The 115343-nt window shown below is 62.0% G+C and carries 107 protein-coding genes (2 of these 107 running past the window's edge); 50 read left to right on the forward strand and 57 right to left on the reverse strand.

Annotation, left to right across the window (positions count from 1 at the left end; translation table 11 throughout):
- Positions 1–369: the start of a CdaR family transcriptional regulator gene (locus tag GN300_RS08185; protein WP_063316017.1), read on the reverse strand. The gene continues 915 nt to the left of window position 1, outside the view; 369 of the gene's 1284 nt are visible here — the first part of the coding sequence; the start codon lies at positions 367–369; its stop codon lies off the left edge, out of view.
- 136 nt (positions 370–505) lie between these two features.
- Between GN300_RS08185 and GN300_RS08190 the strand changes: the two genes are divergently transcribed.
- Together GN300_RS08190 and GN300_RS08195 are read left to right on the forward strand one after the other, a co-directional pair.
- A complete protein-coding gene (locus GN300_RS08190) occupies positions 506–1381 on the forward strand; it encodes an SGNH/GDSL hydrolase family protein (RefSeq protein ID WP_063315553.1) in 876 nt (291 codons plus the stop codon).
- Positions 1382–1433: 52 nt separating this feature from the next.
- Positions 1434–2810 carry an MFS transporter gene (locus tag GN300_RS08195; protein ID WP_003942962.1) on the forward strand — a complete coding sequence of 459 codons (1377 nt, stop codon included), beginning with the start codon at positions 1434–1436 and terminating at the stop codon, positions 2808–2810.
- Positions 2811–2862: 52 nt separating this feature from the next.
- Here GN300_RS08195 and GN300_RS08200 read toward each other — a convergent pair whose 3' ends face one another.
- Positions 2863–4119 carry a hypothetical protein gene (locus tag GN300_RS08200; RefSeq protein WP_063315552.1) on the reverse strand — a complete coding sequence of 419 codons (1257 nt, stop codon included), beginning with the start codon at positions 4117–4119 and terminating at the stop codon, positions 2863–2865.
- Entirely contained in the window at positions 4116–5444 is a 1329-nt protein-coding gene (locus tag GN300_RS08205) for a lipase family protein (protein ID WP_063315551.1), read from the reverse strand. The genes GN300_RS08200 and GN300_RS08205 overlap by 4 nt, the downstream gene beginning before the upstream one ends.
- Positions 5445–5600: 156 nt before the next feature.
- On the opposite strand from GN300_RS08205, the gene GN300_RS08210 reads away from it, so the two are divergent.
- From GN300_RS08210 to GN300_RS08220, 3 genes are read left to right on the forward strand one after another with little or no spacing between them, the layout of a single operon-like run.
- Positions 5601–6350 carry a succinate dehydrogenase cytochrome b subunit gene (locus tag GN300_RS08210; protein WP_047269404.1) on the forward strand — a complete coding sequence of 250 codons (750 nt, stop codon included), beginning with the start codon at positions 5601–5603 and terminating at the stop codon, positions 6348–6350.
- Positions 6351–8303, forward strand: coding sequence for a fumarate reductase/succinate dehydrogenase flavoprotein subunit (locus GN300_RS08215; protein WP_007730764.1), 1953 nt, complete (start codon positions 6351–6353; stop codon positions 8301–8303).
- A complete protein-coding gene (locus GN300_RS08220) occupies positions 8300–9049 on the forward strand; it encodes a succinate dehydrogenase/fumarate reductase iron-sulfur subunit (RefSeq protein WP_042921559.1) in 750 nt (249 codons plus the stop codon). Before GN300_RS08215 ends, GN300_RS08220 begins: the two co-directional genes overlap by 4 nt.
- Positions 9050–9052: 3 nt before the next feature.
- Here the strand turns inward: GN300_RS08220 and GN300_RS08225 are convergent, their stop codons facing one another.
- A complete protein-coding gene (locus GN300_RS08225; protein WP_042446385.1) occupies positions 9053–10534 on the reverse strand; it encodes an anion permease in 1482 nt (493 codons plus the stop codon).
- Between the two features lie 427 nt (positions 10535–10961).
- Here GN300_RS08225 and lepB point away from each other — a divergent pair, with 427 nt between their 5' ends.
- The 10 genes from lepB to GN300_RS08275 all read left to right on the forward strand — a co-directional run bounded on the left by lepB (position 10962) and on the right by GN300_RS08275 (position 19236).
- The gene (lepB, locus tag GN300_RS08230) at positions 10962–11705 is read left to right on the forward strand and encodes a signal peptidase I (RefSeq protein WP_042446389.1); all 744 of its coding nucleotides are present in this window, start codon (positions 10962–10964) and stop codon (positions 11703–11705) included.
- Positions 11706–11811: 106 nt separating this feature from the next.
- On the forward strand, positions 11812–12165 hold the full coding sequence (locus tag GN300_RS08235) for a glyoxalase superfamily protein (protein ID WP_003942961.1): 354 nt from the start codon (positions 11812–11814) through the stop codon (positions 12163–12165).
- 55 nt (positions 12166–12220) lie between these two features.
- Positions 12221–13270: a saccharopine dehydrogenase family protein gene (locus tag GN300_RS08240; protein ID WP_054781013.1), complete on the forward strand. Its 1050-nt coding sequence runs from the start codon at positions 12221–12223 to the stop codon at positions 13268–13270.
- The gene (locus GN300_RS08245; protein ID WP_003943180.1) at positions 13267–13851 is read left to right on the forward strand and encodes a TetR/AcrR family transcriptional regulator; all 585 of its coding nucleotides are present in this window, start codon (positions 13267–13269) and stop codon (positions 13849–13851) included. The genes GN300_RS08240 and GN300_RS08245 overlap by 4 nt, the downstream gene beginning before the upstream one ends.
- 21 nt (positions 13852–13872) lie before the next feature.
- Positions 13873–14499: an SMI1/KNR4 family protein gene (locus GN300_RS08250; protein WP_054187516.1), complete on the forward strand. Its 627-nt coding sequence runs from the start codon at positions 13873–13875 to the stop codon at positions 14497–14499.
- Positions 14496–15596 carry a galactose-1-phosphate uridylyltransferase gene (gene galT, locus GN300_RS08255; RefSeq protein ID WP_054187517.1) on the forward strand — a complete coding sequence of 367 codons (1101 nt, stop codon included), beginning with the start codon at positions 14496–14498 and terminating at the stop codon, positions 15594–15596. The genes GN300_RS08250 and galT overlap by 4 nt, the downstream gene beginning before the upstream one ends.
- The gene (gene galK, locus GN300_RS08260) at positions 15596–16726 is read left to right on the forward strand and encodes a galactokinase (RefSeq protein WP_063315550.1); all 1131 of its coding nucleotides are present in this window, start codon (positions 15596–15598) and stop codon (positions 16724–16726) included. The genes galT and galK overlap by 1 nt, the downstream gene beginning before the upstream one ends.
- Positions 16727–16845: 119 nt before the next feature.
- The gene (locus GN300_RS08265; protein ID WP_054781011.1) at positions 16846–17295 is read left to right on the forward strand and encodes an Rrf2 family transcriptional regulator; all 450 of its coding nucleotides are present in this window, start codon (positions 16846–16848) and stop codon (positions 17293–17295) included.
- A 31-nt stretch (positions 17296–17326) separates the two neighbouring features.
- Entirely contained in the window at positions 17327–18520 is a 1194-nt protein-coding gene (locus GN300_RS08270) for a globin domain-containing protein (protein WP_063315549.1), read from the forward strand.
- 92 nt (positions 18521–18612) lie between these two features.
- Complete coding sequence (locus GN300_RS08275) at positions 18613–19236, forward strand: LysE family translocator (RefSeq protein ID WP_007730629.1); 624 nt, start codon at positions 18613–18615, stop codon at positions 19234–19236.
- A gap of 2 nt (positions 19237–19238) precedes the next feature.
- On the opposite strand, the gene paaK is transcribed toward GN300_RS08275, so the two are convergent.
- The 9 genes from paaK to GN300_RS08320 all read right to left on the reverse strand — a co-directional run bounded on the left by paaK (position 19239) and on the right by GN300_RS08320 (position 26906).
- The gene (gene paaK / locus GN300_RS08280; RefSeq protein ID WP_063315548.1) at positions 19239–20540 is read right to left on the reverse strand and encodes a phenylacetate--CoA ligase PaaK; all 1302 of its coding nucleotides are present in this window, start codon (positions 20538–20540) and stop codon (positions 19239–19241) included.
- Between the two features lie 41 nt (positions 20541–20581).
- The gene (gene paaE / locus GN300_RS08285; protein ID WP_003942835.1) at positions 20582–21661 is read right to left on the reverse strand and encodes a 1,2-phenylacetyl-CoA epoxidase subunit PaaE; all 1080 of its coding nucleotides are present in this window, start codon (positions 21659–21661) and stop codon (positions 20582–20584) included.
- 4 nt (positions 21662–21665) lie between these two features.
- Positions 21666–22124 carry a 1,2-phenylacetyl-CoA epoxidase subunit PaaD gene (gene paaD, locus GN300_RS08290; RefSeq protein WP_051636608.1) on the reverse strand — a complete coding sequence of 153 codons (459 nt, stop codon included), beginning with the start codon at positions 22122–22124 and terminating at the stop codon, positions 21666–21668.
- A gap of 65 nt (positions 22125–22189) precedes the next feature.
- A complete protein-coding gene (gene paaC / locus GN300_RS08295) occupies positions 22190–23107 on the reverse strand; it encodes a 1,2-phenylacetyl-CoA epoxidase subunit PaaC (RefSeq protein WP_029256501.1) in 918 nt (305 codons plus the stop codon).
- 28 nt (positions 23108–23135) lie between these two features.
- Positions 23136–23453, reverse strand: coding sequence for a 1,2-phenylacetyl-CoA epoxidase subunit PaaB (paaB, locus tag GN300_RS08300; RefSeq protein WP_007730622.1), 318 nt, complete (start codon positions 23451–23453; stop codon positions 23136–23138).
- Positions 23450–24418: a 1,2-phenylacetyl-CoA epoxidase subunit PaaA gene (gene paaA, locus GN300_RS08305; protein WP_029256502.1), complete on the reverse strand. Its 969-nt coding sequence runs from the start codon at positions 24416–24418 to the stop codon at positions 23450–23452. The genes paaB and paaA overlap by 4 nt, the downstream gene beginning before the upstream one ends.
- 92 nt (positions 24419–24510) lie before the next feature.
- Positions 24511–25296: an enoyl-CoA hydratase-related protein gene (locus tag GN300_RS08310; protein WP_029256503.1), complete on the reverse strand. Its 786-nt coding sequence runs from the start codon at positions 25294–25296 to the stop codon at positions 24511–24513.
- 27 nt (positions 25297–25323) lie between these two features.
- Positions 25324–26181, reverse strand: coding sequence for a 3-hydroxyacyl-CoA dehydrogenase family protein (locus GN300_RS08315; protein ID WP_063315547.1), 858 nt, complete (start codon positions 26179–26181; stop codon positions 25324–25326).
- The gene (locus tag GN300_RS08320) at positions 26178–26906 is read right to left on the reverse strand and encodes an enoyl-CoA hydratase/isomerase family protein (RefSeq protein ID WP_063315546.1); all 729 of its coding nucleotides are present in this window, start codon (positions 26904–26906) and stop codon (positions 26178–26180) included. Before GN300_RS08320 ends, GN300_RS08315 begins: the two co-directional genes overlap by 4 nt.
- A gap of 107 nt (positions 26907–27013) precedes the next feature.
- Between GN300_RS08320 and GN300_RS08325 the strand changes: the two genes are divergently transcribed.
- The 4 genes from GN300_RS08325 to paaI all read left to right on the forward strand — a co-directional run bounded on the left by GN300_RS08325 (position 27014) and on the right by paaI (position 30509).
- Positions 27014–27625 (forward strand): TetR/AcrR family transcriptional regulator, encoded by a 612-nt coding sequence (locus GN300_RS08325; protein WP_007730612.1) that lies wholly within the window; start codon positions 27014–27016, stop codon positions 27623–27625.
- Between the two features lie 88 nt (positions 27626–27713).
- Positions 27714–29756: a phenylacetic acid degradation bifunctional protein PaaZ gene (gene paaZ / locus GN300_RS08330; protein ID WP_058226873.1), complete on the forward strand. Its 2043-nt coding sequence runs from the start codon at positions 27714–27716 to the stop codon at positions 29754–29756.
- Positions 29757–29762: 6 nt separating this feature from the next.
- Positions 29763–30074, forward strand: coding sequence for an EthD family reductase (locus tag GN300_RS08335; RefSeq protein WP_007730606.1), 312 nt, complete (start codon positions 29763–29765; stop codon positions 30072–30074).
- A gap of 66 nt (positions 30075–30140) precedes the next feature.
- The gene (gene paaI, locus GN300_RS08340) at positions 30141–30509 is read left to right on the forward strand and encodes a hydroxyphenylacetyl-CoA thioesterase PaaI (RefSeq protein ID WP_047269444.1); all 369 of its coding nucleotides are present in this window, start codon (positions 30141–30143) and stop codon (positions 30507–30509) included.
- An 18-nt stretch (positions 30510–30527) separates the two neighbouring features.
- Here paaI and GN300_RS08345 read toward each other — a convergent pair whose 3' ends face one another.
- Both GN300_RS08345 and GN300_RS08350 read right to left on the reverse strand, forming a co-directional pair.
- Complete coding sequence (locus GN300_RS08345) at positions 30528–32318, reverse strand: CocE/NonD family hydrolase (RefSeq protein WP_063315545.1); 1791 nt, start codon at positions 32316–32318, stop codon at positions 30528–30530.
- Between the two features lie 81 nt (positions 32319–32399).
- Positions 32400–32846 (reverse strand): cupredoxin domain-containing protein, encoded by a 447-nt coding sequence (locus GN300_RS08350; protein WP_063315544.1) that lies wholly within the window; start codon positions 32844–32846, stop codon positions 32400–32402.
- 272 nt (positions 32847–33118) lie between these two features.
- Between GN300_RS08350 and GN300_RS08355 the strand changes: the two genes are divergently transcribed.
- Together GN300_RS08355 and GN300_RS08360 are read left to right on the forward strand one after the other, a co-directional pair.
- Entirely contained in the window at positions 33119–33481 is a 363-nt protein-coding gene (locus tag GN300_RS08355) for a hypothetical protein (RefSeq protein ID WP_042446474.1), read from the forward strand.
- Between the two features lie 7 nt (positions 33482–33488).
- On the forward strand, positions 33489–34628 hold the full coding sequence (locus GN300_RS08360) for a cation:proton antiporter (RefSeq protein ID WP_030536077.1): 1140 nt from the start codon (positions 33489–33491) through the stop codon (positions 34626–34628).
- Here the strand turns inward: GN300_RS08360 and GN300_RS08365 are convergent.
- Positions 34612–35373, reverse strand: coding sequence for a DUF2127 domain-containing protein (locus GN300_RS08365; protein ID WP_003943067.1), 762 nt, complete (start codon positions 35371–35373; stop codon positions 34612–34614). The genes GN300_RS08360 and GN300_RS08365 overlap by 17 nt on opposite strands.
- A gap of 75 nt (positions 35374–35448) precedes the next feature.
- Between GN300_RS08365 and GN300_RS08370 the strand changes: the two genes are divergently transcribed.
- The 3 genes from GN300_RS08370 (at position 35449) to GN300_RS08380 (ending at position 39180) form a co-directional block, all read left to right on the forward strand.
- The gene (locus GN300_RS08370) at positions 35449–36255 is read left to right on the forward strand and encodes an alpha/beta fold hydrolase (RefSeq protein ID WP_063316016.1); all 807 of its coding nucleotides are present in this window, start codon (positions 35449–35451) and stop codon (positions 36253–36255) included.
- A gap of 118 nt (positions 36256–36373) precedes the next feature.
- Positions 36374–37747, forward strand: a complete 1374-nt coding sequence (gene gabT / locus GN300_RS08375) for a 4-aminobutyrate--2-oxoglutarate transaminase (RefSeq protein WP_063315543.1) — start codon at positions 36374–36376, stop codon at positions 37745–37747.
- The gene (locus GN300_RS08380) at positions 37744–39180 is read left to right on the forward strand and encodes an aldehyde dehydrogenase family protein (protein ID WP_007730582.1); all 1437 of its coding nucleotides are present in this window, start codon (positions 37744–37746) and stop codon (positions 39178–39180) included. The genes gabT and GN300_RS08380 overlap by 4 nt, the downstream gene beginning before the upstream one ends.
- Here the strand turns inward: GN300_RS08380 and GN300_RS08385 are convergent.
- A complete protein-coding gene (locus GN300_RS08385; RefSeq protein WP_233405593.1) occupies positions 39156–40688 on the reverse strand; it encodes a PucR family transcriptional regulator in 1533 nt (510 codons plus the stop codon). The genes GN300_RS08380 and GN300_RS08385 overlap by 25 nt on opposite strands.
- Before the next feature lie 163 nt (positions 40689–40851).
- Between GN300_RS08385 and GN300_RS08390 the strand changes: the two genes are divergently transcribed.
- Positions 40852–42291 carry an amino acid permease gene (locus tag GN300_RS08390; RefSeq protein WP_063315541.1) on the forward strand — a complete coding sequence of 480 codons (1440 nt, stop codon included), beginning with the start codon at positions 40852–40854 and terminating at the stop codon, positions 42289–42291.
- A gap of 121 nt (positions 42292–42412) precedes the next feature.
- Positions 42413–43537, forward strand: coding sequence for a GGDEF domain-containing protein (locus tag GN300_RS08395; RefSeq protein WP_063836244.1), 1125 nt, complete (start codon positions 42413–42415; stop codon positions 43535–43537).
- Between the two features lies 1 nt (position 43538).
- Here GN300_RS08395 and GN300_RS08400 read toward each other — a convergent pair whose 3' ends face one another.
- The 7 genes from GN300_RS08400 to GN300_RS08430 form a co-directional block, all read right to left on the reverse strand.
- Positions 43539–45866, reverse strand: a complete 2328-nt coding sequence (locus tag GN300_RS08400; RefSeq protein WP_063315540.1) for a bifunctional diguanylate cyclase/phosphodiesterase — start codon at positions 45864–45866, stop codon at positions 43539–43541.
- A gap of 237 nt (positions 45867–46103) precedes the next feature.
- Positions 46104–47726, reverse strand: a complete 1623-nt coding sequence (locus GN300_RS08405; protein ID WP_063315539.1) for an MFS transporter — start codon at positions 47724–47726, stop codon at positions 46104–46106.
- A gap of 42 nt (positions 47727–47768) precedes the next feature.
- A complete protein-coding gene (locus GN300_RS08410; RefSeq protein ID WP_047269390.1) occupies positions 47769–48932 on the reverse strand; it encodes a VWA domain-containing protein in 1164 nt (387 codons plus the stop codon).
- Positions 48929–51115, reverse strand: a complete 2187-nt coding sequence (locus tag GN300_RS08415) for a DUF5682 family protein (protein ID WP_063315538.1) — start codon at positions 51113–51115, stop codon at positions 48929–48931. The genes GN300_RS08410 and GN300_RS08415 overlap by 4 nt, the downstream gene beginning before the upstream one ends.
- Entirely contained in the window at positions 51112–52182 is a 1071-nt protein-coding gene (locus tag GN300_RS08420; protein ID WP_050656937.1) for an AAA family ATPase, read from the reverse strand. The genes GN300_RS08415 and GN300_RS08420 overlap by 4 nt, the downstream gene beginning before the upstream one ends.
- A 59-nt stretch (positions 52183–52241) precedes the next feature.
- On the reverse strand, positions 52242–53726 hold the full coding sequence (locus GN300_RS08425) for a DUF5691 domain-containing protein (protein ID WP_063315537.1): 1485 nt from the start codon (positions 53724–53726) through the stop codon (positions 52242–52244).
- On the reverse strand, positions 53723–55030 hold the full coding sequence (locus GN300_RS08430; RefSeq protein ID WP_063315536.1) for an SWIM zinc finger family protein: 1308 nt from the start codon (positions 55028–55030) through the stop codon (positions 53723–53725). The genes GN300_RS08425 and GN300_RS08430 overlap by 4 nt, the downstream gene beginning before the upstream one ends.
- 116 nt (positions 55031–55146) lie before the next feature.
- Here GN300_RS08430 and GN300_RS08435 point away from each other — a divergent pair, with 116 nt between their 5' ends.
- The gene (locus GN300_RS08435; RefSeq protein WP_063315535.1) at positions 55147–56457 is read left to right on the forward strand and encodes an HNH endonuclease signature motif containing protein; all 1311 of its coding nucleotides are present in this window, start codon (positions 55147–55149) and stop codon (positions 56455–56457) included.
- Positions 56458–56554: 97 nt separating this feature from the next.
- Here GN300_RS08435 and GN300_RS08440 read toward each other — a convergent pair whose 3' ends face one another.
- The 5 genes from GN300_RS08440 to GN300_RS08460 all read right to left on the reverse strand — a co-directional run bounded on the left by GN300_RS08440 (position 56555) and on the right by GN300_RS08460 (position 63741).
- On the reverse strand, positions 56555–57844 hold the full coding sequence (locus GN300_RS08440; protein WP_063315534.1) for a CdaR family transcriptional regulator: 1290 nt from the start codon (positions 57842–57844) through the stop codon (positions 56555–56557).
- A 35-nt stretch (positions 57845–57879) separates the two neighbouring features.
- On the reverse strand, positions 57880–59313 hold the full coding sequence (locus tag GN300_RS08445) for an NAD(P)/FAD-dependent oxidoreductase (RefSeq protein WP_063315533.1): 1434 nt from the start codon (positions 59311–59313) through the stop codon (positions 57880–57882).
- Positions 59310–61157: a DUF3556 domain-containing protein gene (locus GN300_RS08450; RefSeq protein WP_042451545.1), complete on the reverse strand. Its 1848-nt coding sequence runs from the start codon at positions 61155–61157 to the stop codon at positions 59310–59312. The genes GN300_RS08445 and GN300_RS08450 overlap by 4 nt, the downstream gene beginning before the upstream one ends.
- A gap of 85 nt (positions 61158–61242) precedes the next feature.
- Entirely contained in the window at positions 61243–62715 is a 1473-nt protein-coding gene (locus GN300_RS08455; RefSeq protein WP_042451673.1) for a class I adenylate-forming enzyme family protein, read from the reverse strand.
- A 132-nt stretch (positions 62716–62847) separates the two neighbouring features.
- Entirely contained in the window at positions 62848–63741 is an 894-nt protein-coding gene (locus tag GN300_RS08460; protein WP_063315532.1) for a LysR family transcriptional regulator ArgP, read from the reverse strand.
- 75 nt (positions 63742–63816) lie between these two features.
- Between GN300_RS08460 and GN300_RS08465 the strand changes: the two genes are divergently transcribed.
- Positions 63817–64437: a LysE/ArgO family amino acid transporter gene (locus GN300_RS08465; protein WP_063315531.1), complete on the forward strand. Its 621-nt coding sequence runs from the start codon at positions 63817–63819 to the stop codon at positions 64435–64437.
- 114 nt (positions 64438–64551) lie between these two features.
- Positions 64552–65874: a ClC family H(+)/Cl(-) exchange transporter gene (locus tag GN300_RS08470; RefSeq protein ID WP_063316015.1), complete on the forward strand. Its 1323-nt coding sequence runs from the start codon at positions 64552–64554 to the stop codon at positions 65872–65874.
- A gap of 43 nt (positions 65875–65917) precedes the next feature.
- On the opposite strand, the gene GN300_RS08475 is transcribed toward GN300_RS08470, so the two are convergent.
- The 4 genes from GN300_RS08475 to GN300_RS08490 all read right to left on the reverse strand — a co-directional run bounded on the left by GN300_RS08475 (position 65918) and on the right by GN300_RS08490 (position 70568).
- A complete protein-coding gene (locus GN300_RS08475) occupies positions 65918–66787 on the reverse strand; it encodes a TIGR03619 family F420-dependent LLM class oxidoreductase (RefSeq protein ID WP_063316014.1) in 870 nt (289 codons plus the stop codon).
- Positions 66788–67109: 322 nt separating this feature from the next.
- Positions 67110–68300, reverse strand: coding sequence for a 4-hydroxybenzoate 3-monooxygenase (locus GN300_RS08480; protein WP_063315530.1), 1191 nt, complete (start codon positions 68298–68300; stop codon positions 67110–67112).
- 98 nt (positions 68301–68398) lie between these two features.
- Positions 68399–69151, reverse strand: coding sequence for an IclR family transcriptional regulator (locus tag GN300_RS08485; RefSeq protein ID WP_003943227.1), 753 nt, complete (start codon positions 69149–69151; stop codon positions 68399–68401).
- A gap of 49 nt (positions 69152–69200) precedes the next feature.
- Complete coding sequence (locus GN300_RS08490) at positions 69201–70568, reverse strand: NAD(P)/FAD-dependent oxidoreductase (RefSeq protein ID WP_003942969.1); 1368 nt, start codon at positions 70566–70568, stop codon at positions 69201–69203.
- Between the two features lie 124 nt (positions 70569–70692).
- On the opposite strand from GN300_RS08490, the gene GN300_RS08495 reads away from it, so the two are divergent.
- From GN300_RS08495 to GN300_RS08505, 3 genes are all read left to right on the forward strand, one after another.
- On the forward strand, positions 70693–71583 hold the full coding sequence (locus tag GN300_RS08495; RefSeq protein ID WP_058038355.1) for a LysR family transcriptional regulator: 891 nt from the start codon (positions 70693–70695) through the stop codon (positions 71581–71583).
- Between the two features lie 93 nt (positions 71584–71676).
- On the forward strand, positions 71677–73140 hold the full coding sequence (locus GN300_RS08500; protein WP_063316013.1) for a benzaldehyde dehydrogenase: 1464 nt from the start codon (positions 71677–71679) through the stop codon (positions 73138–73140).
- A gap of 154 nt (positions 73141–73294) precedes the next feature.
- Entirely contained in the window at positions 73295–74791 is a 1497-nt protein-coding gene (locus GN300_RS08505) for an MFS transporter (RefSeq protein WP_233405594.1), read from the forward strand.
- Between the two features lie 27 nt (positions 74792–74818).
- Here GN300_RS08505 and GN300_RS08510 read toward each other — a convergent pair whose 3' ends face one another.
- Positions 74819–75682, reverse strand: coding sequence for an SDR family NAD(P)-dependent oxidoreductase (locus GN300_RS08510; RefSeq protein WP_063316012.1), 864 nt, complete (start codon positions 75680–75682; stop codon positions 74819–74821).
- A gap of 47 nt (positions 75683–75729) precedes the next feature.
- The gene (locus GN300_RS08515) at positions 75730–76617 is read right to left on the reverse strand and encodes an SDR family NAD(P)-dependent oxidoreductase (RefSeq protein ID WP_030536112.1); all 888 of its coding nucleotides are present in this window, start codon (positions 76615–76617) and stop codon (positions 75730–75732) included.
- Positions 76618–76858: 241 nt separating this feature from the next.
- Between GN300_RS08515 and GN300_RS08520 the strand changes: the two genes are divergently transcribed.
- A complete protein-coding gene (locus GN300_RS08520) occupies positions 76859–77206 on the forward strand; it encodes a hypothetical protein (RefSeq protein ID WP_007730530.1) in 348 nt (115 codons plus the stop codon).
- Complete coding sequence (locus tag GN300_RS08525; RefSeq protein WP_063315528.1) at positions 77199–77849, forward strand: Dabb family protein; 651 nt, start codon at positions 77199–77201, stop codon at positions 77847–77849. Before GN300_RS08520 ends, GN300_RS08525 begins: the two co-directional genes overlap by 8 nt.
- A 5-nt stretch (positions 77850–77854) precedes the next feature.
- On the opposite strand, the gene GN300_RS08530 is transcribed toward GN300_RS08525, so the two are convergent.
- Positions 77855–78781, reverse strand: a complete 927-nt coding sequence (locus GN300_RS08530; RefSeq protein ID WP_007730522.1) for an alpha/beta hydrolase — start codon at positions 78779–78781, stop codon at positions 77855–77857.
- Between the two features lie 280 nt (positions 78782–79061).
- Between GN300_RS08530 and GN300_RS08535 the strand changes: the two genes are divergently transcribed.
- Positions 79062–79784 (forward strand): IclR family transcriptional regulator, encoded by a 723-nt coding sequence (locus GN300_RS08535; protein ID WP_007730520.1) that lies wholly within the window; start codon positions 79062–79064, stop codon positions 79782–79784.
- Positions 79785–79905: 121 nt separating this feature from the next.
- Here GN300_RS08535 and GN300_RS08540 read toward each other — a convergent pair whose 3' ends face one another.
- The gene (locus tag GN300_RS08540; RefSeq protein ID WP_050656919.1) at positions 79906–80487 is read right to left on the reverse strand and encodes a PadR family transcriptional regulator; all 582 of its coding nucleotides are present in this window, start codon (positions 80485–80487) and stop codon (positions 79906–79908) included.
- 138 nt (positions 80488–80625) lie between these two features.
- Entirely contained in the window at positions 80626–81891 is a 1266-nt protein-coding gene (locus tag GN300_RS08545; RefSeq protein WP_042451552.1) for a cytochrome P450, read from the reverse strand.
- 383 nt (positions 81892–82274) lie between these two features.
- On the opposite strand from GN300_RS08545, the gene GN300_RS08550 reads away from it, so the two are divergent.
- The gene (locus GN300_RS08550) at positions 82275–83321 is read left to right on the forward strand and encodes an NADP-dependent oxidoreductase (protein WP_030536117.1); all 1047 of its coding nucleotides are present in this window, start codon (positions 82275–82277) and stop codon (positions 83319–83321) included.
- A gap of 61 nt (positions 83322–83382) precedes the next feature.
- On the opposite strand, the gene GN300_RS08555 is transcribed toward GN300_RS08550, so the two are convergent.
- Positions 83383–84468 carry a TerC family protein gene (locus GN300_RS08555; RefSeq protein WP_003942925.1) on the reverse strand — a complete coding sequence of 362 codons (1086 nt, stop codon included), beginning with the start codon at positions 84466–84468 and terminating at the stop codon, positions 83383–83385.
- A gap of 225 nt (positions 84469–84693) precedes the next feature.
- Between GN300_RS08555 and GN300_RS08560 the strand changes: the two genes are divergently transcribed.
- Positions 84694–85041, forward strand: a complete 348-nt coding sequence (locus GN300_RS08560) for a hypothetical protein (protein WP_003943172.1) — start codon at positions 84694–84696, stop codon at positions 85039–85041.
- 4 nt (positions 85042–85045) lie between these two features.
- Here the strand turns inward: GN300_RS08560 and GN300_RS08565 are convergent, their stop codons facing one another.
- On the reverse strand, positions 85046–86278 hold the full coding sequence (locus tag GN300_RS08565) for a CdaR family transcriptional regulator (RefSeq protein ID WP_042451555.1): 1233 nt from the start codon (positions 86276–86278) through the stop codon (positions 85046–85048).
- A gap of 164 nt (positions 86279–86442) precedes the next feature.
- On the opposite strand from GN300_RS08565, the gene GN300_RS08570 reads away from it, so the two are divergent.
- A complete protein-coding gene (locus GN300_RS08570; RefSeq protein ID WP_003942902.1) occupies positions 86443–87270 on the forward strand; it encodes an SDR family oxidoreductase in 828 nt (275 codons plus the stop codon).
- Here the strand turns inward: GN300_RS08570 and GN300_RS08575 are convergent, their stop codons facing one another.
- The 6 genes from GN300_RS08575 to GN300_RS08600 form a co-directional block, all read right to left on the reverse strand.
- Entirely contained in the window at positions 87271–88482 is a 1212-nt protein-coding gene (locus tag GN300_RS08575; RefSeq protein ID WP_042921490.1) for a CdaR family transcriptional regulator, read from the reverse strand.
- 37 nt (positions 88483–88519) lie between these two features.
- Positions 88520–90073, reverse strand: a complete 1554-nt coding sequence (locus GN300_RS08580; protein WP_063315527.1) for an acetyl-CoA hydrolase/transferase family protein — start codon at positions 90071–90073, stop codon at positions 88520–88522.
- 82 nt (positions 90074–90155) lie between these two features.
- The gene (locus tag GN300_RS08585) at positions 90156–91511 is read right to left on the reverse strand and encodes an AMP-binding protein (protein WP_233405595.1); all 1356 of its coding nucleotides are present in this window, start codon (positions 91509–91511) and stop codon (positions 90156–90158) included.
- Positions 91463–91798: an AMP-binding protein gene (locus tag GN300_RS08590; RefSeq protein ID WP_233405596.1), complete on the reverse strand. Its 336-nt coding sequence runs from the start codon at positions 91796–91798 to the stop codon at positions 91463–91465. Before GN300_RS08590 ends, GN300_RS08585 begins: the two co-directional genes overlap by 49 nt.
- Before the next feature lie 14 nt (positions 91799–91812).
- A complete protein-coding gene (locus GN300_RS08595) occupies positions 91813–92691 on the reverse strand; it encodes a crotonase/enoyl-CoA hydratase family protein (protein ID WP_223304467.1) in 879 nt (292 codons plus the stop codon).
- A 45-nt stretch (positions 92692–92736) separates the two neighbouring features.
- Positions 92737–93330: a TetR/AcrR family transcriptional regulator gene (locus GN300_RS08600; protein WP_063316011.1), complete on the reverse strand. Its 594-nt coding sequence runs from the start codon at positions 93328–93330 to the stop codon at positions 92737–92739.
- Positions 93331–93454: 124 nt separating this feature from the next.
- On the opposite strand from GN300_RS08600, the gene GN300_RS08605 reads away from it, so the two are divergent.
- Positions 93455–94108 carry a nucleoside/nucleotide kinase family protein gene (locus GN300_RS08605; RefSeq protein ID WP_063315526.1) on the forward strand — a complete coding sequence of 218 codons (654 nt, stop codon included), beginning with the start codon at positions 93455–93457 and terminating at the stop codon, positions 94106–94108.
- A gap of 14 nt (positions 94109–94122) precedes the next feature.
- Here GN300_RS08605 and GN300_RS29685 read toward each other — a convergent pair whose 3' ends face one another.
- The 5 genes from GN300_RS29685 to GN300_RS08625 form a co-directional block, all read right to left on the reverse strand.
- Positions 94123–94257 carry a hypothetical protein gene (locus GN300_RS29685; RefSeq protein WP_003942853.1) on the reverse strand — a complete coding sequence of 45 codons (135 nt, stop codon included), beginning with the start codon at positions 94255–94257 and terminating at the stop codon, positions 94123–94125.
- A 227-nt stretch (positions 94258–94484) separates the two neighbouring features.
- Entirely contained in the window at positions 94485–95930 is a 1446-nt protein-coding gene (locus tag GN300_RS08610; protein ID WP_063315525.1) for an aminobutyraldehyde dehydrogenase, read from the reverse strand.
- Positions 95927–96289, reverse strand: a complete 363-nt coding sequence (locus GN300_RS08615; RefSeq protein WP_063315524.1) for a cupin domain-containing protein — start codon at positions 96287–96289, stop codon at positions 95927–95929. Before GN300_RS08615 ends, GN300_RS08610 begins: the two co-directional genes overlap by 4 nt.
- Position 96290: 1 nt before the next feature.
- Positions 96291–97895: a N,N-dimethylformamidase beta subunit family domain-containing protein gene (locus GN300_RS08620; protein WP_042921484.1), complete on the reverse strand. Its 1605-nt coding sequence runs from the start codon at positions 97893–97895 to the stop codon at positions 96291–96293.
- A complete protein-coding gene (locus GN300_RS08625; RefSeq protein WP_063316010.1) occupies positions 97892–99346 on the reverse strand; it encodes an APC family permease in 1455 nt (484 codons plus the stop codon). Before GN300_RS08625 ends, GN300_RS08620 begins: the two co-directional genes overlap by 4 nt.
- 249 nt (positions 99347–99595) lie before the next feature.
- Between GN300_RS08625 and GN300_RS29895 the strand changes: the two genes are divergently transcribed.
- The 3 genes from GN300_RS29895 to GN300_RS08640 all read left to right on the forward strand — a co-directional run bounded on the left by GN300_RS29895 (position 99596) and on the right by GN300_RS08640 (position 102301).
- Positions 99596–100642 carry a LacI family DNA-binding transcriptional regulator gene (locus GN300_RS29895; protein WP_063315523.1) on the forward strand — a complete coding sequence of 349 codons (1047 nt, stop codon included), beginning with the start codon at positions 99596–99598 and terminating at the stop codon, positions 100640–100642.
- A 90-nt stretch (positions 100643–100732) separates the two neighbouring features.
- Positions 100733–101599: a S9 family peptidase gene (locus GN300_RS08635; RefSeq protein ID WP_223304468.1), complete on the forward strand. Its 867-nt coding sequence runs from the start codon at positions 100733–100735 to the stop codon at positions 101597–101599.
- A 336-nt stretch (positions 101600–101935) separates the two neighbouring features.
- Positions 101936–102301: an ANTAR domain-containing protein gene (locus tag GN300_RS08640; protein WP_024487573.1), complete on the forward strand. Its 366-nt coding sequence runs from the start codon at positions 101936–101938 to the stop codon at positions 102299–102301.
- 82 nt (positions 102302–102383) lie between these two features.
- Here GN300_RS08640 and GN300_RS08645 read toward each other — a convergent pair whose 3' ends face one another.
- Positions 102384–103718 (reverse strand): MFS transporter, encoded by a 1335-nt coding sequence (locus tag GN300_RS08645; RefSeq protein WP_063315521.1) that lies wholly within the window; start codon positions 103716–103718, stop codon positions 102384–102386.
- On the reverse strand, positions 103718–105433 hold the full coding sequence (locus GN300_RS08650) for an amidohydrolase (RefSeq protein ID WP_063315520.1): 1716 nt from the start codon (positions 105431–105433) through the stop codon (positions 103718–103720). Before GN300_RS08650 ends, GN300_RS08645 begins: the two co-directional genes overlap by 1 nt.
- Positions 105434–105657: 224 nt before the next feature.
- On the opposite strand from GN300_RS08650, the gene GN300_RS08655 reads away from it, so the two are divergent.
- The 7 genes from GN300_RS08655 (at position 105658) to GN300_RS08685 (ending at position 111925) form a co-directional block, all read left to right on the forward strand.
- Positions 105658–106560, forward strand: a complete 903-nt coding sequence (locus GN300_RS08655; protein WP_007730473.1) for an Lrp/AsnC family transcriptional regulator — start codon at positions 105658–105660, stop codon at positions 106558–106560.
- A gap of 79 nt (positions 106561–106639) precedes the next feature.
- Positions 106640–107296, forward strand: a complete 657-nt coding sequence (locus GN300_RS08660) for a FadR/GntR family transcriptional regulator (RefSeq protein ID WP_063315519.1) — start codon at positions 106640–106642, stop codon at positions 107294–107296.
- Complete coding sequence (locus GN300_RS08665; RefSeq protein ID WP_063315518.1) at positions 107293–108096, forward strand: class I SAM-dependent methyltransferase; 804 nt, start codon at positions 107293–107295, stop codon at positions 108094–108096. Before GN300_RS08660 ends, GN300_RS08665 begins: the two co-directional genes overlap by 4 nt.
- Before the next feature lie 125 nt (positions 108097–108221).
- Entirely contained in the window at positions 108222–108704 is a 483-nt protein-coding gene (locus GN300_RS08670; RefSeq protein ID WP_030536130.1) for an acyl-CoA thioesterase, read from the forward strand.
- Positions 108705–108749: 45 nt separating this feature from the next.
- Positions 108750–110030 carry an NAD(P)/FAD-dependent oxidoreductase gene (locus GN300_RS08675; protein ID WP_232329939.1) on the forward strand — a complete coding sequence of 427 codons (1281 nt, stop codon included), beginning with the start codon at positions 108750–108752 and terminating at the stop codon, positions 110028–110030.
- Between the two features lie 69 nt (positions 110031–110099).
- Positions 110100–110423 (forward strand): DUF6292 family protein, encoded by a 324-nt coding sequence (locus tag GN300_RS08680; protein WP_003942947.1) that lies wholly within the window; start codon positions 110100–110102, stop codon positions 110421–110423.
- An 80-nt stretch (positions 110424–110503) separates the two neighbouring features.
- Positions 110504–111925 carry a DUF2252 domain-containing protein gene (locus GN300_RS08685; RefSeq protein WP_007730466.1) on the forward strand — a complete coding sequence of 474 codons (1422 nt, stop codon included), beginning with the start codon at positions 110504–110506 and terminating at the stop codon, positions 111923–111925.
- A gap of 4 nt (positions 111926–111929) precedes the next feature.
- Here GN300_RS08685 and GN300_RS08690 read toward each other — a convergent pair whose 3' ends face one another.
- Together GN300_RS08690 and GN300_RS08695 are read right to left on the reverse strand one after the other, a co-directional pair.
- The gene (locus tag GN300_RS08690) at positions 111930–112187 is read right to left on the reverse strand and encodes a WhiB family transcriptional regulator (protein WP_007730463.1); all 258 of its coding nucleotides are present in this window, start codon (positions 112185–112187) and stop codon (positions 111930–111932) included.
- Positions 112188–112206: 19 nt separating this feature from the next.
- Positions 112207–112737 (reverse strand): HNH endonuclease, encoded by a 531-nt coding sequence (locus GN300_RS08695; RefSeq protein ID WP_007730460.1) that lies wholly within the window; start codon positions 112735–112737, stop codon positions 112207–112209.
- Positions 112738–113072: 335 nt separating this feature from the next.
- Between GN300_RS08695 and GN300_RS08700 the strand changes: the two genes are divergently transcribed.
- On the forward strand, positions 113073–114083 hold the full coding sequence (locus GN300_RS08700; RefSeq protein ID WP_007730456.1) for a low specificity L-threonine aldolase: 1011 nt from the start codon (positions 113073–113075) through the stop codon (positions 114081–114083).
- A 1-nt stretch (position 114084) separates the two neighbouring features.
- Here GN300_RS08700 and GN300_RS08705 read toward each other — a convergent pair whose 3' ends face one another.
- Together GN300_RS08705 and GN300_RS08710 are read right to left on the reverse strand one after the other, a co-directional pair.
- On the reverse strand, positions 114085–114939 hold the full coding sequence (locus tag GN300_RS08705) for an LLM class flavin-dependent oxidoreductase (protein ID WP_063315516.1): 855 nt from the start codon (positions 114937–114939) through the stop codon (positions 114085–114087).
- Positions 114936–115343: the end of a patatin-like phospholipase family protein gene (locus tag GN300_RS08710; protein WP_047269365.1), read on the reverse strand. The gene runs 456 nt beyond the window's last position; the window shows 408 of its 864 coding nt (coding positions 457–864); its start codon lies beyond the right edge, outside the window; it ends in the stop codon at positions 114936–114938. The genes GN300_RS08705 and GN300_RS08710 overlap by 4 nt, the downstream gene beginning before the upstream one ends.

Genomic DNA, 115343 nt, shown 5'->3' on the forward strand with positions numbered 1-115343 from the left:
GACCGCCCATTCGCTGATGGTCTCCCACCACAGCCCGGCTGCCAAGTGATATGCCCGCAGCACCTCACCGAGCGGAACCAATTCCTGAGCCCGTTGGCGAGCCGATTCGCTGATGTCGGCGAGCAACTCGGGCGCCAGATCGGCGCCGGTCCGCAGCATCGAAATGAACAGTTCCAGATTGCGCCTCACGATGGTGGTGACGTCGTTACGCAATGCCTCGTCAGGGAGCAACCGGTAGAAGGTGACGTCGCGGTGGACCAGATCGACTGTCTCAATGACCAGTGGATGGGTGCGTTGCGCCAGTCGGTCGGCCAGAGATCTGCCACCAACCAGGATCGGCTCGAACGGCAGATCTTTGTTTCCTGACACAAAACCCTCCACAGAATTGAATTGCCACCACAAGGCCGACCTGCCTTTTTCCTATCACTATGTAACCCACGCCACTCACGAATTCACAATCAGCGGCGTAACTGGAAGTCCCACCTTCGACCAAGAGGAGCCTCGAGTGACGTGGAAAACGCGCAGCGCAGCCATTCTGGCAGGCGTCGTGGCTGCCGGTTCGATCGCGGCTCTCGGGACCGGTGTGTCGAGTGCCGAGACACCGGTCAGCACTATCCAGTACGTCGCGCTCGGCGATTCCGCGGCGGCCGGCCCACTGGTCACCGCGCAGGACTCGTCGTCACCGGGCTGTCTACGATCACTCGACAACTACCCGTCCGTGGTGGCGCGAGAACTCGGCGCTCAACTGACGGATATGACCTGCTCGTCGGCGCGATCCGCCAACATCACGGAGACCGCACAATCGACGTTCTCCGGTCAAGTATCACCGCAGGCAACAGCATTGGGGCCTGATACCGACCTCGTCACCATCACCATCGGTGCCAACGACATCTCGTTGTTCCCGACAGTTCTGAGCTGCGTCAACCCACTCCCCGAACCCACCGGAACGTCCTGCCGTGACAAGTTCACCTCCGGTGGCGTCGATCAACAGCGACAAATGATCGAAAATGCGTCCACAGGTTGGAGTTCCATGATCGAAGTCGCGCAGGATCGAGCACCGTCGGCGCGCATCGTCGTGGTCGGATACGGAACATACATCCGTGGTGGCGGCTGCCCCGGCACTCAGCCGTTCTGGCCGCGCGACGCCGACTATCTCCAGAGTGTGATCGACTACGGCAACACGGTCATGGCAGCAACTGCGGCCCGTCACGGCGTCGAGTACATCGACATCACCGAAACCACTGCCGGGCATGACATCTGCACGGACCCCGCCACTGCTTACTACACGGGAATCGTCCCTACCCAGCCGGCGGTTCCACTGCATCCCACTGCGGCCGGGATGCAGGCGATCGGCAAAACGGTCGCCGACGCTCTGTCCTGAGCTTCTCCCCCAGCACAATTCATTCAGCACTCGCGAAAAGGGTGGAACAATCATGTCAATTCAACGAGACGCTCCGCCGCTGCCGTCCGTCGACGGCGCCCCTGTCGGAACACGTGACAAACTTCTCGGCGGCACACTCGTCGCCCTGTTTCTCGCGAACATGCTCAACTTCTTCGACCGGGCGATCCCCTCGGTCGTTGCCGAGCCGATCAAGAACGAGTTTTCGCTCAGTGACTTGCAATTGGGATTGATCACCTCTGCATTCACCCTCGTCTACGCAGTCGCAGGACTGCCTCTGGGCCGGTTGGCCGACACGAAGAACCGTCCCAAGATCATCGGGATCGGACTCCTGGTGTGGAGCGGACTGACGGCAGCAACCGGTGCCGCCGGCAGCTACGTGCTGTTCATCCTCGCGCGCCTCGGCGTCGGTGTGGGCGAAGCGACCTTCACACCCGCAGCAAACTCGATGATCGGCGATATCTACCCGGCAGAACGACGCTCACGCGCACTTGGTGTCTTCATGCTCGGTTTGCCGATTGGCCTCATGCTCGCCTACTTCACCGTCGGCAAGATCGCCGAGGCATTCGACAGCTGGCGTGCACCGTTCTTCCTCGCGGCGATTCCCGGTGTCCTGCTGGCAGTCGTGCTCTACCGCATGGCAGATCCGGTTCGTGGTGGTTCCGAAAGTCCGGAGGCCCGCGCAGCCGCTGTTTCACAGGCACCGATCACCCGCCCGATCCGTCGTCTGCTCGCAATTCCCACGCTTCGTTGGCTCATCCTTGCCGGGCTGACGTTCAACTTCGCCGCCTACGCAGTGAATTCGTTTGTCGTCCCACTGCTCATGCGCCAGTACCACCTGAAGCTGACTGCGGCGGCATCGGTCACGGGCATCATCGTCGGAATCACGGGCCTGATCGGATTGCTTCTCGGCGCTCGCTACGCTGACAAGGCCAGCGCACGCTCACCGCGCGCACGGTTGATGATCGGTGTCGGAACCTCGGCATTGGCGGCACCTTTGACGGCGCTGGCACTGTTGCAACACGGCGGAAACGTCGTGATGTTCACGCTCTTGTTCTCGGCCGGGTGGCTTCTGGCCTACGGCTTCTACATCAGCGTCTACCCTGCCATTCACGACGTCGTGGTTCCCAGGCTCCGCGGCACTGCGACTGCGCTGTTCTTCGCTGCCATGTACCTTCTCGGCGGATTCTCCGGACCGGTTGCCGTTGGAGCGATCTCGGACTGGTTCGCCAAGCGTGCGCTTGCAGATGCCGGTACCGGGAAGTTGGCTCAGTACGCCGGCGACGGGTTGAACTCGGCCATGTATCTCGTGCCGATCATGTTGGCACTCACCGCGGTATTCATCTACCTGGCTACCCGCACTGTAGGCAAGGACTCCGCGCGCATGCAAGCGGAGCTGAGCCAGGCCTGACCGACAAGTTCACGGGCGGTGGCGGGACCCTGAGGCCCCGCCACCGCCGAGTTCAGTTGACCGTAATCGCCAGAGTCGACAACATGGACCGCAACATGTCCGGCAAGCGAGCGATCATTCGCTGCTCGGTTATCCGAACGGAGACGGGCGCGGCCAGCGTCGCTCGCCACAGTTCCGGTTGATTCTTCATCAGGTTGTTGTAGACCGGGAGCAACTGATCGTTGATGTAGGTCCAACGACCATCCCGGTCCGCCCAGTTGAAGTCCGGAAGCGGCGTTTGCACAACAGCATTGCCCACCGCGAACGAGAGCGGGTTCGACTCGCGTGGCGGCACGACGCCAGGCATCGACGGTGATGCGGCGAAGGTGGTCAGGTAAGTCAACGAGCGACCAACGCTGCCGCGGTAGGCCTTCGCCTCGTCCCACTGATCACCCACCGACTGGTACTGCTCCCTTCGCAGCAGACGCACATTGCCGTCGAAGACCGATTCCGGTGTCCCCGAAGCAATGTTGTTCCACGCGATACGGGCGTTCTCGTCGAGCAACCCTGCGCGATCGAGTTCGGCGATGCCGTCGACACCGTCGTGAACCCACGCCATGTGCATGGGAATCAGGTCCGAGTAGATGTGTTTGCTCATCGCAATCACTTTCCCCTGGAACCACATCACGTCCTCGGGGCGAATCTCGTGGCCGACCTCGAGAAGTGCCGCAATGTCCTCGGGTGCTCCCATCGACGATGCAACCGGCGACCCGATGCGGTCGATCTCTCGCCAGACCAGTGCCATCGCCTCGCTGATCGCTTGGACTTCCAGCACAACCCGCCCGTAGTCCAAGTCGAGGAGTCCACCGGCGAAAGCGGGCCCGACCATTCCTCCCATACCTGCCCACTGCAGCTCTCGATGCTCGAGCTGGAGTCGCTCGTAGAACTGGAAAGTGTTGGTGAGGTTTCCGAGATTCGCGTGCACACCGTCGAACGGAGTCCACGAAGCGAGATCGATACCTGCCGACTCCGTCCCGACCGCGAGCCAGTACTGCTTGAGCAGTGTCTGATAGCGATGCGGATCCACTCCCGAGGCTCGGGCGGTATCCACCAAAGACCGCAGCGTCGCGGAATCCGATGGCAGAGAAGGATGCAGGCCGCCCGTGGCTTCGGCGTTTGCGTTCACTGCTTCCAGGTCGAGGTACCTGTCGAGCTCACCAGTACCCGCGGACGCCCTGCCTCCCAGTACGACGGCACCGCCGATACCTGCCGAAGCAACGAGAACCGTGCGCGCAAAATCCCTGCGCGTCAGAGACTTCCGCAAGCTCATCGTCCCTCGGCTTCGTCGAACGTCTTTGCCAGCCAGGCGATGTCCTGCATACCCAGCTGATCGGTCACCGTCTTGTACAGGTTGGTCACGTAATCGAGCGGCCCGCACTGCGACGGGAGCAGGTCCACGTTGCCGCCGTCTGCTCGATATGTCTGCGCCAATTGCTCTGCCTCACTGAAGGGAACGAGAAAGTCGTCCTCACAGGAAGAAATCAGAAGCTTGGAAGCCGGCGCCTGCTTTCCCAACGTGTTGTCCGCGTACGCCGCGGCCAGCGCAGGGATCGTTCGGGGCGAAGGGTTGGTGAGTAGGACGTCGAACGGAACGAATGGGAGTCCGAGGTAGAGCGCCTGGCAGGACGCGCGGAAGGCTGCGGCGACGTTGTGACCGATCGGAGTCAGATGGTCGTCGAGCCGAACGTCGGGGTAGCCCGCGTCGAATCCGAGAATGCTCGAGAAGACGAATCCGGAACCGATCCCACCGGCCGCTGTTTCCTCGAACGTTGCCGGGTCGATCATCATCGCCTGAATGGCACTGGCCTCGACGTTCAGTTCCGGCGCATATTCATGGGCCTGTTCCGCGGCAAAGCCCGCTGCGACACCGCCTCCGGCGACACCGTAGATGCCGACAGGGGTGTCTGATTCGAGGCCACCTTCCGGAAGCGCGAGTGCTGCCCGAACGCCGTCGAGCGTTGCCTTCCCTGAGAACTGTCCGATCGAGAACGGATGGGGAGCAGTGTCGCCGTCGTTGCCGACGTCGCTCATCATCACTGCCCAGCCGTGGCCGAACATCTGAGCCACCGGGCCGAGCGCCGAGAACATCGCCGGGTCGCTCTGATTGCCGCCGGTCCACTGGTGACTTGGTGCGCAGTTCGCGCCGAGGCTGTCGTTCGCCTCGGCGTATCCGATGATCTTGCGATCACCTGGCGCAGTTCCGTCCTCGGGAATCATCAGAATTCCGGTGCTGATCACCTGCCGACCGAAGTGATCAGTGGTGGTGTACATGAGTTGGTGAGCCGAGACCACGTCGGGGCGGACCTGGTAGACCTGCACGCTGACCGGACGCGCTTTGAGAAGTGTGCCGGGGGCGGTACCCGGCTCGATTTCGGGTTCGTCGAACCACGGATCATCGGACGAGAGCCCGAGTGGAGTCAATTCGGTGGAAATGTCAGCGCCTTGGAGTGCCTTCACGACCAACGGATTGAACACGTCGGCCAGGTCGACGGTCTCCTGCGCACCAGCCGGCGACCCCACCGCAAACAAGGCCACTGCCAGGGCCGATGCCGTTCCGGCGCGCCATGACCACCGTCGCCACGTCGAGTCAAACATCGTTCACGAGTTCCTTACTTTCGGGTAATGAGCACCCCTACACTCCCATTCACCTGCATTAACAGACAAGTCGGGCACCCATCCGTTGGCCGAAAACCCCGATCGGGCTTAGGCTGACGGCACCTGTCCGGCAAGTCTGGCGTGGGAGGTTTGTCTGTGAGTGCTCCGACCCGTGTATCGCGAGCTACCGGCGATTCACTCCAAGCTCGACCGCGGCCGTCCAACATCACGTGCAAGATTCTGATGGCCGTGACAGGACTGATCTTCGCCGCTTTCGTTCTCGTCCACATGATCGGAAACCTGAAGGTCTACACCGGTGCCGATCACTTCGACGACTACGCACACTGGCTACGAACGGTGTTCGAACCCTTCCTGCCCTACGAGGGACTTCTGTGGATTCTTCGCATCGTCTTGCTCGCGTCATTGGTCGCACACGTCTGGTGTGCCTGGCTGCTCACCGTCCGCGGACGCCGAGCTCGAGGAAAATTTCGACGTAAAGGTCTGGGAATCAAGTCCTTTACAGCGCGCACGATGCCCGTCACCGGAGCTGTGCTGCTGCTGTTCGTCATTTTCCACATACTCGACCTCACGACCGGAACCCGACCCATCGGCAGCAGCGAGTACGAAGCGGCCACGCGCACACAGAGTTACGCATACGACAATCTGATTGCCAGCTTCGAGCGTCCGCTGGTGGCAGCGTTCTACATCGTCGCGATGGCTCTGCTGGCAATGCACCTCGCGCACGGACTCTGGAGCGCGGTCAACGATCTCGGCGTGACCGGCCAACGACTGCGCCAGATTGGCGTTGCACTCTCCGGAATCTTTGCGCTCGTCGTGATGGTCGGAAACATGTCGATCCCCATCGCGGTCATGACCGGCGCCATCTCGAAGACAGGAGCGTCATAAGTGAACAGCTTCGAACTCGACGATCTGCGCAGCATCGGGACACCGGTGGACGGTAAGGTCCCGGCCGGCGATCCGGCGACGGCCTGGCCCACTCGCAAACTCGACTACAAGCTCGTCAGCCCACTCAACCGGCGCAAGTTCACGGTCATCGTCGTCGGTACCGGCCTCGCCGGCGCGGCCTGCGCCGCCTCCCTCGGTGAACTGGGCTACCACGTCGAGTCCTTCACCTTCCACGATGCACCCCGCCGTGCACACAGTGTCGCCGCGCAAGGAGGCATCAACGCTGCTCGCGCTCGAAAAGTGGACAACGACAGTCTCGCCCGCTTCGTGAAGGACACCGTCAAGGGCGGTGATTTCCGGGGCCGTGAGGCCGACTGTTTCCGTCTCGCCGAAGAATCCGTACGCGTCATCGATCACATGAATGCCATCGGGGCACCGTTTGCTCGCGAGTACGGCGGCACTCTGGCCACCCGATCCTTCGGCGGCGTTCAGGTGTCGCGCACGTACTACACGCGCGGGCAGACAGGCCAGCAGTTGCAGATAGCGTCGTCGCAGGCACTGCAACGTCAGATCGCAGCCGGAACGGTCAACCTACACACCCGAACCGAGATGCTCGATCTCATCGTTTCGGACGGGCGAGCACAAGGGATAGTCACACGCGATCTCGTGACCGGTGAGATCGGCGCCACCACAGGCCATGCCGTCGTACTGGCATCCGGCGGCTACGGAACCGTATTCCACAAGTCCACACTTGCGAAGAATTCCAACGCCACGGCCGCGTGGCGAGCGCACCGACGCGGTGCGTTGATGGCTTCACCCTCGTTCATCCAATTCCATCCGACGGCGCTTCCCGTCAACTCCGAGTGGCAGTCGAAAACCATTCTGATGAGCGAATCCCTGCGCAACGACGGCCGGATCTGGGTACCGGCCAAGCCCGGAGACGATCGTGAGCCCGGCGACATTCCCGAAAACGAACGCGACTACTACCTCGAGCGCAAATATCCTGCGTTCGGGAACCTCTCTCCCCGCGACGTCTCTTCACGGGCCGCCCGCGAGCAAATCGACTCCGGTCACGGCGTCGGCCCTCTGAAAAACAGTGTGTACCTGGATTTCCGCGATGCGTTGGCACGGCTCGGCCGCAAGACCATCGAGGAGCGATACGGAAATCTGTTCTCGATGTATCGCGACGCCACCAGCGAAGACCCCTATACGGTGCCGATGCGCATCGCCCCCGGAGCCCACTTCACCATGGGAGGACTGTGGAACGACTACGACCAGATGACCTCCATCCCCGGCTTGTTCGTCGGTGGTGAGGCAGGCTGGGGATACCACGGGGCCAACCGCCTCGGCGCCAATTCGTTGCTCTCGGCATGCGTCGACGGCTGGTTCACCCTCCCATACGCGATTCCGAATTATCTTGCACCGCTACTCGGATCCACTCCACTCGAACTGTCCGATCCCGCTGTGACGTCGACGCTCACTGACGTGAGGGGTCGGGTGGACCTGCTGCTCTCGGTCGGCGGAACACACGGCCCCGACAGGTTCCATCGACAACTGGGCGAGATCCTCTATGCGGGTTGCGGTGTCACCCGAACGGCCGAGGGCTTGACCAAGGCGATCGCCGAAATCCGCGCACTGCGAACCGATTTCTGGTCGAACCTGCGAGTTGCCGGCAGCGGAAACCAGTTCAACCAGGAGTTGGAAAGGGCCGGCAGGGTAGCCGATTTCCTCGAGCTCGCCGAACTGATGTGCGTCGATGCTCTCGATCGTGACGAGTCCTGTGGAGCGCACTTTCGTGCCGAACATCAGACTCCCGACGGCGAAGCGCAGCGAAACGATCAGGACTGGTGCTTCGTCTCCGCGTGGGAAACCGCCCAGGACGGCAGACACGTTCGACACGACGAGCCGTTGTCCTTCACCGCTGTTCCACTGCAGACGAGGAACTACGTATGAAAATCACCGTGGACGTGTGGCGCCAATCCGGACCTGAGTCGTCCGGCGCATTCGACACCTACCAAATAGACGACGCGACGGTGGAGATGTCGCTGCTGGAGCTCCTCGACCGACTCAACGACCAACTCGTGGAGAGCGGCAACGAACCCATCGCCTTCGATTCCGACTGCCGAGAAGGGATCTGCGGGTCCTGTGGCATCACCGTCGACGACGTTCCCCATGGGCCGGTTGCGAACACTCCCACGTGCCGTCAGCACCTGCGCAGCTTCTCCGACGGTGACCGAATCAAACTGGAGCCGTTCCGCTCCGCGGCCTTTCCCGTGGTCCGAGACCTCGTCGTCGATCGCTCTGCGCTCGACCGGGTGCTCGAAGCCGGTGGATACGTTTCGGTCAATGCAGGAACCGCGCCGGACGCAGACAGTCAGCCGCTCTCGCATCAAAGTGCCGAAGCTGCACTGGACTTCGCCGCGTGCATCGGCTGTGGCGCTTGCGTGGCAGCCTGCCCGAACGGTGCCGCGCACCTCTTCACCGGGTCCAAACTGACCCACCTGTCTCTCGTCACGCAGGGCCGCAACGAACGTGGCAAGCGGGCCCGAGCGATGTCGCACCAGATGGAGGCCGATTTCGGGCCGTGCTCGACCTACGGTGAATGTGCGCAGGTGTGTCCCGCGGAGATACCGCTGACCGCGATTGCCGCTGTCAACAAGGAATCGATGCGATTCGGATTGCGGCGCAAGGACAACTGATCGTCACCAGGCGCCGATCAGCTTCATCCACGCGCCGCCGATGATCGTCCAGATCAGGATGATCACGACGCTCATCACGAAACCGATTCGGAACCACTCCGAGGTCTTGATGTATCCGGAACCGTAGATCACTCCGGCCGGACCGGACGCGTAGTGCGAGATACCGCCGAACAGGCTGCCGATGAAGCCGAATACCAGGGCCGAGAACAGCGGCGGCGCACCGGTTGCCACCGCCGCGCCGAGAAACACCGCGTACATGGCGACGATCTGCGCGGTGTTCGACGCAAACAGATAGTGCGCGTAGAAGTACACCAAGGTCAGGATCGCAAAAGCCCAGATCCACGGCAAACCGTCGACGCTCGAGGAGACCTGGGTTCCGATCCACGAGATCACGCCGAGTTCTTCGAGATGGCTTGCCATACCGACCAGAACGGCAAAGAACACGAGCGTCTGCCACGCCCCGGTGTCGTGGACCAGGTTGTTCCACGTCAGCACCTTGGTCACCAACAGGATGCCGATTCCGACGAATGCTGTTGTAGTGGCATTGACGTTGAGCTGCGAGCCCAGGCACCAGAGCACCAGCAGCAGAACGAAGGTGGCGGCCATGATCTTCTCGTTGCGGCTGATCGGACCTGCCTTGCGCAGTTCCTCCCTGGCTTGCTCGGGTGCTTTCGGAGTCTTCAACATCGTGGGCGGGAAGATCTTCGACATCACCCACGGGATCGCGATCAGACTCGCAATTCCCGGAACCGATGCTGCCAGCGCCCATTTGCCCCACGAGATGTCGATGCCGATCTTGGCAGCCGCATCGACGGCCACAGGGTTACCCGCCATGGCGGTGATGAACATCGCGGAGGTCACGACGTTGACTTGCAGCGACGTGAGCAGCAGATATGCTCCGAGCTTCTTGCGAGAGTCCTCGGGCTCGGGATTGGAGTCCTCCAACTTGCTCAGCGAGACGATGATCGGATAGACGACGCCACCCGCACGGGCGGTGTTCGACGGCGTCGCCGGAGCAAGTATCAAGTCCGTCAACGCCATTCCGTAGGACAATCCGAGACTCGACTTGCCGAGTTTGGTCACGAACATGAGCGCAACCCGTTTGCCGAGTCCAGTGACCAGAAAGCCCTCGGCAATGAAGAACGATGCGACAATCAGCCAGATCGTGGTGTTACTGAAGCCGGACAACGCTTCCGTCGGCGTCTCGGTCTGGGTGATCATGGCGATCGATAGGCCTACCAGCGCCACAGAACCCGTCGGCAGCGGCTGCAAGATCAACGCCACGATGGTGCCGACGAAGATTCCGAGCATGTGCATGCCCTTGGGATCCACACCGTCCGGAACAGGCATGAAATAGATGATCAGGCCGAGGACGACGGGCACCGCAGCCGGGTAGTACCGCCTGAGCACTGATTGTTTCGACGGCTCCGCCGGCGGTGTCGTCTCAGAAAAAGACTCAGTGCTTTCGGATTTGGCCTCGGACATTTGCATCTCCTCGACTTGTCGCCCCAGGTGATCGCCCCAGATGATTGTCCCCCAAACATCAGGTTTTCGTGCGGTCAATCCAAGTTCGAGAGAAATTGCCCGGAAGTACAGTCGTCCTTACGAGGCGCTGTCTCGCACCGACGCTTCAGTGGGAGAATGCCCATCTCTCGCAAAAGATTGTGCCAATCGATCAACAGAGGCGCCGGCGTGCTGCACGCTTGAATCTCGGAGAGTTGTTCAACCTGCTTCTGCGAAAGGTATTCGTCGGCACGATGTTTGGGTCAGGACTGCGCGGATTGCCGATCTCGACCGGATCTTCGCGCGTGATGTGATCCAATTCCGAAGCATGTCAGCCGACAGACAGACCCACGAACCGAGAAGATTCGTATCGGGCCGACGACTGGTTGCGCCATCTATTGTCGGGAGTGTGACGGAATCCGACGCCCACGAGGACTCGACCGACTCCACTGAATCGGCAGTGGCCGATCACCCGAGGAAACGTCCACTGTGGCGTGAGATTCTGATCCTCGTTGTCGTCGCACTTGTCCTGAGTGTTGTCATTCAGAACTTCGTCGGACGCATCTTTCTGATCCCGTCGGAGTCCATGGAACCGACACTTCACGGATGCACCGGCTGCACGGGAGACAAGATCCTCGTCGACAGAATCAGCTATCGATTCGGGGATCCGCAACCTGGGGATGTGGTCGTGTTCAAGGGACCCGAGTCCTGGAACGACGAGTACAAATCCATTCGATCCGACAATTCGATTGTTCGCGCGTTTCAGGGACTCGGGTCCATCGTCGGCTTGGTCCCGCCGGACGAAAACGACCTCGTGAAGCGGGTAGTCGCGGTCGGTGGCCAAACCGTACAGTGTCTGTCCGAGGAAGAGGGGCTTCGGGTGAACGGCAAGCCGCTGACCGAGCCGTACATCGACAAGCGCATTCCGGGCAACGATACCTCTTGTCAAGGAAGGTATTTCGGGCCGGTCACGGTTCCCGACGGGAACCTGTGGGTGATGGGCGACAACCGCGCCCATTCGAAGGATTCACGTTTCCATCTCGATGACGAACACAGTGGAACGGTGCCGATCGACAATGTCATCGGCAAGGTTCAATTGATCGTCCTTCCCTTCTCACGGTGGGGAACTGTGAGCTCGTTCGATCCGCAGTGACAGATCGAATCAACCAGGCGGCCCGCATCTTCGGACGGCACAGTCGACATGGCTCCGCTTTCGGACGATCATCGAGCGCATCTGTTACCGAGGGTAGGAGAACCACATGCGCGCTCGACGCATCACCGCCAATCTCAAAGTCGCCGATGTCGGAACCGCCAAGAGCTTCTACTCCGACTTTCTCGGCCTGAGCACCGAAGAGTTCAACATGGGGTGGGTCGCTCGCTACACCTCTCCCGACACCGGCGCGAACGTACAGCTCGTCACGCACGACGCCACTGCAGCCGAGGACTCGGTCATCTCAGTCCACACGGACGACGTCGACGGCGCCTACGAAGAGGCCCGCAGGCTCGGCTACGAAATCGTGCACCCCATAACGACCGAAGAGTGGGGTGTTCGCCGATTCCTCGTCCGGGCACCCGATGGCAACGTCGTCAACATCGTGCGACACCGGGACTGAGCAGCGGAAAGAACCCCATTCGACGTTTTAGGTCATTTGACCTAGAGTTAGGTGCATGACCGATTCATTGCAGTATTCAGCCGACGGCCCGATCCTCGTGGCCGGCGGATACGGAACCGTGGGCAGCGCCCTGACAGCGTTGCTCGCCCCCGACTTCCCACTACTCCTCACCGGACGCACCCCCGAGCGAGGCGACGAACTGGCCGGCCGTCACGGCGCTTCCGTCCGCCGCTGGGACCTCCTCGACCCGACACCCTTCGACGCGTCCGTACGCGCGGTCGTTTCGACGGTCAACGATCCCCACGATCGTGTCCTGTCCGCCGCCGTCGAGGCCGGCATTCCGTACGTGGACATCACCCGCTGGACAACCCGCGTCGCTCGCGCCGCCACTCTGGCGGGTCAGAAGTCGCCGAGCGCACCGGTGTACCTGTCGTCCGGATGGATGGGCGGAGTCACCAATATCGTCGCCGCAGCGCTGGCCGAGGAACTGGGTGGCGCGAGCACGATCGACGTCTCGATTCGCTACGACGTCAACGACATTGCCGGGCTCGACTCCGTCGACTTCATCGATCGGCTCGGGCAGGATTTCGAGGTGATTCAGCAAGGAAACCCGATCACCGTCAGCCCGTTGACGGATACACGCTGGGTCGACTTCCCCGGATCGCGCACCAAGGTCGGAAGAATCGACACTCCGGAACAATTCACGTTCCCCATGACCCTGGGCGCCGAAACTGCCAGCACTCGAATAGGTTTCAGTTCGAATGCATCCACAACTGCGCTGCTCGCCGCCAAGAAGGTGGGTCTGTTCCGTTGGGGTCGCGGCGACCGCTTCACACCGCTACGACGCGGACTCCTGTACTCGCCGGGCAAGGGCGGGAGCGCGCAAGTACGCATCGATGTCACGGGCCCGAGCGGCACGACAAGCGCGACAATCGTCGACCGGCAGGGCCAGGCTCACCTCACCGCGGTGGGCGGCGCGCTGGCCGTCAGACGAGCCTTGGCCGACGATGCCCGGCCTGGAGTCACTTTCCCCGAATCGCTTCCGAACCCTCGCCGCACCGTCTCCGAGTTGGAGAGCTTCGGGGTGGCAGTATTGCGACCATGACCCTCTCCAAGGGCGCCGCCCGTGCGGCAGCACTTCTCGACGCAGCAGAACAGGTCCTCACTACTCAGGGCAATGCCAACTCGGCAATGCGCGATTTCGCAGCCGCGGCCGGAGTGCGGGTAGGACATCTGCAGCACTACTACCCCACCCGTGCAGATCTGATACGCGCAGTGATGTCACGTGCATTGACCCGCTCACTGGATCGCCTTGCCGTCGTCCCCGATACGGATCAGAGCCTCTCCCGCGAGGAATCCGAACACTTCATCGGAGTCCTGCTCGGAGAACAGGACGACCAGGCCACGGTGCGTCTGTACGTCGAAGTATGGGCCATTGCAGCGGCGGACCAAGAAGTCGCGGTCGTGCTTCGAGACTTCTACGCCCAGTACATCGCACACGTAGAGCGCGCAGTCGCGTGTGCACAACCGGAGCTGGATGCGGCGGAACTTGGCGCGACAGCGCAGACCATCGTGAGCCTGCTCGAGGGTTCCGCAATTCTCCGATCGGGAATCACCGGCCGAAAGTCCGAGGCTTCGGACCGAAAGCTCGTGGACACACTGCAGTACCTGATTCACGGGTCCTGACTCGGACGTATCGTAAAGCCCATGAGCGTTGCAAACGAATGGAGCCGAATCGAAGCGTGGTGCCGTACAAACGCACCGGTGACGGCTGCAGCGTTTCAACCAGGACTCGGTGACGCCGTTATCGAGGAATTCGAAGCCTCGACCGGCGTCACGTGGCCCCAGGAACTTCGCGACCTGTATCGGGTCCACAACGGCAGCCTGACCCACGACGACCGGACCGGCCTCTTTCTCGGCAGCGTGCTCCCGGACAAGTTCTTCTACCCCATAGACGTCGCAACCGAAGTTCGTCTCACTCTGCTCGAAACGTGGGACGAGACGATCTACGAGAATCCAGACCTCTACGCCGAGGACGAGATGGATCGACACGATCAACGCGACGCAGGCACTGCCGCAACCATGTTCATCCCCTCGTTCGTTCCCTTTGCCGGACTGGACGAGTACCACTACTTCGTGGACACCCGTAGCGGCGCACTCCACCATTGTGTGACCGAGTATGCCTCGGACGCCACTGACAACGGCGGTCCGATCTGGGCGTCCATCTCGGTAATGCTGGCCGCCCATGCCGTAGCGCTGGAAACAGGATCAACGATCGGAGTGTGGAAACCCGTTGTCAGCAAGGGTGTTCTGGAATGGGAAGTCGACGCATGACACCCAAGCAGGATCCGACCCGTCGCACCCTCGCCGACGGGCGTCAGATCTTCTACTTCGACGATGCCGGCAGTGCCCGCGCCCACTCTGCGCGAGATTCCCGCGAATTGCCGGCTCTCGACCACTCGTCTCGGATGAGATTCGACGTTCTCACCGGGGAGTGGATCACCATGGCTTCGCATCGCATGACACGGACACATCTCCCCTCCGCCGCCGAATGTCCATTGTGCCCGACCGACGAAACACGCACGCCCACAGAGATACCCGACGGAGACTACGACGTCGCGGTGTTCGAGAATCGGTTTCCGAGCTTTGCCGCGGCGCCTGAGGAAGCCATTGACAGTCCCGGAGACGGTGCGGGCGATCGCCCAGCGGCCGGTCACTGCGAAGTGATGTGCTTCTCGAGCGATCACACGGCGTCCGTCGCCGAGCTTCCACTCGAACGCATGCGCACGATTGTGGGCGCCTGGATTTCTCGGACCGAAGAGTTGTCGGCGGATCCGCTTGTGGAACAAGTGTTCTGCTTCGAGAACCGCGGCGAAGAAATCGGGGTGACACTCACCCATCCACACGGACAGATCTACGCATACCCGTATGTCACGCCACGCACCCGATCGATGCTGACGCAGGCGCACAAACACTTCGAGCGCACCGGTCGCTCACTACTCGCCGATGTTCTGGCGTTCGAGCGCGAGGACAAGGCCCGGTTGATCTACGACGGCGATCACTGGAGCGCCTACGTCCCGACCGCCGCACGATGGCCCATCGAGATTCACCTGGCACCGCACCGAGACGTCCCGGACCTTCCCTCGCTGAACGACCAAGAGCGCGAAGAGCTTGCGGTCGTCTACCAAGATCTCCTACGCCGTATCGATCGCTTCTATCCGGGCGTCGACCGGGTACCGTACATCGCGGCCTGGCACCAAGCTCCCGTCCGCATCAACCGACCTCTGGGCCGACTGCATCTTCAGCTGTTCTCGATCTTGCGCGCACCGGGCAAACTCAAATACCTCGCCGGGTCCGAGTCCGCCATGGGCGCCTGGGTGAACGACACCGTTCCCGAGGCAGTCGCGGCCCGCCTACGGGAGTTGAAATAGTGGATACGGTCTCGAACAATTCTGTGCTCCAACAGTTTCACGCCACCTACGGCTATCCGGCAACCGGAGTTTGGGCGGCACCCGGTCGAGTCAACCTGATCGGTGAACACACGGACTACAACGGTGGATTGTGCCTACCGGTCGCTCTCGAGCAGCGAACACTGGTTGCCGTCGCACTGCGCAGCGACGGGGTCGTCCGCGTGCACAGTCGGCAATCCGCCGAGACGTACACCGGGCCCCTCGGCGACATCGCCACAGGGTGGGCCGCCTACCCCACAGCCGTTCTGTGGTCTCTTGCGCGCAGAGGCCTCCCGATCGAAGGAATCGATCTTGCCGTCGACTCGTCGGTACCGGTCGGGGCCGGGCTGTCGAGCTCCGCTGCCCTCACCTGTTCGGTTGCGTTGGCCGTCAACGAACTTCATGATTCACCTTTCGCCCGCGATGAGCTGGTACAGGTGTGCATCCAGGCCGAGAACGACGGCGTCGGCGCACCGACCGGAGGGATGGATCAAACCATTGCCCTCTTTGCTCAGCCCTCGACCGCGCTCCTGCTGGACTGCCAGGACGGATCCACCGAACCCATACCTTTCGAACTCCACGGTGCAGGGTACGAACTGATCGCCATCGACACCCGGGTCAAACACTCGCTCGCAGACGGACAGTACGGAATGCGGCGCTCTCAATGCGTCGCTGCAGCAGCAGCTCTCGGCGTCGGCAGCTTGCGAGAGGCTACAGCAGGCCAGGCCGAGACAGTGCGAGACCCGATCCTCCGGGCGCGGGCACGGCACGTCGTGACCGAGATCGAGAGGACGCGGAAGACCGCAGAACTTCTGCGCAGCAGCAGATTCAGTGACGTCGGCGAGCTGTTCGACAACTCGCACGCCTCGTTGCGCGACGACTTCGAGGTCTCGTGCGATGAACTCGACGTCGCCGTTGCCGCAGCACGACGCGGCGGCGCGATCGGTGCGCGGATGACCGGCGGCGGATTCGGAGGCTCAGCCATCGCGCTGGTTCCGGAAGGAAGCGGAGCGGAGGTCATCGCGTCGGTGAGCCGCGACTTTGCGGCGCGAGGTTGGCGAGCACCACACTTTCTCGGCGTCGTTGCCGGGGGTTCGGCCGCCCGTCTCTGAGCGAACGGCACGTTCAGCGCACTGGAGGTGCCGAACGTACCGTTCGCCCTGGTTGGGGCACCTCGAGATCCCCCTCACATAAATAGTCATCTCAGATGCGAATTATGTAGGTTCAGATCATGCAACTGACGCAGTTCACCGATCTGGGATTGCGCGTCGTCATGCGGTTGGCCGTACTCGACGCGGATGCCTCCCCCAGCACTCGGGATGTTGCGCAGCAGCTCAACGTGTCGTATTCCCATGCCACCAAGGTGGTTACACGGCTCGGTGAGCTCGGCATCGTGACAACCAGGCGCGGCCGCGGCGGTGGGCTTTCCATCACCGAACTCGGCCGCACCGCCACCATCGGCTGGCTGGCCAGACGCCTCGAAGGCCCGGGTGAAGTCGTCGACTGCGAAGGCGACAAACCGTGCCCATTGCGCGGAGGTTGCCTCCTTCGAAGTGCGTTGCGCGACGCTCAGGAAGCGTTTTTCGTCTCACTCGACGCGGTCACGATCGAAGACGTCATCCGTCAGCCGTCCAACACTGTTCTGCTTCGCCTCACCACCCGGAGCGACGAAGCAGGCTGATCAACCGAATTTCGACCGAACGGAGCAGCTCATGCTTTCCCCACAGTCAACCGAGGTCATTCGCGCCACCCTTCCCTTGGTCGGCGCTGCCATCGGCGATATCACAACCCTGTTCTACCGCAGGATGTTCGACGCGCATCCTGAACTCGAACGCGATTTGTTCAATCGCGGCAATCAGAAGCAGGGCGAACAGCAGAAGGCTCTCGCCGGCGCCATCGCGGCATTCGCGACGCTTCAGCTCGAGCCGGACAGCGCCAAGGTCGATCTCATACTTTCACGTATCGCCCACAAGCATGCGTCGCTGGGAATCACGCCCGACCAGTACGCAATCGTGCACGAACACCTCTTTGCCGCGATCGTCGAAATACTCGGCGATGCAGTCACTCCCGATGTCGCAGCAGCCTGGGACGAGGTCTACTGGCTGATGGCGGAAACCCTCATCACGATGGAGCGTGGCCTCTACCAACTCGCCGGCGTGGACGCCGGTGACGTCTGGCGCACAGTCAGGATCAGTGAACGAGTTCTTCAGTCCGCCGACACCGTCTCACTGACACTCACGTCGCTCGACGGTAGCGCACTCCCCACCTTCGCTCCCGGACAGTACCTTTCGGTCGGGGTTACACTGCCCGACGGCGCCCGCCAGATCCGCCAATACAGCCTGTGTTCGATACCGAGCAGCGCAGACTGGCGGATCAGCGTCAAGCGAATCTCCGGAACTCCCGATGGCGAAGTGTCGAACTTCCTCTACAACAACGTATTCGAAGGTCAAGAACTCTCCGTCACCACACCTTTCGGCGATCTCACCATGCCGGACGACAACTCACCGCTCCTGCTCGCGTCGGCCGGAATCGGTTGCACACCGATGATCGGGATGCTCAATCATCTCGTGGACACCGGCGCTGACCGTTCGGTATCTGTCATCCATGCGGATCGATCCATTGCGGATCACGCGCACCGCGCAGAACTCAGCACACTCGTCGACCAGATTCCCGCCGCAACCCTGCACCGTTGGTACGAGGATCTCGGCACGCACGTTGCGTTCGGATCGGTTCACGAAGGACGGGCGGATTTGCAAGGTATTGCAGTGGAGCCCGATACCCAAGCCTTCCTTTGCGGGCCGATGCCGTTCATGTTGGCGATGCGCGCATCGTTGCTCGAAAGGGACGTCCCGGCACAGAATATCCACTACGAGGTCTTCGGGCCCGACAGCTGGGCCAACACCTGAGCGGACCACTGCCTGCGAACTGGACCTTGGCGCGCGACTGCAAACCCTTGTGTACTCGACGAAACATACGCATCGAGTAGTGGGAGACCGACATGATCACGTCAGCGTCGATGACGGGAGTCGCGCTGATCGCCCTGGCGATGGTTCTGACACCGGGCCCCAACATGATCTATCTGGTGTCCCGCAGCATCAGCCAGGGCCGCCGGGCGGGTTTGATCTCGCTCGGCGGAGTCGCAACCGGTTTCCTGGTCTACCTCACCGCCACGTGTGCAGGGCTGACGGCGGTTCTCTTCGCCGTACCAACGGTGTTCACCGCGGTGAAAATCGGTGGTGCCCTGTACCTGGCCTATCTCGCCTGGTCGACACTCCGACCAGGTGGGAAGTCCGCCTTCGAGGTGGGCGAGGTCGACCGCCACGGTAGCGGCCGTCTGTTCGGGATGGGGTTGACCACCAATCTGCTCAATCCCAAGATTGCGCTGATGTACGCGGCCCTGATCCCCCAGTTCGTCGATCCCACTGCGGGTCCGGTCTGGCAACAGGCACTCGTACTCGGCGGCGTGCAGATCCTGGTCGCAGTCACCGTCAACGCGTTGATCGTGTGCTGTGCGGCAGCCGTGTCGACCTTCCTCATGGCGCGTCCGGTGTGGATGCGGGCTCAGAAATGGCTAGCTGGTGGCATTCTCGGAATCTTCGCCACCCGCATGGCCCTGGAGTAGTTTCAGTCCCTCGGACGTTGGTCGATCAGACGACGCGCTTTGCCGATCGAGCGTTCGAGTCCGCCGGGTTCGAGAACGCTCACCTCGACCGTGACACCGATCTTGTTCTTCACCAGCTTCTGCAACGCCGAAGACGCTGCCGCATGATCGGAAATTGCCGCGTCAGGACGAGCCTCGACGCGCACTGTCAGAGTATCCATCCGGCCCGGACGCTCCAGCACACACTGGAATTGGGGTGCCAGGGCGGGGACGGTCAGGATCAGCTCTTCGATCTGTGTGGGGAACAGATTGACCCCACGCAGGATGATCATGTCGTCGGTCCGGCCGGTGACCTTCTGCATCCGACGCATCGAGCGCGCCGTACCCGGCAACAGTCGGGTCAGGTCCCTGGTTCGGTAGCGAATGATGGGCAGCGCTTCCTTGGTGAGAGAGGTGAAAACCAGCTCACCTTCTTCACCGTCCGGCAGCACTTCGCCCGTGACCGGATCGATGATCTCCGGGTAGAAGTGGTCTTCCCAGATATGGAGCCCGTCTTTGGTTTCCACACATTCCATTGCCACACCCGGGCCCATGATCTCGGAGAGTCCGTAGATGTCGACCGCATGCATGTCGAGTTGCTGTTCCAGCTCGGTACGCATCTGTTCGGTCCACGGCTCCGCTCCGAAAACTCCCACCCTCAGTGAGGTCTTCGAGGGATCGATGCCTTTCTTGATCATCGCATCCACGATGGTCAACATGTACGACGGAGTCACCATGATGGCGTCGGGCTCGAAGTCCTCGATCAGTTGAATCTGCCGCTCGGTCATGCCACCGGACATGGGAATGACCGTGCAGCCCAAGCGCTCCGCACCGTAGTGTGCTCCCAACCCACCGGTGAACAGACCGTACCCGTAAGCCACGTGAACCTTGTCCGAAGACCGCACGCCGCCGGCCGAGAGACTGCGCGCGATGAGATCGGCCCAGTTGTTCAGGTCGTTGCTCGTGTACCCCACCACCGTCGGGCGACCGGTGGTCCCCGAAGACGCGTGAATTCGCGAGACCCGGTCCTGTGGCACCGCAAACATCTTGAACGGATAGTTCTCACGTAGATCCGCTTTGGTGGTGAAGGGAAACTTCGCGAGATCGCTCAGATCCTTCAAGTCGCTCGGGTGGACGCCGGCGTCGTCGAAAGCTTTGCGGTAGTGCGGAACATTGGTGTACGCGTGCATCAGGGACCATTGCATCCGCTCGAGTTGGAGCGTCGAAATGCGGTCCCGACTGGCAAATTCGATTTCTTGCGAAGTAGCAGTGACGAGTTCGGTCATGATTGTCTCCGGTGGGCTCAGTGAGGGCGCTGTGCGGGCGGTCAGGCGTCGAAATCGACTGTTATCTGTTCACCGACAGGGAAGGTCTGGCAGGTCAGTACAAAACCCGCGTCGACTTCGTAGTCTTCGAGTGCGTAGTTCCTGCGCATCTCGACGTCACCGCAGGTGACCTTGGCGCGACACGTTCCACACACCCCGCCCTTGCACGCGAAGGGCAGATCCGATCGGTACTGTTCCGCTGCATCGAGAATCGACTGGTCTCGCGGAAGTGTCGCGGTGGTCGATCGACCGTCGAGCGTGATGGTGACCTCGCTGCCTGGTCCCACAATTCCGGGCTCACGATGCACTGCAACCGGCGGAGCGACGTCGTCGACGTAGAACAGCTCGTGATGGATGCGATCCTTGGCAATTCCCAAGCCGGCCAGTACTTCCTGGGCGTCGTTGACCATCCCGAACGGACCACACAACCAGAAGCCGTCGACCTGGTCGCACGGAACGAGAGAGGTGAAGATCTCACGCAACCGGTCGGCGTCGAGACGGCCCGAGAACAACTCGACCTCGCGCGGCTCGCGAGAGAGGACATGAATAACGTCCAGGCGCGCACCGTACCGGTCCTTCAGGTCGGCGATCTCTTCGGCGAACATGACCGAACGGGTGCGCCTGTTCCCGTACAGCAGGGTGACATCGGCCTCGGGGTTCACCAGCAGTGTTGCAGCGATGGACAACATGGGCGTGATTCCGGAGCCCGCCGCGATCAGAACGTGCCGTCCACCCAATGCCGGATCGGCGACAAAATTGCCAGATGGGCCCTGGACGTCGATTCGATCCCCGGCCTTGACGTCTCGCACCAACCAGGAGGAGAAGAGTCCGTCTGCCACTTCGCGAACCCCCACCCGTGGAGACGCCCCTACCGGTGCACAGATCGAGTAGGAGCGACGGTGTTCGACGCCATCGATCATCCGCCGCAGTGTCAGTGACTGCCCGGCGCCGAAGTCGAATTGATCGGCGATATCGGCAGGCACGTCGAAGGTGACGGCAACTGCGTCGTCGCACAGTGATTCGACACCGGCGACCGTCAACGGGTGAAATGGTTTGTTCCGGTTCGTCGTTGCGGTACTCATCTGTTCAGATCTCCTTCACGTGATCGAACGGCTCGAGGCAGTCGAGGCAGCGATAGAGCGCTTTGCACAGGGTCGCACCGAATTCCGAACTCAGTCTGGTGTTTGCCGAACCGCACTGGGGGCACAGGATGTCGCGCGGCTTGGCCGTCAAGGTCAAGGCGATCGGGCCGGAGGTGCGACGCGGCGCGGCCCCCGGCACCGAGTACCCGGCCGTCCGAAGTTTCGCGAGCCCCTCTTCGCTGATCCAATCCGAACTCCAAGGCGGCGACAGTTGAGTCTTGATCTGGACGCTGCCGTACCCCGCGTCGGTCAGCTTGTGCTCGATGTCGTCTCGCATCGTCGCCATCGCCGGACACCCGGAATAGGTGGGAGTGATTGTCACATAGACCAAGTTCGCTTCGACGTCGACCGATCGGATGACGCCGAGATCGGCCAAGGTCAACAGTGGCATCTCCGGATCCATCACCGAGGCGACGATCTCCTGCGCCGAAGAGACAGTAGCGGAAGAGACGGTAGCGGCAGTCACGGTCACCACACCCCTTCCGGATGCTCCCGAGCGACGCTCTGCATTTCGGCGAGAAGTAGCCCCAGTGCCCCGGTGTGCAGTCCGGCACGCCCGCCGCGGCCGCCGACGAAACCGGAGAAACGCGAAGGGGGCTCTTCCATTTCGGCTGCATGGAGGACCTGGGCAAGAACAGCGTCGAACTCCGGCCGAACAGTACGCGGATCCACTCCGACGCCAACTTCTGCCAAAACGAGTTCGTCCTGGGTGGGAACAAAGAGTTCGTCCACGAACGGGAAGATCTCGAGCAGGGCCGCGGCAGTCCGACGCTTGGATTCTGCCGTGCCGGCGCCCAACGTGACGACCCATCTTGCCGCGTAGTCGCGGTGGTAGGTCAGTTCTTTGACGCCTTTGTTCGCCACGGCCGCGAGGACCGGGTCCCGCGATGTGCGGAGCCGATCGAACAGCGCCAGCCGCCAGGTCGAGAACACGAGTAGCCGAACGACCGTGTGCGCGAAGTCGCCGTTGGCGAGCTCCACCAGTCTCACGTTGCGGAAACCGAACTGATCACGAAAGAAGGCAAGCGCATCTTCAGCCGGCACCGGCGACGTGTCCGAGATGAACGGAACGACAGTGGAATCGGCTGCTGCCGCGCGAGCCAGCAGCAGCCTGGCCTGTCCGATCAGATCCAGACCGACATTCGCGAGAGCTACCTCTTCTTCGAGTTCCGGTGCCCGCGTCGACCATTCGGCGAGGCGCTGCGAACTGACGAGCGCGTCGTCGCCGAGCATGAGGCAGTAGCGCGCCAGCGCACCGAGATCGACGTCATCCGGCACCGTGGTGTCGACTCCGGCGAGGGGGTCGTCGAAGCTGGTTCCGAACGCCCACTGACCGTGGCCGTCGCCGTCGACCAGGCCGTCGTAGGCACTGTCGTGATCGTTCATCTGTTGGTCCTCGAAGTCGAAGTGATTCTCACATGTGCGGAACGGAGTCCGGGATGTCGTAGAAAGTCGGGTGCCGGTAGACCTTGTCGCCGCTCGGCGCGAAGAACGGATCCTTTTCTGCCGGACTCGAAGCCACGATGTTCGCTGACGGCACGACCCAGATGCTCACGCCTTCGTTACGTCTGGTGTAGACGTCGCGCGCGTGGCGTAGGGCCATCTGATCGTCTGCCGCGCGCAGGGATCCGACATGCACGTGGTTCAGTCCGCGCTTTCCCCTCAGAAATACCTCGTACAAAGGCCATTCGCCCCGCACCTGATCGCGCTGTACCTGATCGTTCTCGCTCATGATGTTTCCCCAGTCGTGCGATCGTGCGCGAGTCTCTCGCGCTGTGCAAAGGCGTACGCGGCCTCGCGAACCCAGGCCCCGTTGTCGTGTGCGGCTTTCCGATTGGTGATCCGCTCGACGCTCGCCGCTCCGTTGCCGCGGACCACGTCCATGAATTCGCTCCAGTCCGGCTCGCCGAAATCGTGTGCGCCACGCTCGGGGTTCCAGCGCAGGTCGGGATCAGGGAAGGTCACACCGAGTATCTCGGCCTGCGGTATCGACATGTCCACGAATCGTTGCCGCAGTTCGTCGTTCGTGTGCCGCTTGATGCGCCACTTCATCGACTGCTCGGTGTTCGGCGATTCGTCGTCCGGCGGTCCGAACATCATCAGAGCGGGCCACCACCATCGGTCGACGGCTTCCTGCACCATTGCCCGTTGAGCTTCCGTGCCGCGCATCATCGTCGCCAACAGCTCGAAGCCTTGCCGCTGATGGAACGATTCCTCCTTGCACACACGGATCATCGCGCGCGCATACGGCCCGAAGGAGCTGCGGCACAGCGGAACCTGATTGCAGATAGCAGCTCCGTCGACCAGCCAGCCGATCACTCCCACGTCGGCGTATGTCAGCGTCGGATAGTTGAAGATCGAGGAGTACTTCTGCTTTCCCTCGATCAGTTTGGTGGTCAGATCGCCACGATCGGCACCGAGCGTCTCGGCCGCGGAGTAGAGATACAGACCGTGCCCGGCTTCGTCCTGGACCTTCGCCATCAAGATCGCCTTGCGTCGCAACGAAGGCGCACGGGTGAGCCAGTTTCCCTCGGGCTGCATTCCGATGATTTCGGAGTGCGCATGCTGGGCAACCTGACGGATCAGAGTCTTGCGGTAGCCGTCCGGCATCCAGTCGCGAGGCTCGATGCGCTGGTCTGCCGCGATCGTCTCGTCGAACAGGTTCTGCAGATCTTGTGGAGCTTCCACGTTGGTCATCGTACCTACCTTTTATTACCGAATGATCGGTTGGTAACTAGTATGCACCGAGGTGTCCCAGCACACAAGAGAATCTTTCGCCGCACCAGAAATCAGCGGCCCTCGAAAACCGGCTTCTGCTTCGACAGGAAAGCCGTGACTGCGCCTCGATGATCTGCCGTGGAACCCAGCTCCACCTGTGCGTTCGCCTCGGCCGCCAGCGTCTGGGAAAGCCCAGGAGCAACGGCACGGATCAGCGATTTCACGTGGGCGAAGGCCGCGGTGGGTCCGTCGGCAAGCCGACGCGCGAGTACCCGAGCCTCAGCGGCGACGTCCTCGTCGGCCACCACGCGATGAACCAAGCCCCACTCCAGCGCGCTCTGCGCGTCGAACTTGTCGCCGAGCAACATCAGGCCACTGGCGCGGCTAGGTCCGAGCGCGTGCACGAGCGCATGACTGAGCCCGGAGTCACTGGCCAGACCGATGCCGGTGAATGCCGTCGCAAAGCTCGCGCGAGCCCCCACGACACGGATGTCTCCGGCCAACGCGATTCCCAACCCGGCCCCGACGCAGGCTCCGCCGATACCCACCACCACCGGGACAGAGAGCGTCGACAGCGCCGTGACGATGGGGTTGTAGTGCGCCTCGACGGTATCCATCGCGTGCGCAGGATCAGCATCCAACGCTGCGGCGTGCTCGCCCAGATCCTGACCGACGCAGAAGTTCTTGCCTTCGGCGAGAATCAACACCGCTCGAACCTCTGCGTCCGCGTGGACCTGCAGCAACGCTTCGAGCAGCTGAGACTTCATTTCGCCGTTGACGGCATTGGCGGCCTTGGGTCGGTCGAGAGTGATTGTCGCCAAACCTCGCTCGATCTCCAAGCGAATCACGTCAGTCATCGATGTTCCTTCCGCAGGCAGTTCGGTTCAGCTCCATGTGTGAAAACCCTGTCCCGTCTTGCGCCCCAACTCGCCGCGAGCCACCTTCTCTCGCAGCAGTGCTGGAGGTGCAAATCGATCACCGAGCGTGCTCGCGAGGTGTTCGGCGATCGCCAGGCGCACATCCAACCCGACCAGATCTGTCGAACGCAGCGGGCCCATCGGATGCCGATACCCCAATTCCATTGCTCGGTCGATCGATTCCGCGTCCGCCACACCCTCTTCGAGCATGCGGATGGCTTCGAGCCCGAGACCGACACCAAGCCGGCTGGTTGCAAAACCAGGTGAGTCGTTGACGAGCACCTCGGCTTTGCCGAGCATCGACACCCATGCTCGTACCGAGTCGACAACCTCGGGGCGGGTCTGAGGCGCCCGGACGATCTCGACCAACAGCGACGCCGGGACTGGATTGAAGAAGTGCATACCGATGAACCGGCCCGGATCCGTCAGCGCTGCGCCGAGTTCGGCGATCGACATGGAACTGGTGTTGCTGGCGATCACGGTGCTTTCTCCGGCAACGGTTTCCGCAGCGGCGAGCACCTCGACCTTGAGGGCCGCAATTTCCGGGACCGCCTCGACGATCAGGTCGAGCGACGGTGGCAACGAGGTCACTGCGTCCACGGTGCTCACGCGCGCCAGCACCGTCGCGGGGTCCTGGTCGTCGAGTTTCCCTCGCTCGTGGGCTCTGTCGAGGCCGGAGGAAACACGCTGCAACGAGGCCGCGGTGTCGCCACTCTCCGCGATGGTGACCGCCCCGCCGAGACTGGCGAACACCTGGGCGATACCCGCACCCATGCGTCCACCGCCGATGACTCCGACGGTCTTCGGTGCAACTGCTTCAGTCATGATTTCTTCTCCAGGAAGGCCGTCATGCGATCGCGCTTGTCCGAACTCTCGAACAGGACGGCCTGGGCGATGTCGTCGGCAAACGGATGCGATCCCGGCGCATCGACGATGATCTTGGTCAATCGCAGTGCCAGCGGGGACAGTCGGGAAATGCGGTCAAGCAGCCGATGCGCTGCGTCGACGTGGCAGTTCGGTTCGGTTACCTCGACAACCAGGCCCGCTCGTAGCGCCTGCTCGGCGTCGAGGTTCCTGGCACCGAGGAGCACCTGCTTCGCGATCGAGACGCCGACGAGCTTCGGCAATCGATAGCTGGCGCCGGCGGCTGCCATTATGCCGAGATTGGGCTCCGGATTCCCGAAGACCGCCGTCGTTGTCGCGATGCGAATGTCGCAGGCGTAGGTCAACTCTGCCCCACCGCCGAGCGCGTAGCCGCTCACGGCGGCCACGGCGGGAAGCGGGAGCTTTCCGATTCGGTCGAACAGCGTGCGGTTGATACCCGCGAACGCTTCCTCTCGTCCGCGCTCTCGGAGCTCCGCGATGTCAGCGCCGCCTGCGAAGTGGTCGCCGCGCCCCGCAAGCAGGAGCAGCTTCGGATCCCGTTCGAGGCGTCCACAAACCTGATGCAGTTCGTCGATCATTTCCGCGTTGATCGCATTGCGTTGCGCGGGCCTGTCGAGGGTGACCACGACGCGATCCTCGCGCTCGTCCACGTGCAGGGTGTTCACATTCGCTCCTTCTCGCTCTTCTCCATTAATAACCGAACATTCGGTCGTTTGGCAAGGGTGAGAACGAGGATGGTGCACAGCTTTGCCCGAACTGAGAAGATGGGGACATGACTACGGCACGCCCCACTCGACGCACCGGCCTCCCCGGACGTCCCGGCTACGACCTCGATTCGCTCCTGGCCGTGGCCGTGAAGGTGTTCAACGACAAGGGCTACGACGGCGCCAGCATGGAGGTGCTCGCCAAGAAACTCGGCATCACGAAGTCCTCGATCTACCACCATGTGTCCGGAAAGTCAGAACTTCTCGAACTCGCCCTTTCGCGTGCACTCAACGCCCTGTTTGCGGTCACGACCGAAGAGGGCGCCACCACCGGTCCGTACATCGACCGGCTCGAATACCTGGTCCGGCGCAGCGTAGAGGTGCTGGTCGCAGAGCTTCCATACGTCACCCTGCTCCTGCGCGTCCGCGGCAACACGACGGTCGAGCGCGCCGCGCTAGCTCGTCGACGCGAATTCGACAACTTCGTCGGAGGTCTCGTCGCGTCCGCCGCAGCGGAGGGAGACTTGCGCCCGGACATCGAACCAGCCCTCGCCAGCAAGCTGATGTTCGGCACCGTCAACTCACTGATCGAGTGGTACAAACCCCGAGCGGGTGAGTCCGTCTCCGACATCGCCGACGCGGTCGTCGCCGTCACTTTCGACGGACTTCGCAAGGCCTGACTCCAGGCAGTTCTGCCGAATCCTTGACAACGCGGCGTTACCGGGCGATCGTAATTACCGACCGAACGTACGGTGAGATGGAGTTGTCGTGAGCAGACTGTTGGAAAGCTATGTGGCCGGTCAGTGGTACGCCGCACCGGACGCAGGTACCCCGTTGCCGAGCGCAGTGGACGGATCGGAGGTGGCCCGGATCTCCGCAACCGGCATCGACCTCGCCGAGATGGTTACGTACGCCCGCGAGGTCGGCGGGCCTGCACTGTCCGCGATGACCTTCCACGAACGTGCCGGCGCGCTCAAGGCTCTCGCCCTCACGTTGATGGCAGGAAAAGCCGAGTTCTACACACTCTCCACTGCCACCGGCGCGACGACGCGAGATTCCGGGGTGGACATCGACGGCGGATTCGGGACCCTGCTGAGCTACGCGAGCAAGGCTCGGCGCGAATTGCCCGACAGCACAGTCTTTCTGGACGGAAACGTCGAGCCTCTCGGCAAGGGCGGAACCTTCCTCGGGCAACACATCTATACATCACGTCGCGGCGTCGCCGTGCAGATCAACGCCTTCAATTTCCCGGTGTGGGGGTTCCTGGAGAAGCTGGCACCGGCATTCATCGCGGGGGTGCCGTCCATCGTCAAACCTGCCAGTTCCACGGCATATCTCACCGAACTCGTCTTCCGGCGCATCATCGAGTCAGGCTTGCTCCCAGAGGGTTCCGTCCAACTGCTCTCCGGTAGTGCACGCGGCCTCCTCGATCATCTCGGCGGGCAGGACTCAGTGGCATTCACCGGATCCGCCGACACCGCAGCAACGCTGCGTGCTCACCCGAACGTCGTCGGCAAGGGCGTCCATTTCAATGCCGAAGCCGATTCACTCAACGCGTCGATCCTTGGCGAGGACGCCGTACCAGGAACGCCCGAATTCGATTTGTACGTCAAACAACTCGTCACCGAAATGACAGTCAAGGCTGGTCAGAAGTGCACGGCGATCCGGCGCGCCCTGGTCCCGGTCTCGCTGGTCGACGCCGTTGTCGATGCCGCATCCGAGCGACTGAACAAAGTGGTCGTGGGACACCCCGATGCCGACGGCGTCACGATGGGAGCGCTCGCCAGCATCGAACAGCGTGACGAAGTCTTGAAATCCATTCGCGGTCTGACGAAGTCGGCAACTATCGTATTCGGAGACCCGGACAACGTGGACGTGGTCGGTGCCGACGGCCAGTCAGGAGCCTTCCTTTCCCCAGTCCTTCTCCGGGCGGAAGAGAATGCGCACGAGGTACACGAACTGGAGGCCTTCGGACCCGTCAGCACCGTCATCGGATACGACGGCATCGATCATGCGATCGAACTCGCGGCCCGTGGCGAGGGAAGCCTCGTCGCCTCGGTGGTCACTGCCGACACCGACATCGCACGTCGACTGGTGCTGGGTCTCGCAGCTTTTCACGGCAGAGTGCTCGTGCTGAACCGCGACGACGCCAAGGAATCCACCGGCCACGGCTCTCCCCTTCCAGTCCTCGTACACGGCGGTCCCGGCCGTGCCGGCGGCGGTGAGGAGCTGGGTGGCATCCGCGGAGTTCTGCACCACATGCAGCGGACCGCCGTACAGGGCACACCCGACGTCCTCACCGCAGTCGGCGAGCGCTGGTTCACCGGATCGCAGCGCACGACCGGATCCGAACATCCATTCCGAAAGAGTCTCGCCGAGTTGAAGATCGGTGACACTGTTGTCGGCGGTCCGCGCCAGGTCACACTCGCAGACATCGATCATTTTGCAGAGTTCACCGGTGACACCTTCTACGCTCACACCGATCCGGTGGCCGCTGCGGCGAATCCACTCTTCGGCGGCATCGTCGCGCACGGCTATCTTGTTGTCTCACTCGCTGCGGGCCTGTTCGTCGACCCGGCTCCCGGCCCGGTTCTCGCGAACTTCGGCGTGGACAGCCTCAGGTTCCTGACTCCGGTCAAAGCCGAAGACAGCCTGACGGTCACCCTCACAGCCAAGACCATCACACCTCGCAGCAGCGCCGACTACGGTGAGGTTCGTTGGGACGCCGTGGTGACGAACCAGGACAACGATCCGGTCGCGACATACGACGTCCTGACTCTGGTAGCCAAGACTCGCCCCGAAGGGAATTGAAAGCACATGACCTATCGAGTAGCAGTGTGTTACGGACGCCCCACCGATCCGGAGGCTTTCGACAAGTACTACAACGAGATCCACGTCCCGCTCGCCAGCGCAGTGCCAGGGCTCTCGGACTTCACGTTCAGCAAGTGCTCGACGCTGGACGGCTCCGATCCAGTCTTCTATGCCGTCGCCAACCTCGAGTTTCCCGATCTCGAGACTATGCAGAGCGGCCTGAAGTCCCCGGAGATGGGCGCCGCTGGAAAAGATGTCGCAAACTTTGCCACCGGCACGGTCGACATGTATGTCCAGGAAGTTGTCTCGGTCCTCTAGACCCCTGCAATTTCCCGATCACACAGGAGTTGTCTCGTGAGTACAGGAAGCATCACCGCCAGAGAGATGTTCGACGCGGACCAGGCATCGCAGGCACTCGGTATCGAGATTTCCGAACTGGCGCCCGGTAGCGCAACCGTGACCGTCACCGTGGGCGAAACCATGGTGAACGGTCACGGAATCACACACGGCGGTTATGTTTTCCTGCTCGCGGACACCGCGTTTGCGCTCGCCTGCAACGGCTACGAGGATTCAGCCGTTGCAGCGCGCGCGGACATCAGATTTCTGCGTCCGACCCGTCTGGGCGACACCTTGACCGCGGTCGCCACCGAGAAGGCTAGAGGCGGCCGAAGTGGGATCTACGACGTGACCGTTCGCAATGGCGACGCCGTCGTGGCCGAGTTCCGCGGCGACAGTCGAACCATCACCCGCTGAAATTCAGCCCACGGTGTATCAGCCCACGACGGGAAGTTCGAGGGGGCCGGACCCGTCGGCGAAGATCGTCACCGGCATGCCCTGCAATCCCCCACGGAAACTGATGTCGCCACCGGTGATTGCCAGACGAACAGAATGCCCCGGCTCGAATCGGTGCACTATCGCCGGCATCGTCACCGGCACCGGCTGCGACGGATCACTGATGCGTATGGGCGCGATGAGTCCGTTGATCAGCGAGGAAGTTCCGTCCGGAGCCACGTCGTAGAGTTTCGCGAACACCACCGGCTGTCCGGGCGCCGCAACGCGCAGCGTCACAGTGGGGGCTCCCACCACGTCCATCGCCTCGGTCATCGGCGCAGTGGTCCAGAGCGCCTCGGTTCCCGGAATCTGCGCATTCGGAATGTTTCCGGCCGGATTGATATTGAGTGGCTCTACGCCCGTCGGCAGCCCAGCCGGTGCGGTGACGATCGTCTTCGAACCCGGCATCACCGGCGCGCCGTCCGGTAGCAGTCCCCCGTCAGCGGACAGATGGAAGGCGCGAGCGGTCCCGACATCGACGGTGTCGGACGTCGCGTAGGCCGGTGCCGCGTTTCCCTCGTAGTCGATCCAGTTGCGGAAATACGCGAATTCCGGGCCGGTCTCCGTGTTCTCGTCCTTGAGGTAGTGATCGAACCAGTCCATGAAGCGACCGGTCTCGTACTGGGTATCCTCGTCGGGTGCGGAGAAGCTGAACTCGCCCGGCGCAGCGGCCAAGTGGCTGTGCCCCCACGAATGCCAGATCATCTTGGCTTCGACGCCACGATCCTTCAGCGCGTCGTAAGTCGCGGTTGCCTCGTTCAGATCGAACAGGGTGTCCTGTTGCCCCTGAGCAAGCAGTACCGGAATGTTGATCCGGTCGACGAACGACGAGACCGACGACGCTCGGAGCTCACTCACTACTTGCGGTCCGATGTCGCCGGTCACCACCGCCTCGGCGATCGCGTTGCACATGTAAGGGACGTAGTTCGGGCAGCCGGGTAGCCGTGCGGGATCTGCGATGTAACCGTCCACACCGGGATTCGCGATGCCCGCGCCGAAGAGCAGCGATGCAAAGAGCACCTTCGCGGCTCCCGGCTCCGCAGTCGACACTCCGGAGATGATCCCGGTGCTGTTGGGCGCCAGAGAATACGAGAGATCGTTCCAGGTGATCATGGGGATGATCGTGTCGATACGGGGATCGACACTCGCGGCGGCGAATTGAATCCCGCCGCCGTAAGAGCCACCCGTCATTCCGACCCGCGGGTCGTTCGTCGACGGTGCACCGGTGTGATCGACGGAGTCCTGAACCACCGCGGTGAGCGCCGGATAGGGCTGCGTCAGAGCCTGATCCGTGAAGGCAATCCCTTCTTGGCCGCCGAGGAAGCTGACCAACTGGGAAGCGGCGACACCGTCGTATGCGGGAGAGTCGAGGGTGATCTTGCAACTCGTGCCGCCGAAACCCAATCCCGAATACGTCAGTCCGACATACCCGTTCTCGGCGAAGTTCTGCAGGGCAGGAATCTGGTCCTTGTACGAACCGCCGAACCCGTTGGTGGTCAGGATCGCGGGAGCTGGGTTGTCAGCGTCGACACCATCGGGAACAAAGAGTTCACCGACGACGGTGCACGGCGTCGAGAGTTCAGGCCCGACATCGACCGAGAAGTACAGCAGCTGTGACGAATACGAGCCGTTCGGTGAATCCGCGAGCGCCGGCGGCGAAAAGCCGAGGGCGCAAACCACGAGCGTGACGACACTGATCGCAATTCTCCGGCGCACCTGAAAACCGTACACCCGGATCTGTTCTCCACCAGCTCAATCCGGCGCGTGCCGCCAACGTTTTCTCGCGAAAGTCACGCCAGACCGAGCCGACCTCTACTTGACCGTCAAGGTGCCGCGCATGCTCGGATGATAGGTGCAGTGGAACGTGTACGTTCCCGGCTCGTTCGGCACCGTGATGGTTTCCGTCTCGCCGGCCTCGATGTCCTCACTGAACAGTCCTGCCGTATCGGACGTGACCGAGTGTTCGACGGTGTCGTTGTTCTGAATGGTCAGTACCTGACCAGGTATCACCGACTCCGGTGTCGAATACTCGAAGCCGCTGATCACGATTCCCATCGACGACGCTCCCGGCGTCGACATACCCAGAGGCATGCTCGGCATCGACATACTGGTCGGCATGCTGGTCATCGGCATACTGGTCATCGCCATGCCGTCGTGATCGGCCGAATCGTTGTCCGACGAATCGTTGTTGTCACTGCACGCGGTCAGTGCGAACACCGCCAGGATCAGCGCTGCGAGCACTGCGAGAATCCGCTTCATTGCTTCGCCTCCTGCTCGTTCCCCCGCAGTCTGCTGATTACCCGCCGCCTAGGGGGCCAAACAGCTCCGATGTGGTGCCTGCGGCGCTGATAGTGCACGATTTCTGCACCAGCTCCACTCGCGGACCGACACTGAAGGAAACAGCACAGATGGCCAAGAGCAAAACGTCGAAGGCAGCCCAGCCGAAGGCGTCGAAGGCAGCGCAGCCGAAGGCTCCCAAGACAGCAGAGCCGAAGGTAGCCGAGAAGGCTCCCGCCGTTCTCTGGAAGGACCTGCCGGACGAGCACGACTACCCGGCGGCCCGCGATTACCTCCAGTTGGGCGCGACGCCGGTTCAGGTCCAAGCTCTCGTGTACGCCCTCAAGACGGCGACGCTGGTCTCGAAGAAGGCCAAAGACATCCTGCGGGCTGCTGGGCTCCCTCTGCTTCCGGTCGACAACCCACACGTTGCTGCCGACCTGTTGAAGATCCGCAAGGGGATCGCGCTGTCGCCGATCCTGCTGGTGCAGGGAGACTTCCGCGCCGGAGTACCGGCGCAGATCGCCGACGGCTACCACCGTGTCTGTGCGAGCTACCACGTGGACGAGAACACCGCCATCCCCGCGAAGATCGCACCCTCGACAGTTAACTCGTAGGTCGTCGATGACCTTCGGCATCCTTGCCCTCGTCGCGCTGGCCGGCATTCTCGGCCCGCTGCTCGGCGCTCGCGTCAGCTGGCATGTCCCCGTGGTGGTCGGCGAACTTGCCGCGGGCGTCGTCTTCGGTGTCACCGGTTTCGGGCTGCTCGACTCTTCGGACCAGACTTTCACGTTCCTGGCCGATATCGGATTCGCGCTCACGATGATGGTGGCCGGCTCACACGTCCCGGTTCGCGATCCGGCAGTCCGTGCGGCAATCGGCAAGGGTGCCGTTCGCTCGGTTGTCGTCGGACTTCTGTCGGTTGTTGCCGGCTACGGTGCGGCGACGGCATTCGGCACCGGTCACGCCGCGCTGTACGCGGTCCTGATCGCGTCGTCGTCCGCGGCGTTGATTCTCCCCATCGTCGATTCGCTGGGGCTCGGTGGAACCTCGGTTCTGCAGATGACTGCCCAGGTCGCGATCGCGGACACCGTCTGCATTGTTGCGCTGCCTTTGGTGATCGATCCGGACAATGCCCCTCGTGCCGGTGTCGGCGCACTGGCTGTGGCGGCGTGTGCGGTTGCCTTGTTCTTCGTACTGCGAGCCTTCCACCGGTCCGGCCATTGGCGAAGGCTCCACAAATTCTCGGAGAAACGAAAGTTTGCACTCGAACTCCGGATCAATCTGGTGATCCTCTTTTCTCTGGCAGCGCTGGCGTCGAGCACTCACGTGTCGATCATGCTCGCGGGCTTCGCCTTCGGGCTCGTTCTTGCCGCGATCGGTGAACCCCGCCGCCTCGCCAAACAGCTCTTCGCCATCACCGACGGCTTCTTCGCTCCCCTCTTCTTCGTCTGGTTGGGAGCGGCGATCAATCTGCGCGACCTCGTCACCCATCCGTCCGCCATCTGGCTCGGATTGGTCTTGGGCGGAGCAACTCTCGTGGTTCACGCCGCGATACGCGCCCTCGGTCTCCCGCTCCCTCTCGGCGTGCTGTCCGCCGCACAACTGGGAGTACCGGTTGCCGCAGTTACGGTGGGCACTCAATTGGGGGTGATGGGCGACGGTGAACCCGCAGCCATCCTCCTCGCCGCCATGATCACGATCGGTGCAGCAACGCTGGCGGGTGCTGCCGCGTCGAAAGCTGGTCTCACGAAGCCTGCTTGACCGCGGCCCTCTCCACCGTCAGCAAGCTCTCCTCCGAATGTTCGGCGTGATACGCCGCGCCGCCGCCGCGGACACCGAAGAGTCGCTTGCTCCAGATCAGCCATACGACGGCAGCGATGTTCACCAGCAGCAACCCGGCCCTCAACCACGTGATCTTCTCGGTCAATTCGTAGATTTCGAGGGGCAGGAACAAGCTGGTCGCCACCACCGCGAAGTACTCGCCCCAGCGTTCGACCATCCACAGGCCGACTGCCTCGATCACTTGAAGGCCGGCGTAGACCAACAGCCCGACTGCGATCCAGGTGAGCGTCGTAGCGGACAACGAAAACGCCTGCTCGATGTGATGGACCAGTTTGGAATCGTCGATGTTCCAGCCCAATTGACGGGCAAGTGGCCTGATCAACGGCAATTCGTTCTCGAAGGCGTCCTCGGCGCGACCCTTCGACGATCTCAGTTCGAACACACCGATCGCCAGAAGAACCAAACCCAGAGCGCGGAACATTCTCTCGGTGGCGAGAAGTCGCATGATCAACCGGTCGCGAAGCAGCCTCCCCCGCGGAACCTCGGGGGCGGCGTCCGCCGGTCCCGATGCTCGGGGCGCTCCCGGGACGAAGTTGCCGCAACGTAGGCACCGCCACGCCTGACCCACCGCAGTGTCCACATGTAGTCGATCCCGCAGTTCCGGTTCGTCCGGAGCGTAGGTCTCGTGACCGTGCCAACTGCACGAGCGCAATGCGAAGTCCACGGGTGAACTCTATGCCGCATATGCCCGGTAGCGTGGATACCCGCTGACCGTGCACTTCGAACGATGAGGATTCCGATGACAACCACCAAGATCGAAACCCGGCATGGCGTCATGGCAGTCGACGACAGTGCCACCGACGGTTTTCCGGTTGTCTTCATCCACGGGAACTCGGCCAGCCGCTCCATCTTCCGTCATCAGGTCGACGCCGACTGGGCCGGCGACTACCGCATGATCACTCTGGACCTACTCGGCCACGGCGACTCCGAGGATGCGAGCGATCCCGAAGCCGCATACACGCAGAACGGTTACGCCGACGCCATCGTCGATGTTCTGACCGAACTCGGCGTCGAAAGAGCCGTTGTCGTCGGCTGGTCGCTCGGCGGACACATCGCTCTCGAGTTGATCGCGAAATTCCCCGGGCTCACCGGAATCGTCATCACCGGTACGCCGCCGGCAAATCCCGAGACGCTCGGCGACGCCTTCAAAGCCGGCGACGGATTGTCCATCGGCGGCACCGAGGTCATCACCGCGCAAGAAGCCGAACTCTACGCACGAATGACCGCCGTTCCCTTCGAGCAGGCTGCACTCGACGCCGCGATACGCACGGACGGACGCGCTCGCAAGATCATGTTCGACGCATTCGGCGCCGGCCGCGAATCGGATCAGAAGGCTCTGGTTGCAACGGCGTCTGTGCCTCTCGCGGTGATCGACGGCGCCGAGGACCCGTTCGTGAACACGTCGTATGTCGCGTCGTTGACCTTCGCGAATCTCTGGGAGGGCACGTATCACGTGATTCCCGGTGTGGGGCATGCAGCGTTCTGGGAAGCCCCTGAGGTGTACAACCCACTGTTGCAACGATTCCTCGGCAGTTTCGCACAGTAACCTGCTGGACAACCTGCTGGACGCGGCGTCCTATGAGATAGAAGCCACTCGACAATCCGGCCATGTCCGGATCATTCATCGCCGTCCTACAGTTCGGAAAACGACTGGAGGCACTGCGATGACCATTCTCGAGCACGGCACGGAAACGTGCATCGGTGGACCGACCCTTCCCCAGATACGACGCCTCGTCACCGAAGTGCCCGGCCCCAACTCGCGCGCTTTGGCAAAGCGCCGGAGCGCCGCACTGCCGGCCGGGCTGACCAGCGGATCCAGCATTTACGTTGCCGCAGCGGGCGGAGGAGTTGTCGTCGACGTCGACGACAACTCGTTCATCGACTTCGGCAGCGGCATCGCCGTGACCACCGTCGGAAACAGTGCGCCGCGCGTGGTCGAACGCACCACGCGCCAGCTCGGTCAGTTCACCCATACGTGTTTCCTCGCAAACCCCTACGAGGGGTACCTCGAGGTCTGCGAAGCGCTCAACCGCCTGACCCCGGGAGATCACGAGAAGCGAACAGCGCTGTTCAACACCGGCAGCGAAGCGCTCGAGAACGCCGTGAAATACGCACGTGCCGCCACCGGTCGCCGGGCAGTTGTCGTCTTCGACCACGCATTCCACGGTCGCACGTTGATGACCATGACGATGACAGCCAAGAACCAGCCGTACAAGGCCACATTCGGCCCGTTCGCACCAGAGGTCTACCGGGTTCCGATGGCATACCCCTACCGTTGGCCGAGCGGCCCCGAAAACGCGGCCGACGAAGCATTCGCCCAGTTCCGTCTTGCGATCGACACTCAGATCGGCGCCGAATCGGTAGCCGCTGTGGTCGTGGAACCGATTCAGGGTGAGGGCGGTTTCATCGTTCCCGCTCCGGGATTCCTGAAGCGAATCTCGGAATTCTGCCGTGAGCGCGGCATTCTCGTCGTCGCGGACGAGGTCCAGACCGGTATCGCACGAACCGGATCCTGGTTCGCCAGCGAGAGTGAGGACTTCGTCCCCGACATCATCACAACCGCAAAAGGTCTCGCCGGCGGAATGCCACTCGCCGCCGTGACCGGCCGTGCCGACGTCATGGACGCCGCGCATCCCGGTGGTATCGGCGGTACGTACAGCGGCAATCCCGTTGCCTGCGAGGCCGCCCTGGCAGTTTTCGAGACGATCGAGATGGAAGGGCTCCTCGACCGCGCCAAGGACATCGGCGACATTCTGACCACAGGTTTGTCCGAAATCGCTTCGGACACAGACATAATCGGCGACATTCGTGGACGCGGCGCCATGATTGCAATCGAACTCGTCCACGACGAGGACAAGGCTCCGAATCGCGAGGCCGTCGCCCAGATCGTCAGCTACGCCCACACGCACGGTCTCCTTCTGCTCACCGCCGGCACCTATGGAAACGTCGTCCGTTTCCTCCCGCCGCTGAGCATCTCCGACGAGTTGCTGACCGAAGGACTCGGTATTCTTCGCGACGCTGTGGCCGCAGTCCGATGAGCGTCGCAGTGCGCAGCTTGATCGGCGGAGCTTGGGTCACGGGCAGCGACGGCACACTGACGGACACCAACCCGGCCCGTCCCGACGAGGTTGTCGCCACCGGAGGCCGCGCCGGTGCCTCCGAAATGGCGACCGGTGTTCGCGTCGCCCGCATCGCCGCGAATGACTGGGCCCGCCTGCCGATGTCCGCACGCGGCGCATACCTCACTCGCGCAGCGGAAATCATCGAATCCAACGCTGAGGCCTGGGGCGAAGAACTCACCCGCGAAGAAGGGAAAACGCTGGCCGAGGGTATCGGAGAGGTGCGCCGCGCAGCGCAGATTCTGCGTTACTACGGCAACGCCGCCGACCGCGAGACCGGAACGGTGTATTCCTCCCCACGTAGCAGCGAGCAGATTCTCGTCACTCGCAAACCTCTCGGCGTGGTAGGCGTCGTCACGCCGTTCAACTTCCCGATCGCGATCCCGGCATGGAAGATTGCGCCTGCCTTGGTGTACGGAAACACCGTCGTCTGGAAACCGGCTGCCGCGGTGCCCCTTCTGGCCTTCCGTCTCGCGCAGGCACTGACCGAAGCGGGCCTACCCGACGGAGTCCTGAACATGATCCTCGCCGACAGCGCGGCCGGTGAAGCGCTGGTCGATCACCCGGACCTCGACGCCGTCACCTTCACCGGTTCCACCGGCGTCGGCCGAAAGATCGCGGGATCTGCTGCGGCGCGCGGAGTTCCGGTACAGGCGGAAATGGGTGGAAAGAACGCAGCCGTCGTACTTGCCGACGCAGATCTCGAGCTTGCGGTCGAGCAGGTGATGCTGGGCGCATTTCGGTCAAGCGGCCAGAAATGCACGGCCACTTCACGTCTGGTGCTCCATGAATCCATCGCCGAGGAATTCCTGGCCAGGCTGACCGTTGAAGTCAAGCAACTGAGAGTCGGAGATCCACTCGATCCCGACGTCACGACAGGTCCCGTGGTCAGCGCATACGCGCAGCAGTCGATCATCGAGGGGATCAATCGAGCCGTCGACGGCGGCGCCAGGGTTGTGGCCACCGCCGAAGCGCCGCAGTCGGGCTACTACGTCCAACCGACAGTGCTGGAACTACCGTCGAGCACCGAACTGTGGTTCGAGGAACTCTTCGGCCCGGTACTGGCGGTGCAGCGGGCAGCAACAACCGCAGACGCATTCCGCTTGGCGAACGAGGGCGAATTCGGTTTGTCCGCAGCATTGTTCACGCAAGACCTGACCAGTGCACTTGCCGGTGTCGACGATCTGGACGTGGGGATCCTGCACGTCAATTCGGAATCGGCGGGCGCTGATCCCCACGTACCTTTCGGCGGTGCGAAGAGGAGTGGATACGGGCCCAAGGAACAAGGCGACGCGGCACGAGAGTTCTTCACTCACACCACCACCGTCTATCTCAGGGGCGGCCGAGCGTGATCTGAATTCGATTCCGCCTGCAGCAGTTCACGAGCTTTGAGTGCGATCCACAACTCGGACCGGGTGTGGGCGGAATCGAGATCTCGGCCGATCAACTCGGCAGCCTTGTCCATGCGGTTACGCAGCGTGTGCCGGTGAACACCCAATTGCGCTGCAGCGGACTCCCATTGACCATTGTGGTGCAGGAACGCTTCGATCGAGTCCACCAGACGGGAACCGTTCTCGGCGTCGTAGCCTTCCAGCACACCGAGACCACCGGCCGCGATCGACTGCAGAACTTCGCTCGACTGCACACTCAACAAGAGACTGAAAGTCCCGAGCTCCGAGAACGGAACGAGCGTGTGTCCTTCGACCTGCCCCACTTTGGCAGCAGAGACGGCCTCGCGCAGACTGGCCGCAACACCGCTCATCGGCCGGACGCCACCGATTCCACCGTTGATACTCCGGCGTGAATTCTCCCGCACTCTCGCGTACACACTGCGTGTGACCTTCTCCGCAACTTCACTTTTCACGACGAACCACACACCGGTTCCGTCAGTCAGCGGGGCGAACAGGTACGGCACCGACTCTTCTTCCAGGGCCGCTGAAGTGATGTCGGTGGCCGCAAGCAAAGGTCCGACATCGGTCAAGGCGGTTGCCACCACCGTGGTTTCGGATTCGAATCCGAAGTACCGCAACAGACTTTCGTCGACGTCACCGCCGGCCTGGCGCACCATCGTCGTAACGGCCAACCTCAGCCGCTGTTCGGCATCGACAACCCGCAACGGCTTGGCAAGCTCGATGGTCAACAGCGACACCGTGTGGCCCACCAACAATCGCTCGGACTGATCCAAGGCGGCCTCGGACGCCACGGCCAGCGTGCCGCTCACAGCAAGGCGGTGAATGGCCAGGTGGCCGTCGTCGTCCACCACGATCCGGCTGCGCTCCTTACCTGATCGCTCCCTGATGCGTTCGGGCAGAGACGAACTCGCACCTTCCGTCAGAGCCAGCACCGCGCCGTCCCGATCGAGAACACAGACTGCTGCGTGAACGGCTCGACCCAGGGCAGTGATCAGAGCCGGCACCCCGTCGAGCAGGGCACGCGCCAACTTCTCCTGCGCGTCGACCACCGCCTGCACCGTTCGTATCTGGTCGGCAGTCAGTTCGTCGATCACGGCCCGCGAAATGGCGATGAACGGCGTCTCCTTGGCGACGGAAAGCACGGCAAAACCCAGTTCGTCGCCGGCCTTGATGATCGCGTCCGGCACCCTCTCGTGGACGGTGCCGGTGTCGAACGCCAGTGCCACCGCACCAGTCTGCGCGATGCGCTCGACGTACTCGTATTGCTTTGTCGCCGAACGCGGTAGATGCAGCCCCGTCGTCATGACAAGCTCTCCACCGGCGAGCCAACGGGTCGGATCCTGCAATTCGATTGCGTGCGCCCAGCTGATCGACAGATCCACGTCGTCGTGACCGGCAACGATCGTGAGGCCGAGCGAGGTGGTGGCCGCCAGGCGCCGGACAGTCATCGGCATTACCGGAACCTCCGAGGGCAGTGAATAGAAAGGCAGTGGACAGAACTGACAGTTTCCAGTTCAGGTTTGTACATCAAGTCCATGTTCTGGATCACACGATGCGCTTAGCGTCTCTCCGAAAGAACTGATCGCGTCATGCAATAGGAGCTGAGCCCAGATGCCCGACAGCAGCACCGAAACAGCCGAAGCCGCCAGCGTTCATTCGACACTCAAAACAGGCTTGAAGAAGCGCCACCTGACCATGCTTTCCATGGGCGGCGTCATCGGCGCCGGTTTCTTCGTCGGTCTGAGCGGAATCATCAACCAGGCCGGCGCCGGCGCAGTCATCACGTGCGCGATCTGCGGGATCATCGTGTTCCTGGTGATGCGCATGCTCGGCGAAATGGCCGTGGCCAAGCCGTGTACGGGATCGTTCACCGAATACGCCCGCATGGCGTTGGGCGACTGGGCGGGTTTCACCACTGGCTGGCTCTACTGGTATTTCTGGGTGATCGTCGTCGGCATCGAATCCGTCGTCGGAGCAACCTTGCTCTCCCGGTGGATCCATGGTGTCCCGCTCTGGCTCATGTCAGCGGTACTCCTGTTGGTGATGACCGGGGTCAATCTTCTCTCCGTCAGCAACTTCGGCGAGGCCGAGTACTGGTTTGCGGGTATCAAGGTCGCCGTCATCATCGGCTTCATCGTGCTCGGCAGTCTGTTCGTCTTCGGCATCTGGCCCGGCAGTGAAGTCGATTTCAGCAATCTGACCGGCCACGGAGGATTTCTGCCGAACGGCTTCACCCCCGTACTGGTGGGCGTTGTCGCCGTGATCTTCTCCATGACCGGAGCCGAGCTTGTCACGATCGCCGCAGCGGAATCCGCCGAACCCGCCGGAGCGATCAGGCGGGCCACGAACACGGTCGTCTTCCGCATTCTCGCCTTCTTCGTTGTCGCCACCTTCCTCCTCGTGACGATGCTGCCGTGGGATTCGTTCGTCGTCGGCGATTCTCCGTTCATCTCCGCACTCGACCTGCTCGGAATTCCCGGCGCCGCCGACATTCTCAATCTCGTGGTTCTGGTCGCGGTGCTGTCCTGCCTCAATTCCGGCCTGTACACGGCGTCACGGATGCTCTTCGCACTCTCCGTCTACAACGACGCGCCGGCCTGGATGACACGGACCAACAGCCGCGGCGTGCCGGTGAAGGGCGTACTCGCCTGCACCGTGGCCGGGTACTTCTGTATCGCGGCCGGCTACATCTGGCCGGATACGATTTTCTTGTTCCTCGTGAATTCGTCGGGCGCAATCTGCTTGTTCGTTTACATCCTGATCTGTGTATCCGAACTACGCCTCCGACGCCGATGGGAACGCGAAAGCCCCGAGATTCTGAAATTCCGTGTCTGGTTGTATCCCGGCCTGCCGATAGTGGTCACTGGTCTGATTCTCGTGATCCTGGTGGGAATGGGTCTCAACGAACCCACGCGCGCGGAATTCGTCCAAAGCCTGGTCGCGCTGGGGGTCATCCTCGCCGCTTACGGCGTGAGAAAGTCTCGTACGCGAAAAGTCGGATCGTTCGCGACCGCCTCGAACAACGCACACAGCAGTTCGAAGAAGGCTTGAAACAAGCATCGAGTAAGCGCTCGACGCGATAATTGAACCTCTTCCCCGAAAAGAGCCGATCCGATGGAAGCGGTCGAACATAGATTTTCTCTTTACCTAAATTCAAGGCAAAATGGACAGCATGCCGAGCCCTGTCATCGCCTCCGAGGGGCACAGTTCTTGGCGAACACTTCACGAATGGTTCAACGAACCACACGACTACGAGTGGATAAAGCACCAGAGATCCGGCCGGGCAATCATTCCGATCTTCCGAACCTTGCTTGGAATGATGACGATCATCTTCGGACTGTCCGCTTTCTACAAATTGATCGGTCCGGATACGCCGCCGACCACACCCGGCAAAGCTCTTTCGATTTTCATGATCTGTACGTGTGTGGGAATCGCCGCATGCTGGTTCACACAACCGTTTCCCGGACGCCGGGGGTTGCTTGCATTCGGAATATTCGCAGATCTCGGGATCGCGGCTGCCGTCCTCCTGGTGCCGGATCGCTCGTCCGGGACGTTCGGTTGCATCGTCTTCGCGGTCACCGGAACCTTTGCGACGCTTTTTGTCAGCGCAAAGTGGCTTGTCGCTCATGTCGTTTGGTCGACGACCGTCACGACTACCGTTTTCGTTCTTGCATATATGGAAGGCGACGTCGATATCACGACGCTTCTGGCCCGCGGCACCGTTCTTTTCGGAGCTGTCACACTCGTTCCCATTTTTGCGCACCTGACTTGGCGCACTCTCTACCGCGATGCCCAGTATTCGGACCGGGATCCCCTCACTGGACTGTTCAACCGTCGGGGGCTGGAAGGGGCAGTCGGCGATCTCTTCGAGAGCGCCCGAGACGATTCTTCATCTCTCGCCTTCATCGTCGTCGATATCGACAAATTCAAAACGGTGAATGATCTTCACGGTCATGCCGAAGGCGATCATGTCATCAGGAGAACCGCGAACCGATTGAGCACACATCTCGGCGAACGCGGAGTCATCGCTCGAACCGGCGGGGAGGAATACCTGGCCGTCATCGCCGGCGATCCCGAATCGACAACCCTGTTGATCGAAGGGATAAACGCGGCGCTGTCGGATTGTTCCGACGCGATCCCCACAACGGTGAGCGTCGGAGCGGTGATGATGACCGCCGAATCGAAGGCGTGGAGCGGCGGTGCTTCCGCAATCCTGGCGGCGACAAATGTCGCGGATTCGATGATGTATCAAGCGAAGGCGGCAGGCGGTAATACGATCCGCTCGGCTCAGATCTGATTCACAGCCACGTAAGTGGGTGGACGCTGCGCCCGGTTTCCGTGTCCGTCGCGGCAAGATACACATCGACGCGCTCAGCGGTCAGAGCCTTGCTGATGTGGTAACCCTGGACCAGGTCACACCCGACCCACTGGACGCGGCGGAACTGCTCGATGGTCTCCACGCCCTCGGCCAACGATTTCATACCGAGGGCCGCGGCCAATTCGACAATGGACTTCACCACGGACATCTTCGGATCGTCCGAGTCGGTGACCAGCATGCGATCGATCTTGAGAACGTCGATTGGAAGTCTCTGGAGCGTGGCGAAGGACGAATAGCCGGTGCCGAAATCGTCGAGTGCGACGGTGACCCCGAGCTCACGCAGCTTGTAGAGATCCCGGATCGCGCGATCGTCCACAACACCTGTCTCGGTGATTTCGAGCTGCAGCAGTTGCGGAGGCAAGCCCGAATCCGTCAGCGCTTTCTTCACCATCGCACCGAACTCTCGCGACACCAACTGCACTGGTGAAACGTTGACCGAGACGCCAATTCCGGTCGGCCACCCCGCAGCAGCGGCGGTCGCCATCGCCATTGCCTGCGCGCCGAGGGGAATGATCATTCCGGTTTCCTCCGCCACCGAGATGAACTGGCTGGGCCCGATGAGGCCGCGGCTGGGATGGTTCCACCGAAGAAGAGCCTCGAAGGCCACCACTTCACCGGTCTGAGTGTCGACCTGAGGCTGGTAATGGAGATCGAACTGCCCTTCCTCGATCCCTCTGTCCAGCTCGTGCAACGCCGTCGCCCGCGCCGATGCCCTCGCCCGCAGCAGCGGTGAGAACTTACCCACTCGATTGCGTCCCGTCGACTTCGCCTCGTACAGAGCCAGATCCGCCAGCATCACCAATCCGTCGGCGTCCGTCGAATCCTCGGGCGCGCTCGAGTAACCGATCGTGGCCCGCACTTCGATCCGATTGCCTTCGACGAAGAATGGTTCGTGCAGCACTTCCAGGTACCGATCGAAGATCACACCGGGATCGTCGCGCGAAGAGGTGCAGACGATCAGCCCGAATTCGTCACCGCCCATCCGCGAGCACATGTCCGAACCGATCACGTCGCGAAGGCGTTTCGTGACTTCGAGAAGTAATTGGTCCCCGATCGGATGGCCAAGGGTGTCGTTCACCGATTTGAAGTTGTCGAGGTCGAGAATCCCGACGAGAACCTGCTTCTCCGGCACGCGAGAATCGATCGCTTCCTCGAGCGCCACTCCGAACGCACGACGGTTCGGTAACCCGGTCAACGAGTCGGTGGCCGCAAGGCGAAGGATCTCCTGCTCGTGGACATACCTCTCCGTGATGTCGGAACCGACACCGCGCCAACCCAGAATCACGCCGGATTCGAGGACCCGTGGATTGCCGGAAAGAGACCACCAGCGTCGCCTACCGTCGACATGCACCGGCACGACAGTGTCCCGGAAGGGAGCACTCGATTCGAGTTTGTCGATCATCTGGGCCGCGGCCGCACGCCCCTCCGGACTCGATGCGATCTGGAGTCTGGTGAGGAGTTGTCCGAAGGTGAGTTTCTGCAACTCGTCCACCGTCATACCTGCGACCTCGGCGAGACGTGCCGAGGTGTGGGAGAACCGGCCGTTGGTGTCGCACTCCCACAGCCAGTCGCGGGAACCGCCCTCGAAACCGTCGAGCAACAACGCCACAGTCTGACGCTCTGATTCCGCCTGAAACTCTGCGAGACAACGTCTCTGGAAAGAGGCCGACAGATAGACCGCCCCTACGGTGAGCGCAAACATGTAGATGCACAACTGAATCGCAAGTATGCGAAAGTGGGGTTCGGCGTGGACGACGAGAACAGTGAAGACGCCGAGGCCGTGAATGTAGATCCAGGTCAGGCTCACCGATCTCAGACTCGAGAACGTCACGGTCCCGGCGCCCATGATCCCGGCCATCGTCGCGATCAGAACCAAGTCGCGGAAGACGTCCATGTCGTGAAAGAGCAGAGCGAAAAGTGTGACGTCGAGGGTCGCGACCACGATCACTTCGACGAGCAGACCCACGTAGTCGTAGCGCGGGGTGTGCTTCGACGGCCGCCAGCGAAGGGGAATCCATACTCGGATCGAATTCGCGAGGACGAGAAAGATGAGGGCGCCACCCAACCACCTGAGCGTCTGACGTCCGGGCGGGACGGTGTAGGTCAGAATCACGACCAAACTCGCCATGTACGCAAGATTGGCGAACGGCGCGACGGCTGCAGCTTCGTCTATCTGACGGCGAAACAGGCTGTTGCAGTCGGCCTCCGAAGCAGGATCTTGCCTGCCCAATCGACTCGGACGGCTCATCAGCGAGGCATCCCGACATCTGCGCAGGCGCCATCAGCGGGCGTCGAATCCGCTCGCCTGGCCATCCGAACCTCCCCCAGCTCCCCACCGAACCCTTATCCGGTGAAACGTCAGTGTTTCAGACTCGCTGCTTGTTTCCTTCACAACGGTAGCCATCTGACGAATCGATTGTGCGCAGATCACTATATCCAGAGGTCGTTCCGTCGATCGTCCAGGTCGATCCGCGATTGCTGATTCTTAGCTCGAACCACGTTTGTCGCCGACCGCGACGCGGGGGATTCGAGCGGTCGGGAACAACGCGGCGATCGCGAGCAGCGCTGCCACGGCAAAAGCGACACGCAACGCGTCCAGCCTGGCTTCTTCGTTCACGTCCACGATCGCATCCGCCGTGGACTCGGCGACGCCGGCGTCATCGAGAGCGGATCGGAGTTGCGTCGTCGACAGGAACGGCACGCCCGAGGCCATGTCGGTGCTCGCTTGCTGCTGCACCGATGTCGGAACCGCCGGATTGTCTTCGATTCCGGCGATCGCCGACGTCGTGAGAGTGGCAATGAGAACCGATCCGATCAGGGCAGTTCCCAAGGAAGCGCCGAGGTTGGTGGCGGTGTTCTGCAACCCGCCGACCTCGGTGCTGCGCTCGTCCGGGACCGAGGACACCGTGACGGCTCCGAGCTGCGAAGACAGGCACCCCAAGCCGAAACCCATGAACAGCATGGGAATCATCACGATCGCCGCATTGGCGCCGGGGTCCATGCCTGCAACGAGCATCAGAATGCCGACGACCATGACCAACAATCCGACTCGGACCACGCGTCGCGGGTTCGCGGTAGGCCGTAGCTTCGGAATACCGATCGCCGCCACGACGAGCGCCGCCGACAACGGCAGGATGCGAACTCCCGTCTCCAGGGCACTGAGCTCCAGAACTACGGACAAGAACAACGGGACCGCGAAGAACACGCCCGCCTGGACCAGAAACTGCGCGAAGAACATCGACAGCCCGCCACTGAGCTCGCGGTTTCGCAGCATCGCCGGATCAAGCAACGGCTCCTTCCCCGCAGCGGCCAGGCGTCCCTCCCAGCGCAGGAATCCGTACACGACCAGGAGCCCGGCGATCAGCAGCCACACCACCGGGGAAAGCCCGACCAACTGCGGTCCGTCGGGTTTGGCCTGCACCCAACCCCACTCGCTCGAGCGCAGTACGCCGAAGACGATCATGCCCAGCCCGACCACAGACAAGATCGATCCGACGTAGTCGAGGCGCGACTTCGACGGTGGGACGTCGACCACCTTGCTCAGCACCAGCAAGATCAGGACAACGATCACGACTTCGCCGACGAACACGTAACGCCATGACGCAAATGTCGTCGCGGCGCCGCCGATCAGCGGCCCGACCGCCACGGCCATCGCGCCGGCGGCAGCGACCAGACCGTAGGCAGCCGGGCGCTTCTGCGCCGGAAAGTTGGTGGCGACGAGCGCGACGATCGCGGGCATGATGAGTGCCGCACCGACGCCTTCGAGGAACGACCATCCGATCAGCAGGACCGCAAGATTGGGAGCGAGCGCCGTTGTCAGAGAACCAGCGCCGTAGATGATCAAGCCGACCGCGAAGGCCCGGCGACGACCCATCATCGACCCCAGCTTGCTGCCCGTGATCATCAGCGTCGCCATGACCAGGGTGTACAGCGTGATCGCGGTTTGAATGCCGGTGATGCTCGTGCCGACGTCCTCGGCGACGGTTGCCATCGAAACATTCATGACCGAACTGTCCAAGGTCATCAGGAATTGGCTGGATGCCAACACCGTGAGAACCAGTCCTGAACCCGCCTGCGTCGTCGAACCAGCAACCTGTCCGTCACCCATCGTGCGGGTGTACCCGGTGTTCAGGTTCTCGAAGCAGACCGGTCAGTGCTGTTCGAGGCTGAGCTGATCCGCCCAAGCCGACACGTCCCCGCGTTCCAGAGCCACCGCCAGCAGTTCCGGAAACTTGTCCGGCGTGCACGCAAACGCGGGAATCCCGAGGGCACTCAGCGACGCTGCATTGTCGTGATCGAACGACGGTGCCCCGTCGTCCGAGAGTGCCAGTAGAACCACGACTTGAACGCCGGAGTTCTTCATGGCGGCCATCCGGCGCAACATCTCGTTGCGAATACCGCCCTCGTAGAGGTCCGAGATCAGAACGAACATCGACTCGGCAGGACGCGAGATCAGTGACTGGCTGTACGCGATTGCGCGGTTGATGTCCGTGCCCCCACCAAGTTGGGTCCCGAAAAGGACGTCGACTGGATCGGACAGTTTGTCCGTCAGGTCGACGACGGCAGTGTCGAAAACCACGAGCGAAGTCTTCAGCGCCTGCATCGACGCCAACACCGCGCCGAACACGGACGCGTAGACGACGCTGGACGCCATCGAACCCGATTGGTCGATCGCCAGGACTACGTCGCGCTGCACGGATTTCGACTTGCGGCCGTATCCGACGAGCCGCTCGGGGACGACGGTTCGATACTCCGGAAGGTAGTGCGACAGATTTGCTCGGATGGTTCGGTCCCAGTCGATGTCACGCAACTTCGGATTCGACGTTCTGGCCGAACGATTGAGTGCCCCGGTCACTGCGGCCTTCGTTTTCTGCGCGATTCGCTCTTCGACTTCCCGAACCACCTTGCCGACGACCATTCGAGCAGTGGCCTTGCTGGCCTCCGGCATGACCTGGTTGAGGCTCAGCAGCGTCCCGACCAGATGCACATCGGGCTCGACGGCATCGAGCAGTTCCGGTTCGAGCAGCAACTGCGCCAAACCCAGTCGGTCGATCGCGTCCTTCTGCATCACCTGCACCACCGTGCTGGGAAAGTACGTCCGGATATCGCCGAGCCATCTGGCGACGGACGGAGCCGACGCCCCCAATCCGGCTGAGCGGCGTCGCCCCTTGGTCGGGCCGGACGAATCGTAGAGTGCGGCAAGAGCTGCATCCATTCGACGCTCGCCCGGTTGGCCCAGCCCACCCGTCGATTCTTCGGCGGATTCCCCGAGCATCAGTCTCCAGCGTCGAAGGCGCTGATCGTCGTCGCTCATGCGCCCACCCCCAAGATGTCCGCAACGACCGCCATTGCCGCTCTGCCGCGTCGAGCATCGGTCTCCACTGTCGTTTCGACGCGTCGTCCACCTCTGACCGCCTGACCGATCGCTCGACGCTCCCCCGCCTCGAACGCTCCGAACGTACGTCGAAGCAGTGGAAGCGTGTCGATGAAGTCCTGCTCACGAAGTTGGCGAACCCACGTGTCGATCAGCGTGAGCAACGCTCGATCGTGAACGAGCACAAGCCCTCCTCCACCGAGAAACCCGTCGACCCACCCGGCTTTGGCTGTCGGCGTACTTCCCACGGACAGGGCCCGAGACAAGCGCTGGGCTGCAGCGGTTTCCGTGATCGAACCGCTGTCGCACAGTAGCCGCACCATCCGGCCGACGAGTAATCCGTTGACGTCGTCACGGTCGATCACGCCGGCCATGGCCTGCAGCCACCGCGCGCTCGCATCGCGATCGTCACGAACCATGACTGCCGAGTGAACCTTGTCGAGGTGTTCGCGAAACTCCTCGGCACTGGGATCGTCCAGGCCCGTGACGGCGACTGCGAGGCCGGTGCAAATGCGGATCAACAGGCTGTCGGCGACGTCGACCAATGCCGACACGTCGGTTCCGCGCACATCGCCGTACCGCAGCGTTCGCGTCAGCGTGGGCAGCGCCGCCATCAGGTGCGACACGTCATGATCTAGTGCCGCAACCGTTTTCACACTTTCCAGCACAGCGGACAACGCTGCCGGCAGGTTCGCCAGGAGCGAGTTCTCCAGTAGTCCGATCAGTGACGCGAGAGAGATGTCCGGCTCGTTGATCTTCGAGACGACACGTGATGTTGCCGCTGCAGCCACCGTCGTGCCCCACAGCGACGCCTCGATCACCGAGACCGAGAATTCGGGCTTCCATTGCAGCGCCCAAGTTTCCCGGAACGTTCCGGTGGAACGGACCTCACTGTCGGCCGGGGTCCCCCAATCGATCTCGAGGATCCCCAGTCGGTGCAGGAACTGGGAACGCTCGACGTCGATATCGCGTCGCAGGTCCAGATCGAGAGTCTTTGCTCCCGCTTGTTGTCTGAGCCGCAAGGTCTTCGAGCGTGCGCGCAGGTCTGCTTCGAGTGGGACTGTCGGCGTTTCCTCGGGCACCGCGCCCAGCGCTTCGCCCACAACCAATCTTCGCGTGATCAGATCCAGAAGAACGTCGTTCCCGTCGCACATCACCGACCTCGTTGCCTCGGTGACCTCCGACAATCCCGCCAAGGGTCGAGAACGCAGTGCCGCCAACGTATCTGCCAACCGGACAGCTTCGATGACGTGAGCACTCGAGATCGGAAGGTCCTCGTCCCTGAGCACCCGCGCAACTTTGGTGAGCCACCGCGTGATCGTCTTGTCGTTCGCGGTGAACAGGTGGTGATACCAGCCCGGCGAGGTGATTCCGGCGCCGTAACCCGATGCCGACGCCAGGCGTGAATGTGTCCAGGGAACCCAGGTCAGCGAGGTCTTGACCTTGGACATTCCTTTGAGGATGCGAGCATCGGGTGCCGCCGGCCCCAAGGCTCCGACCAACGCCGGCGCGTGCCAGGCTCCGCAGACGACCGCTACCCGCTCAGCGCCATCTTTCAACGTCTTTCGCAGCACCTGACGCATGTACGCTTCGCGATGCGCTGTCTCCTCGTCGATCGGCACTGTCTCACGCAGCGCCTCCATCGCCTCGGTGATCGCATCGAAAGAATCTGCGCCCGAGCTCGATTCGATCACCGAATCCCACCAGCGCTCGGTGTCGTCGAAACCCGCGGCCGCGGCCAGTTCCGACAGAGGATCGCCCTCGCGGACAGTACGAATCCCCTGATCCGCCAACACGTTGAAGGCGGGCAGATCGCAGAACCGTGCCTGCACACCGTTCTTCGCAGCCCACTGCAGCGCTTGCCATTCGGGTGAGAACACCGCAAACGGCCAGAAGGCCGCCTTCGACGGCTCGCCAGTGGCGTACGCGAGCAACGCAATCGGCGGTTTCATCGATTCCGACGCCGCCAGCATCACCAACGGGTCTGCGTCCGAAGGCCCTTCGATCAGGACGACGTCAGGCGAGAACTCTTCCAGACCCTGCCGAACCGAACGAGCAGATCCCGGGCCGTGGTGACGGATACCGAAGACCCGGACACGCAGGTCCGGAATCACGATGGTCACCCGGTGACCTCGCGGCACGCCCGGTAGAAGTCGGACCACTCGCCGCGTTCACGCACTACTGCCTCGAGGTACTCGTTCCACACCACCTTGTCTGCGACCGGATCCTTGATCACCGAGCCCAGGATTCCGGCAGCGACGTCGGATGCCCGCAGTACGCCGTCCCCGAAATGCGCAGACAACGCCAAACCGTTGGTGACCACCGAGATCGCCTCCGCCGTCGACAGAGTTCCGGACGGGGACTTTAACTTGGTGCGGCCGTCGGTGGTCGTGCCTGATCGCAGTTCCCGGAACACGGTGACGACCCGGCGAATTTCCTCGGCTGCTGCGGGGGTTGTCGGCAATTCCAGTGCTGCGCCCAGCTGTTCGACTCGACGTGCCACGATGGCCACCTCGTCTTCCTCGCTGGCCGGCAAAGGGAGGACTACGGTATTGAACCGTCGACGCAGTGCGGACGACAGGTCGTTGACACCGCGATCGCGATCGTTGGCGGTAGCGATCAGGTTGAAGCCCTTGGCTGCCTGCACCTCGATGCCCAGCTCCGGCACCGGCAACGTCTTCTCGGAGAGAATGGTGATGAGGGCGTCCTGCACGTCGGCCGGAATACGCGTCAACTCTTCGACGCGGGCGATCTTCCCGGTTTCCATCGCCGTCATCACGGGAGAAGGCACCAGTGCACCGGCGGTCGGCCCCTCGGAGAGAAGACGTGCGTAGTTCCAGCCGTAGCGGATAGCTTCCTCGGGCGTACCCGACGTGCCTTGAACCAGGAGCGTCGACGCACCCGAGATTGCGGCCGAAAGGTGTTCGGAGACCCAGGTCTTGGCCGTACCGGGAACCCCCAACAGCAGTAGCGCCCGGTCGGTGGCAAGAGTTGCGACGGCCACTTCCATCAACCGCCGTGGACCGACGTACTTCGGCGAAATGACTGTTCCGTCGTCGAGAGTGCCACCCAACAGATACGTCACGACGGCCCAGGGCGACAAGTTCCACGACGGTGGACGCGGACGAGCATCCTGCGCGGCCAGTGCTTCGAGTTCGAGCGCGTACTCCTGCTCTGCGTGGGGCCGCATCAGCTTTGCCGGTTGCGCGAGCTTTTCCGGTTCCGTGGTGGGCACGGTTACGCTGTCAGTCACTTGAGCTCCTCGAGCAGAGTCTTGCGGTGGGTGATGGCACTGGCAGTTCTGGCGAAGGTTTGCCGCCAGTCGGGGTCACGAGCACGCTCCGCCGCACGCTCCAGCAAAGTTACTGCGCTGTAAGGAAATCGAGTCTCGGCCAGGCGCAGCGATGCGACGTACTTGTAGCGTGAGAATTCGCCGGCCTTGGCGCCTCCGTCGGCACGTCTGGCCGCAACTCGTTCCCACTGGGCTACCACTGCCCGGGTGATGTCCTCGGGCCATGGACCTCGCAGAGCGTCGTAGATCGCTGCCCGGCCCGGGTGCAGAACGTTGGCGTCGCCGTTTCCGGACCTCAACAGATCAGCCAGCGCCTTGGCCGGCACCAACGGGAGCACGCGTCGATCGGTGGCGGTGCCGCGCATACGAAAGAGTTCCAGCGCCCATTCCGTATTGTTCTGCGCGACTGCGGCGGTGGACCACGCGTCGTGAAGGATCGGCTCCCAGCCTTCGTCAACGCTCATCCCCAAGGCCTTGCCTGGTCCACCGATCATGTTGTTCCACAGAGACAACGGCGCAGAACTGATCGCCTGACGCACATACTCGGCACGATAGTCGGTGTGTGGATTCGGCCGGTCTTCGATGCCGTCTCGCCTCGCCGCTGAATCGACTTCCTCAGGCGGGACGATGACGAGCGTGGGCCGAACGAGTTTCCGTTCCACCCGCACCCATTTCCGAACCCGAGCAACCATTCTCTCCCCGAACTCCGATTCGGGGAGTTCTCCGAGTACTTCCACTGCCGCGCGTCGCACGTCCTTGCGACGGTCGTCGAGGGCTTCCTCCAACAATGGTTGATCATCCGCACTCAGTCCGTTTGCCAGCGCCGCGACGAAGGCAGCCTTCTGTTCGCCCCGCTCGGTGCCCCAGGACTTTCGGAGTTCGGCCAGCGCCAGCGCGGGATCTGTTCGACGAGTGTCTATCAGCCACTGTGTGCGCTGCGACGAACTTCCGTGACGCCACACGTCCGGGTTGGCATCCCTGGTTCGGACGAGTTTGCTCCACTCGGGGTTTTGCGCGGCAAGCCATCGACCACGCTCGCCGACAATCTGCAGGATGCACTCCCGGTGAGCTTCACTTGCACGTGCAAAGGAAAGCAACTCGGCGACCAGATGATCAGGCGCACGGTAATTGTGCTCCAACGCGACTGCGAACCATTCGTCGAGCAAGGTCGCCTTGGCCGCGAGCATCGACAGCAGATGCGCCGATGAGGATTCCGGCAGCGTGAATCGAACATCGTCTGGCGCAGGTGTCGGCACCGCCGCCGTGGTGGAGCCCGCACCGCCACGGCGGTACGCCCTCTCCAACGCTGCTCCTGCGAGAAGCATCTCGGCAGGATCGCCGTCGAGTTCGCGAGCGTAGCCACGCACTTCAGTCGGCAGCTCCTCGAATGTTGTTGCTGTTCTGGCTGTCCCAAGGAGCGCCGCTGAGATCAATGTACTCACAGCACGATCACCTGCCCTCTCGTGAAAACCGAGATCGGAGTAAGAGCCAGCGCGTTCCACGTTCCGCAGACTGTGACCGGGTAACCGCCGGAAATGCCGAGCAACTTCCACAGAAGATCCGAATCACCCTCTGCCCGAAGCGCTGTGCCCGATTCGTCGACGACAAACCATGATCCGTCGACGAACGACGGGACCACCGAACTGATCACTGCCGGCCACGAGCGCAACCATGGATCCGCGGCGAGGGCATCGGTAAACTGCTGCAACGCAGTGTCGATGCTTCCGAACGGCATGGTTGTGAAGGGCTCCGGTTCTCCGTGCGTGACCCCTATCCGCGCCCGCAATGCCGCGGCACCGGGATAGAAATGAACATCGGCGTTGAGCAGAAACCCGACTGGCGGCGTTTCGGTGGCAAAATTGGGTGACCCGTGGGAGAAGTCGAGCAGCATGGCCCACCGCTTTGAATTCCTGCCGAGCATCCACACCGTTCGGGTGAACAGTCGCTTCTCCTCGGTGATCCCGGAACCGAGAATCATCCAGTTCTCTTTCACCGGAATCGATTCCATCACACTCTCGGTTGAGACCGGATAGCCGACGTGTGCTTTCACCGAATCGGCAAGATCTTCCGGCAACTCGGACAGCTTCTGATGCGCAGCAACCAGCAGGTGCAACCGAGCCAACTCGTCGAGGACTTTCTCAGGCCAGTTCTCGGTAGACGCAACGGTGCCCGCCAAGGCTCGAAGTGTGCCTGCGACACCAGGCGCCTGAGCATCCACCATTCGAGCAGCTACTGCGTCGAAGCCCGCCCAGGATGTGTCCATCGCTGCCAGACCACTGCGGATCTGATCGGTGATCCACAGGTCCAATTCGACGAGACCGCTCGCAACGCGGTCGGCGCGCTTCTGCGCTGTCGCCGGGTCGGGAGCCCTCTTGGGAGCCTCGTCGCCGGTCTCAGCCCTTTCGCCGCGGGTCTCGGCCTTCTCCTCGCGGCGCAACAACCACTCTGCCGCGAAGTCGGCGGGCTCGTCCGCCGACGGCACACGCCCTTCCGACCATTCCACCAACAGCCCCAGAGCATGTTTGCACGGAAACTTTCGACTGGGGCACGAGCACTTGTATGCAGGGCCCCGCAGGTCGACCACTGCTTGATACGGCTTCGAGCCGCTGCCCTGACACAGCCCCCAGAGCGCGAGACCCCTGTTGCCGGCATGGCTCCACGAACCAGCCAACTTGCGCGCAGCGGCCAGCGATGCGGCGTCCGGAGCTACCGACGCCACCTGCCCAGCTGTCCACGGCGAAGTCACTCGACCACAGTATGACAACCCGCTGACATCACAGAGTCAGGCCGATTCTTTGGTGAATGACCCCTTGACTCGAACACATATTCGAATATGATTTGGGGAGGGGATCGGGGGATTCAATGAGTGTCTTGTTGTCGGATGTGGTGTCTGGTTCTGCGGTGGGGTTGCGCGGACGGTTGTGGCGGTTGACTGCTTCGGAGTTACGCGCTGCTGCTGTCGAAGCGAGTGCCGAGATTCTGCGCCTGGAAGCCGTTCGAGTGGCGGTGGTGGACGAGTTGTCGACGCGCCCGGATGATCAGGTGATTGCCAGCCGCGGGGTGGGTGCGTGGTTGGCGGCGAATACGATGCTGCAGGTTCGGGACGGGAAGAAGATCGCCGCGTTGGGTGCTGCTTTGCGGCCGTTTCCGGCGGTGGCTGCTCGGTTCGATGGCGGGGATTGCTCGTTCGATCATGCCGTGTTGATCGTGGCGTTCTGTGAATCACCACCGAAAGGCATGCCGGAGGAGGCGCTACCTCGCTGTATCGATTTGTTGTTGGCTGCTGCGTCGGGTGTGGAAGCGACGACCACGAAAGTGCGGAACGTGATCGCGACCTTGGAGCGAATCTTCGAATCCGATGAAATTCCACCCGCCGAAGACGTCGACCGGAATGAGTTACGGATCGCGTCGACGCTGAATGGCCGGGTGGTGGTGCGCGGCGATTTCGACGCCCTCACCGGCGAAATGTTGTTGTCGGCGTTGTCGAATCTGACGATGCCCACCCCAGCACCCGATGGAACCCCGGATTCTCGGTCCGCAGCGAAGCGGACCGCGGACGGGTTCACCGAACTGATCCGCCGTTACCTGGACTGCGCCAAAACAGGCACAGACGGTGGTCAGCGTCCGCATGTGAACGTGCACATCAATGCTCGGGATCTGGCGGAGCATCGGGACTGTGCCGCACAGTCTTCGGATTCGGGTGATGACGACTCACTGGAGCCGGCCGATCTTGATGTCGGGCACATGCCCTGGCTCGGACCACTGTCCGTGTCACAGACCAGACTCCTCGGCTGCGACTGCTTCCTCTCCACCGTCCTGCTCGACGATCACGGCTCGCCGCTCGATGCGAAACCCGGAAAACGATTGGTCACCCCCGAACAGCGAGTGGCGTTGATCGCCCGAGACAGGGGCTGCGCGTTCCCGGGCTGCACATGTGTACCGGCCTGGACGGATGCGCACCATATCCGGCACTGGGCGAACGGCGGCCCGACGGTGATGAACAACCTGGTCCTGCTGTGCCGTTCACATCACCGACTGATGCACCGGAAATCCGGGTTCGTCGGCAAATGGGAAATCCGAATCGGCGCCGACAACAAACCCTGGTTCGTCCCGCCGCCCTCGATCGACCCCGGACAGCAACCCAGGCCGGCGAACACCACCTTCAAAACCTGAGGGGTCAAACCTCTTTGGCGACAACAGAACACGGCCAGGCTCCGCATCGGACATCAAAACCCGATACGGAGCCCACAGGCCGTGGCGCGTCCACAACTCACGACGATTTGGCCGGGCGCAAGACCGATCTACCCAACAACTCACAAACCTGCAGGGCCAGAGCAAGATCCAACTTGTCTCGGCCGGCAGCAACTGGATCGCCGAGCGCCTTGTTGATGCGATACTTCACCGTATTCCGGTGCAGATTCATGTGATTGGCAGTGTGCAGATGACTTTCACCATGTGCAAAGTACACACTCAACGTCGTCCGCAAGGATGCAGCAGAGGGCGTATCTTCCGCCAACGGGCCAAGCACCTCCCAGACCCACGACTTCGTCGAATCGATGTTCTCGGACAGAAGTGAAACCACAGCGACGCCGCGGTCTCCGAAGCTCACCACAGGTCGCTGCGGTGTATCCGGGACGGCAGCAACCGAATAGGCGGCGGTTGCCTGTTCGTGGGACCGTTTGAAACCGTCGACCCCTGACCCCGGCAGTCCGATTGCCACCCGCGCCCCGCCGTCCAACGGCACTGCCGCCGCGAGAACCTCCGGATCCGGCGCAGGCACCCGGCGACCGAACGGCAGCCACGCCCACACCGTGCGTCGATCGATGGCGGTGATGATCGGCGGCTTGTCCGCTCCCGCCGCTGCGCCGAGATCACGTACGAGTCGGTCCAGCGTATTGATGCCCATGACGTCGGCATCCCACGTCGACCAGACCACCAGGGCGACGTGGTTCTGACCGAGGCGGTACCCTGTCTCCGCTTCGAAAGCAGCGGTATCTGCGTTGGTGCCGGACAGGAGGGCGTGGATTGCGGCCGAATGGAGGTTTCCCTGCGCTGCCATCCATCGACTGCGTTCCCGCTCGTACGCGTCGAAGACGTAGAGCGTGATCCAGTCGATGTAGCTGTAGACCACGTCCGAAGTGTGTTTCAGGACAGCCAAAGTGAGTCGCGCCGGAATATCCAGTGTGCTGATCTCGTCGTGGCAGATCCGCATCAGATCGCCTTGGCCCATGTGATAGGCCCGGACAAGGGAGTTGGACGGGACATCCCGCTGCGCCAGACGCAGAGCGTATTCCACTGCAGCAGTGGTGGGTTGGAGATGATCGATCGGAATGTCGTTGGCCAATACGTGGATGATCGTCGTGATGTTTCCCTGCACGCTGGCCTCGAGCATTTCGAGCAATTTGGCGTCTGCATCCAATTGGTCGATTTCGTGAGCCATCATGAAGGCCATCTCACGCGCGATGTCGGCGCTGCGCTCGTCGAGTCGTCGTGCCAACTCGGCAACCACCGCAAGCACTTCCGGCTCCGCGGCTGCAGGCACTCGGGCGAGGCGCCGCATCGCACCGGCGCCTCGCTCCTTGTGCGATGGACTACTCACAGAACTTCCGCACCCTTTCGTCGCAGGTACTTCAGAGCCGATTCGGCTGCGTTGTACCCGCACATTCCATGTGCTCCGGCACCCGGCGGGGTCGAGGCCGAGCACAGGTAAGTGCCCGCGATCCCCGTGCTGTACGGATCGACTGCGACGCGAGGACGCAAGACAACCTGCAGTTCGGTGTTGGCACCTCCGATGATGTCGCCGCCTACCTGATTCGGATTGTCCTCTGCCAGGTCAGCTGTACCACTGCTCGACGTCGCGACGATCTGCTCCCGGAATCCTGGCGCAAACCTCTCGATCTGACGGATGATCGCCTCCGTAGCGTCGCCGGCGTAACCGTGAGGCACGTGCGCATAGGCATACAGCGGATGAACGTTCCCGGCAGATCGGGTGGGATCAGCCAGGTATTGCTGACCTAGGAGCACGAACGGCCGGTCCGGCATACGGCCTGAATTCGTCTCACGCTCAGCGGCCACGATTTCGTCGAAACCACCTGCCAGATGGACAGTTCCGGCCCGAGCACAGTCCCGATTGGTCCACGGCACATGACCTTCGATCGCAAAATCGACCTTGAATGCTCCGGGAGCCTGCTTGAACTTTCGATAGGCCCTCGCCACTCGGCCAGGGAGTCGATCGCCCAGAATTTCGAGCGCACCCCCCGGATTGACATCCAGCAGAACAACATCGGCGTCCGGAATCTCGGAGGCCGTACGAACCCGAACGCCGGTGTCGATCTTGCCGCCGTGATCGAGGAGCATCGCAGCCATCGCGTCGGTGATCGACCGCGAACCTCCCTCGGCAACCGGCCAACCGTAGCGGTGACCAGCAGCAGTGATCATCAATCCCACCGCCGAGGTGGCCGGACGGTTGAGTGGATAGAAGGCGTGTGCGGCAACCCCGCCGAACAGAGCCTTCCCCTTGTCCGTCTTCCACAGTTTGGCGGTCACCGTTGCCGGAAGCAGCGCTCGCGGACCGAAAGCTGCGAGCCGCAGCGGATGGTGCGGAACATTGACGATCGGGCGCATCAGGTCGGACGCCAGCGCATCGAACCCGGTCGACAAGTCAGCGAACATGCGTTGCCATCGAGGCCCGTCAGCGCCGAGTCCCGCAGCCGTCTGCTCCAGAGAGCGGTACAGAACCCCGGCGTCCCCGTTGTCGAGCGGATGCGCGCAGTCCACCTCTGCCCATCTCCAGATCAGCCCGTATCGCTCGAGGTCCAGCTTGGACAGGTACGGCGAGCCGATACCCATCGGGTGAAACGCCGAGCAGTGATCATGGATCAACCCCGGCACGTCGATCGGACCGGAGCGGGTGCCTCCGCCGATCTGGTCGGCAGCCTCGAGCACCTGCACGTCCACACCGCTACGTGCGAGGTGTACCGCGGCAGCGAGCCCATTGGGCCCGCTGCCGACGACTACGGCCTTTGTCACTTACTCACCTCTTGCTCGCTACCGCTGACCCTCGTACGCATCTTCGGTTCGGAGACAACCTGCGGATCCGTTGCCGCGCGGTCGGCCCGTACGTCCAGTGTCCACTGAACGTCGAACGGAATGGGCCCGTTCGGCAACCACGGCTGTTCGGCGACTGCGTCGGCGACCTTGAAAGTACCTCGTTCGATGACACCGAGAGCGGCATCGATCACCTGGTACTCCTGCGTTCCCTTGTGGATGGGCTGCGATTCGATCCAGGTCACCAGGAACTCACCGGGTGCGAAATTGCAGCGACGCTGAATGGCTGCGATCAACTTCGCGTCGTGCAGGTGCCCGTCACCGAAGTTGAAGGCGACGATGGAGTTGCACATGAACTCTGCTTCCCGCAGTGAGTACGTGTTGATGTCGTCGCCGAGGTGCCTGATCATCAGAGAGAACAGCGCACGCCCCTGGCTGTGCATGGAACGCCAGCCCAACAGCTGATGCAGAACGACATCGGACACATCTTCGGGGTACATCGTCATCAACTGATTGCGCGTATCCGGCGACGGACGCTTGATGAACTGGTCGATCTTGGCTTCAGCGCCCGGCGCGAATGCCCACGTCGCGGATGCCCAGTTGCCGGCGTACTGACGCATCGACGGCAGGAAGGACACCAGATCCGGTCGAAGGTTTCCGAGAATGGGGAAGAAGGCAAGGGCTGCAACAATTCCCGCGGTGATCCACGGTGAGGACATGGCGCCGAGTCCGTAGCCGTCCCATGCCGGGAATCCCAGGAACAGGAAGACCGAGGCGTAGGCGAACAGAAGATTCCATTCGAGTGGGACGGCAAGCGGGAAGGTCGACGCGATGAACAGATGGAATCCGACCATGAGGATCACGGCGAGGATCGTGAGGGTCTTGTTCGTCGAGAACAGCAGTATCAACGGGGTGACGATTTCGACCATCGTTCCGGCCACGTGTGCGACGCCGCCGCCCAGGTGTGAAGGCCGCAGATCCTCCGGGAAATTCCGGTAGTGGGCGCGCTTGATCTTCTTTGACGGGATCCACGGGGTATTGCTGAGCATCGGAGGAACCACCAGCGAGAAATGGCGACCGAACTTCGAGACACCGGCACCGATCCACACCATGACGATCAGCAGTTTGAGCGCCAGGATCATGTCGACGAACGGCAGGAATGTGAAGAAGAAGATCGCCGGCAGGTACTGCTCACTACGGGCAGCGATGAAGGGCACCTTGTCCCGCAACCCGAGAATCACCATGAGTACCAGGAAGGAGTACAAGACCGTCGGGCGCACCAGTCCGGCATTGTCAGCGATTGCCGAATCGATTCCTGTGGTGTGAACACCGGGGAGAACAGCGGCAACAAGGAGATTGGCGACTGCGGCGACATAGATGAAGACGTCGAACACCGTGCGGGTGTCACCCGAGGTGAGCGGCACCTTGCCCGGCCACGGTGGCAGACGAATGGTGCCGGGGCGGAGCCAGTAGAGAACTCCACCGGTCATCGGCTTGAAGTGGCCGGCGAGCGGCCCCCAGGATCCTGCCAAGCCCAGCATCTCGAGCATCATCGTCCAGATGATGAGTTTCTGGTAGACGATCGGCTGGTTCCACCACGATCCGATGTCGAACCACGAGAGGCCGGAAGTCAAAGTGGCAACGGCTGTTCCAGCTGCCAGGTAAAGGAACAACAGTTTCATGATGTAGACGGTGTGGACCATCTTCGGCGTACCGAAGCCGTAATCCACCCAGTGCGTGGACATGTCACGCAGACGCTCGAGAAACGGCTTGTCCATGAACGTTGCCGGATCGACGGGAGGGAAGTTTCCTTCTTTGAATCCCATGATGTGCTCCTGAAATACGGAATGTGGGCATGACGGATCGACTCGACGGACGTCGTCGAGCTGTGCTGGTATTACGGGGAAGTGACTAGTGAGCGGGAGTTGCGCTCAAAGCTCGTCTCATTCCAGGTTTGTCGATCTTGCCCACCGGGTTTCGGGGAAGCGCATCGACGACGTAGATCGCCACTGGCACCTTTACTCGGGTGAGCAAGGCCGTGACATGTTCGAGCAGTTCGTCTTCGGTGACGGGTGCATCGGGGTAGGCGACAACATAGGCAACTGGCACCTCTCCGTAGACCTGGTGCGGAGCGCCGATGACGGCTGCCTCGAGCACGGAAGGATGTGTAGCGAGCGAATTTTCGATCTCCTTGGGGTAGATGTTCTCTCCCCCACGGATGATCATGTCCTTGATGCGATCGACCAGGGTCAGGTAGCCGTCCTCGTCGAGGACTCCGACGTCACCGGTATGCAACCAACCATCCTTGACGGTCTTCGCAGTCTCCTCCGGCTTCCCCAGATAGCCACGCATCACGTTGCCACCCTTGATGACCACCTCTCCGGCAGTCCCGGCGGGCGCAAAGGTTCCGTCCTCGGCAAGAATGGCAATCTGCTGGCCGGGCAACGCCGGGCCGACCGTACCGAGTTTGCGCACGCCGTCCACAGGATTGCAGGCCGACGCACAGGTCCCCTCGGTGAGTCCGTAACCTTCCACGATCACGAAACCGAAACGCTGCTCAGCGCGTTCGAGGAGTTCCTTGCTGATCGGCGCCGCACCGCACACGGCAAACCTCAAGGACGACGTGTCGATCGAAGGGTCTTCCGGCTGTGAGGTCAGCATCGCGTAGATTGCCGGCACCGCCGAGAAATACGTGGGGCGAAGCCGCGCGACGTCGTCGAAGAATCTCGAAACCGAGAACTTCCCGGTGACACTCACCTGCCCGCCGACAAGCAAGGGCGTCAAGACGCTGACGCAGATCGCGTTGACATGGAACAGCGGCAGAATCAGCAGGCAGTGATCCGCGCCGGTAACACCGATGTTCTTGCCCATCGACGAAGCCATGAACTGCAGGTTGGCATGAGTCAGCATCACTCCCTTGGGCCGTCCGGTGGAGCCGCTGGTGTAGATGAGCAACGCCAGATCGTCTGCTGCAACATCGATTCCGGGTCGGGGATCGGTCGGCGGCACTGTCGCCAGATCCTCGACGGCCAACACTGCGCGGCCGCCCGAGGGTGCGTCGGCAGTGGCGGTGATGACCAACTCGGCCCCGGAGTCCGCGATCTGGTAGTCCGCTTCGTTCGCGGTGAACATCGGATTGATGGGTGTAGCGGCAGCACCGATGCGCCAGGCAGCCATGATCGCGATCAGCAACTCGACGCGATTGGGCAGCATGATCGCCACCACGTCACCGAGGCCGATTCCGAGTCCGGCCAATTGCGCGGCAACAGCTTCCGTGCGATCTGCGAACTCTTCATACGTGAGTTCGACGTGGTCGTCCCGCAAGCACGGCTTCTGCCCGTACTTCTCTGCAAGATCCCAAGCCAGATATCCGATGTTCGCCACGAGAGTCAGCACCTTTCATTCGTGTGTGACTCAAAACACTATCGGCGTCCTGCGGCCGAAGAAACGGTCCCAGGGGATCAACTTGTCCAGGTTCTTTGTTCCCTGAGCACAACACCACACGTACGGTATGCATCAGTTCGACGGCTGATGCAACACCTCGTGGGCGCGTCTGGTCACCACCTCGGAGATCCGGCGCAAGACAGGTGACGACAGTTTCCACTGCTGCCAGTACAGCGGAACGTCGTCCACGAAGTCCGGATCGAATCCGATCAGCACGCCGGAGCGATCGTCGTCGCCGCGCTGCAGGTCCGGTATCAATCCCCAGCCGTATCCCCGCCTGACGGCGTCCGCGAAGTCTGCCGATGAAGGAACAAGATGACGGGGCGGATCGGCGGGGTGGCCGACCTTTTGATCGAGGTAGCGATCCTGCAGTAGATCCTTGCGATTGAACACAACCAGCGGCGCCTCCGAAAGGGATTCGGCCGTGACACCGTCTGCGAACCAACGACGGCAGAACTCCGCACTCGCCATCGGCCGATACCGCATGATGCCCAAACGGCTGGAGGTACACCCTTGAATCGGTGACGCAACAGAGGTGACGGCAGCCATGACCGAACCGTCGCGCAGTAGTTCGGTGGTGTGGTCTTGATCGTCGAGATGAAAATCGAAACCGACTTCTTGCGTGAACTCCGCGAGGGCCCCGAGAACCCAGGTGGACAGCGAATCGGCATTGACCGCGATCGAGACACGTGCAAACATCCCTGAACCATTTTCAAGGCCGAGCTCTCGCACGGTGTCACGCGACAAAGCGTCTATCTGACGTGCAAGACGCAGGACTTCTCTCCCGGAATCGGTGACCTGGATGGGTTTGGTGCGCTGCACCAGGATCCGGCCAACCGAGGTCTCGAGACCTTTGATTCGTTGGCTGACCGCCGAAGGCGTGATGTGTAGTTTCCGCGCCGCCGCCTCGAAGGTTCCCTCGTCGACCGCGGCGTGCAATGCCCTCAGTTGCTCGAAATCCAACATAATCTGAAGCTACTCTGATGTGCCCTTAGAATCATTAGCTGGACTGAATGATATCTGCGCGGCAGGCTCGACAACATGCTCAGCACCAACGACCCTGCGTCGGCCCTCGTCGGTTTCGGAGTCGGACTGTCATTGATCGTCGCAATCGGCGCCCAGAATGCGTTTGTTCTTCGCCAAGGTCTGACGCGATCGCACGTACTCCCGATCGTCGCAGTGTGCGCGTTGTCAGACGCAATTCTGATCCTCGCGGGCGTCGGCGGAATCGGGACCCTCCTCGAACACGCACCGTCGATGATCACGTTCGTTCGTATCGCCGGCGCCGTTTTCCTCCTCAGCTATGCGATCTTCGCCGCCAAGCGGGCACTTCACCCCCAGACGTTGGCACCGGATCGACATGGCAACGGGTCGAGGATTGCCGCCGTCACGATGGCACTGGCCCTCACCTGGCTCAATCCACACGTGTACCTCGACACCGTCGTGCTCATGGGTTCTATCGCCAATGGTCGCGGCGAGATCGGACGTTGGTGGTTTGCCGCCGGTGCCATCACGGCAAGTGTGGTCTGGTTCGGCGCCCTCGGTTACGGCGCACATCTGCTGACGCCGCTTTTTGCGAAACCCAACGCCTGGCGGGTTCTCGATGCTCTGATCGCCGTGATGATGGCGGTTCTCGGAATCAGCCTGCTTGTCGAATTGTGACCAGGCTGCACAACCTCGATCCGACCCTGCGGGTAGCGCGATGGGTTACCGTCCAAGGTGAGGAAGCTCAATTCACCTGTCGCGAGTTGTGACCATCAGGTAGGGCTGATCACGATGACCGAGGACGATGGCGGCGCCGAACCGCGTGACTCCAACCGCGGACTGGGTTTGCTGTGTCTACTCGCTGCGGTCGCCGGCGTCGGGGTCGGATTTGTCGGCGGCGCGTTCCGTTGGTGTCTGATCAGGGCCGACGAACTTCGTCAGGCGATCGTGAACTGGGCGCATCACGTTCCGTACGTCGGGTGGCTCGTGCCGGTCCTCCTGGTGGCCCTGTGCACCGTACTTGCCGTACTGATCGTCAGACGAGTGCCCCTCGCAAAGGGAAGCGGCATCCAGCACGTCGAGGCGGTGTCCCGCGGTGAAGCGAAACCGCCGGGAATCAATCTCGTGCCCGCCAGATTCATCGGCGGCCTCTTGGCGATCGGCTCCGGTCTGGTTCTCGGCCGTGAAGGCCCCACCGTACACATGGGTGCGGCGATCGGAGCAGAAGCGGGACGGCGAGCCCGCCTCACCGAACCCGACGTCGCCATGCTGCAAACATCCGCGGCCGGAGCAGGTCTCGCTGTCGCATTCAACGCGCCGATCGCGGGGGCACTGTTCGTCTGCGAGGAGGTGACGCACTCGTTCCGGCTGCGCACCGTGCTGCCAACGCTTTTCGGTGTTTCAGTGGCGGTGGGCTGTGCACGGATCGTCATCGGTGATCAACCCGATTTCGAGGTCGGCACCGTCCCGACACCTCAACTCGCATTCTTGCCACTGTTCGTCGTCTTCGGAATCCTCACGGGGCTACTGGGTATTGCGTACAACCGCCTGATTCTAGGACTACTCGACATCGTGGCACGGCTCGACAAGATCCCGCCGACTGTCATCGGCGCAACGATCGGCGCCGTCATCGGCCTGACGCTGTTCCTCGACCCGTTGGCCAGTGGGGGCGGCGACGTTCTTGCACAGATGATCGTCGGCGGAAGGACCTTCCTACTACCGACCCTGCTGCTGTACTTGGTGGTTCGGTTCTTCACCGGCCCGCTCTCGTATGCCGCTGGAACTCCCGGCGGACTGTTCGCTCCCTTACTCGCTCTCGGCGCGCTCTGGGGGTCGATCTTCACCGGACTGTCGAGCTTCGTGCCCGGAGTGGACGCCGGGCTCACGGTCACCATGGCCACCGTCGGTATGGCTGCCTTCTTCGGCGCAGTAGTACGCGCACCGTTCACCGGCATCGTGATCGTGGTCGAAATGACCGCGGTGACGTCGACGCTGGTCCCGATGCTCGCTGCCACTGCGGCAGCGGTATTCGTCACCACGTCGGCAGGGTCGGCTCCTATCTACGACAGTCTGCGCGAACGGATGTTGGAGCCGCAACGCCCGCATACGGATTGATCCCCGCACACGGGTCATTGCAGCACGGGTGCGCTACGTGAATTCAGAATTTGCAGATGACTTCCTCGGAGAACCTGCGTACCGCATCTTTCTTCGCTTCCAGGTCGCAGTCGAACCCGAGGCCGTACATGGCCCAAGGAATGACGATCGATTCCGTCACTCCGCTATCGGCCAGTTCCAGGGAGCCGTCGAGACCGAAGCGATCGGCGCAGACGGCCTGAATTTCGAACGGGGACTCGGCGCGCCCGTACTCGACCCGCAGGACGCCGATCCTCGCGATGAGAGCTTGCAGATCAGCGAAAGAGACTGTAGCCGAGGTCCAACCGTCACCCACTCGCGCTGCACGGCGCAATGCGGCCGCGGAATGTCCTCCGATGTAGATGGGGACGGGATCGACCGGCGCCGGGCTCATCTGCAGCCTGTCGAAGTCGAAGAACTTGCCGTGATGTTCGACCATACCGCCGCCTATAACCAGTCGCAGTACCTCGAGCATCTCGTCGACTCGCGGGCCTCGATCCTTGGGGGAAGCGCCGCACCACTCGAATTCCTCTGGCGCCCAGCCCACACCGACCCCGAGACCGAAGCGGCCTCCTGTCAAATTCGCGACCGACCCCACCTGGCTTGCCAGCAGCAGAGGATTGCGTGAGCTGAGCTCGAGCACCTGCGGATAAAAGCGAATCTTCGACGTTCCGGGTCCCATGAAGGCCGCGGCAATCATGGGGTCTACAAATGGTGTCTTCACGTCCCACATCCGCACACCGTCAGCGGTATACGGATACCCGGTAGCGCCCCGCTCGGGAAAGAACAGTGAGTCGGGCATCGTGATCGAAGAAAAGCCGCATTCTTCGGCCACTTTCGCAAGTGCAACGAGTTGAGAGAGGGGAATCATCGCCACGGCGAGGCTGAACTTCATCGGAAGATCCCTCTGTTCAGTTGACCGGAGCGACTGAAGTGCCTCGATGAGCTCGAAGTCGGTTCGCACCGATCGGCTTGGGAGACAGTGGATCCTGAACAGTCACTTCTTGCAACGCTCAGTCATACGACAACTCCCCCGCAGTGCGGTCGAAGCATCAGCCACCCTCGGTTGGACAAGGACGTGTTCGAGGTTACAAAGCTCCCGCTACTTCGGCTCGGCGGCTTCCCGCCAGGCGGACACATACCAAGAACTTCGGGGTCCTGGTGACACCTGGCACCCCACTCCCCCTGATTTCGCACCGTGCAACCTGCGAATCGGCCTACTGATGCAAGGGAGTTCCGACGTAGTTCTCGGCGATCAGCGTTCGTCCCGCCACGGAACGCGTGACCATGTCCAACTCGGCCAACTGTCGGCGATGCCCGAAACCGCTGTCGTCTGGCAAGCGATGGAGCATCGACGACATCCACCACGAGAAGTGCTGCGTCCGCCACACACGCGGCAACACCGTTTCGGTGTACCCGTCCAGCATCTTTCGTTCGGACGAGGTGAAGAAACCGTCCATTGCCTTCGCCAGTGCGTAGACGTCGGCGATCGCGAGATTCATTCCCTTCGCGCCGGTCGGCGGCACGGTGTGCGCCGCATCCCCGGCAAGAAACAGGTTGCCGTGCTGCATCGGCTCACACACGAAGCTGCGGAACTGGAGGATCGACTTCTGAAAGATCCTGCCGTCCTTGATCTCCGCCCCCTCACCGTCGACGCGCATGTGCAGCTCGTCCCAGATTCGATCGTCGGACCAGTTGTCCACGGAGTCGTCCGGATCGACCTGAAGGTAATGACGCTGTACCTCGGGCGTCCGTGTGCTGATCAGTGCAAACCCGCGCTCATGGTTGGCATAGATCAGTTCTTCGGACGACGGCGGCGCCTCGGCCAGGATGCCGAACCACGCGAAGGGATACTGGCGGAAATGATCCGTTCGGATCGACGGTTCGGGAATCAGCTTTCGCGTTCCGGTGCGTGAACCGTCGCAACCGGCCACCAGGGCGCACTCGAGCTTCTGATCATTTCCGTCCGAGTCGACAAAAGTGATACTCGGGCGATCCGATTCGTGATCGTGTACTTGCGCGTCGGACACTCCGAATCGAATGTCCCCGCCGTCAGCGAGACGCCGCGCGATCAGATCCTTGAGCACCTCGTGTTGCGGATACACCGTGACTGCTCGCCCGTCGGTCAGTTCGTCGAACGCGATTCGGTGCCCTCGTCCACCGAATCGCAACTCGATTCCGTGATGTTCGAGGCCCTCCCGCTTCAGTCGATCACCGAGTCCGGTCTCGACCATGAGATCAACCGTGTTCTGTTCGAGCACGCCGGCACGAATGGTGCCTTCTACCTCTTCGCGGGTGCGGCATTCCAGGACAACCGAATCGATTCCCTTCAGATGCAACAGATGCGAGAGCATCAACCCGGCGGGACCACCACCGACGATTCCGACCTGGGTGCGTGAAGAAGACATACAGAGAGCTCCTGAGGTGAGTGACGATTGAGACCACCCTCGACCACGATCACTCCTCTGAACAGCTGCAATTTCACTCAGTGAAAGACCGAAACGAGCTATCGAAACCCACCGCTACCAAGCCCGCGTGATATTCCACGGGCGGCCGCGACCAACGCGGGCAGTAAAGGAGCTGGATCCTGCTCCACCGGAACAACTGTCGAGACCGCTGCCACGACACTGCCCCCGGCTTCGCGGACAGGAGCGGCGACGGCAAGGGTTCCGACGTTCAGATACTCACGACAGACCACGAATCCGGCGCGCCTGATCTCGTCGAGAGTTGCTCGCAAAATCCGCTCGGAAGTAATGGTTTTGGGAGTGAACGACTCGAGGCCGGCGCGAAGGACGTCGTCGAGAAGCTCGGTTCCGCCGTGCGCGAGGAGAATCAATCCACCGCTGGACGCGTGCAACGGCAATCTTCCGCCGGCACGGCCGACCACGGTGACGGCGCTACGCGAGGACAAGCGCTCGAGGTACAGAGCCTCGGTGCCCTCACGAACGACCAACTGCACGTTCTCTCGGGTGACCTCGTACAGGTCCTCGAGGAACGGCAACGCCACCTGCCGTAGGCCGTGAGCGCCGGGAGCAAGAGCGCCGATCTCCCACAACCGGACTCCGACCTGGTACTTGCCGTCACTCCGACGCTCGAGTGCGCCCTCAGCCACCAACTGCCCACACAGTCGGTGGACGGTGGGCAGAGGCAAGCCGCTGCGACGACTGATCTCCGACTGCGTCAACCGCGGCGATTTCGCGTCGAAGGCACCGAGCACGATAAATGCCCGGCCGATCAACGAACGCTCGCCTGATGCCATTCACACAGTGTGACTGACATCAGGCGAAACGTGTTCAGGCGGTGCGGAGCTACGCGGAGTGCGCCAACTCCGGTTCGCGTTCGGTCACCGGCGGCGTGGCCTCGATCTTCATCGGCTCCTGCGCGTAGTGGAAGTGCGGACGACGGTGACCGATGAACGAACCGAACCACGACATCACAGCGACATACCGGTTGCGGAAGCCCACCAGATACATCACGTGCACGGCCAGCCACATGAACCAGGCGATCGTGCCCTTGAACTCGACCTTGCGGACGCGACACACAGCGCTGAATCGGCTGATGATCGACATGCTGCCCTTGTCGAAGTACTTGAAAGGCGTTCCGGCCTTGACCTTTCCGTTCACAGTCTTCGCTGCATGACGGCCACCCTGCATTGCAACGGGCGACTGACCCGGCAGACCGTTCAGCGAAGTCATGTCGCCGATGGCAAAGACGTTGGCGAACCCGCCGACGGTCAAGTCCGGATTGATGAGCAAACGACCTGCACGGTCACTCTCACAACCGGTCGCCTCGCCGAGCACTGCTGCGAAGTCGTTGGCGCGAACACCGGCCGACCAGATGACGGTCTCGGCGTCGATGCGCTTCTCTTCCTTGGTCTTTGCCGAAGAGACGGTGACACCGTGCTCGTCGATGGCGGTGACCATGGTGTTGAGAACAACCTCAACACCCGACTTCTCGAGCGAGGCCTGTGTGTACTCACTGAGCTTGCCGCCGAAGGCCGGAAGCGCAACGCCCGCGCCCTCGACCATGGTGACCGTGACCTCGTCGGCGCTGATGTTGTTGATGGACTTGGCGAAGTAGCGACGCGCCAGTTCCTTGATCTGTCCGGCGAGCTCGACGCCGGTCGCGCCTGCACCGACGACAACGAAGCTGAGCAGGTTGCGGCGAACCAGCGCGTCGTTGGTGGTGTGAGCCTCTTCGAAGCAACGCAGGATCTGCTTACGCAGGACCTCGGCATCCTCGACGGTCTTGAGCTTGTAGGTGACCTTTTCGAACTCGTCATGACCGAAGTACGCCTGGGTGGCACCGGTGGCTGCGATGAGCGAGCGGTATCCGAGAGTGTGGCGGGTGCCCGAAGCCTCGTAGACGACGGTGTTCTCTTCGGCGTTGACCTCGACGACGCGACCGAGACGCACGTCGGCGTTGGGGTACTTCTGCAGGATCGTGCGGATGGGCGGAGCAACTTCGCCTGCCGACAGAACGCCCGTCGCCACCTGGTAGAGCAGCGGCTGGAAGAGGTGCTCGGTGGTGGCGGAGATGAGGACGAACGGCGTCTTGGACTTCGCGAGGGTCTTGGCCGCGGCGAGGGCTCCGAATCCCGAACCGACGATGACTACCTGAGTCTGCTCGTGTCCAGTCGCGTCGATGTCAGCGCGACCCGCAGCTGTTCTATCCACAACAAATCTCCTCAACCAAATTGAAAGTATGACTATTACGGTATGGACTGATCATGGGTCGGGTCCAGCTAGCTGGAGTATTCGCAAGACTGTTATCTCGATTGCTCATAAGTAAGCTGTCCTCATGGACTTCCGCCAACTCAAGTACTTCCTCGTCGTGAGCGAGGAACTGAGCTTCAGTCGCGCTGCCGAGCGCTGCTTCATCTCGCAGTCGGCGATCAGCCATCAGGTCGCCCGACTGGAGAAGGAACTTGGGGCGACACTCTTCGAACGCTCGACCCGAGCCGTTCGCCTTGCCCCGGCAGGATCGCGACTCGTGCCCATCGCGCAGCAAGTCCTCAGCCTCGAAACGATGGCCTACTCCGTCGCACGCGACCCACGAGCCCGGATCCGGATCACCGGAAACATGAGCTTCGCCGCTCAGACGCTGGACGCCATCGCACACGTGCGCGAACTTCATCCGGACCTGGACGTCGAGTTCGTCATCAAGAGTTTTGCCCACCGCATGGACGCCGTGGCCTCCGGCGACGCCGACATCGCGCTGATTCGCGGCGGCGTCGACCGCCCCGGACTCGAACCCTTGGACCTCGGCGTCGAAGATCTGCTGGTCGTCATGTCGAGCCGGCACCCCCTGGCCGGCCAGCAAAGCGTCGACCTCAATGATCTGGCCGCATACCCCCTGCTCCTGCCGCCGCGCCAAAGCCAGGTGCTCATTCACAAGGTGGTCGAGGACGCGTTCCGCGAGATAGATCGACGCGTCCAACTGGGCCCTGCAATTCCGAGCGATCACACAGCCACGCTGGACGTGATCACCAACCCGCGCGCCTGGACCCTGCTGTATTCGATCACCGCAGGCGAATCTCCACGCGCCGGCATCAGCTTCATGCGAGAATCGAACGGCCGCTTGCGAATTCCCGTCTCGGGAGTGACCCGCAGCGGCGCCACCCACTCGACCGAGTTCGCCGATCTGATCCAAGCGCTCAAGGACGCCATGAATCCGTCTTTCACTGAGTGAAAGTGCGATGGCGATCGACTCCCCTCACGGAGCAACGTGGTGCACAACCATGTGATGCGGCGCGCGGTTGCATCCCTTTACCGAGGAGCGGCCATGACGCGTTTGCTGAGCGAACCTGTGTGGGAATCGAAGATCTTCGACGGCGAATGGGTTCGCGGTAGCGCCGACGATCGTATTGTCGTCGAACCGGCCACCGGCAAGCAGTTGACGACGGTCGGCATGGCAACACCAGACGACGTGGCAGCCGCTGCAACAAAAGCTAGTGCCGCTCAGAAGGATTGGGCAGCAAGGCCGTACACCGAACGAGCCGCCGTTCTACGCCGCGCCGGTCAACTGTTCGAGCAGTACGCCGACGAAATCGGCGAATGGGTAATCCGCGAGGCCGGCAGCATTCCCGCCAAAGCCGAACTGGAAACCCACACCGCTGCCGAAGAGTGCTACAACGCAGCAGCTTTGGCCGCACACCCCGTCGGCGAGGTGCTGCGCTCGGAGCAACCGCGGCTGAGCTTCTCTCGTCGCGTCCCCGTCGGCACCGTCGGCGTCATCGCACCGTTCAACTTCCCGATCATTCTGTCGATCCGTGCAGTCGCTCCCGCACTGGCACTGGGCAATTCGGTGATCCTCAAGCCTGATCCGCGCACGGCGATCTGTGGCGGTGTGGTTCTTGCCCGCATCTTCGAAGAAGCCGGTTTGCCTGCCGGAGTGTTCGGCATGCTGCCGGGTGGCGCTGACGCTGGTGAGGCAATCGTGGTTCATCCGAGCGTTCGCGTCATCGCATTCACCGGGTCGACCCGGGCAGGACGCGCTGTCGGTGAACTGGCGGGCCGCCATCTCAAACGAGCACACCTCGAACTCGGAGGAAACAACGCACTGATCGTCATGGACGACGTCGACCTCGAAAAGGCCGCATCTGTAGGCGCTTTCGGCTCGTTCATGCACCAGGGGCAGATCTGCATGACCACCGGCCGCCAGCTCGTCCACGAAAGCATCGCCGCCGATTACACCGCACTCCTTGCCGAACGCGCCGACAAGCTTCCGGTAGGCGACCCGTTCACCGGTCAGGTCGCACTCGGACCCATCATCGACGCCAAACAACGCGACCACATCCACTCCCTGGTCACCGGAAGCATCGCGGCCGGAGCAAAACTGGCGGCCGGCGGCACCTACGAGGATCTCTTCTACCGGCCCACCGTGCTGGCCGACACCCCACTCACCGCGCCGGCATTCGCCGACGAAGTCTTCGGGCCAGTCGCACCGGTCACCTCCTTCGCCACCGTCGAACAAGCCGTCGCCATAGCCAACGATTCCGAGTACGGGTTGTCGCTGGGCATTCTGACCTCCGACGCCATGCGCGGGCTCGAGCTCGCCCAACAAATCCCCACCGGCCTCGTACACATCAACGATCAGACCGTCGGCGACGAAGCAGTCATCCCGTTCGGCGGTATGGCGTCTTCGGGTAACGGTGGCCGCGTCGGCGGTATCGGCGCAAACCTCGACGCCTTCACCGAAACGCAGTGGGTGACTGCGCAGAGCGCACTCCCGGTCTACCCCTTCTAGTCCGGAACACGCCGAGTTGGTCCTGAATACACCGAACTGACCCCAGGGGCTCACTGAACAGCATTGACGGGATCGATCTCGCGGACTTACCATCCAGAGAAAATTACTTCGGCACATTAAGCAATTTCTCTTGTAATTCCCGAGAAGGACCCACTTGACGAATTCAGTGACGACCGACAGCGCTGCGCAGCCAACGGTCCACGACACCCCGGATGTATCCGTCGTAACATCGCCGCGCCGCGAGGCCGTCATCATCGGGGCGCTCAGCCTGGCCGCGATGATCGTCTCGATGATGCAGACACTGCCCGTCCCGATTTTGGGGCGTATTCAGTCCGATCTGGGCGCATCCGCGGCCGGCATCAGTTGGGTGACGACGGCGACGTTGCTGTCGGCCGCCGTTTTCACTCCCCTGTTGGGCCGCTACGGCGATCAGCACGGCAAGAAGCGCACGCTGGTCGGCGTTCTGGTCGTCATGGTCATCGGTTCGATCGTCGCCGCACTGGCACACAATCTGCCACTTCTCATCCTCGGACGCGTCCTCCAGGGGACCGCCACCGCCATCTTCCCGCTGGCTCTGTCGGTCCTGCGCGAAGAGGTCCGCCCACACAAGCTTCCCGGCGCGATGGCATTGGTCAGCGGAACTCTCGCATTCGGCAGCGGGCTCGCCCTCGTAGCCACCGGACTTCTCACATCGGCTCCGGATGCCGACTACCGCAACGCCTTCTGGATGGCCACCGGGTTCGCGTTGCTTGCCCTCGTCGCCGTCATCACGCTGGTTCCGGCAACCAAGCACAAGAGCGGCGGGCGCGTCGACGTCATCGGCGCGCTGAGCCTGGGCGCTGCACTCCTTCTGCTCCTGTTGTCGATTTCGCAAGGCCACCAATGGGGTTGGTTCTCACCCGTGACCATCGGTGTTTTCCTGGGCTCGATCGTGATGTTCGCAGTCTGGGTCTGGATCGAGAAGATCGTCGACGAACCACTGGTCGACATGCGAATGTTCGTCCACCGGCCCGTGATGATGGCGAATCTGGCGGGGGTCATGCTGGGCTTCGGAATGTTCGCCAACTTCCTGGGCATCTCCTATCTCGTGCAGCTTCCCCACGCCCTCACGGGATACGGATTCGACGCCAGCATTCTGCGTGCGTCGGTGGAATTCCTGCTGCCGGGTGCGATTGCCTCGCTGATCGCAGCACCGATCGGTGGGCGGCTCATCAGAGTGCGTGGGCCACGCTTCGTCCTGGGACTCACCGCCATCTGTGGTGCGGTGCCGTTCGCCTGGCTCGCGTACGACCACACGCACACCGCGTCGGTCATCGGTGCCGGCATCGTGATCGGCGCCGCCGTGAGCCTGGGCTACGCGGCCCTGCCCGCGATCATCATGTCGAGCGTTCCGCGACACCAGAGCGGAATAGCCAACGGCATCAACTCGATCTCCCGTTCCACCGGCAGCGCCATGGGCAGTGCAGTGGTGACTACGATTCTCGCCTCGATGACCATCGCGAACTTGCCAGAGGGCGTATCCGCTCTGCCCAGCGAATCCGCCTTCACCGTCACCTTCGTCACTGCCGCCGTAGCTTTCGCTCTGGTCGGCCTGGTGGGTTGGTCAGGCCTCCCCAAGAGTGCGTCGACGTCTGTCAACGGCAGCGCGTGAACAGGCCTGCTCCGAACTGCTCCGCATTCACGAGATGCCCATGCGTGTGAGCATTGTGCGAGGATCGGCGGGAGGTAACAGGTCTCGAAGCTGAGCGGCTCGGCGGTCGGTGAACTGCCGACACGCGTCGTCGTCGGAGAACACCCAGAAGTCCCCACGCGCTATTGCTTCGGTCATGTGCTCGGCGGCATCGAGCGGGTCGAGTCCGGATTCGACGTTCGCCTGTTGCATTGCATCGAAGACAGCGTTTGCCGTGACGTTCGTAGTCGGCGCGTCACGCTGGGCCGCACGAAAGATCTCACTCCGGATCGAGTGTGGAACAACAGCACTGACCTGAATCGGAGAGTCGACCAACGACAGATCTTGGTGCAAGCTCTCGGTCATCGCCAGCACCGCGAACTTACTGGCGATGTACGGTCCTTGCACCGCGGCGCTGTTGATCCCGCCGACAGAAGACAGATTGGCCACACACGCCGGCTTACCCACCTTCAACATCAATGGCACGAAAGCACGAAGGCAATAGAAGACGCCGTCGACGTTGATCTCCATCAACCGTCTCCACCGCGCACCACTGACTTCCCACAGCAACCCGGCCGTCTCCACTCCGGCATTGTTGACCAGCAACTCGACGCTGCCGTGACGATCGAACACATTGTCCGCCATCCTCTTCACGGCATCGGCATCCGCTACGTCCACTCCATGGACGTCAGCTCTCCCACCGGCCGCGCGAATGTCCTCGGCGACGAGCGACGCACGCTCCTCGTCGATGTCGGCAACGACCACCGTCATTCCCAGCCGCGCAAGGTGACGGGCGAACCCTGCACCGATACCGGCCCCCGCACCGGTCACGACGGCCGTGCCGGTACCGAACCGGCGTTCAGCGTGGGACATCTCCACTCCTCGGGTTGTGTCGCCGAAACTATTGCTCGACAAAGACTTCAGATTCCTTCGGGCAGAATGTTGGGATTGCACCACGTCGGTGGCTCACGTCTGGGCATCAGCCCTTGCCCGTCGAGCGCCTTCACGACCAGATCCTGATACCAGGGAAAATGAAGACTGAAGGCTACAAGGCCGGTCCGCTCGGCCGCGGGAAGAGAACACATGGCCAGTACCGTCTCGGCAAGATACTCGACGGGCTCGGTTTCGTATCCATCCGGAATGAGTGCGTCGGCGCCGGGAGTCGAGATCGCAGTGGAAGGCCCCACCGAGTTGACCGCGATATTGTCGTCCAGCACCTCCGCGGCGAGGCCCTGTGTGAACCTGTGCAGTGCTGCCTTCATCGACGCGTAAATCACGTCACCCGACGTCTTGTTGTAGTCGCGGAAGGGCCTGATCGGATTCAGCCCCGTCGAGGAACCGATGTTCACGATCCAGCCTGCGCCGCGCTCTCGCATGTAGGGGATGGCTGCCTTCGACAGGGCGAACGGCGCGCGAATGTAGTGGTCGAGGGTCCGTTCGAACGTCGCCAGCGACATCTTCTCGATCGGCGCGTAGTCGGCAAACCCGGCATTGTTCACGAGGATGTCGATACCTCCGGTCCGCGAGACGACCTTCTCGATCAATCCGTCGCGAGCCTCGGAATCCTCGAGATCGGCCGGAATGGCAAGTGCACGACCGTGTTGCGACTCGATCATCTCGACGGTCTCGGACAACGTACCGCCGATGACGACATTACTGTCGGCACGGACTGCCGCGGTAGGCCGAGTCGACCGTGCGGTGACGACCACGGTTGCCCCCTCTGCCGCCAGTCGCCTGGCGATCGCCCTGCCGATGCCTCGACTGCTCCCGGTGACCAGCGCGGTCTTCCCTACCAGCGAGTGATTCAACTGCTCCTCCAAGGCTCTTCCACTTCACGACATCGAACACATGACGTATGTGTTCGACCTGAGTTCGACTGCATTTCACGCAATCGTTGTCCGCCATGTTGCATCATCCGATTCTGTTGCACAGCAACGATTCCCGCCTGACGGGAGGTGTCGAAATGCCGGGCACATGACCAAATCCGCTATCTCCCGCTGTGTGAGATCGAAAGCATCACAACGGGTTAGGGGAAAGTAATCTTCACCAATGGCAGATGAAACGCTCTACGTGATCGATCGGATAGTCACGAAACCGGGATGCGGTCGACAGTTCGTCGACGCGCTACTCGACCAGTATTTGCCGAGTGCACAGCGTCGCGGCATGACACTCGCCGACGTACTCGTCAGCCCTCCGTTGTGGTGCGATCAAGACCCGAACACCTTGACCGTCACCTGGACGGTCGACGGCACGGCCGGCTGGTGGTCGATGACGCGCCAGGGCCGCAGAGACTCCACCCTCAGGCAGTGGTGGGATGCAATGGCTCCGCTCATAATCGAACGGAGTCGCTCCATGGCCGCCGCAGCAAAGGACATCGAAGGACTGAGCAATGTATAACGTGACAAGAGTCGTGCACGCCGCCAACGGGGCGGGCGCCGACGAGTGGACCGCTGCAGTGAAGAACATTGCCGCAGTTGCCGAATCGTCGAACGCGCTGCGTCGTCTCGTCTGTACGACACTTCCCGGCGTCATCAACGGCGGAGATCTGATCGTCCATCTTCAGTTCGAAGACGAGATGGCTTGGCAGACAGCCCGAGATGCGGTCGACGACAGCCTGCGCTGCGCCGCCGTCGACCACTTCCACGGTGCCGAGTACTCATCCGGGACCACGGGACGTTCCGGCGCCGAAGCCGCCGGTCAGGTGTACCGAGCGCTGTTCATCCGGGTATCCCCCGGCACACCCCAGGACGTACTCGAGGAATTCGAACGGGATCTGCTCAGGATGCCTACCCATATCTCGTCGATCTGCGCCTGGCGTCTCAGCCGAGTCGACGCAGCGATCGGGCACACACCATGGACTCATGTCTGGGAGCAGGAGTTCACCGACCTCGGCTCACTGCAGACCCAGTACCTCGATCATCCGATTCACTGGGCAGTGGTGGACCGGTGGTTCGACCCCGAATGTCCCGAGGCCGTGGTCCACGACAGAATCTGTCACACGTTCGGCAATCTCACCGAGAGACTCCTGACAGTGAAGTGATCTGCCTACTCGCTACCGAGCGCCTCGCGCGTCATCGCCCAAAGCTTCTGTCGCGCAGGCTCGGTCAGTGACAAAGACGGGATAGTGAGGAAGCCGTGGAACAATCCTTCGAAGCGATGATGGCGCACCGAAACGCCAGCCGTCGCGAGCATCTGCGCATACGCGTCACCTGACGAACACGGCGGATCGAGTTCGGCTGTCACGACGACAGCAGACGGAAGACCGGCGAGCGTCTCCGCACGCGTAGGAATCACACGGGCGTCGTCGCGACCTTCAGGCGCGTACTGCTGCCAGTACCATTCCATCGCTGCGGTGGTGTTGTAGTGACCCGTGCCGTAGAGCCGATACGACTCGGTTTCGAAGTCGTCGTCGATCACGGGGTAGATGAGAACCTGAAGGGCGATTTCCGGACCACCCCGATCCCGAGCGGCAATAGCCACGGTCGCCGCGAGGTTCCCTCCCGCACTGTCGCCCACAAGTGCGATTTTACCTGCGTCGGAACCGTATTCGGCAGCATGCTCGCTGGCCCACGCCACCGCGGCGTAGACGTCGTCGTGGGCTGCCGGTGCCGGATGCTCCGGCGCCAACCGATAGTCGACGGCAACCACTACTGCGCCGACTCCCTGCGCCATCGATCGACAGAATTCGTCGTGACTGTCCAGATCGCAGAACACGAAACCGCCCCCGTGAGCGAAGACCACGAGAGGAACGTCGTTCGAGGTTCCATGCGGACGAAAGACGCGAATTGCCAGATCTCCACCGGGACCGTCGATTACGTGATTCTCGACTGAAAGCATGTCGGGAAGACCCGTCAGCGGCGCACGTCGGTTCCGAATCAGAGTTCGTAGCTCCGACGGCGGGACACTGGTGACATCCGGGAATCCAGCGTTGAGGGTTGCGAGCATCGTGGTGACTTCCGCTTGAATCGTCATATCGTCTCCTGGTCTCTCAGCCCGGCGGGTGGCGCTACGTCTGCGCCGGCATCCGCGTTTGTCCACTTGGCGTGTGATCACGTCAACGTAGATCGCCCACCACCAAGCAAGGAACCCGCTCTCCCGATCAGTGGTCCGTTTCCGCCGACGAGCACCGGAGGCGTCCGATCCACAGGGTGGCCTTCTTCACAAAGCAGAAAAAACATGTCATCATTCCTAATCGAAATAGCCTTGTCCAGGGCAGTTGTCCAACTTGACTACGGGATAGCAGAGGGAACACATGTCGCTCCAGCTCGAGGTCGATCCCGCAACGCCGAACGCCTTCCTCGACCGAGTCTCTCTGCTACTGGATGCGTTCGGCGGTCGAGATCGTCTCACCCTCGCCGAGATTGTCCGACGAACCGGGCTTCCAAGGTCTTCAGCCCACCGCATACTCGACCATCTGGTCCAACTTCGGTGGCTGCACCGCAGCGGCCGCGATTACACGCTCGGGTTGCGGCTCGTGGAACTCGGCTCGTTGGCCGTGTACCAGGACAGACTTCACTCAGCTGCGCATCCGCACCTGTACGAATTGCACCGGCGTACCGGACTGATCGTCGAGATGACGATTCTCGACGGCTCAAATGTGGTGTGCCGCGCCCACATGGCAGGTCGTTTCGCCAGCATGATTCCGAATCGGATCGGTTTCAGCACGCGCGCAGACGGAACTCTCGTCGGCAGGGTCCTCCACACCTTCAACAACGAGCGAGGAGAGGCGGCCGACGAGGTCCGAAAAACCGGCGTGGGATACGGCCGTGACACGCCGATCGACGGATTCGGCACGATCGCCACTCCGATCGGCCCGATCGGCGTCGCGACCTCCGCGCTGTCGATCTGCGGACCGCTCCGACAAATGCCGCTCGACGAGCGGAACTCGCCTCTCACCGGGCTTCTTCGGGAAACAGCCGCTTCCCTGTGGCGAAATGCGGGCGTCCGGACCACCGAAAGCATGCGAGCTCAGTAGGCACGAAGACTAGGCACGAAGACTAGGCACGAAGACTAAGCACGAAGACTGGGCACGAAAACCTCGACAGCACAATTCTATTGGCGTGGGGCAGAATCTGGAGAGTTGTACCTCCGCACGCTCAGATCAACTTCCAACTACCGGCATTGACGGGCTGCGGCAAGCCGAGAGCGTTGGCGTCGCCTTGCGCGAATCGAGCGGCGGCCTCATCGATGTCATCGAGCAACTGAGCGGCGAGGTCGATCTCCATCTGAAAATGGCGGCCTATCCATCGCAGACTCATCTCGGTAAATGCCCAGGCGGGTTCATTCTCCGAGTTATCGGCGTGTTCGATTGCCTTGAGCTTCTTTGCCTCGAGGTTGTCGATGTGATCGAGCACTATCGACTTGAGCTGATCGGGGTCGTTGAGGTGGCCGACCCACAGTCTCAACATCACTCCATGTTTGAGAACGGGGGTTTCGATCTCCGATCGGCGTGACCATGATCTGAGAGCCTCGATACCGGATTCGGTTATCGTGAACACTCGTCGACGACGCCCACCTGATTCCGAAACCTCCCGCGAACTGACGAATCCCAGCGTTTCCAGCTTTTTGAGCTCGGTATAGACCTGGCTCACCGACGGGCTCCAGTAATAGAACCCGATGCTCCAGTCGGCCCAGCTTTTCAGATCGCTGCCACTGAGTTCTTCTCCGAATGTGAGCATTCCCAGCACTGCCCAACTTGTCGCGGGCAATGCCGGGTAACACGCAGTTGCGGGATCAGGCACCGGCCCAGACTAACAAGACGTCGACCATCTGACACCGACTTGCCCACCGAGTGGTCTGTTCACGAATTCGTGCAATCAGAAAAGGTTCAATCGCAGTTCGGAGACACCGCGGATAAAGGCCGTGCCACCCCACGTCACTCCACCGTCGACGAGCTCGGTATTCGGCGCTTTGTCGATCAACGCATTCAGGATGGTCTTGATCTCCAGCCGGGCCAACCACGCACCGAGGCAAGCGTGCGCACCGTGACCGAACGTGATGTGGTCCCGGACATTTGACCTCGACCAGTCCAATCTGTCCGCGTTCGGACCGAATCGAGTTTCATCGCGGTTTGCCGACGCCAGCCACGTCACAATGTGATTTCCGGCCGGAATCACCGCATCTCCCACCGCGTAATCCTCGGGAGCAATGCGAATCATCAACTGCGCCGTCGGCTCATAGCGCAGGACTTCTTCTACCGCGTGATCGAGCAGTGCCCTGTCGTCGACGAGTCGTTCCCACTGATCACGATGGCCCATAAGTGCATTCATGGTGAGACCGACCTGATTGACTGTGGTGTCCAGTCCGGCGATGACCAAAGTCTGCACGGTAGCGGCAACTTGATCCGGCCCGATTATCTCGCCTTCGTCGCCGGCGGAGATGAAGTCCGACAGGATGTCGTCGCCAAGATTGTTGCGCTTCCAAGCGATAACGTCCTGAAGGTGTGCCGAGAAATCACGCTGAGCGGAAATGTAGTCGCTGGTCTGCTCGGCAGTCAGAAACGGATCGAGTAGGTTGAGTCCCTTACGGGTCCACTCGAACATCGTATCGGTGTCGGCAGGTACGGGGATACCGAAAATTTCGCAGACAAGGCGAATCGGTAGCGGATGAGCAACTTCCGTCACCAGCTCGATCTCGGAGCCCCGTCCATGATCGGCAAGCAACTCGTCGACGATTTCCTTCGCCCGCGCGTCGTAACGCTTGATTGCCCTGGGCGTGAACGGGCGCGCCAGTAGCTTGCGCAATGCCAGATGGTCCGGTGGATCCAGCTTCGACAACGATGGGCGCAACAAGTAGGCGTCGCTACCACCGGCCGCCTTGATCCGCATATTGCGCGGTGCCTCGAGTGCATACTGTTCCGACGAACTCAGCGACTTGTCCGCCAGTGCGCGTTTCACGTCGTCGTAGGCGAAAAGCATGTATACGCCATTCGAATGCTGTTGTACCGGAGCAACTTCTCGCGCAATCGCGTACCGCGCGTACGGATCGGACAGGAAGCCTGGCTCCGTTGGATCGACCAATCCCGTTCTGAGCCAATCCGTTGTGTCATGAACCGCACGCTCCGAACCCACCGGCGAAGTCATAGTCAACCTCTCGTCCTCGACAAAATCACTCACACAAGATCTGGCAGATCATTGACGCCCTCGTAAAAATCCACAGCCGAATACCACTGGTGACGAGCGTCAGCGCTGCGCTGAACTGAACTGAACTGAACTGAACTGCGCAGAGCTTCACAGTCGGACTACGAGGCAACCAACAAACCGCCCGCTGTATGGGAAATGAAGTCGCGCTCCGGACGTCGGGTTGCCACATTCTCACTGAGCGGGCGGGAAGGTGCGCTCGTTGCTGCTCGAGGACAGAATTCCCAGACGTCTTCGCCGTGAATCAGTAAGGCGGCGAGATCAATTCCGGGCAATCGTCCCGAGAAGTGATGCGAACCGGTGTCGAAGCAGATTGGAAATTGCGCATGACCGAATATGTGAACCGCGCTGTGCGAGTCGTTCGAGCTCCCCGCGGCTTGCCTGTCGTAGAAGATTTTCGGATCGACGAGGTTCCGATCCGGCCGCCCGCGGACGGCGAAGTTCTGTTCCGCGCCCACTATCTTTCGATCGATCCGGCGATACGAAGACGCCTACCGTCCACCAGCTCTGCCCCCGGGCCGTTGGGAGCTGTTGCCGGTATCGGCGACGTCGTCTTGGCTGGCGTGGTGCCTGCGCACTCCGGTTTGGACGGCATCGCAGTCGGCGAAGTGATTTCTTCGCGGCATCCTGACTTTGCGGCAGGTGATTTGGTTCGAGGCGGCACGCACTGGCAGGTTTATCACACAATCAAAGGCGCTGCCCTGGACCGCATACCGAGGGAGAATCGAGCTTCCCTAGGAGATGAACTCGGAATTCTAGGACAGCCAGGATTTGTCGCACACTGCGGAATGCGGTTGGTCGCCGACGTCCGAGAGCGAGACACAGTCGTGGTTTCGGCGGCCGGCGGAGCAGTCGGCATGGTTGCAGGCCAAATCGCGAAGCTGGCGGGCGCCCGGGTGATCGGAATCGCCGGGGGTGAGAAGACCGAATACGTTGTGGAGGAATTGGGGTTCGACGCCTGCATAGATAGGAAGACGGCGAACATCGGCGAGCAGTTGGACGAATTGTGTCCGAAGGGCGTCGACGTCTATTTCGACAACGTCGGAGGCTCGATCACGCGAGCGGTTTTCGATCGCATGGCCGATTTCGGAAGGGTCGTCGTGTGCGGAATGATCAGCGAATACAACCAGGATGAAAGCGAAGTCGGGCCTCCCCTACGCCCTGTACTACGCAAACGTCTACGCATCGAAGGGTTCGTCTGCTACGACCACTACGACCGGTACCCGGAGTACCGGGCGTGGGCGTCCGCTCGAATCGCCGAAGGTGGACTGCGCTACCGCAACGATGTCACCGAGGGCATCGAAAATGCCCCAGCGGCCTTGATCGGGCAGCTTTCGGGCCACAACCGGGGGAAGCAGTTGGTGATGATTTGACAAAGGGAGACCACACGTCGTTGTGTGGTCTCCCTTTTCGATTCGTTCAGCCGATCAGGCGTCAGCCTCTGGGCCGAGCATCTACCTTGTCGTCATCGTCGTCGCGCTCGCCGGTTGCGAGCTGGACGCCGGATTTCTCGATGCTGCCGTCAGCACCTGACTTCTCGAGGTCGATCGGTGCATCACCGGTCGCAACCTCTTCGGCCTCAGGCTCTTCCGGTAGCGGCTTCTTGAGACTCAGGATGATCGAGCCTGCCAACACCACGATGATCACCGCGAGGCTGACCAGTGAGGGAATCTCGGGGATCGACGTGCTGATCACCTTGTGGCTGGCCTGCATGATCAGCTTCACGCCGATGAAGGCGAGGATGATCGACAGACCCTTGGACAGGTAGTGGAACTTCTCGAGCAGGCCCGAGAGCAGGAAGTACAGGGCACGCAGACCCAAGATCGCAAACGCGTTGCTGGAGTAGACGATGAATGGATCGTCACTCACTGCCAGCACTGCCGGGACGCTGTCGACTGCGAACACGAGGTCGGCAGCTTCGATGGCGACGACGACGGCGAACAGTGGTGTTGCGACGCGCTTTCCGGCTTCCTTGACGAAGAACTTGGTTCCTGCGTATTCCTCACGGACCGGCATGATCTTGCGCAGCAAGCGAACCGCCAGCGAGGTTCCCGGATCGAAGTTCTCGTCGTCGTCCTTGAGCAGCTTGTAGGCGCTGTAGAGCAGGATGGCGGCGAAGACGAACAGAACGGCCGTGAACTTGCTGACCACGGCAACGCCGGCGGCGAGGAAGATACCGCGGAAGATCAGGGCGCCGATGACACCGAAGAACAACACGCGGTGCTGGTATTCACGGGGCACCTTGAAGTAACCGAAGATCAGGGCGAACACGAAGAGGTTGTCGACGGAGAGGCTCTTCTCCAACAGCCAGGCCGTGGTGAACTCGACGCCCGAGTTCACCCCCAAGGTCAGGGTGACGACCACCGCGAATACGAGAGACAAACCGACCCAGAGTGCACTCCACCAGGCCGCTTCCTTGAAGCCGATGACGTGCGCGCCGCGGTGGGCGAGCAGGTCGATGAGCAACATGACGACGATGACTGCGGCGAACGCGGCCCACGCCCACATGGGAACGTTCATCGCTGACCACCTACCCGAATGGCACTGATGACTGCGGTCACGGGGAGCTCCTTCACTGGGTTCGGACGGCCGTCTCGCCGTCTTCTCCAGTGTTCCTTGCCGACTTCTATCCATCCCGGTCGAAATATCGACGACCTTCACACCTGAAGTTGCCGAAACCATGCAATCTGAGGGTGTTGCGTCCGAAACCGCCGCTGGACGGCATCTTGTTCTAGCCTGGCAAGCATGAGCACCTCGTTGTACTACTCCGCCGTCCGCACCACACCGCTGACCGACGACGAGAAGGCCGAAGTCGACCGACTCATCGCCGTCCACAACGACGAATTTCCGTTCGACTACGAGGTCCTGGACCTCTATCCGTCGGATATCCCCAACACTCTGCTCAACGGTTCGACAAAGATCTCGAGCGACCCGACCGAGGTAATCCCTTCGCTCGTCTACTGGTTCAACGCTCTGACCGAACTCCGGCGAGCGGTGCCCGACGCAGACTGGGACGTTTCACTCGACGACACCCCCGCCGATTGGGATGACAGCTCCGGCTATTCGCTCCCCGGGCTCGACGACATGCAGTAGCGAGTCACGGGTTCGCCAGGAGGGCGGCTCCGTAGCTCTCCAGCGCGATGAGCGCCAACTCTGTTGGCAGCCGACGCTGGTCCACGCTGCGGTCTAACAGCTTTTCGGCCTGATCGAGTCGATACCGCACGGTGTTCTTGTGCAGACCGAGCGCCACGGCGGTAGCGGCTGCAGTGCAATTGTTCTCGTAATAGACCCGAACGGTGTCACGGATACGCGTCGTGACACCGTCCGCGCCGGCGAGGCCTTTCAATTCCCGTGCCACCAACGCACGCAGTTCGTCCAGATCTTCGGTGAGCAGACAGGGAACCTGAACATCTTCGTAGACGGTGACCCCCGGTGAACCCGTCGAACGGACCGCGATGCGCTGCGCGGCGAGAGCCTCGCGGTGACTGCGCGCGAATCCTTCCATTCCGTAACCGCTGGCCCCCACCGCGACACGGAGGTCCGAATTCCGAGCACGATCGAGCGCCGCCCACTCATGGTCGTCGAAATGCGCGACCCACGACCACACCTCGCGCGCCCCCGAAGGCAGCGTCAGCACGCGCTCGGCATTCGACTCGTCCACAAAGGAACGCGCATACGAGTCCAATCGGGCCAATACGTCGGCGGCCGGATCGGTGTCGTCCGTCCAGAGAACAAACGCAGTGTGGTGGCGCCGCATCGGGTAGTCGAGAATCTGCGACACCTCATCGGAGTGAAGTGCTTCGCCTGCGACAATCGCGTGCACCGTCTCGGACCGACGCGCAAAAGCGCCGCGCGCCAAGCTCTCACGCTCCTTCGCATACGTTGCCACCAACAATTCGGTGGTCACTTCCAGCCATCTCATCGCCGAACCCCACACTCGGACCAGAAGTGCGCGCTTGAGTTCCGGACCGATCGGGAGTGCTTCTATCGACTCGTCGACGAAGCCCAGCATCGCGAGGCGTCCGGCACCGTAGATCTTGAGCAGGACTCGAAGATCCATACCGCGCCTGGCGACGGTGAGTGCAAGCGCAACCGACTCCGGCGGCGGCGTGACCTCCTGGGAACCGCCCGCGATCGCGGCCACGATGACGCGAAGCTGCGCCGCAGTGCTCGCATCCACATCGCGTCGTAGCTCCCGATCACCCGCCACTTCAGGATTGGCCACCGCAATGGCGTCGTCGATGCGTTGAACGAAACCGTCGATCACCTCCGGCTGGAGATAGATGGGCGCGAGATTTGCAATCCAGCCGTCCAACTCCGATGTGTCCATGGCGCCTCCCCGACTTGTCACCCTGATTGTGACTTAGTCACAAATCTATCGTCTCACTTCGGCCAAGAAGCCCTAGCAACCCGGTTTCGACTGGTCCACAATCACATCTCACTGCAGATTCATCTCACTGCAACCAACCCCTATCTTTGGAGACGCTGGAGTAAATGAACAAACCTTTCGACGGTCAGGTAGTGGTCATCACCGGCGGCGCCCGGGGCATCGGATACGCCACCGCGAAGCGGCTGATCAGCCTGGGTGCGACCGTCGCGATCGGCGACATCGACGAAGCCACTCTCGCGCGAGCAGCCAAGGATTTGGGCATCCGCACGTTCGGGCGCCTCGACGTCACCGACCCCGCCTCGTTCTTCGACTTCCTCGACACCGTCGAAGGTGAACTCGGCCCGATCGACGTGCTGGTCAACAATGCGGGCATCATGCCGGTCGGACGGATCGTCGACGAGGACGACTCCGTGACCAGACGCATCATCGAGATCGACGTCCTCGGCGTGATCACGGGAACCAAGCTCGCATTGCGACGGATGCTTCCGCGCGGACGTGGACACGTCATCAACATCGCTTCGCTTGCAGGCGAACTCCCGTGCCCCGGTTTGTCGACGTACTGCGGCGCCAAGCATGCGGTGTTGGGCTTCACCGATTCTGTCCGCAAGGAAGTTCGTGGCACCGGAGTTCACATCTCGTCCGTGCTGCCGACGCTCACCAACACCCAACTCACCTCGGGCACTTCGGGAATGAAGGGATTCCGAGAGGTTCAGCCGGAGGAAATCGCCGAAGCCGTCGTCGGCTTGATCACCAAACCGCGCCCACGCGTACGCATTACGCGGGTGTCCGGGCTGCTCGTGCAGGCACAGGGCTTCTTCCCCCGGCGGCCGTACGAGGCATTGAGCCGACTGTTCGGCGTCGAGACGCAGTTTCTCGGCGACGTCGACACCGCGGCACGTGCTGCCTACGAAGAACGCGCCCGCGCAAGCTGATCAGGTCAGCTCGGTGGCCGGCCAGTCGAGCAGCTTCGCACCCAGTACGGCAGCGTGGAGCGCGAAGCTGTCGTTGGGATCGTTGACGTTCTGACCGGTGAGTTCACGGATGCGGTCCAACCGGTACGTCACGGCGCGGACGGACAAATGCAGGTCTCGGGCGGTTTTAGCCGTATTGCCGCCGGCGGAAAAGTACGCGAGCAGTGTGTCGATCATCGGTCCAGCGCCACCACGCGCCTCGAGCAGCGGTGTGAGAAGGGTGTGGATCAGGTCGGTGACCGCCGGTCTGTCGTTGACCAGAACCCGGTAGACCAGCAGGTCACGAGCATCGATGATCGGTGCGGTCAACGACAGGCGCTGCGCCAGGTCCAGTGCGTCCAGCGCCTCCCGGTACGACGCCACCACGCCCGAAGCGGTGGTTCGAGGGCGCCCGACAGCGATCTGCCACGTGCCGTCCAAAGGACGCCGCTGCAACTGCACTCGCCCGTCGTCATCGGTCCCCGGCCCGAGAGCCGACCGAATCCCTGCCAGCACGTGGTCGACGGCATCGCGATCCGGCGCCGCGAAAACGACCACCAGTTTGCCGCTCTTGCTGGCGACCAACGCATCGGCGTCACCCTTGCTACCCAGAACGGCACGTTCGACGGCGCGCACCAAAGGGTTGTCGTCGGTGAACTCACGGGCGGCGGTCACTACCGCCACGGCATGCGGACCACTGAGGTGGAGACCGAATCCTGAAGCGCGATCCAACAATCCGACGACGTCAGCGCCGCCGGTCAACAAGTCGTCGACGAACTCGCGGCGTGCCGATACCTGCGAGCGGACCAGAGAACGTCTGGCCAACTGAAACCCTTCGGCCAGTTCGGCGACGGCATCGTCGACGGCACGCAGCATCACTTCGCCGGCCGCGACGACGGCGTTCGGATCCGATTGTGCCGCAATAACAGCAGGCAGTTCACGCCACAGACGCCAGGCCGAGGAGAGATACAGATCGAGCAGGGCTCGCAGGGCGACACCCTGCTGCGCTGCTTCTTCCCCGCGAGCGCGGAAGCGGTGCAGCTGACGACGCTGCAGCGGCTTCCCCTCGCATACGGCGACACTGAGCACGTCCAGGAAATCACCCAGCAGTTCGACGGGTAGGCCACCGGCGTCATCGGCCCCCGCCGCGGCAACCCGGCGTATGGCGTCGTCAGGTACCCCGGTTCGGCTCACCCTCGCATTCTCTCACTGCCGGCAGCATTGCCTGGCTTCACGAAAGGCGCATCGAACCCGTGTCGATGTACCGCTGATGGAACGAGAATGCCTCGCCCAGGATGTGCGGCGTCTGCCCCGCACCCGGTTGAGCGTCGGCGCGAGCGATGTAATCGTGGAGCAGTGGCCGGAACTCCGGGTGAGCACACTTGTCGACGATCAGGCGCGCGCGTCGCCGCGGCGACAGACCGCGCAGATCCGCCAACCCCTGCTCGGTCACCAACACCTGAGTGTCGTGCTCGGTGTGGTCGACGTGCGGAACCATCGGCACGATCGCCGAGATCTCACCGCCGCGGGCCGTCGACGGGCTCAGGAACATGGACACGTAGCCGTTGCGGGCGAAGTCCCCCGAGCCGCCGATTCCGTTCATGATCTTCGTCCCCATGACGTGCGTCGAGTTCACGTTGCCGTAGATGTCGGCCTCGAGCATGCCGTTCATGGCGATGATTCCGAGCCTGCGCACCACCTCCGGGTGGTTGCTGATCTCCTGCGGACGGAGCGTGATGTGGTGGCGGTAGAAGTCGATGTTCGCGGTCAGTTCTTCGATGCCCTCTTCGGTGAGCGCCAAAGCCGTCGACGACGCATGCGCGACGGTTCCGTCCTTGATCAGCTTCAGCATCCCGTCCTGGATGACCTCGGAGTAGCAGGTCAGGCCGCGATACGGCCCCCGATCGAGCCCTCCAAGCACCGCGTTGGCGACATTGCCGATGCCCGCCTGCAGCGGAAGCAACGTATCGGCCGGCATCCGTCCGGCGCGCACCTCGAAGTCGAAGAATTCCAGGACGTGGCCGGCGATCGCCTCACTGACGGCGTCGGGTGCAGTGAGAGGGCTCGCGCTGTCACGGCAGTTGGTCTCGACAACGGCCACAACCTTCGTGGGATCCACTCGGAACGTGGTCTGGCCGATCCGGTCCTCGACACGAATGATCTCGAGCGGCTTGCGATGCGGCGGCAGCGCGGTGCCGTAATAGACGTCGTGAATACCTTCCATCGCCTCGGGCACCCACGAGTTGACTTCGAGGATGACCCTGTCGGCGACGTCCAGCCAGGTCTTGTTGTTGCCAATCGACGCGGAGGGAATCAACTCCCCTGATTCGGTGATACCGGCGACCTCGACCACCGCGACGTCTACGTTGCCGTAGTAGCCCTCCCACACCTGCTGAGCCACGTGGGAGAGATGGATGTCCACGTAGTCCATACGACCGTCGTTGATCCGGCGACGTGCGGTGGCCTCGGACTGATACGGCATGCGCAGCGCGATTCCGTCGACCTCCGCGAGCAGCCTTTCGGTCTCGATGGACACAGAAGCGCCGGTCAGGAGATTGATCGTGAAGTTCGATCCGTTGCCGCGGGTCCGGTGAATACGCTCGGCCAGGGCCGGAATGACAACCTTGGGTGTACCGGCGCTCGCGAAACCGCTGATCGCGACGGTGTCGCCCGGGTTGATGAACTTCACGGCGTCGGACGCGGACATCACCTTAGACGCAAACGCTGTGGCGCGAATGCGGTTGGAGGTGGCGTTGTGTCCGGTCTCACCGAAGGTTGAACTCACGGCACCAGGATAAACAGGGCACGTCGAAGCGATTTACGGGGATAACCCAGACAGAATCGCTCCGACGTGCTATGAGCACCGATCAGTTGACGACGCCGTACACGCCTTCGCCGACCAGGCTCGCAATTCGATATTTCTGGATCTTGCCCGACCCTGTCAGTGGGAACGCCTCCGCGCTGAACCACTCCTTGGGCGCCTTGTGGCGCGCCAGTCGCTCGGTGCAGAACTCGACCAGCTCGGCGGCGGTAGGTTGGTCGGACTCGTCCTTCCAGCGGATAACGGCGACAACTCGCTCACCCCACACCTCGTCGGGCACACCCACGACCGCCACGTCGAGAATCTTCGGATGTGTGAAGATCACGGACTCGACCTCACGCGGATAGATGTTCTCACCGCCGCGGATGATCATGTCCTTGAGGCGGCCGGTAACCCGGACGTATCCACGTTCGTCCATCGTCCCCAAATCGCCGGTATGCAACCAACCGTCCTTGTCCACGGTGTCGGCCGAAGCCTCCGGATTACGGAAGTACTCGGTCATGACGAGGTACCCGCGCGCACAGATCTCGCCTTGTTCGCCGAGCGGCACGCTGCCCCCGGTCACGACGTCGGAGATCTTCACCTCGACCTGCGGCAACGCGAGTCCGACCGTCTCCGACTTGTCCTCGGGGGTGTCGGCCGGGCTGGTCTGTGTGATGACGGGGCTGGCCTCGGTTTGTCCGTAGACGATGCTGAACCCCGCCCCGAAGGCCGACTCCACCGTGCTGACGAGTTCGGGCGGGACCGACGACCCGCCGGATACGACCACCGAACAGGCCGAGAAGTCGCGGCTCGCGAAGCTGGCGTCGTTGATCATCGCGATCAGCATCGTCGGCACTCCACTGACCACGTCAGCGTGAAAGCGTTCCGCCGCATCGAGAACCGCAGTCGGATCGAAGTACTGGATCAGGCCGATGGACATTCTTCGCTGCGCGGCGCCGAGAACCAGGATGCCGCACCCGGCGGTGTGGAACAGCGGCATGGCCGACACAACCGAACCCCGCTCAGGGAATCGGCCTCTCCGACTCACAAAATCGGCATTGTTGACCAATCCGCGGTGATGCAACAGAGCACCTTTGGGAACTCCGGTGGTTCCCGACGTGTACTGGATCTGCGCATTGTCGTCAGGCGAGACTTCCGGCAGAGCGCCCCGTTCGCCCGCCCAACCTCGAACCTGGCGATCCCACTCCTCGAAGTTGACTGCGAGAACTTCTTCTCCCGAAATCGAAATCGCCTCGGATGCAACCGCTGCCATATCGCCACCGCGAAACTTTCCGGTGTGGAAGAGCCCCCGAGACTGGGACTGCGACAAGACGTACGCCAGCTCCTCCGCACCCAACGCAGGATTGGCGGTCACCAGAACCATCCCGGCGAGCGCGGCGCCGTTTGCAGAATCATCCATTCCGGAACGTTCGGAGCCCAGACAGTGATCCGATCTCCGCAGTCGAATTGAGACAAGAGGTAGTGCGCACACCCCTCTGCTTCGTCGAGAAGCTCCGCGAAGGTCCACGTGCGATCGGTTTCAGCCGCCCCGGAAAGCGAATGCGATTGCGTCGGAACCACTTCTCTGATTGCAATCAGATTCGGCGAGTCCGCGGCGCACTCTCGCAGCAGCCCACCCACCGTTTGCTCCTCTATCGGGTCAGACACGTCAGCGGGGAAGTACGACGTTTCGAGAACACTGCTCATCTCACATCCACTTTCTATCGAGGAGGGGTGTCGGACGCGGGGAGCGGCCCGCCTCCGTCTGGAATCTTGCGTCCGGAATCGCGGTACTGAACCGCGGCATGGAATCCGTCGCGCTCGGCAAAATCCTTGAACCAGCGCCCCTCCGGGGAGTGACGCGTAATTCCGTCGAACAGGGTTGCCAGTACCTGGGTGCCTTGCAATCCCATGTTGTCGTACGCCTGGTTGATCATCATCTTCTGCATGGCCAACTGATTGAGCGGAACACCGGCGATGCGATCCGCCAACGCTTCCACCGCCGAGTCCAATTCGTCGGCCGGCACCGCTTCGAGCGCCAATCCCCAGTCAGCCGCAGTGACACCGTCAATGGTGTCTCCCGTCAACAGCATTCGCTTGGCACGCTGGGCGCCGAGCCGGTACACCCACATCGCCGTCGTCGGGCAACCCCACACACGCGCAGGCGGGTATCCGATGCGAGCGTCGTCGGCCATGATCAGCATGTCGCAGGACAGCGCGATGTCACTTCCACCGGCAATCGCATATCCCTGAACCTTGCAGATCGTCGGCTTGAGCGATCGCCAGAGCGTGAAGAAGTCGTCGGTGTTCTGCTTCATCCCGCGAAAGTCCTTGATGGGGTCCCAGACCGGGCCCTGGTTCCACTTTCCGTCAAGGTCACCTTCGGCAAACTTCTTGAGGTCGTACCCGGCACAAAATGCCTTGCCCGCACCTTGCAAGACGATCACACGGACCTCGTCGTCGTCATTGGCTGCTGCCACCGCGTTTCGAATGTCAGACGGCATCCGGTCGTCGATCGCGTTGAGCCGATCGGGGCGGTTGAGCGTGATATACGCTTTACCGCCGGACGTCTCGTACTTCAGGGTCGCAAAATCCGTCATCATCGGTCCTGTCGACAGAGCGCGCCTCGCTCGGAACGAGTTACGCTAGTTCTGGGTGAGGAGCAGGCGAACGATGCCTGCCCATTGACTGATCGAACGACGCGCAGACGCGTCGCTCTTCTGCACTGCCCGGGACAGCGCCAAACCACGGAGCATCAGCACCGTCAGATCTGCAATCTGCGAATAGTTCTCGGAAGCAACAATTTCGGGACCGAAAGCGTCGTGGACAACTCGCCGCAGATCCCGTCCGGCGATTCGCTCCGATTCCCGGAGCACCTCGGCCAACACCGGATCCGTCCGCGCTGCGGACCACAGTTCGAGTTCCGCTTGAAATGGCGGCTGAGTCAACGCCGAATACAGAGCGGAGATCGAGTTCTCGATCGTGTCAACCGACGAATCCTGCCGAGACATGGCAGCTCTTACCGCCACCTCGTTCCGTACGACGATGTTCGACACCAACGCCGCAGTGAGCTCCTGCATGTTCGGAAAGTGGTGCAGCAGAGCGCCCCGACTGACTCCGGCAGCGGTTTGCACCGACTGCGCCGTCAGAGATGAATAACCGTCCGCTATCAGTAAATCCGTTGCCGCATCGAGAATCCGGTGGCGCGTCGCTTCGCGCTGCGCATCGCGCAGGGTCACGGTCTCACCTCCAACTTCTCGAGTGGCATGGCTCACAGTTTCACAGTCCATTCAGACTGTCAATGGCCGAAAGCCTCCGGCGTACTCTCGATGCACCGGCCCTTCGGACTGATCGGAGCAACACGTGACGACCTCACCGCCGACCGTCTCGCTGACGCTCGACCAACTTGCTTCACGCGCTGCTTCCCTGATCACCGACGACGGTCGGAGAATCCTCGGCATCACGGGCGCACCGGGAGCCGGAAAATCGACGGCGTCACAGGCAATTGTGCGGAAATTGGGTTCTCGTTGCTCCATCGTCGAGATGGACGGTTTTCATCTTGCCAATCGGGAACTCGACCGACTCGGCAGGCATGAACGCAAAGGCGCACCGGACACCTTCGACGTCGACGGCTACGCGGCTCTACTACGCCGACTCCGAGCCTCGAACTCGACGGTCTATGCTCCGGCCTTCGATCGCGAGTTCGACGAATCAATAGGCAGCACAACGGCTGTCGACCCATGTACACCGCTGATAGTCACCGAGGGGAACTATCTCCTCCTACCCAGTGGTGGATGGCAGGAAGTGCGAGCAGCACTCGACGAGGTCTGGTATCTCGACGTTCCGGAGGAAACTCGGACGAAGCGCTTGGTGAAACGCCACAGCCGCTTCGGAAAGAGTTCCGAAGCGGCTGCAGAGTGGGTGAAACGGGTAGATCAGCCGAACGCCGAGTTGATCAGCGCAGTCAGGCCACGCGCGGATCTGATCGTCAGAATCGAACGGTCCGAGCCTCACTGATGTCAGCTGAAAACCTAAGAACCGCCGCCGGTTCCGAGAAAAGTGGCCAGCCCGGCAACTCCGGCGATTCCGCCGAATATCGCCGCCAATGCACCGGCGACGGTGATAACGCTGTCGAGCGCTTTGAGATCGGTGTCGGATGAACCCATGGCAGTCTCCTGGAGTCAGAATTGAAAGTGGGGTTGAATGTGCGCCGAAGTGCGCAATGTTGCACACGTCACTTTACCGGCATTCGCGACCCGGATCAACGAAAATTCTCTCCAAATATGTTGCACTGCAACATATTCAAACAGCATCTTGCAGGTCCACCGAGGCACGACGACGGCCACCTGCCCGCAGCGCGGGCAGATGGCCGTCGTTGGATATTGCCGAGGAGTCAGACGCTCGTCACATGCATGACGTGCTTGGCCCTCGTGTACTCCGCCAGTGCGAGCTCCGACAGATCCTTGCCGTAACCCGACCCAGCGAAGCCACCGTGAGGCATCTCAGCGGCGAGCATTCCGTGGGCTCCCACCCAGACGCAGCCGAAGTCCAGTTCAGCCGTCATCCTCATCGCGGTGCCGTGGTCGGACGTCCACACGCTCGACGCGAGAGCGTACTTGGTCCCGTTCGCAAGTTCGATCGCTTCAGCCTCGGTGGAGAACGTCTGTACGGTGACAACCGGCCCGAATATCTCTTCCTGGACCAGCTCATCTTCCTGCTGCACCCCGGAAATAACAGTCGGCAGATAGAAAAACCCTGGTCCAGCTGGCTTTCCCCCGCCAATACATACGTTCGTATTTGCTGAGCGTCTCTCTACCAACTCCGCCACTCGATCACGGTGAGCGCGGCTGACCAGGGGGCCGAGACAATCACCCGATTCCGGTCCGCCCAACCTCAAGTCCGCGGCCGCAGCCGTCAACTTCTCGGTGAACTCCTCCGCAACCTCCTCTTGAACGAGAATCCTCGTCGCAGCGGTGCAATCTTGACCGCTGTTGTAAAAGGCCCCGGCAACAATCCCCGCGACTGCGCCGTCGAGGTCCGCGTCGGCGAAAACAACGGCGGGTGCCTTGCCTCCGAGTTCGAGATGCAACAGCTTGACGTCTTCCGATGCGGCCTTTGCGACCGAAATCCCCGCTCTCGTCGATCCCGTCAGCGCAATCATCCGAGGAACCGGATGAGCGACGAGCGCGGCTCCGGTATCGCGATCGCCGCACACTACGTTCAACACCCCGGGCGGATAGATCTGCGCTGCAAGCACTCCCAGCATCACCGCAGTTTCCGGCGTCTCCTCGGCCGGCTTGAGCACGAGGGTGTTTCCCGTCGCGAGTGCCGGCGCGATCTTCCAGATCGCCATCATCAACGGGTAGTTCCAAGGAGCGATCGCACCGATCACGCCAATGGGTTCACGTCTGACATAAGACGTAGCACCCTCCGTATACTCCATTGCGGCAACGCCCGGCAGAGAGCGGGCAATACCCGCGAAGTACCGCAGAAAGTCAACACACTGCGGGATCTCGTCGTCTCGCACCTGCCTGAGAGGCTTGCCGGTACTGCGGCCGTCGACCTCGAGGAAATATTTCGCGTTTGCTTCCAGCGCGTCCGCGAGGGCCAGCAGCAACTCCTGACGGCGCGCAGGGGTGGACCGGCGCCAGGACCGCGCAGCCTTCTCGGACGAACGGCAGGCTCGGTCGACGTCATCGGCGGAACCGACGGCAGCACGGGCGTATACATTGTCGGTCACCGGATCGACCAGCACGGAAAGTCTACCTGCCGGGCTCTCGCACGTTCCGTTGACCACGTGACCAAACGCTGCGACAGTCATCGAAGTTTCCACCGTCATGAGCGCGATCCGGGGAGCGCGACGAAGAACTTCTTCGACGGCTCAACCGTCTCCCAGGTACCGCGAAACGACTGCGGCACGAAAAATGCTTCCCCAGAAGAGAATTCGCGACGGTTTCCATCGAGGTCGATCAGCGCCACCCGGCCGCTGATCATGATGCAGACCTCGTCGTACGGATACGGGTCGCACAAGAGCGTGCCGGGCTCGCCTTCCCAACCACCGCCGAAGTATGCCCCGTTCGGATCTCCGAATGACCTCCATTCGGATTCCGACCAGTTCGGGCTCGCGTCGTCACCCCACTCCGGGATGAACCGCGTCCCCTGCCCTGGCCCGAACATTCGAATGTCGTTGACACTCATGTCATTTTTCCTTCGTGTTGGAGCTGGAAATTCGTGCAGCAAACAGATTCAGTACGTTTGCAGTTATTCGTTCGGTGAACGGATCGTGATGGATCAACCCGTTCACCCATTCGGTGGAACCTGCGTTGAACACGGAGCCGAGACCTCGCTTGTGACAGGCGACCATTCCCGATCCGTATTCGAGATCACGAAGGTGATCTGGAGGCTCACTGCCATAGAAGCATTCGATGATTCCCTGCACTTCGGCGAAAGGCGCACCGATCGGAACTTTCCCGTTCCATTTGTCCCGCGAACCCGAAACTGCCGGCGCCATCGCGATGATCTCCAGATCCTCGGGAGCGCCGTCGACGCCGGTCGCATACGGCTGGCCCTTCCGGAACGTGAAATCCACGCCGTCCATCTCGAATCCGGCAACACAGATCGGGGCGATCCCGAAGTTGTCTCCGTAGTACAGGTCGGTTCCGTTCAACGCCCAATGATCCGGCCGGTATACCGTGAAACCGCCCGAAGACCTGGGAGTTGTTGCACCGTAACGATTGTAGACACCGGCCATGCCGGTCAATCCCATCGTCCACGCTCCCGGTCGGGCAACCTCGGGCGAATCCCACGCCGTCGTCACCCGGGTCGGGTCGACTTCTCGCATCGGATCGTCGAACGGATTCTTGTAACAGACTTGTGCGTCGTTTTCGAGGCGTACCTGCCACAGGAAGTTCCCGCCGAATCGCGCCAGACCACCACCCTCTTCGACGAAATCATCTATGCGGTCACGCATCTCCCAGGACCAGTACTCGTCGTGACCGACGACAACTGCGCATGAATATCCCTGCAGCGCCGACGGATCGTTATGCAGATCGTGTTGTGTCACGTGGTGGACGCGGAACCCCTGCTCTTCCGCCCAGACCGTGAACGGTCTCTCGTAAGTGGCCCAGAAGGCGTCCGCATGGTGACGCGAGTAGCCGTTCACCCACGCCCATTCGTACGGCGGGTGACGGGGAATCCATCCGATTCCCGGTGTGTCGGTGTGGATGTTGCGTGCTGCACCCTCGGGTTTGCGCAACATCCCCCGCGCGACGGGACGCTGCGTCGAGGAAATCGGTGTCGGCACATCGCCGGAGCCGTCCGGAACACCTCGGTAGTGGTTTGCCCCACCCCAGTCGTTGTAGGCCAACATCGTGCTGGTGGTGTGAATGAGTACGAAGTCGGCATGCTCGGGTTCGCGCGCCTTGACGACGAAGAAGCCCTCCCGCTCAATAGTCACCCCTTCGTGGAGCATCCGGACCAGAACCAAGTACATGCCGGACGTCCATTTCGGATCTATCTCGACGGCAAGGGATTCCGCCCAGTCGCAGCCCACTGCGTACGCGTCGGCAGGCGTCTGCTGCTGCTTGCCCGGCAGACCGACGTATTGCGCGACCTGTTGCGGCCGGGCGCCGTCTCGAACAATTTCGAGGTCGTATTCTTCTGCGGTGGTATGCACTCGGATCGAGACGGTGTCACCACCGAAGTACGAGAACCTGTCCGCATAGACCCATATCTCTGGAGCGCCCGGAACAATTCCGGGACGTTCGACCAACCCTCCGGGGACCGACCATGCGTATTCGCTCATGCCGACAACTCCTCGACCGAGTGTTCACGTACGCGCATCCCGCGGACCACGCCGAATGCGAAAGCCAACAGCAATGGCGCTGCCAACAAGAAGTTTTGCGCGGTGGTCAACCCGGTCAGGTCTCTCATGTTCATCAAGAGGTATCCGAGCGCGACGATCAACGCCACTGCAGCGAGCGAGGGTGCAATCAACCTCTGCCACAGACCTTCACCGCGAGAATCCTGCGAGAAGAACCTGAGCACGGCGACGGAAGTGAGAACCTGCAACACCAGCACACCGATGATCGTTGGTGTATTCGTCCACACGACTACTTGGGTGTACGGGTCTGCGGGCGTCAGCGCAAAGCCGGCGATTGCCGCGAATACCAGTGCGCCTTGTGTGATTCCGGCGACGCTCGGCGTTCCAGTGGTCGGCGAAACCCGTGCCAGCGCGGCAGGAAAGACTCTCGCGCGCCCCATGGTGAGCAGATAGCGACTGCAAGCATTGTGGAGGGCAAGGCAACCCGCGAAGAAGCTCGTGACGATCAACAGATGCATCATGTCGGTCATCATGGAGCCGGCAAATTCATTGTTGAGATCGAAGATCAGCTCGGACGGGTCACCGCCGAGTAGGTCGCCCATCCGACTCGGGCCGACGGCCTGCACGATCACCCAAGCACAGAATGCGTAGACCACAGCCAGAACAGTGACTGCTGTGTAGGTCGCACGCGACACTGTGCGTTTGGAATCGACAACTTCCTCGCTGTAGATCGCCGTTTGCTCGAAACCGACGAAGGAGGTGAAGGTCAACACGAAGACGCTCGCCAGTCCGGCTGTCATGAAGGTCGACGGCGAAAAACTGTCGAGCGACAGTCCTTCGTGGCCGCCTTTCAACAGAACCGCCACACAGAAGACTGCGAGGACGCCGAGCTCGAGCGCCATCAAAACGGCCAGCACCTTCGCGCCGATATCGACCCTGCGATATCCCACCACCACGACCAGAACTGCGACCGCCAATGCGCAGGTGTAGACGGAAACGGTTACTCCCAAGAACAACTCGATCGTCGACGAGAGAAAGATGCCGCAAGCGACGACGAATCCGATCTGGCCACCGAGATAGCCGATGTAAGCCAGCACAGAGGCGCCTGCGCCGACTGTTTTTCCGAGCCCTTCGGTGATGTAGGCGTAGAACGCGCCCGCGCCGCGGATATGCCTGCTCATCGCCGTGAAGCCGACGGCGAACAGTAGATAGACGATCCCGGGAACGACGTACCCCACCGGAAGCGCAGCGCCGGAAACCATCAGGCCCAGTGGCGCGAATCCCACCAGGATCGTCAGTGGCGCCGCTGCGGCGATGACGAAGAAGACCAGATGACGGCTGTTGATAGTTCCGGCGCGCAGGCCCGAGGATGACGTGGGAGCACCGGATTCAGAATGCGTTCCTGCACCGGGAGGGTCGGTTTTTTCGGTCATGGGAAGGCTCCGCGAGTTAAGGCAAGTATGCGCCTGCCTGGTCAGGTTTCCCGAGGTTCGCCCGAATTTCTCTCGACGTTCGCCCGGTGTTCCTAAAAGAGTGCCGAATCGTTTCATCAGTGTCAATACCTGCGCTGAAACGATTCGACGGTTTGCTTTGAGGTGCCCCTGCACCGGTGCACGCAACATGCCGAAACGATTCATCGATAGGCTGGAGACAAACCGACCAACGAGTAGAAACGATCCGCAGTGGCTACCCCTGTTTCGCCGACGCTTCGTGATGTCGCCAACGCCGCCGGCGTCGCGGTGTCCACCGTCTCCTATGCACTCAACGGCAAGGGCCGGGTCGACGCGGCCACTCGCGCTCGGGTTCAAGAGGTTGCCGACCGCCTTGGATACCGTGCCAATCGGTCGGCCCAGAATCTCAGGTCGGGTCGGACTGCCACCCTCGGACTGATGCTCCCCGCTCCCGACCAACTGTCATCGGCCGAGTACCTCAATTTCGACTGGTACGGGCGCGTGGCGACCGCCGCGACCCAGGCCGCATTCCACGCCGATCACTCACTCCTACTACTGCCGTCGATGAAAGATCCGAACGGACTGCGGCGCATCGAGATGGACGGCGTACTGGTCGTCGACCCGATGGTCGACGACCCACGCGTCGAGGTTCTGCAGAAGATCGGAATCCCCTCTGTCGCAGTGGGTCCTGGACACTCCGGGCAGTTCGGATACTCCGCTTCACCGGACCTCGCCTCCACCACGGAAACCCTTCTGAACCACCTCGCCGAACGTGGCGCAAGGGACATTTTCGTCCTGACCGCCGGAGATCATTCGGAGTGGACCCGCGCAACGACTTTCGCTTACTTCGAATGGTGCCGCGCCCGGGGAGTGGCACCACGCACCAGCGAGGATTTGACGTCGTTTGCGGGCGCCAGCACCGTCGGAGGCCTCATCGGCGCCGCGTATGCGGCCACCCGCGAGGCCCTCGACTCCCCGACTGCGCCTGACGCGATCCTGTCGTTGATTCTCGGTTGCGCCCCGGCAGCGGCGCGAGCGGCCCTCGATCTCGGGCTGTCGATTCCGGGTGACGTCTTGATTGCACAGGACAGCGACGAACCTGCCCTGCTGGTTTCCCAGCCCCCGATCACTGCCTTCGACTTCTTCCCCCAAGAACAGGCGGCAGCGGCCGTGCATGCACTGTTGGCCCTGGTCAACGGTGACGAACCCCCAGTTCAGAGCTATACGCGTAGCGAACTCCGCGTGCGCGCGAGCACGGCCCATTCGCTCACACCATAAATTCACCTGGCACCGATAGACTGATTTCCGAATTATCGTCCGTCGCCTGCCGAGAGGAATCAGGTCATCGCGCACCGCTCCCGCGACCGCTTGGCCGGGTATCTCGCCGTAGTGCTCGTCTGTGCACTCGCCCTCCTCACATCTGTCAGCAGTGCGACCGGCCTCGACCGCGATGTCGCTCCGGTCCGCATCGCCTACGCCGCGGCCGCAGACACTTTCGGCGATCTGTATCTTCCAGAAGGATCGGACGGCGACCTGCCGGTCGTCGTACTCGTCCACGGCGGCGGATGGGCCCAGAAGAGCAATCTCGAGTACGCGGGCGCGTGGGCAAAAACCTTGACCCCGTACGGAATTGCGGTCTGGAACATCGAATACAGACGCGTCGGCGGTCAGGGTGGTTGGCCGACCACGCTCTCCGATACCGTTACGGCCACCAACGCCCTGGCCGGCATCGTTCAGGAAAAGGCCTCCGGGCGACTGGATTTGAGCCGTGTACACATCGCCGGCTACTCCGCGGGTGGACAACTTGCCGCCTGGGTCGCATCGCGATCCCAACAGGGTGCAGACGCCCCGGAACCAAACCTCTCGGTGCCGGTTCGCTCGACGACGATCATGGCCGGCGTCTTCGACATGACGCTCGCCGCAACCGCGGGCAAAGATCGATTTGTTCGAAATCTTCTGGGCGGCATGCCTACCGATCATCCCGATCGCTACCGCATCGCATCACCGATCGAGCACCTCCCCACCGGCCTCCCCGTCACGGTGATCCACGGACTCGGAGACAAGGTCGTGTCGGTCGAACAGAGTCGGCGCTATGCCCGTGCCGCCCGAGCAGCAGGCGATGTGGTCGATCTGATCGAACTTCCCGGCGTCGGCCACGGCGAGTTCGGCAACCCGACGACCGACGCCTGGGCTATCACCAAGCAAGCAATAATCGGCCACGTAAACGCCTCTTGAGCAGGTAATACGGGCCACAGTGCTCTCAGCCGCTCGAAATAGAATTAGCTGAAACTCGATCGATGACGTACGGTGGGGTTATCAGAGGGCAGCCGTCAGTCAGGCAGCCGGTCGCTTCGCCCGGAACAACAGTTCCAGTATTCGTTCCAGGGGCAGACTTCCAGTTCGGTGCAAATCCGCGCCTTTGATCACTACGCACTTTCATCAGTCCCGCAGATTGTTGACCAGGCCGAAGGCTCCGACGGAGTCCGCCGCCAATCGCGTACCGACTGCACCAGTATCAACATGCGCTACACACCGCACGGGCCCAAAACCCATGTGGTTCAAAGGAATACCTTGTACAACACCATGATTCACCCCGACGACACGAACAACCAGACGAACAGTGTCCCGACAAACGGACTACGGATCCCGACTACTTCGGGCCGTCTCCGCGAACGGGCTCTCGAAATTGTCTGCACGCTCTACCGCTGCAGCACAGACGAAGCCGCCGACCTGCTGGTACGACATTCTCAGACCAACAACCTCAAGGTCACCAGCCTGATCAAGGCGCTTGTCGCCTTGATCGACGAGGACACTTCCGGCACCGGCTACGGAAGCAACAACGCGCTGGCGTCTCACTTCTGGCTTCGCGAGATCAGGAATCTCAGCCAGGCCCACCGACGCAGCGATCACTTTCACCGCCATCTCGTCGGCGCGTAACAGTCGCTGAACGACAACTGACCTGAACGACAGCTGGGGCAGTACACGGAAATCGTGTACTGCCCCAGCTTCGTTTCGGCAGTCAGGCGGAAGCCGATTCCTTGTTCAGGCCCTGTTGAGCACCGTCGGTATCTGTCGCCTCGTCCACGTGCTGCGGAGCGAAGAGCAGGCAGACGATGCTCAGGACGCACATGCCGATCAGCAGTGCGATGACCGGCCAGATGCTGCCCGTTGCCTTGTACATCAGCGTCGACACCAGCGGAGACAACCCACCGAAGATCGCGCCTGCACCCTGGTACGCCAACGAAATGCTCGTGTAGCGGGCCTGCGGCTTGAACATCTGTGACAGGACGGCGGCGATCGGGCCGTACGTGGCCGCCAGCACCAGTCGCATGACAGCGAAGGTCAGGAAGATCAGGAACACTGATCCGGATTTCAGCACCAGGAACTGCGGCGCTGCGAGAATCGCGACTGCCGCAAGGCCCCAAATGACGACGCGGACGCGTCCCACCTTGTCGCCGAGCCACGCCACGCCGAGAGTCGCGATCAACTCGACCACTGCAGCGACACTGAGCGCGTTGAGAATCAACGTCTCCGACAATCCGACGTCGGGGTCGGTTGCGTATGCCGTGATGAAGGTCGTCACGAGGTAGTAGCCGCCGACTGCGACGGGCAGAATGCCGATGCCCAGGATGATCGGGCGCCAGTTGGTCACCAGCGCGTACTTGAGCGGGAGCATTTCCGGTACGTCCGCGGACTTCACCTCGGATTCGAAAACCGGGGACTCTTCGACCTTCAGGCGAACGACCAAGCCGACGAGAATCAGCAGCGCCGAGCAGAGGAACGGCAGTCGCCAAGCCCACTCGCGCAGAGCGTCGTCGCCGAAGGTGGAGAGAATGCTGAAGAAACCTGTGGCCAGGAGCGCGCCGGCCGGGTTGCCCAGCTGAGCGAAACCGCCGTAGAAGGTCTTCTTGTCCTCGGGTGCATGCTCGACGGCCATCAGGACCGCGCCGCCCCATTCGCCGCCGACGGCAAAGCCCTGGACGAAGCGGAGCAGTACCAGCAGTAACGGCGCCCAGAACCCGATGGACGCGTAAGTGGGCAACATGCCGATGAGGAACGTGCCTGCACCCATCAGCGTCAAAGTCACCACCAATGCGGTGCGTCGGCCCATCTTGTCACCGACATGGCCGAACACGATTCCGCCGAGCGGGCGAGCGAAGAAACCGACGGCATATGTCGCGAACGCCGCCGCAACGCCGGTCAGGCGGTCGGTTCCGGGTGGGAAGAAGATGTCACCGAACACCAGGGCGGCCGCCGTGGCATACACGTAGAAGTCGTACCACTCGATAGTTGTACCGACGAAGGCTGCAAATCCCGCCTTGCGGGCCTTCACGATCTGTTGCTCTCGGTTCATTACTTTTCCTCGGTGGTCGAAGTGCTCGACAATAGGTGGTTATGACCTGAATGTGCGAGTTCGCCGTCGATCCAGGTCTCTCGGACCTCGATCTGCGCAATCGCGTCGGCCGGAACCTCGAGGGGATCCGCGCCCAGAACGACGAAGTCGGCCCGCTTGCCGACCGAGATGCTGCCCAGCTCTGCTTCGCGGCCCAGCGCACGCGCACCGTTGAGGGTATGAGCCTGCAATGCCTGGTCGGCGGTGATGCGGAGTGCATCGGAGCCGAGCTGATGACCCTGACGCGTCACACGAGTAACGGCTGCCTGAATTGCTTCGAGCGGCTTCGGCTCTGCGACGGGGGCGTCGGAGCTGATGGTCACGGGAACTTCGGCAGCGATGAACTCGCCGAGCGGGTTGAACCGCTCGCCCGGAGTGCCGATCGCAGCGGTGACGCCCTCGCCCCAGTTGTAGTAGTGCTGTGGCTGGTTCACCGGGTAGACACCGGCCAGGTTCATCCTTGCGATCTGCTCGGCCGTCGGGAGTCCGCAATGCTCGATGCGGTGACGAGCGTCGGCGTCGGGGTGAGCCTTCTGCGCTGCTTCGATGGCGTCGAGCACCATGTCGATGGCGGTCGGTGACTGAGCGTGCGTGGCGGTCTGCAGACCCACCGAATGTGCCTTGGCAATCAGCTCCGAGTAGTCCGCCGGCTCGTGGTAGAGCTGCCCGGTGCGGCACGGGTCGCCCACGTAGCCGTCGGGGAAGTATGCGGTCCAGCCTCCGAGTGTGCCGTCGGCGTAGAACTTGATGCCGCCGAACGCGAGCCGCGAATTGCCGAAGGCGCCGTGCATTCCCGTGTCGATGACGTGATCGAGGAGGTGGCTGAGCATGTACATGCTGACGCGGGTCTTGAGCTGATCCTGCTCGGCCAGACGCAGGTACATGTCGAATTCACGCCGGGTCACCTGGCAGTCACCGATGGTGGTGACGCCACCGGCCAGGAACTTGTCCTGAGCGACCGACAGCTGGCGAAGGTGCTCTTCCGGCTCGTCCTCGAGATGGAAGTTGGGGCCGTGATGGCCGACCTTCACTCCGTTGACGCCGGTGAGAATGTTGCACGCGGCGTCGGAGAGCTCACCGGTGAGTTCGCCGTCTTCATCTCGGAAGAACTCGCCACCGGCCGGATTCTCGGTGCTCGCGTCGATACCGTGCTTGTCGAAAGTGAAGGAGTTGACGACGCCGCCGTGACCGCTCGCGTTCATGAGGTAGACCTCGCGATCGGTGGCCACCTGATCGAGCTCTTCCTTGAGCGGGTGACGCCCTTCGATCAGGTTGCGGTGCTCGTAGCCGTATCCGCGAATCGGGACGCCCGCAGGTGCTGTGAGCGCCGCTTCCTGAAGTAGCGCAATGATTCCGGGGATGGAATGTGCCTTCTCCGGCCCACAGTCCACCCAGCTGAGCATCTGCCCGTACATCAACGGGTGTGCATGTGGATCGACGAAGCCGGGGACGACGGTGGCGCCGTCGAGTTCGACCACCGCGGTTGTGCGAGTGCTCAGCCGACGCGCCTCGGTGCGGCATTCCTCGAGCGTTCCCACCGCTGCAAAGCGGTTTCCGAACACCAGGAACGCTTCGGCTCCCACCGTGCTGTCGTCAACGGTGTGGATCTTGGCGCCGGTGAAGATCGTGCCGGTGGCGTCGAGAGGCGAGGCTTCGTGCGTGTGCAACTTGCGCATGGTGGTCCTTCGTCGAGATGGTGGTGCAGGTCACTGCGTGTTGAGCGAAAACTACGCCCTGACCTGGAGCTATGCAATGCATCAAAGTTTCAGACCAGGCGGTATACAACTTTTTTGTATGAGTTCTTGAGCATTTCTGCACTTATCCACATCACCCATGGCCACATGCGACTGTTCTAATAGGAAGCTCATACAGAAAAATCTCTGGAAAAGTTGGGGCAACCATGACGGTCGATCTCGATTCCAAGCTCATTGCCGCACTTCAGCGCAACGGGCGAGCGACGTACCGCGAACTGTCCGTGGCGGTCGACGCCCCACGAGCGGCGGTGTCCACCAGAGTGCAGGCGCTACTCGACTCGGGAACGGTGTCCGTAGTGGCCGTCGCGCACCCCGAACTTCTCGGGCTGAAGGCGCTTGCACACGTCTCGATCGCAGTGTCCGGACCGATGACCCCGGTGCTGGACGCGTTGATCGCATCCGAGGCCGCCGTCTACATCTCGGCAGTCAGCGGGCAGTACAACGTGATTGCGGAACTTCGGGTGCCCAGTCACGACGATCTGTACCGTGCCATCGCCGAACTCCGCTCACAACGTGGCGTTCGATCCGTGAGCACGCTGGTCTACGTCGACGTCATCAAGGGAATCTTCATGCCCGAGACCGCTTTACAAGCCGATATCCGACTCGACTCGACAGATGTCGCGTTGATCGAACTGCTCGAGCGCAACGGGCGAATGCCCTTTCTCGAGCTGGCCGAACACACCGGACTGTCGCCGAGCGCCGTGCGCAACCGGGTCAATCATCTGATCGCGAGCACGGCACTGCGCGTCGGCGCTGTCGTCAAGCGGCGAGGTGGTGGCCGAACGCTGGCGATGGGCATCGGCGTCAATCTGGGCTCACGGGACGACAACGCGGTATCGGAGATCGAGTCGCTGCCCGGAATCGAATTCCTCGCCCGGACCCTCGGACGATACGACGTGATCGCGACGGTTGCCGCCAACTCCTCGAGCGACCTGCATGCGCTGTCCGAACGAATCCGCGGGATCGACGGTGTCAGCGGCTTGGAATCTTGGGCACATCTCGAGGTATTCAAGGAGCACTACGCCCGCAGCCTGGACGTACGCGGATAATTCCCAAGTCATTGACCCACTCGTGAGAGCACGCTAACCTCGGACAAAGTCATTGACTCACTTACCCGAGGTGGCACACATGTCCGACTCCGGACGCAAGGTAGACATCGTCGCCGCGGCGATCGAGGAGGCGATCTCGACCGGTCGATGGCCCGTCGGATCGAAACTCCCGCCGGAGACCGCACTGGTCGAGGAATTGGGAGTCGCCCGAAACACCATGCGCGAAGCGGTACGGGCGCTTGCACACGCCGGAGTTCTGTCCGTTCGTCACGGTGGCGGCGTGTACGTCATGGCGGCGTCGCCGGTCGAAGGACTACTCGGGCGCAGGCTCGCCAGAGGTGACGTTCTCGACGTACTGAGCCTGCGACGCGGACTCGAGGTCGAAGCCGCGCGACTTGCAGCGCAGCGCCACACCCCCGAAGATCTCGCGCGGATACATGCAGCCTGGAATGCCCACCCCGGTCACGTCGGTGGCTTCACTGTCGAAGCCGGCATGGCCCTGCACCTTTCGATCGTCGAGGCGTCCCACAATTCCGCACTGATCGACGTCTACCGGGGAGTCCTTGCCGCCGTGACGGATTCGCTGTCCGCAGTCAGTGTCGGTCCAGGTTTCCACGTCGACGAGCACCGACCCTTGATCGCAGCCATCGAGGAACGCAACCCCGACGAAGCAGCGCACGCGGCAGGCGCAGCGCTCGACACGGTCATCGACGCCGTCGAAAGGAGCTTGGCGTGAATCGGGGAAACTGGAACGGTACGACCTATTCGACTCTTGCCGAGCAACTCTCACCGGCATCGACGGAGGCACTGCGCTCGATCGGGCATGTGAGCACGGTGTACGACGTCTGCGCCGGAACCGGGAACTTTGCGCTCCCGGCGGCTCAGTCAGGCATGACGGTCCACGCACTCGACCTCTCCGCCAGCCAGCTCGAGGTCGCACGCGAACGCTGGATTCCCCACCCCGGCACTACCCAACCCAACTTCACGATCGGCGATGCGCAGTCTTTACCCTGGCCGAATTCGAGTGCCGACGCCTGCGTCAGCATCTTCGGGATCATCTTCTGTCCCGACCCCTCGATTGCCCTCGCAGAGATGATGCGGGTGACCCGGCCAGGCGGAAAGATCTGCGTCGCAACGTGGTCGGAGAACGGGTGGGCAGCAGCACTCCGCCGGGAGGCCGCCTCGGCGTGGAATGGCATCACACCACTACCGACGACATGGTCGAGCTCGAGCGAATTCGAGAAGGCAGCAGCCGGATTGGAGTCGGTGAGCTCGGCCTCCCACCTGCTCGAGTGGCAACTACCAGCCGGATCGGATCCCGTCGAGGAACTGTGCGACCAGGCACCGGCGTTGAAGAACTTTCGCGAGGCCGTTCGAAGCACAGGGAATTGGGCTTCGATGTCAGCGCACCTCCGCTCGACGCTCGAGCCCTATCTCAGGTCGAGCGCGGCCGGCCCCGTCGCCACCAGCGAATACATCCTCCACGTTGGCACTGTCCCGAACTCTGACACCGCGCTCTTCCGAACGCGCGGGTAACCCTCTTTGCCGGATACGGTCTCTTCACCGTCCACCGAACCGAGGAGGCCCGCTTGATGTCTGAATCGAACTCCCTACCTGAATTGAAACAAGCATCGCAGCAAGCATCGAAACAAACCTTGTCCATGTCCGTCCTCATGACGCCGGACATGTCAAACTTCTCGGGCAACGTGCACGGCGGAACGATTCTGAAGTTTCTCGACCAGGTTGCCTATGCGTGCGCGAGTCGATATGCCCAGACCTACGTCGTGACTCTGTCGGTGGATCGTGTGGTGTTCCGCGAACCGGTGCATGTCGGCGAACTCGTCACGTTCAGCGCTTCCGTCAATTACACCGGGCGCACCTCGATGGAAATCGGAATTCGAGTCGAAACCGAAGACATTCTTCTCGGAAAATCTCGCCACACCAATAGTTGCTATTTCACGATGGTGGCGATGGGAAGCGACGGGAAACCGGCTGAGGTACCCCAACTCCGGCCGACCGGAACAATCGCCAGGCAGCGATTCGAGGCCGGGCGACGGCGTCGTGAACTGCGCAGAGAGAACGAGCTTCGTGAACAGTCCATCCGGGCCGCAGTTCGGGACTTAACGCCCGAACACGATGACTGAATCCAGTCATATTTAAGTTATAACCTTATGCATTAAGCTGATCGAGTGACTTCGAAGGCACGGGAAAAGTATGACGTTGTGATTGTCGGCGCGAGCATCGCGGGATGCGCGGCCGCAATCATGTACGCCCAGCAAGGTCTGCGGATAGCGCTTCTCGACGCTCGCTCCGACATCCGGGCGCACAAAGTCCTGTGCACTCACCACCTGCAACCGTGCGGTGCCCCGATCTTGCAACGACTCGGCGCCACGGAAAAACTGCTCGCCCTGGGAATGGTGGAAACCGTTCCGACATTCTGGACCCCTTGGGGAGTGATCACCCCTGACGCGGCAGAGAACTCACCGCCACCTGGGTTCAACGTCCGAAGGGAAACTCTCGACCCCCTACTGCGCCAACTCGCGAACGACTACCCGAACGTCGACCTTCTTCTCGGGTATCGCGTTTCCGGACTGCTGACCGAGAACGGCACTACTGCAGGCGTCTACGGCACCGAACAGGGTTCGGTCTTCACTGTCGAAGCACGATTGACCGTCGGAGCGGACGGCAAGGATTCGACCGTCGCACGATCCGCTCGTTGCGACTCCGTGACTGCATCCAACGGGCGTTTCAGCTATTTCGCCCAACTCTCCGGACTTGAACGACCCGGCGGAGAAACGTCATTGTCGTGGTTCATGGATCCCGACGTCGCCTATCTGCTCCCCAACGACGGCGGAATCAGCGTGCTGGTGGTCTTCCCTGCCCTCGACAAGCTCGGCTCGTTCGCTGACGACCTGTCTACTGCTTTCCTCGAGTACGCCAACGCATTACCCGGCGCTCCGCTTGTTCGGCGAGAGCACATCGTCGGGAAGATCGTTGGTACCAAACACTTCTCCACAACCCTCACCGAACCCGTAGGTAACGGGTTCGCACTCATCGGCGACGCTGCGGCAACCAACGACCCGTTGTGGGGTATCGGATGCTCGTGGGCACTCGAGACCGCTCAGATGCTGGTCGATGCGACCGCGCACATGCTGACGGAGACGCCGGCAGACACACTCGACTCACATCGGAACGTGAACGCTGCATTGACCGAATACCGTAGCGCCAGAGCGAGTATGACGAATCACATCGACTACATGAGTGGTTACGCCGGTGGGCGAAAGTTCACCGCGATCGAACGTCTGCTCATCTCCGCGGCCACCCACGACCACGACGAAGCCCGAAGGTTCTACTTGTTCGGTTCCCGGTTGATACCGGCCGAACAGTATCTCTCGACTCGCTCGGTCGCGCGGGCAGCACAAAAACATCTCAGGCACCGTCTGCGTCGTAGATCTGTGGCCGGGACGTAATCTGACAAGCGTTTTTTCGGCGCCGGCAACGGGGAACCCTCCGATCGCAACCGAGCCGGAGGAGCGACCATGCGTGCACACATCGCCATTCCGAGTGAATCGACTTGTCACAGGTACGTAGTCGCCGTCGCCAGCTCCACCTTCGCCGAATCGGTCATCTGGTGCGACGGCCCCGCGTTCGACGCAGTACTCGTTCTGGGCAGCGAGATTCCGCAGCACAGTGGCCACCGAGCCGTACTCGCCTGGAATCACTACTTCGGGTGGGCGCTCGGCGTGGAAACCACACCGGATGCGTCGTTCGCCGTTGTCGAATGCCTCGGTATCGGGAGAATGCCGGATCCTGAACTGTGCGCCGACCGCGCTGTCGAGTTGATTGCCCAGGCGGGTAGTTAAGGAACTCGTCGCGCGGCGCACAATCCGGCGGGCATAAGATCGAGCGCGAGTTTCGCACGCCCGACGAAAGAGAGCCCGACATGGACCCGCTGAACAGGCCTGCCGGTCAGCTGGCTCTCGAGAACGAACCGGACGGCAGGGCGACTTTGCGGGCGCGTCAGACGCCGCGCAGTGAGCGTCGCAAGATCGGGAAAGGCCTGCGCAAGCGAGTGGCGCGATCGTCGCTCGGCGACTGGACGCCCCCATCCGATCGACGTGACCCGGTCGATCAGGTCAACACGGCACACGAGGGAAGACTCGACTGGTTGGTTCCGATCCGTGTGGGGCGAATGGTCGCTTCGCCATACGGATTCCTGCGCGGTACCGCCGGATTGATGGCAGAGGACATGGCGCAGCTGCCGTCCACCGGCATCACTCCCGTCATCTGTGGAGATGCGCACGTCGGAAACTTCGGGTTCTACGGATCTCCGGAACGCGAACTTGTCATAGACCTCAACGATTTCGACGAAGCACATCCCGGCCCCTGGGAATGGGATCTACGAAGGCTGGCTGCGAGCATCTGGGTGGCCGGTCGACAGAACGGTCTCACCGAAGCTCAATGCGAAACAGCAACAACCTCGTGTGTGTCCGCGTATCGCCTCCACTTGGCGAAGCTCTCCGAGCGTCCGCTGTTCGATCGCTCCTTCGACCGGGTCGATCTCGACGGACTCACCGACCACGTCACCGATCCTGGGTTGCTGGCCGAGATCAGGCGCGCCGCGGAGCGCGCCCGGCGGCGTACGAGTGACCATGCGGTGCCGCGGTTCACCGTCGAGGATCACGGACGGCGCCAGTTGGTCGAGAACCCGCCGCTCACAACACGACTCACGCCGCAGGACACCGACTTCCTCCTGGAGGGTCTGGACGAGTATCTCGAAACCCTTGCACCACACTGGCGCCGAGTCGTCTCGGGATACAACGTCATCGACGTCGCGCACCGGGTTGTCGGAGTCGGGAGTGTCGCTCTGCGCGCCTATGTGGCCCTGTGCGAAGGGAGCATCCCGGACGACGTCATCTTCTTGCAGCTCAAGCAGGCTCGCCGATCCGTCGTTGCACCCTTCGTGCACGGTGACTCGGCCTGGCACGACCACCAAGGACGACGCGTCGCGGAATACCAGCAGGCTCTCCAGACAGTCAGCGATCCACTGCTCGGGTGGTGCACCGTGGACGACCGCCAGTACTACGTCCGTCAGTTCCGGAACATGAAAGGTTCTGTGGACCTGAACAATATCGACGCCGCAGCGCTGACCGATTACGTCGCGATCTGCGGCCGCCTACTGGCCAAGGGGCATGCACGAACCAGCGGCGCGTCACTGATTTCCGGTTACCTGGGAACCTCGGACGCGGTCGATACCGCCCTCACCCGGTTTGCTCGGCTCTACGCCGATCAGACCGAACGTGACCACGACGCTCTGTGCCGAGCGGTATTGGCCGGCACGATCGCCGCGGAGCCGGGAATTTGATCCCTCACGCCGCGACGATCCTGCCCTGCTCGAACTTCACGCCTCCCCAGATTCCGGTCTGACCAGTGGCAGAGGCGAATTCACGGCACGAAGCCACAATCGGGCACCTGTTGCACACGTCGGTCGCGTAGTCGTATCCCTCGGACGGAAAGGGAAACCACCGGTCCGGCTCCGGGTCTCCTCGGCATTCCGCCTGCCACCAGGTTCGGTCGTCCGAGATCGGCAGAAGCTCTGCCAAATTCGAGATTTCGTCAGCGCACATCACTTGCTCCCTTCGACCGTCACGCCCGACTCAATTCGCGCCAGATCTTCTGCTGCACTTTCTCGATGCGCCGAGGTGCCTTCGGCTCCCACAGCAGCCGCATACCGGCCTCGGCCGGAGTGCGATCCGCCTTGCGCTGATTGCAGGAACTGCAGCACGCCACCAGATTTCCCCACGTGTTGGGCCCGTTACGGCTCCGCGGCTGGACATGGTCGATGGTCGTTGCCCGGGCGGCGCAGTACGCACATTGACGACCGTCCCGATCGAAGACACCGGCAAAAGTGGCCCGACTGGAATCGGTGACCGTCACCCGGTGAGCAACGTACACGTACTCGGCGAGCAGGATCGTCCTCGGCAGTGGGATTTCGACGTGCTTGGAGCGCACCGGAAATATCGGGGTCACGTCTTCGGTGGACTGCGCGGAGCCGGTGGCGATCAGGACGACCGCACGATCGGCGCTCACTTCACCGAGGTACTCGTACGTGGCGTTGAGTACCCGGACGGGGCGGTTCATCCAACTGTGAGCAAGTGCGCGGTTCGGGTTCCGCATGAGAGTTCTCAGTTCGTGTCGAGGAGTGAAACTCCTGGACACGAAGACGGGTCAGGAGCAAATGCAAGAAATGGGGAACGGCATATATCCAGCGCCGCTCTGTTCCCCGAATGCGGGATGGGAAATACCGCGGGGCGAGTGCCCGCGCAGGTGCAACGCTTGCTTCCAGTCGCGCATGCCTGTCCCCTTCCACTTCTTGTTCTCGTCACCGGCTATTGCCGACGCTCATCATCACACGGAAGGCGTCCTCAGCGATATCGATTTATCAGGCCGGAAGAGCCGTCCTGGAAATACCGCGGTTTGACGCCGGAACACGCGGCTTGATCGAATGAGCCATGACTTCGTCGTACATCGACCTACGCTCGGACACCGTCACCAAGCCTGATGCGGAGATGCGGAAGGCGATGGCCGACGCCGAGGTCGGTGACGACGTCCTCGATCACGACCCGACCATGGCGGCGCTCGAGGAAGAGGTGGCGCACACTCTGGGTTTACCGGCGGCACTGTGGGTGCCGAGCGGATCGATGGGCAACCTGATTGCGCTGATGCTGCACCTTCACCGCGGCGATCAGTTCCTGGCACCGGAACACTCTCACGTCTTGGGCTCCGAATTGGGCACCGCTGCCTGGCTCGCCCAGGGAATGCCGATGGCGTTGCCGCACGACGGCGGACCCGGACGTCCCACCCCCGAGACTGTTGTGAAGGCGGCGGGCTCCCCCGGCCCGTACTTCGCGTTGAACACCACGCTGCTCTGTCTCGAGAACACTCATAACTTCGCCGGCGGTGCCGTCATGAATCCGACCGAATGGACGAAGCTGGTCGACGCAGCGCGATCACGCGGCTTGAAGATTCACCTCGACGGCGCCCGTCTCTGGAATGCCGCTGTTGCACTCGATGTTTCGCCCACCGAATTGACTTCCGGCGCCGATACCGTTCAGGTGTGCCTGAGTAAGGGACTCGGTGCGCCGGTCGGCTCGATACTCGCCGCATCACCCGAATTGATCACCGAAGCCCGAAGGATCCGCAAGATGCTCGGCGGCGGCGTTCGTCAGGGCGGAGTGCTGGCCGCAGCCGGCATCGTCGCGTTGCGCTCACAAGCTCGCCTCTCCGACGATCACGACAACGCGCAGCGCCTCGCGTCGGGGCTTCGTGAACGCGGTTGGGCCGTCGACGAACCTGCCACCAACATCGTTCTGGCCGCGACAGCTGATCCGTCGGTCACCGTTGCTCAGCTCGCCGCTGTCGATGTCGGCGCGGTCACCGTTGCCGGGAAGGTTCGGTTCGTGACACATCGCGACGTGAGCACTGCCGACATCGACGCGGTTCTGTCCAGAGTAACCTTCTGAACTACGCCACCAGGGGTTGAACCTCCTGCGCGACAAAGCGAATGAACTCGCGGACATCCGGCTCGTCAACAGTCGGTTGGAGTACCACGGTGGTTGCACCTGCTGCAACCCATCGCCGTGCTGCTGCCGCGACTTCGGCCGCGTTGCCCACGGCAATCGCATCCTCCGGCGACTCGCTACCGGACGCTGCGGCCTCGGCAAGGGCGCGCTCACGACCGCCGGAACCGAAAGCACAGATGACGTAGACGACAACCTCGTGATCCGACGCCCCGATGTGAGCGATCGCCCGACGCACGCTGTCCGGGGTCGTCCCACCCGAGAGCACGGTGCCCTGCGCCAACTCGCCACTGAGTGCCAAAGTCTTTGGCCCCGTGGCGCCGACGAGCAACTGCGGCACCGTCTCCGGTGGCCACGCCAGCGTCACGTCCGTGAGATTCACGTATCGACCGGACACCGTCACCGACTCACCGCGCAGTAGCCTCTCCACCGCTCCGAACTGCTCCCGCAGGAGGGTCAACGGCGATTCGGCTTTGGCCCCGATCTGCCGCATCCAACTCTGAACGCCGTGGCCGAAGCCAACCCGTAGTCGATCCGGATGAACTCTGGCCAGCGCTGAAATCTCCATCGCCGTGATCGCGGTGTTGCGCATCGGGGTCGGCAGCACACCGATCGCCACACCCACGCGATCGGTCTCAGCCAATATAGTTGCAGCAGTGGCTATTCCTCCGCCGAAGAAGCAGTCTTCCCACAACCAGACCTCGTCGATACCGACTTCGTCTGCACACCTGGCATGTCGAACCAGATCTTCCGGAGATTGCTCCGGGCGCACGACGACGGCAATCCGTGCGGCGCTCATGCCGTCACCAGAAACGCGGCGATCTCGTCGGCGGTTCGACGGCCCTGTTCGCGGCCGAGTTCGGCTGCGGGGCGCCTGGTTGTCGGTGAAAGCGAGTTCGTTCCGATCGCTTCGACGACGGCGTCGTCGGCGAAGACAGGCAGCACGGGCAAGGGCGTCATCACGTCGATTTCCTCTCGTAGACTGCCGCCCAGAAGATTCGGGGCGGGGTCGGCTGCGGGTGAAAGAACCACGACCACATCGCAGTCGGCAGCCAGATGAACATTCGAGCCACTCGCCATTCCGCCGTCCATGTACCGCTCGCCCTCGATCACGACTACCGGCCACACCCCTGGTACGGCGCAACTTGCTCCGACTGCGTCGATCAGTTCTACGCCGTCAGCGTTGCCGAACACCCTCAACTC

This window comes from Rhodococcus sp. Ni2 (assembly GCF_021352185.1).
Lineage (GTDB): Bacteria > Actinomycetota > Actinomycetes > Mycobacteriales > Mycobacteriaceae > Rhodococcus_F > Rhodococcus_F qingshengii.

Excerpts from the sequence above, each read along its gene's own strand:
- GN300_RS08195 (WP_003942962.1), top strand. The coding sequence starts at position 1,434 with ATGTCAATTCAACGAGACGCTCCGCCGCTGCCGTCCGTCGACGGCGCC.
- GN300_RS08200 (WP_063315552.1), bottom strand. The coding sequence starts at position 4,119 with ATGAGCTTGCGGAAGTCTCTGACGCGCAGGGATTTTGCGCGCACGGTT.
- GN300_RS08205 (WP_063315551.1), bottom strand. The coding sequence starts at position 5,444 with ATGTTTGACTCGACGTGGCGACGGTGGTCATGGCGCGCCGGAACGGCA.
- GN300_RS08220 (WP_042921559.1), top strand. The coding sequence starts at position 8,300 with ATGAAAATCACCGTGGACGTGTGGCGCCAATCCGGACCTGAGTCGTCC.
- GN300_RS08225 (WP_042446385.1), bottom strand. The coding sequence starts at position 10,534 with ATGTCCGAGGCCAAATCCGAAAGCACTGAGTCTTTTTCTGAGACGACA.
- GN300_RS08235 (WP_003942961.1), top strand. The coding sequence starts at position 11,812 with ATGCGCGCTCGACGCATCACCGCCAATCTCAAAGTCGCCGATGTCGGA.
- GN300_RS08240 (WP_054781013.1), top strand. The coding sequence starts at position 12,221 with ATGACCGATTCATTGCAGTATTCAGCCGACGGCCCGATCCTCGTGGCC.
- GN300_RS08245 (WP_003943180.1), top strand. The coding sequence starts at position 13,267 with ATGACCCTCTCCAAGGGCGCCGCCCGTGCGGCAGCACTTCTCGACGCA.
- GN300_RS08250 (WP_054187516.1), top strand. The coding sequence starts at position 13,873 with ATGAGCGTTGCAAACGAATGGAGCCGAATCGAAGCGTGGTGCCGTACA.
- galT (WP_054187517.1), top strand. The coding sequence starts at position 14,496 with ATGACACCCAAGCAGGATCCGACCCGTCGCACCCTCGCCGACGGGCGT.
- GN300_RS08265 (WP_054781011.1), top strand. The coding sequence starts at position 16,846 with ATGCAACTGACGCAGTTCACCGATCTGGGATTGCGCGTCGTCATGCGG.
- GN300_RS08270 (WP_063315549.1), top strand. The coding sequence starts at position 17,327 with ATGCTTTCCCCACAGTCAACCGAGGTCATTCGCGCCACCCTTCCCTTG.
- GN300_RS08275 (WP_007730629.1), top strand. The coding sequence starts at position 18,613 with ATGATCACGTCAGCGTCGATGACGGGAGTCGCGCTGATCGCCCTGGCG.
- paaK (WP_063315548.1), bottom strand. The coding sequence starts at position 20,540 with ATGACCGAACTCGTCACTGCTACTTCGCAAGAAATCGAATTTGCCAGT.
- paaE (WP_003942835.1), bottom strand. The coding sequence starts at position 21,661 with ATGAGTACCGCAACGACGAACCGGAACAAACCATTTCACCCGTTGACG.
- paaD (WP_051636608.1), bottom strand. The coding sequence starts at position 22,124 with ATGGATCCGGAGATGCCACTGTTGACCTTGGCCGATCTCGGCGTCATC.
- paaC (WP_029256501.1), bottom strand. The coding sequence starts at position 23,107 with ATGAACGATCACGACAGTGCCTACGACGGCCTGGTCGACGGCGACGGC.
- paaB (WP_007730622.1), bottom strand. The coding sequence starts at position 23,453 with ATGAGCGAGAACGATCAGGTACAGCGCGATCAGGTGCGGGGCGAATGG.
- paaA (WP_029256502.1), bottom strand. The coding sequence starts at position 24,418 with ATGACCAACGTGGAAGCTCCACAAGATCTGCAGAACCTGTTCGACGAG.
- GN300_RS08310 (WP_029256503.1), bottom strand. The coding sequence starts at position 25,296 with ATGACTGACGTGATTCGCTTGGAGATCGAGCGAGGTTTGGCGACAATC.
- GN300_RS08315 (WP_063315547.1), bottom strand. The coding sequence starts at position 26,181 with ATGACTGAAGCAGTTGCACCGAAGACCGTCGGAGTCATCGGCGGTGGA.
- GN300_RS08325 (WP_007730612.1), top strand. The coding sequence starts at position 27,014 with ATGACTACGGCACGCCCCACTCGACGCACCGGCCTCCCCGGACGTCCC.
- GN300_RS08335 (WP_007730606.1), top strand. The coding sequence starts at position 29,763 with ATGACCTATCGAGTAGCAGTGTGTTACGGACGCCCCACCGATCCGGAG.
- paaI (WP_047269444.1), top strand. The coding sequence starts at position 30,141 with ATGTTCGACGCGGACCAGGCATCGCAGGCACTCGGTATCGAGATTTCC.
- GN300_RS08350 (WP_063315544.1), bottom strand. The coding sequence starts at position 32,846 with ATGAAGCGGATTCTCGCAGTGCTCGCAGCGCTGATCCTGGCGGTGTTC.
- GN300_RS08360 (WP_030536077.1), top strand. The coding sequence starts at position 33,489 with ATGACCTTCGGCATCCTTGCCCTCGTCGCGCTGGCCGGCATTCTCGGC.
- GN300_RS08370 (WP_063316016.1), top strand. The coding sequence starts at position 35,449 with ATGACAACCACCAAGATCGAAACCCGGCATGGCGTCATGGCAGTCGAC.
- gabT (WP_063315543.1), top strand. The coding sequence starts at position 36,374 with ATGACCATTCTCGAGCACGGCACGGAAACGTGCATCGGTGGACCGACC.
- GN300_RS08380 (WP_007730582.1), top strand. The coding sequence starts at position 37,744 with ATGAGCGTCGCAGTGCGCAGCTTGATCGGCGGAGCTTGGGTCACGGGC.
- GN300_RS08385 (WP_233405593.1), bottom strand. The coding sequence starts at position 40,688 with ATGACTGTCCGGCGCCTGGCGGCCACCACCTCGCTCGGCCTCACGATC.
- GN300_RS08390 (WP_063315541.1), top strand. The coding sequence starts at position 40,852 with ATGCCCGACAGCAGCACCGAAACAGCCGAAGCCGCCAGCGTTCATTCG.
- GN300_RS08395 (WP_063836244.1), top strand. The coding sequence starts at position 42,413 with ATGCCGAGCCCTGTCATCGCCTCCGAGGGGCACAGTTCTTGGCGAACA.
- GN300_RS08400 (WP_063315540.1), bottom strand. The coding sequence starts at position 45,866 with ATGAGCCGTCCGAGTCGATTGGGCAGGCAAGATCCTGCTTCGGAGGCC.
- GN300_RS08405 (WP_063315539.1), bottom strand. The coding sequence starts at position 47,726 with ATGGGTGACGGACAGGTTGCTGGTTCGACGACGCAGGCGGGTTCAGGA.
- GN300_RS08410 (WP_047269390.1), bottom strand. The coding sequence starts at position 48,932 with ATGAGCGACGACGATCAGCGCCTTCGACGCTGGAGACTGATGCTCGGG.
- GN300_RS08420 (WP_050656937.1), bottom strand. The coding sequence starts at position 52,182 with ATGCGGCCCCACGCAGAGCAGGAGTACGCGCTCGAACTCGAAGCACTG.
- GN300_RS08435 (WP_063315535.1), top strand. The coding sequence starts at position 55,147 with ATGAGTGTCTTGTTGTCGGATGTGGTGTCTGGTTCTGCGGTGGGGTTG.
- GN300_RS08440 (WP_063315534.1), bottom strand. The coding sequence starts at position 57,844 with ATGCGGCGCCTCGCCCGAGTGCCTGCAGCCGCGGAGCCGGAAGTGCTT.
- GN300_RS08450 (WP_042451545.1), bottom strand. The coding sequence starts at position 61,157 with ATGGGATTCAAAGAAGGAAACTTCCCTCCCGTCGATCCGGCAACGTTC.
- GN300_RS08460 (WP_063315532.1), bottom strand. The coding sequence starts at position 63,741 with ATGTTGGATTTCGAGCAACTGAGGGCATTGCACGCCGCGGTCGACGAG.
- GN300_RS08465 (WP_063315531.1), top strand. The coding sequence starts at position 63,817 with ATGCTCAGCACCAACGACCCTGCGTCGGCCCTCGTCGGTTTCGGAGTC.
- GN300_RS08470 (WP_063316015.1), top strand. The coding sequence starts at position 64,552 with ATGACCGAGGACGATGGCGGCGCCGAACCGCGTGACTCCAACCGCGGA.
- GN300_RS08475 (WP_063316014.1), bottom strand. The coding sequence starts at position 66,787 with ATGAAGTTCAGCCTCGCCGTGGCGATGATTCCCCTCTCTCAACTCGTT.
- GN300_RS08480 (WP_063315530.1), bottom strand. The coding sequence starts at position 68,300 with ATGTCTTCTTCACGCACCCAGGTCGGAATCGTCGGTGGTGGTCCCGCC.
- GN300_RS08485 (WP_003943227.1), bottom strand. The coding sequence starts at position 69,151 with ATGGCATCAGGCGAGCGTTCGTTGATCGGCCGGGCATTTATCGTGCTC.
- GN300_RS08495 (WP_058038355.1), top strand. The coding sequence starts at position 70,693 with ATGGACTTCCGCCAACTCAAGTACTTCCTCGTCGTGAGCGAGGAACTG.
- GN300_RS08500 (WP_063316013.1), top strand. The coding sequence starts at position 71,677 with ATGACGCGTTTGCTGAGCGAACCTGTGTGGGAATCGAAGATCTTCGAC.
- GN300_RS08510 (WP_063316012.1), bottom strand. The coding sequence starts at position 75,682 with ATGTCCCACGCTGAACGCCGGTTCGGTACCGGCACGGCCGTCGTGACC.
- GN300_RS08520 (WP_007730530.1), top strand. The coding sequence starts at position 76,859 with ATGGCAGATGAAACGCTCTACGTGATCGATCGGATAGTCACGAAACCG.
- GN300_RS08525 (WP_063315528.1), top strand. The coding sequence starts at position 77,199 with ATGTATAACGTGACAAGAGTCGTGCACGCCGCCAACGGGGCGGGCGCC.
- GN300_RS08530 (WP_007730522.1), bottom strand. The coding sequence starts at position 78,781 with ATGACGATTCAAGCGGAAGTCACCACGATGCTCGCAACCCTCAACGCT.
- GN300_RS08535 (WP_007730520.1), top strand. The coding sequence starts at position 79,062 with ATGTCGCTCCAGCTCGAGGTCGATCCCGCAACGCCGAACGCCTTCCTC.
- GN300_RS08540 (WP_050656919.1), bottom strand. The coding sequence starts at position 80,487 with ATGCTCACATTCGGAGAAGAACTCAGTGGCAGCGATCTGAAAAGCTGG.
- GN300_RS08545 (WP_042451552.1), bottom strand. The coding sequence starts at position 81,891 with ATGACTTCGCCGGTGGGTTCGGAGCGTGCGGTTCATGACACAACGGAT.
- GN300_RS08550 (WP_030536117.1), top strand. The coding sequence starts at position 82,275 with ATGACCGAATATGTGAACCGCGCTGTGCGAGTCGTTCGAGCTCCCCGC.
- GN300_RS08555 (WP_003942925.1), bottom strand. The coding sequence starts at position 84,468 with ATGAACGTTCCCATGTGGGCGTGGGCCGCGTTCGCCGCAGTCATCGTC.
- GN300_RS08560 (WP_003943172.1), top strand. The coding sequence starts at position 84,694 with ATGAGCACCTCGTTGTACTACTCCGCCGTCCGCACCACACCGCTGACC.
- GN300_RS08565 (WP_042451555.1), bottom strand. The coding sequence starts at position 86,278 with ATGGACACATCGGAGTTGGACGGCTGGATTGCAAATCTCGCGCCCATC.
- GN300_RS08570 (WP_003942902.1), top strand. The coding sequence starts at position 86,443 with ATGAACAAACCTTTCGACGGTCAGGTAGTGGTCATCACCGGCGGCGCC.
- GN300_RS08585 (WP_233405595.1), bottom strand. The coding sequence starts at position 91,511 with ATGGATGATTCTGCAAACGGCGCCGCGCTCGCCGGGATGGTTCTGGTG.
- GN300_RS08590 (WP_233405596.1), bottom strand. The coding sequence starts at position 91,798 with ATGAGCAGTGTTCTCGAAACGTCGTACTTCCCCGCTGACGTGTCTGAC.
- GN300_RS08595 (WP_223304467.1), bottom strand. The coding sequence starts at position 92,691 with ATGACGGATTTTGCGACCCTGAAGTACGAGACGTCCGGCGGTAAAGCG.
- GN300_RS29685 (WP_003942853.1), bottom strand. The coding sequence starts at position 94,257 with ATGGGTTCATCCGACACCGATCTCAAAGCGCTCGACAGCGTTATCACC.
- GN300_RS08610 (WP_063315525.1), bottom strand. The coding sequence starts at position 95,930 with ATGACGGTGGAAACTTCGATGACTGTCGCAGCGTTTGGTCACGTGGTC.
- GN300_RS08615 (WP_063315524.1), bottom strand. The coding sequence starts at position 96,289 with ATGAGTGTCAACGACATTCGAATGTTCGGGCCAGGGCAGGGGACGCGG.
- GN300_RS08620 (WP_042921484.1), bottom strand. The coding sequence starts at position 97,895 with ATGAGCGAATACGCATGGTCGGTCCCCGGAGGGTTGGTCGAACGTCCC.
- GN300_RS08625 (WP_063316010.1), bottom strand. The coding sequence starts at position 99,346 with ATGACCGAAAAAACCGACCCTCCCGGTGCAGGAACGCATTCTGAATCC.
- GN300_RS08645 (WP_063315521.1), bottom strand. The coding sequence starts at position 103,718 with ATGAACCGAGAGCAACAGATCGTGAAGGCCCGCAAGGCGGGATTTGCA.
- GN300_RS08650 (WP_063315520.1), bottom strand. The coding sequence starts at position 105,433 with ATGCGCAAGTTGCACACGCACGAAGCCTCGCCTCTCGACGCCACCGGC.
- GN300_RS08655 (WP_007730473.1), top strand. The coding sequence starts at position 105,658 with ATGACGGTCGATCTCGATTCCAAGCTCATTGCCGCACTTCAGCGCAAC.
- GN300_RS08660 (WP_063315519.1), top strand. The coding sequence starts at position 106,640 with ATGTCCGACTCCGGACGCAAGGTAGACATCGTCGCCGCGGCGATCGAG.
- GN300_RS08670 (WP_030536130.1), top strand. The coding sequence starts at position 108,222 with ATGTCCGTCCTCATGACGCCGGACATGTCAAACTTCTCGGGCAACGTG.
- GN300_RS08680 (WP_003942947.1), top strand. The coding sequence starts at position 110,100 with ATGCGTGCACACATCGCCATTCCGAGTGAATCGACTTGTCACAGGTAC.
- GN300_RS08685 (WP_007730466.1), top strand. The coding sequence starts at position 110,504 with ATGGACCCGCTGAACAGGCCTGCCGGTCAGCTGGCTCTCGAGAACGAA.
- GN300_RS08690 (WP_007730463.1), bottom strand. The coding sequence starts at position 112,187 with ATGTGCGCTGACGAAATCTCGAATTTGGCAGAGCTTCTGCCGATCTCG.
- GN300_RS08695 (WP_007730460.1), bottom strand. The coding sequence starts at position 112,737 with ATGCGGAACCCGAACCGCGCACTTGCTCACAGTTGGATGAACCGCCCC.
- GN300_RS08700 (WP_007730456.1), top strand. The coding sequence starts at position 113,073 with ATGACTTCGTCGTACATCGACCTACGCTCGGACACCGTCACCAAGCCT.
- GN300_RS08705 (WP_063315516.1), bottom strand. The coding sequence starts at position 114,939 with ATGAGCGCCGCACGGATTGCCGTCGTCGTGCGCCCGGAGCAATCTCCG.